Below are 115343 nucleotides of genomic sequence, written 5' to 3' on the forward strand. Positions count from 1 at the left end.
AAACGTAGGGTAGTTGTAACAGGAGTTGGAGCAGTAACGCCGCTTGGCAATGATGTTGAAACGGCTTGGAAAAACATTGTGGCCGGGAAATCCGGAATTGGGCCGCTGACACGGATTAATGCGGATGAATATCCTGTAAAAGTTGCAGCCCAAATCAATGACTTCGATCCAGAAGTGTATATGGAAAAAAAAGAAGCGAGGAAGATGGACCGGTTCACTCAGTATGCCGTTGCCGCTTCACTCATGGCTGTAAAAGATTCGGGTCTGGCAATTGTAGACGAAAATGCCCACAGGGTTGGCGTGTGGATTGGATCTGGAATCGGTGGAATGGAAACGTTCGAGCAACAGTTTGAAGTGTTCCAGAAGAGAGGCTATAGAAGGGTTAGCCCGTTCTTCGTACCAATGATGATACCAGACATGGCAGCGGGACAGGTTTCAATCAGGCTTGGTGCAAAAGGGTTCAATTCCTGCACAGTGACAGCTTGTGCGACCGGAACAAATTCAATTGGCGATGCATTTAAAGTCATTCAGCGCGGTGATGCCGATGCCATGATAACCGGAGGGACTGAGGCTCCAATTACAAGAATGGCGGTTGCTGGTTTCTGCGCGAATACTGCGCTTTCAACGAATCCGGATCCTGCTACAGCGAGCAGGCCTTTTGACAAAAATCGTGATGGATTTGTCATGGGGGAAGGTGCTGGGATTGTTGTTCTGGAGGAACTTGAACACGCTAAGGCACGCGGAGCTAAAATTTATGCCGAAATAGTTGGCTATGCCGCGACAGGCGATGCTTACCATATCACGGCGCCGGCTCCAGGCGGGGAAGGCGGCGTCAGGGCGATGAGAATGGCGATTGAAGATGCTGATCTTAAGCCGGAAGAAGTCGATTATATCAACGCCCACGGCACGAGTACGGATTATAATGACCGTTTTGAAACACTTGCCATCAAGGAAGTGTTTGGAAGCCATGCTTATAAGCTGGCTATCAGCTCGACAAAATCAATGACTGGCCACCTTCTTGGGGCAGCTGGTGGCGTGGAGGCCATCTTTACAGTTCTTGCGATGAGAGACTCTATCCTTCCGCCAACGATTAATTATGAGACACCAGATCCAGAGTGTGATCTTGACTATGTGCCGAACACTGCGAGAAACAGTGAAATCAAAGCGGCAATCAGCAATTCGCTCGGCTTTGGCGGACATAATGCGACACTTGCTTTCAAAAAATACGAGTAGAATACGATAAAATGGCGAATGATGCCGTATTTAAGGAGCAGCCCGTGCATAAATATGCGGGCTGTTTTTTTGTGACTTAATTAAACGGTGGAATATAGGCTATGTTTATCTACGTTGATTGGAGCGGAGGGGACCGACTCCTGCGGGATGATGCGGCAGGGTGGTGACCCCACAGGCGCTTTTAGCGCCGAGGAGGCCCCACTGACGCCCCGCGGAAAGCGTGTCCCCGAAGTGGAAATCAACAAACAGGTTAACATGTCCAACAATTAAAATGGTGACTTCTTTAGCAGTTCCTTCATAGGATGGTAAAGGGATTGTGAAAGGGGGATTTGTTTTTTGGGAATTGTTCGGACGGATGAGTGGCTTGTAAAGGATTGGTATCGGCCCGAAGCTTTGTGTGAAAGACTGCAAAGTCATTTTAAGGGGAAGAGTCCAAGGGATATTTACCAAGAGCTTTTGCATTTCGGCATGTTCAGAAGGCACATGGTCAATGAGACAGAGATGAGAAATTTCATAAAAACTGATTTATGGGAGAATGCCGGCAAGATATTGAATCAGTACACGGAAAAGTGGCATGGACCCGATCTTCCAGTGTTTATTTTCCCCGCGGCAAAAAAAGGTTCCTTTTTTCACAGAGGTGAACCCCAAAAATCTGGAGTATCCTATCCGGACAAGCTGTTCCTGTTCTTGCCTGAATCGATAAATGAAAAAGAATTGGAGGCGCTTTTTGTCCACGAGTACCATCATACGTGCAGGATGGCAGCACTAGGGAAACTGGCCGAAGAAAACACACTGCTTGAATCGATGATTATGGAAGGGTTGGCTGAATATGCTGTCTTTCACGAGTGTGGACCCGAATATCTTGGCGAATGGTGCACACTTTATGGAGAGGAGGGGTTAGGAAAGTTTTGGAAACAGTTATTGCGCAATAATCTTAATAAGAAAAAAACGGATAAAATACACAATCTTCTTCTTTATGGAGGGAAGGGAGTCCCACGGCTTTTGGGCTATAGTTATGGCTTTTATCTAGTAGATACCTATTATAAACGGAAAGATTTTTTCATCAAAAGCTCTTTTGAAATCAGTGCCAAACCCTTTGTTTTAACAGAAAAACACACTAACTAGACGGAAAATCCCTTCCTAAAGGGCTTTTCCTATTTTTTTATCAGTTGGGAGAAAAAAGTAAAAAAGCCTTGCAATTGTAACAAATTTGTAATAGTATTTTATTAAAATATATTGAATTACCAGAATAATTGAAAAGTAAGAGGGTGTCGTATGAGCACAAAAAAATTTCAACAAAGCGCTGCACCATTACTAGAAGTAAAAAACTTGGAGACTGCTTTTGATATCGATGGGGCTTACTATAATGCTGTTGACAATGTTTCGTTTTCAGTAAAGCCACGTCAGATTGTCGGGGTTGTGGGAGAGTCTGGCTGCGGAAAGTCAGTTATGAGCCTTTCGATTATGCAGCTTTTGCCAAAAGGAATCGGCAAAATTCGAGCCGGGGAAATCATTTTCGATGGAATACATATAGAACAGTTGAACGAAAACCAGATTAATAAAATCAGAGGCAAGGATATGTCAATGATTTTCCAGGAGCCAATGACATCGTTGAATCCAGTGTTCACAATCGGATCACAAATTCAGGAAGTGCTTTTGAACCATCAGAAAATCAGTAAAAAAGATGCGCGGCAAAAAGCGATCTCCCTTCTGAAAAGTGTCGGCATTTCCAGGCCGGAGAGAATCGTTGATGAATATCCGCACCAGCTTTCCGGGGGGATGAGGCAGCGGGTCATGATCGCAATCGCAATCGCATGCCAGCCAAAGCTTCTGATCGCGGACGAACCGACAACTGCGCTTGATGTAACTGTACAAGCCCAAATTCTTGAACTGATTAAAGAGATTCAGGAAGTCAACGACATGTCGGTCATCTTGATCACCCACGACCTTGGCGTTGTTGCTGAAATGTGCGACGAGGTTATCGTCATGTACGCTGGAAGGATTGTTGAACACACAGATGCGGAAACACTTTTTTATAATCCGAAGCACCCGTATACAACCTTACTAATGGGAGCCATCCCGAAAATGGAGGAAGAAACCGATCGCCTGAGTTCCATCCAGGGAATCGTCCCTTCCATTACGAACATGAAAAAGACAGGCTGCAGATTTGCCAACCGTTGCCCAATGGCCATGCCAGAGTGCCAAACGGTCACCCCAATCCTGGCTGACAGCGGCGACGGCCACAAGGTTGCCTGCCTGCTCTTTGAATCCAGCAGGCCGAAGGAAGGAGTGACGGGCCGATGAGCAGAACAGCCGCAGCTGAATCAAATAAAAACAATACCGTTTCCAGTGGTGAAAACCTATTGGAAATTAAGAATCTTAAAACCTATTATCCTGTCAAAGGCGGATTCTTTCGCAGGACTATCGGGAACGTAAAAGCGGTCGATGATATTTCCTTTGAAATTAAAAAAGGAGAAACGCTTGGATTGGTGGGGGAATCCGGCTGCGGAAAGTCAACTGCCGGACGCACGATCCTGAGGCTGCTTCGCCCTACGGCCGGAAAGATTATCTTTGATGGCAAAGACATTACGAGTGTCAGTGGAAAGACGCTGCGTGAAATTCGCCAGGATCTTCAAATGGTTTTCCAGGACCCATATGCCTCGTTGAATCCGATGCAGATGGTCGGTGATATCATAGCCGAACCAATTTACAACTATATGAACAAGCCGAAGGAAGAACTGAAAAAAGAAGTTATGGATCTACTTGAAAAAGTTGGCCTTCCCGAGGATGCCTATTACAAATATGCACATGAATTTTCCGGAGGGCAGAGACAGCGAATTGGCATTGCCAGGGCTTTAGCCTTGAGGCCGAAGCTTATCATCGCAGATGAACCAGTCTCGGCCCTTGACGTTTCGGTCCAGTCACAGGTCCTGAATCTACTTAAGGACCTTCAGGAAGAGTTCGACCTTACATTCTTGTTTATTGCTCACGATTTAAGTGTCGTGAAACATATGAGCGACCGGATCGGGGTTATGTACCTGGGAAATATGGTAGAGATTGCGGATAAGGACAGTTTGTATGCCGAGCCGCTCCATCCTTACACCCAGGCATTAATTTCTGCTATTCCTTCTCCCGATCCTAGGAAAAAGAAGGAGCGGATTATTCTCACTGGCGATGTTCCAAGCCCCTTGAATCCTCCATCCGGCTGCCCTTTCCATCCGCGCTGCCCGATGGCAATGGAGGAATGTTCAGTTACAAAGCCGGAATTAAAGGAGGTGAAGCCTTCGCACAGTGTGGCATGCCATCTTTATTAAATGAGAGAAGCCGCGTAAAAAAACTGTGTGTAACTTTATAAGGAAGTCAGAACAAAGGCTCCCGTATGGAGCAATAATTTTCTAAGTAAAGAGATACCACTCTTTTACTTTATAAAGGCATGGTGAGTGTCAAGGCATCCGCCATGTTTTTGAAAAACGTCCTAATACACCTGGACGAAAGCACACCAATACTTATATGGGGGGAACACAATGAAGAAAAGTTGGTTATGGCTGTCAGCTCTTGTACTAGTTTTATCTATGTTCTTAGCTGCATGCAGCGGCGGCGGTGAAAAAGCAGGCACTGACAACAACAAAAAAGGTGGAGACGGAGGAAAGAAGGAAGAAGCAGCAGATAAGCCACAGGATGGCGGAACGCTTGTTTACTCGCTTGACTCCGAGCCTGAAGGGAAGTTCAACATCAACTTCTACGGAACCCAGACAGATTTTTATGTCCTCGATTTCTTCGATGAGAACCTAATTCAATATGATAAGGAGCTAAAGGCGCAGCCGTATATCGCTTCTTGGGAAACGAACGACAATAAGGTTTACAAGTTCAAGCTTAAAGAAGGCGTTAAATGGCATAATGGCGAAGAACTAACCGTTCATGACTGGGAATTCGCGATCAAGGTTCTTGCTGACAAGGACTATGATGGTCCTCGTTATGTCAACGTACAGACCGTTGAAGGCGTACCTGCCTACAAAGATGGCAAAGCGGATTCCATCTCCGGAATTAAAATTGTTGACGACTACAACATGGAAGTTACTTTTGACAAAGCACGCGTGAATAACCTTGAAAACTTCTGGACGTATGCCATGTCCCGCAAAGAATTTGAAGGTGTGGCGGTAAAAGACATGATGGCTTCTGAGCAAGTCCGCACGAAGCCGGTCGGCCTTGGACCATTCAAAGTTACCAAAGTTGTCCCAGGTGAGTCAGTTGAGCTTGAGCGCTTTGATGACTATTTCCAAGGAAAGCCGCATATCGAGAAAGTTGTCATGAAAGTAATCGATCCATCCCTGACTGTTGGTGAACTTCAAAACGGCACACTTGATATGACTTCTTTCCACCCAAGCATTGTGGAACAAGTAGAAGCAATTGATAATGTAGAAGTTGTGAAATACCCAGGCCTTTCTTACTACTATGTTGGTTTCAAACTGGGCAACTGGGATGGCAAGAAAAACGTCATGAACGAGCCTAAGTACCAGGATAAAGAGCTCCGCAAGGCAATGTATCATGCAATCAACCGCGAAGAGTGGGTGAAGGCATTCTTCTTCGGAGTCGGTAAGCCGGTTAACCGCCCAATCCCGACAAACCACTGGATCGCGGCTGACAACGCCGACCTTGAGCAATTTGAATACGATCCTGAAAAAGCCAAGAAAATTCTTGAAGATGCAGGCTGGAAGGATGTTGACGGTGACGGATTCCGTGAAGATCCAAATGGCAAGCCATTTGTTGTGAACTTTGCACACTATGCAACTCAAAACCCAACTTTTGAAGCACGCGCGAAAGCGTTGACGCAGTATTGGGAAGATATCGGCCTGAAGTCCAAGCTGACGATGACAGATGCTGGCCTTTACTATGACATGCTTGAAAAGTCTGACAAGAAGATGGAAGTATTCTTCGGCGGCTGGTCTACTGGAACAGATCCGGATCCATCCGGCCTGTGGAGATCTGATGCCCTTTGGAACTACCCTCGCTGGGTTAGCGAAAAGAGCGACAAACTTCTTGATGACGCACTTGATATGAGTGTAGTCGGAACGGATACAGATAAGCGTAAAGACCTTTACGTTGAATGGCAGAAGCACTTCATGGATGAGCTTCCTGCACTTCCAATCGCTGAGCTTGAAGAAATTGTTGCACTTAACAAGCGCGTCCAAGGCGTTGAGTATGATGTTTCCGGCTCCAACCGCCCACATGAGTGGTGGATTAAGCAGTAAAATGTGAACTTCCAACAGCGGGGAAGCCCCCGCTGTTGGTTTGATTCATTTCATCTTGCAGATTTCATTTCTGCTGTTTCACAGTTTTGTGAAGGAGTAATCTCTCCTTTAAAGTGAAGTAAAAGCAGCAGCCAAGACGCAGTAAAGGTAAGGAGAATGCATATGTTGAAGTATTCACTCCGAAGATTGTTGGGCATGCTCCCAATGTTGCTCCTTATCTCCATTGTGGTGTTCACCCTGGCGAAGCTAATGCCGGGCGACTCCCTCAGTGGAGAAATTGACCCAAATAACACCGATCCCCAGTATATTGAAGAAATGCGGCAAAAGATGGGATACTATGACCCGGTGCCTGTTCAGTACTATAACTGGATTTCAAAATTTGCCCAGGGGGACTTCGGAAAATCAACGAGATATAAAATTCAGGTTTCGGATGTAATTCTTGAAAAACTGCCGAACACCCTTATGCTTGGTGGCACTTCAATTTTGATTACATACATTCTTGCGTTCATTATGGGGACATATGCCGGAAGGAAGCCATATTCACTCGCGGATAACCTGATCGGCGGCTTCAACTATGCGGGACTTTCGATCCCTTCGTTTGTTGCGGCGGTATTCGCCATTTATATCTTTTCCTTTAAGTTGAACTGGTTCCCATCGAATGGATCAGTCGATATTACAATCACACAAGGTACCCTTGACTGGTACTTGAGCAAGCTGCATCACGTCATTCTTCCGGCGTTGGTTCTAGGTGCTTTAAGTACCGCGAGTTACACCCAGTTTTTACGGAATGATATTATTGATAACAGCCGAAAAGACTTTGTACGAACAGCCAGGGCAAAAGGAACGCCTGAGAGCCGTATTTATAACGTTCATATTTTGCGCAACTCCATTATCCCGCTCATTACCTACCTGGGTTTTGATATTGTCGCAATCATCAGCGGGGCAATTATTACAGAAACGATCTTTACCTATCCCGGAATCGGCAAGTTATTCCTCGAGTCTGTAGGTACGAGGGATTATCCCGTCATGATGGCACTGACCATGTTCTTTTCATTGATGACCTTGGTTGGTAACCTTATAGCGGATATATTGTATGGCGTAGTCGATCCGCGAATCAGGCTGGATTAGGGGGGACAGATAATGGAAATCGTAACTCAAAAAGACACAGAACTAAACTCCGGGCCTCCAAGGAGAAGCTTATCTCCAATGGCGCTCGCCAGGAAAAAATTCCTGAAAAACAAATTGGCAATGGTCAGCCTGGTTTTCCTGGTCATTGTGGCTGTCCTTTCCTTTCTTGCTCCATACATCACAACAACCGACATAACCAGGATTAACATCGGGCAAATGTCTCTAAAACCTTCTGCGGACCATTGGCTCGGTACGGATAAGAGCGGAAGGGATGTCTTTACAAGGCTCCTCTATGGAGGGCGGATCTCTTTAATGGTTGGCCTTTCGTGTACGTTCTTCGTCATTTTGATAGGTACAATCATTGGTTCAATCGCCGGCTATTTCGGAGGTACGGTTGATAGCCTTTTGATGAGGTTCACAGACTTTATCCTGAACTTCCCGTTCCTCGTCTTTGTTATCGTTCTAAATACAATCTTGTTTGGAATCGTTTCCGGAGTCTGGGTACTAGTCGGAACAATTAGCTTGCTTTACTGGGGAAGTGTCGCGAGGATTGTTCGGAGTAAAATCCTAGCGGAAAAGGAAAATGAGTATATCATTGCGGCAGTGTCAATTGGATGTTCCCCTTATAAAGTCATAACTAAACATCTTTTGCCAAACGTCATGTCTACAATCATTGTCCAGGCAACCATCCTATTTGCAAGCATGATTGTCATCGAGTCGGCACTAAGCTATCTTGGCTTTGGTGTTCCACAGGAAGTTCCGAGCTGGGGAAATATGCTTTCATCGGCAAATGAACCGGATGTATTGCAGGGCAAGCCATGGATCTGGGTCCCGCCGGCATTGATCATTACGACAACCATTCTATCGATCAACTTCATAGGGGAAGGCTTGAAAGACGCATTCAACCCTAAATCCCGAAGATAAAAATCTACCACCCAAAATGGTAGATTTTTTTGTATGACTATTAAACCTTTTTTTCCTTCGCTGTTGTCACTCACCGATGGTTTGCGTTACAACCAAACGGTTTTTTCCCTTGTTGTTGTCACTCAACCGTAGTTTGCGTGACAACCAGGCCGGTTTTTCCCTCGTTGTTGTCACTCATCCAGCCTTTGCTTTATTATATTGAATTTAAAAATTAATGTCAGGAAAGTCTGAAAGGAAAAACATATTTAGCATGAAAACACATATAAATGAAACAAGAATGGACAAGGTGGGGCATGAAAGATGAAGCGGGGCAGTGAAGATGGCTATTAGGGCATTTTTTCTTCTAATAGGATTTGGACTTTCCGTATCCGGCGGAATTAGCTTAATAGCCTATCTAAATGTTTTTTCTGCCGGAATGGGACCCGTTGATTATTTTCATTTTGTTACTGAAAAACCAGAATGTTGTTTTTTTCCCGTTGGTGTGGGAATTATTTTTTTAAGCATTTACCTCCCTGGACAAATTGGAGAAGAATGATGGGAATTCCACTTTCATTTAAGGAATAATTTAACTTATGACTGCCTATACTGAGTGACAAATGGATTCTTGAAGTGAGGGGTCGGATGATGTTATATCTTCATGATGTCTGGGTCAACTGGTTTGAAGGGGAAGAAAACGGCTATAATGTTTGCCACTTTCATGAATGGAGAAAAGATGACGGAGTGGAATTGCTCGATCAGGCTCCGCTTTTAAAGGTGGAACCAGTATTGTTCCATTACATCGAAAACGATTTAGCGCCTCTGCCTCAACAGCTTATGGATGATATTTATCAAAAGGCATATATTCGCAAAAATCATGAAAGAATTCAGCTTGAATACTGTTTTATTATTTGTGATGGACAGGAAATACTCGCAGTGGATACAATCGGCTATAACATACCGGTCAGAAAGAGCCGTCTTATTCCGAGGCAGGAGCAGCTTGTTTACGAAATGCTGGAAAATCATGAAACGTCTATTTATAAGTTTAAGGCAGGATACGATGATAAAGAGTTTCATCTTTTATCGCCGGAACCTGAGCTTATGACGGGGCTTACAAGGAAGGAACGACAGCTCAAACAGCTTTTATTTATGGCGCTGGATCAACTGCAATCAATCGGCAATGAAGCAGAAGTCCGATATTGGTACACTGAATGGTGCCCGGAGAATTATACCGTCATTCAGAAGTTGGACTTTGAGGAAGCTTGGCGGCAATTATATGCGAACATTAAGTCAGGGTGGAGCAAAAGGCACGAAAGTTTTTGCGAAAACCTGATTAAAGGCCAGCCTTTTTTTGAGAAATTGTGGGAAATGGAGCATGGGCCAAAGGTTAATTGAAAAAACAAAAGCGGAAGCGCCTTCGGGACAGGAAAAAACCGCCTGTCCCTGCGAGGATTATTCCAGAGAGCTTTCCTTAGTGGTCAGCCCCGACAAGCTTAAGACGAGTCCCGTAGGACACTGAATGGCATCACGGAATTCGCCCACGCACGAAGGAAATGCGAGCATTTCCGAGGACGGGCCTGCCCTCCGAAGGGAATAGGCTTAAGACCTCGAGGGGCTAGGCACTGAAGCTAGATGAAGTCATGCTTGGTAAATGAGTTTTCAAATTATAGAAATCCGAAGTTTCCCAAAAATAAAAAAAGGCATTCACCTTAAAATGCGGTGAATGCCTTTTTAAGTTCAAGACGCCAAGCGAGCTGTTTTTACTTTCTGCGTTTCCTGCCCAGACCCATCGCATTTTCCATTTTCTTGAGCATTTTTGAAGCAGTTCGATTCGCTTTTTCGGCTCCTTGATCGAGAATATCGTCGAGTTCTGTCGAATCCATTAATTCATGATAACGATCCTGAATTGGCTTAAGAGCTCCGATAACGACCTGAGCCAAGTCACCTTTAAACTCACCGTATCCTTTTCCGACATAAGCCTCTTCAATTTCCTGTATAGTCTTTCCGCCAAGAATGGAGTAAATCGTCAATAGGTTAGAAACCCCAGGCTTATTTTCCTGATCGAAGCGCACAGTGCCTTCAGAGTCCGTAATAGCACTTTTTATTTTCTTTTCGATAACCTTTGGTTCATCCAGGATAGAAATAAAAGATTTAGCGTTAGGGTCGGATTTGCTCATCTTTTTCAATGGCTCCTGCAGGGACATAATTCTCGCCCCGACTTTAGGAATACGTACTTCTGGAATTGTGAATATTTCGCCATACCGGTTGTTGAAACGTTCTGCTAGGTCCCTTGTAAGCTCGAGATGCTGCTTTTGATCATCTCCTACAGGCACCAGGTCGGTATTGTATAACAGAATATCCGCGACCATTAATGGAGGATAGGTAAGCAGCCCGGCTGAAACAGCATCCTTACCGGCAGATTTATCTTTGAATTGCGTCATCCTTTCGAGTTCACCTATATACGAAATACACTGCATCATCCATCCAGCCTGGGTATGAGCTGGGACTTCGGATTGAATGAAGAGAGTAGCCCGCTCAGGGTCAAGTCCGACTGCGAGATAAAGAGCTGCAAGGCTGCGGATATTTTTTCTCAGTTCAAGGCGATCCTGTGGGACAGTTATGGCATGCTGGTCTACGATACAGAAATAACAATTATATTCTTCTTGGAGTTCTACGAATTGCTTCAAGGCTCCAATATAGTTACCGAGCGTGAGTGTACCGCTTGGCTGGATGCCTGAAAAAATTGTTTTCATACTAATGTGCCTCCTTCTTTTATAAAAATTACATAGCTTAAACGAAAAAAAGACCATTCATCCCCAATGAATAGGGACGAATGGTCCGCGGTGCCACCCTAATTGCTGAAAAGCCTCTTTCCCTCATAAATAAAAGAGGGGTGCCAAAATAACGCCTGGCATGCGCCGGAACATACTATTAATTCCTTCCCGGGGCTCGGAAGCCCATTCCTGCATGCCGGTTGTTTGTTTTCACCTGCCACAAACTCTCTGGAAACCGATAGCAAACAGTACTCTTCTTCCTCAAAGCCTATTCATTTTGATTGTAGTAATAAAATACATGAAAGCTATTGCAAAAGCAAGTGAATCATTGTAATGAAAGGTAAAAATACAGGATCCTCGAAACTGAAAACCCATTGATACGAGTATGCCAATAGGATAACTATTTTGCAATAATGTATAAGTGAGTTAATTTCATGCTTGCATTACCGATTTAAACTATTTATAATAAACGTAACAAACGATAACTTTACGGAATTGTCACAATTATTACATTTGTGTGCATCGCAGCCGGAGCATCTAAAAAAGCCGGTTTATAACTATGGAGATTCAACAATCTGCAAAGCTATAAAGTTGCTTTTTTTTATTGCTTTTTTAATAGTCTGCTTATTTCTTTTACGCTGAATTGTCAGATTATTAAATTATTACATCCGGTGTAAACAATTGTATGACTAGGGTAGACAATTTCTAGTTATGAGTTTGGGGTAAAAATTAAAGTAATTTAGGGGGGTAAAAATCGTGAAGAAAAGACTTTCGATCTTTTTTAGCATGCTTCTAGTAATGAGTATGTTCCTTGCAGCGTGCAGCGGCGGTAATAACGCCAACACTGACAAGAAAGACGGCAAAGATGGCGGGAAAAAATCGGACGTGCCACAGGAAATGCGGGTTAATATCAACTCCGAGCCATTCTCCCTTCATCCTGGGCTGGCTAACGATTCCACTTCAGGCGGCGTTCTGCTTCAAACTTTTGAAGGCCTGACACGTATTGACAAGGATGGCAAGCCACAGCCTGCAATGGCTGAAGATATCGAGGTTTCCGATGACTTGACACAGTATACGTTCAAGCTCCGTGACGCAAAATGGACGAACGGCGATCCTGTTAAGGCTTCTGATTTCGTTTATGCCTGGAGATGGGCAATTGACCCGGCCAACCAATCACAGTATGCTTACCAGCTTTACTATGTGAAGGGCGGACAGGCAATCAACGAAGGAAAAGCTAAGCCTGAAACTCTTGGCGTTGAAGCAAAAGACGACAAGACACTTGTCGTAACGCTTGAAAACCCGACTCCATATTTCCTTGAGTTGACTGCTTTCTACACGTACTTCCCTGTAAACGAGAAAGTAGCAACAGCAAATGACAAATGGTATACAGAAGCTGGCGATGATTATGTATCCAACGGTCCTTTCAAAATGACTGAATGGGCTCACCAGGACAAAATCGTTATTGAAAAGAACGAAGACTACTGGGATGCAGGCGCTGTCAGCCTGACGAAAGTCGAAATGTACATGATCAATGATCCAAACACTGAACTATCCATGTTTGACAACGGCGAGCTTGATTGGGCTGGTTCTCCGTTCGGCACACTTCCAACAGACGCACTTAAGCAGTTGAAGGATGCCGGCAACCTGAATATCAAACCAATCGCTGGTACTTACTGGTACAAGTTCCAGACTGAAAAGCCGCCATTGAACAACAAGAACATCCGTAAGGCGCTTGCCTACGCGATTAACCGCCAGGCTGTAGTTGAGAATATTACACAGGGTGGACAAATTCCTGCGATGGCGATCGTACCGCCTTCCATGATTTCAGAGAATGAAAAAGGTTATTTCAGCGACAATGATGTTGCAAAAGCGAAAGAATTCCTGGAAACAGGTCTGAAGGAACTTGGTTACAAAGATGTAAAAGAGCTTCCTCCAATCACTTTGTCCTACAATACTTCTGAAGCACACCAAAAGATTGCCCAGGCAATCCAGGATATGTGGGTGAAAGAGCTTGGCGTTGAGGTAACTCTTGATAACGCTGAGTGGGCAGTTTACATCGACAAAATGCATAAGGGAGATTACATGGTTGGACGTATGGGCTGGCTTGGCGACTTCAACGACCCAATCAACTTCCTTGAAATCTACCGTGACAAACTTGGCGGTAACAACGATACTTTCTGGGAAAGCGCAGAGTATAAGCAGCTTCTGATCGATTCTCAGAAAGAAGGCGATGCGAACAAGCGTCTTGAAATGCTGAAACAAGCTGAAGCAATCTTCATGGACGATATGCCTGCAGCGCCAATTTACTTCTACACGAACGTTTGGGTTAAGAGTGACAAACTAAAGGATGTAGTTGTATCCGGTCTCGGCGATGTCCAGCTGAAGTGGGCTAAATTCGAGTAAAAACAGAATAAAAAGCATAATATTTTGAGGCAGGTATATGGGGTCGTTCCCATATACCTTCCTTTCTGAATTCGGGTATATTTGAAAAATATTCTGAAGTATAGAAAAATTTTAGGCATTCTTTCAAAGACTTGGCGATTGAATGCCAAGTTTTTCTAACTTTCAGAGTTTTTAGAAAATACATACCAATTCTGTGTGAGGCGACTAAATAACTGGCGACAGTCGGATTTTAGAGAAGCCTATGAGCAAACAATGGAGGTGGGCACTATGGTTAGATACATCATTCGAAGGTTACTATTTATGCTGCTTTCTCTTTTCCTTATCATTACGGCGACGTTCTTCCTGATGAGACTTGCGCCTGGAAACCCGTTTACATCTGAAAAGCAATTGCCCGCAGAGATAGAGAAAGCATTGAACGAACACTACGGATTGGATCAGCCTTGGTACATCCAATACGGAGAATATTTAGGAAGAATCGCGCAATGGGATTTTGGTCCATCATTTAAATACAAAGCGCGCACAGTCAATGATTTAATTGAAACAGGCTTTCCTGTTTCCCTCGCCCTGGGCCTTGAAGCAATTTTTATTTCTGTTTCTTTAGGAGTACTTTTGGGGATTATTGCCGCCTTGAGGCATAATAAATGGCAGGATTACGGGGCCATGATTTTTGCGGTAATGGGGATTTCGGTCCCGTCATTCATTATGGCTTCAGTACTACAATATATTTTTGCAATTAAACTGCAAATCCTTCCGGTTGCGAGATGGGATTCGTTTACACATACGATTTTGCCTGCGTTAGCACTTGCTTCCACTCCAATGGCTTTTATTGCGCGATTAACTCGGTCAAGTATGCTTGAGGTCATGGCGAATGATTACATCCGGACAGCGAAAGCGAAAGGCCTGAGCGAGAGAGTTATCACGGTCAAGCATGCAATCCGGAATGCCTTGCTGCCTGTCGTTACGTATCTTGGACCGCTCTCAGCGAGCGTTATTACAGGAAGTTTTGTTATTGAAAAAATCTTTGGTATTCCCGGACTAGGGAATCACTTTGTAACATCGATCACCAACCGCGATTATACAGTTATCATGGGTGTTACCGTATTCTTCAGTATCATCCTGCTGATGGCTATTCTCCTAGTCGACATCGCGTATGGCTTAATAGATCCGCGAATTAAACTGGCTGGCGGAAAGAAAGGAGAATAAACAATGCAGATACCTAAAGAGAAATTCCAGATTGTTGGTTCTAGAGCTTCAGAAGCTGAACAAATCTCAAAGCCTAGCCTTTCATTCTGGAAAGATGTTGTCATTCGCTTCCGAAAAAACAAGCTTGCCATGTTCGGGATTGTTCTCCTGATTCTTTTGATTTTTATGGCAATCTTTGGACCATATATGACTGAGCATGATTATCGGACAAATAATCTTATGAATACAAACAAAGCACCGAGCAGTGAGCACTGGTTCGGAACAGATGACCTCGGCCGGGATGTATTTGCCCGTACGTGGGAGGGTGCCCGTATTTCCTTGTTCATTGGGGTTGCGGCTGCTCTTGTTGACTTTTTTATTGGGGTTTTCTATGGTGGTCTCGCTGGTTATAAAGGCGGACGCACAGATGATTTGATGATGCGGATAGCGGATATCCTGTGGGGAGTTCCTTATTTGCTTCTTGTAATCTTATTGATGGTTGTTTTAGGACAAGGTGTGGGGACAATGATTCTGGCCATGACCATAACGGGCTGGATCAACATGTCACGAATAGTCCGTGGACAAGTACTTTCTCTAAAGAACCAGGAGTTTGTTCTGGCTTCAAGGACATTGGGAGCAGATTTGCCGCGCATTATGAGCAAGCACCTGATTCCTAATACAATGGGGCCGATTTTGGTCACGATGACCCTGTCGATTCCATCCGCAATTTTTACGGAATCCTTCCTTAGTTATTTGGGGCTTGGATTGACACCTCCGCTTGCAAGTTGGGGGACAATGGCATCCGATGGGCTTCCGGCGCTGAAATATTATCCATGGCGGTTATTTTTCCCGGCTACGTTCATCTGTTTGACCATTTTCGCATTCAACGTAATCGGTGATGGATTGCGTGACGCATTAGATCCAAGACTTCGGAAATAAGGGGGAATGAGAAATGACAAAATTACTTGAAGTAAAAAACCTGGAAGTCTCATTCCAGACCTATGGCGGTGAAGTAAGGGCAGTCCGCGGGGTCAGTTTTGACCTAAATAAAGGTGAGACTCTAGCAATCGTAGGTGAATCAGGTTCAGGGAAAAGTGTAACGGCCCAGACGATTATGAAGCTGATTCCAATGCCTCCTGGCAAAATTAAGGGCGGGCAGGTTATCTTTAACGGCGAAGACATCGTACCTAAAAAAGAGCGCCAAATGGAAAAAATACGCGGAAAAGAAATCAGCATGATTTTCCAGGACCCGATGACTTCCCTAAACCCAACGATGAAGATTGGGCGCCAAATCATGGAAGGTCTTATTAAACACCAGAACATGAGCACGGCGGCTGCAAAAGAACGGGCAGTAGAAATGCTCCGTCTTGTTGGAATTCCGATGCCTGAGAGACGTGTCAACCAGTATCCACACGAATTCTCCGGCGGTATGAGGCAGCGTGCGATGATTGCCATTGCACTTGCGGCAAATCCTCAGCTTTTGATTGCCGACGAGCCGACAACAGCGCTTGACGTAACGATTCAGGCACAGATTCTTGATCTGATGAAGGATCTCCAAAGCAAAATGGACACATCGATTATTTTTATTACGCACGATTTAGGTGTTGTAGCAAACGTAGCTGACAGGGTCGTTGTCATGTACGCTGGTCAAATTGTGGAAATGGGAACGGTAGATGAAATTTTCTATGACCCGCGCCATCCATATACGTGGGGATTGCTGGCTTCTATGCCAAGCCTGGACAGTGATGATAAATCCGATTTGGCAGCTATTCCGGGAACACCGCCAGATTTGACCAATCCTCCACAGGGAGATGCCTTTGCGGCAAGGAATCCGTATGCAATGGCGATTGATTTTGAGGAAGAACCACCGCTTTTCCAGATTTCGGAGACTCATTTTGCCAGAACATGGCTTCTCCATCCGGATGCGCCGAAGGTTGAGCCGCCTGAAGCAGTAAAGAAGCGTATGAGGAAACTTGCCTCTGCATTCGATGAGCCAAAGCTCGTCAAGGAGGGGATATAAATGGCTGAAAAACTGGTAGAGATTAAAAACCTGAAACAGCACTTCAATGTCGGCCGTCCCAATATGGTCAAAGCTGTTGACGGGATAACTTTCGATATTTATAAAGGTGAAACACTTGGGCTTGTTGGAGAATCCGGCTGCGGAAAGTCGACGACAGGCCGTACGATTATCCGTCTCTATGATGCAACGGATGGACAAGTTTTATTTAATGGTGTAGATGTCCACGGCCATAAATCAGCAAAGAAGCTGAAAGAATTCAATCGGAAAATGCAAATGATTTTCCAAGACCCGTATGCTTCACTGAATCCGCGTATGACCGTTGCAGACATCATCGCGGAGGGCATTGATATACACGGACTCGCCAAAAACAGAAAGCAGCGGATGGAGCGTGTATATGATCTGCTGGAAACAGTAGGTCTTAATAAAGAGCACGCCAACCGTTATCCTCATGAGTTTTCCGGCGGGCAGAGGCAGCGGATCGGGATTGCCCGCGCTCTTGCGGTAGAGCCTGATTTTATCATTGCGGACGAACCAATTTCCGCGCTGGATGTTTCCATTCAGGCCCAGGTTGTCAACCTGATGAAGAAGCTTCAGAGGGAAAAAGGACTAACATACTTATTCATCGCCCATGACTTGTCGATGGTAAAATATATTAGCGACAGAATCGGTGTCATGTATTATGGGAAGCTGGTTGAGCTTGCACCAGCAGAAGAGCTTTACAAGAACCCGCTTCACCCTTATACCCAGTCCCTTCTATCTGCGATTCCACTGCCTGACCCGGACAGCGAACGGACGCGTAAAAGGAAAGCCTATGATCCGAATACCCATAACTATGGTGAAAATGAAGAAGTTGAAATGCGGGAAATTTCCCCTGGACACTTCGTGTATTGTTCGCTAAAAGAATTTGAACAATACAAAGCACAGTACAAATAAAAACTGCGGACGAATAAACCGCAAAACCCAAAACGGCCCTTGGATTTACAAGGGCCGTTTTTGTGGGTTGGGAAAAAGATTTGTCTTAAAATATAAGGTTAATTTTAACTATGTAGGTAGAAGCGGAGGGCCGGAGTGGAAATCAACAACTCTGCAAAAATAAAAGCTGCGGTTCCTTTTGGAAACACGCAGCCACTCTAGACATTTATTTCTTTCCGCCGATTTCCTTCCAGCCGGAAACAAACTTCGAAGCTTGATCAGTAAATTGGGTTCTGTTTTTTCGGCCGAAAACATTCTCACCAATCCCGTTTGTGATGACACCCATTAAAGCCGTAATACCTACAACTAATATCGTAACTATAGCCAAATCCATCAAATACTCACCCATTATCGCCTTACCGCCCCTTTCTCCTAAAACGCTAATCAACCTCTCTATAACTCTATTCTAAAAGAAAACGAACAATATGGAAAGGAAAAGAATCACAAATAAACAAAACTTGAAAACGCTAACAAAATACGAAGGCTTTTTTTCAATAAAAAAATTTAATTGAGAAAAACATAAAAATTCCACGAATAAAGGTTTAAGGTGACAGAGAGCGGGTATAAACTTATATGTTTTAAATTTTGCCACTATACGTACATAAATACCCAGCCAAAGGCGAACTATATAGTAAATATAGAGGTGATTTGCTGAAAAATAAAAAAGTTTTGATAGAATGAAACTTTTTCTTCCTTGTTTCGTCTTATAAGTGGACTGGCAAAAATGAAGCCGTGTGAGTTGGGAAAATTATTATTTTCAAAAAGCAATACCTATTTGCGTCATTTTGTAGTATAATAGATAATAGATATTACTTATTTAAAGTTATTTTAATTAACCATCATTTCCATAGTATTCTCATTAAAAATCCCTATAGATGGCCTTATTTTTAGAAGGAGTGTGATTAACTTATGGTAACGCTATACACTTCACCAAGTTGCACATCATGCAGAAAAGCAAAATCATGGTTGGAAGAACATGAAATTCCATACACGGAGCGCAATATTTTTTCTGAGCCTCTATCCATTGAGGAAATCAAGGAAATCTTGAGGATGACAGAGGATGGTACAGATGAGATTATATCCACACGTTCTAAGACATTCCAAAAACTGGATGTCAATTTGGAAGCGATGCCTCTACAGAACTTGTTCGAACTGATCAAGGACAACCCGGGGCTTTTGCGCCGTCCAATTATTCTGGATGAAAAAAGGCTTCAAGTTGGTTATAACGAAGATGAAATTCGCCGCTTCCTGCCAAGGAAGGTCAGGACTTTCCAACTTCGCGAAGCCCAGCGCCTTGTCAATTAATATTCAACCGGGCCTCCGCACATAGTGGGGGTCTTTTTCCTCTTTCTTTATTCATCCATAAATACTTCCAACAAATTTCCCATATTTAGAATATTGTTATTTGGACAAGCTTTTGGTACACTATAAAGAAACCCTGAAAAGCGTCCAGCTTTCATTTTACTATTAATGTGTCAGTGCCGGCCTTCATGCAGGGGCGGGCATTCGCTCATTTTTTCGGAATTGGCATCTTTTATTTCCCTATTTTCTTTATTTATCATAAAATAAAGGTACAAGGCGAAAGCCGGAATAAACGGTTAAGTTCAGGGTAATAGATAAATAAATCATCATCTGCATGGGGGTAATCAGTCCCTTCACTCTTGCTGCCGGAAGGGAGAGTTAAAAATGGAGATTGAACGGATTAATGAAAATACTGTCAAGTTTTACATCTCTTATATAGATATAGAAGAAAGAGGCTTCGACCGTGAAGAAATCTGGTATAACCGAGAGCGGAGCGAGGAACTCTTCTGGGAAATGATGGACGAAATCCACCAAGAGGAAGAGTTTGTTGTAGAAGGCCCATTATGGATTCAAGTACAGGCGCTGGATAAAGGGCTTGAAGTCCTCGTCACAAAAGCCCAGTTGTCCAAAGATGGACAAAAGTTCGAATTGCCGGTTCCAAATGACAAGCTGAAGGATGAGCCTGTCGATGAACATATTGAGGAAATGCTGGATCATCATTTTACACCTGGGAATGAGGATCATTCGGAGGACAATGAAATACTGGACTTCCTTTTATCTTTCCGCGACTTCGAAGACCTCATTCAGCTCTCAAAACGCGGTGGGCTCGACGAAATAACAACCAGGCTGTTCCACTATGAAAACAGATACTATCTTTATGTTGAGTTTCCGGAAGAACAGTTTGAAGAAGAAAAAATTGATGATTTATTAAGCGTCCTTCTTGAATACGGGGAAGAGAGTCAATTGACAATCCACCGTCTTGAAGAATACGGTAAGGAGATCATCGCCAACGACGTTTTCTCGGAAATTTGCAAACACTTTTAATCAAGAGCCGATTTCGAGGCGATATGCGCCTAAAGAAATCGGCTTTTTTGTTGTAAAAATACAATAGGAGAATAATGAGCATCTTTCCTTTTTCTATGAAATGACAGGCCATTATGGCATGATGGAGGGAGCAGCAACAACTTTACGGAACTTATTTCATCTTGGTTCGTATTGTAGAATAACGGCGGTGATAAAGTGAAAAATACGGTAAGGGTATTATTATTTTTATTGATTTTGACAGGGGCCATTTTCATTTTTCGTGAAAACCTTGAATCAGAGTTGTTTCGCATATTCAGTTTAATCATTACCTTTTCGGTCTTTTTTATCGGGCTGGTCATTTTCCTCGAGAACAGGCATCCGACTCAAACCATTACTTGGCTAGTTGTTCTTGGAAGTTTTCCGTTACTAGGCTTTATCTTTTATATTTTATTTGGGAGGAACTATAAGAAAGAACGCATTTTTCGCAAAAAGTACTTCCTGGATAAGCAGGCTTTTTTAACAGTGGAAGGGGAAGCAAATGAAATTCCGGCGAACCGGCAATCAAAATATGCGGGCCAGCAGCAAAAATTAGTTACCCTTGCCCAGCGCCTGGGGAATAGCCCGATCTCCTTCACGACAGAAACAAAGACTTTGGCCAATGGCAGTGAAACGTTTGAGCATATTCTACAGGAACTGAAAAAAGCGAAGCACCATATCCATCTCGAATATTACATTGTTCGGGACGATGAAATTGGCAAGGAAATCAAGTCGATTTTATGCAGGAAAGCCCGGGACGGTGTCGAAGTCAGATTTATGTTTGACGCAGTTGGTTCCTGGCAGCTCTCGAAGAAATATGTTGCAGATTTAAGGAAGGCCGGGGTTGAGGCTGTACCATTCGGGCCAGTTAAGCTCCCGTTTTTAAACAATAAATTTAACTTCCGGAATCATCGCAAAATTATCGTCATTGATGGAATGACCGGGTTTGTCGGCGGATTGAATATAGGTGACGAATATTTAGGCAGGAACAAAAAAATCGGTTTTTGGCGGGATACACATTTAATGCTGAAAGGAGATGCAGTCCGTTCGCTTCAGCTTATCTTTCTCCAGGACTGGTATTATATGACGAATAAAAGCCTGCTGACAGAAGAGTACTTTCCCCATGTTCCAGCCGGCAGGGATTTGGGGGGCGTCCAGCTGATTGCCGGCGGGCCAGACAACGAATGGACGGCCATAAAAAAGATTTTCTTCTCCATGATTACATCTGCCCAAAAATCCGTTTGGATCGCTTCTCCGTATTTCATCCCTGATGAAGATATAAAATCGGCTTTACAGATAGCAGCCCTCAGCGGTATTGATGTCCGGATTCTTATGCCGAACAAACCGGACAAACGGATTGTTTTTCATGCCTCAAGGTCCTATTTCCCCGATCTTCTAGAGGCAGGTGTGAAAATCTACGAATATCAACATGGCTTTATGCACAGCAAAATTGTCATTGTTGACAGTGAACTGGCCTCAATCGGTACTTCGAACATGGATATGAGAAGCTTTCACCTTAACTTTGAGGTGAACGCCTTCCTATACAGGACGGAAAGTACACGTAAACTTGTGAATGAATATGTAAATGATATAAAGGATTCGAAGAGGCTGGAGCTGGAAAGTTTCGGAAAACGCCATATCGGCTACCGGCTCCTTGAATCGACATCGCGGCTCATGTCGCCGCTTTTATAACAAGAAAAACTGCCCGGGATACTTCCGGGCTTTTTCTTTGGAATCCTCACGATATTGACACATTTTTCGATCGTTTGTTAAAGGACTGGCGTTGTCGTTTGGAGAATTCCTTTTTTGAAAGTTAAAAAAGGAGAGGATTGCATGTGTTAACGGCGAACACGAAAAAAGGCGACAAAATATGCCTTGCCAACGAATATACCCGGGCTACGCTTGAATATTGGCGAAGGTCCGAGGAGTTTTTTTGTCCGATGTGCGGCGGGAGGCTCATGATCAAGCTTGGTGAAAAGCGCATCTTCCATTTCTCCCACATGAGCGCGGCCTGTTTAGAGAGCAATTTTGAAAAGGAATCAGCCTATCATCTTGCGGGAAAAAAGAAACTTTTTCAATGGCTCGTGCGTCAGAATATCCCTGCAGCTGTCGAGCAATATGACCCGCGGATCCGCCAGCGCCCCGACATCACCTTCCAATACGAAAACCGCTGCTACGCCCTCGAATTTCAATGTAGTACGATTCCAGAGAACTTGTTCATAAAACGGACGGAAAATTACCTGCAGGCTAACTACATCCCCTTATGGATTCTCGGTGGAAGCCGTGTCCCGGCCCACATTGGCGGTACCGTCACACTATCTGGTTTTGATTACTTATTTCTCCAGAGCTCTTCCGGATCTCCAGGCGTAATCCCTTACTTCTGCCCCGAACTCGGTTTGTTTTCTTTCATCCAAAACCCAATGCCCTGCTCAACTGCAAAAGCTTTTGCCAGCATCAAAAAAATCCCACTCCATCAAGTGAGTTTGAATAGTTTGCTTTCTCCATCCCTTTCTGGGAGTCTGGATTTGAACCAATGGCAAAAAAGCCTTGAAAGAAGCAAACTTGCGATTGGTGGAAACCCAAAGTCAGCGTATAAACCGTTCTTAAGTGAACTGTACAACGCTGGTCTAAATGTGTTCCTGCTTCCCCCGGAAATTGGCCTGCCTGGCTACTTCGCTCCTGCTATCTCGACATTCCCTGTTATTTGGCAAACGTATATATACCTTGATCTACTGGCAAAAAAAGAGCCGGGGAGTCTTCTATCAACTGGGGAAGCGGCTGCAGGTATTTACAGGCGTGTGGAAAAGGGCAACATCGGTTTAAGGAGGCTGCCGCTTGCAAAAGAGATGTCTGTTGAAAAAGCAGCAGGCGAATATTTGGAGATGCTCGCAGCGTTTGGTGTGCTCGCACAGCGAGGGGAGAGGGAGTTTCTTTTGCAAAAGGAACTGGCATTCCCGAAAAACAATGCCGAACAGAGTTCGATGGCTGAAGCATTCTATAGAAAGTACAAATAGGGCTTAATAATTTTCAAAGTTTGCTTTTTTCGCTGGAAAGAGGGAAACGATAGGTATAGGTGATTTTAAGAAATATGAAGGAATTTTCATGAAAAAGGAGAATAGTATTAATGGTATTGCTTCGTAAACCGAAATGTCGAATGGAGGATGAAAATGGCAAATGAATCAGCAGTAAAAAAATTGCCTGCACGCGATGAGGTGCTTGTTGAACAAACATGGCGCTTGGAAGATATTTTTGAGACAGATGATGCTTGGGAGAAAGAATTCCAGGCTGTGCAGGATTCGATTCCAGGAATGAGTGAGTATCGGGGCAAGTTGGGGGATAGCGCTGACAGCCTTTACAGCTGCCTCCAGGAGCAGGACCGCCTGCTTGAAAGGCTGGGGAAACTGTATACATATTCCCATATGCGGTACGACCAGGATACCGGAAATTCATTCTACCAAGGCCTGGACAGCAGGATGAAGGCACTTTACTCCCAGGCAGCAAGCCAGCTCGCGTATATCGTTCCGGAAATCCTTTCAACGGACGAGGGGAAAATCAAAGCGTTTTTGGAGGAAAAGCCGGAACTGAAGCTTTATGAGCATGCGTTAGAGGAAATTAACCTGCAAAGGCCGCACATTCTGTCCGCTGAGCAGGAATCGCTGCTTGCGGAAGCAGGCGAAGTGATGGCAGCCTCGTCCAATACGTTCGGGATGCTGAATAACGCGGATCTTGAATTCCCGACGATCAAAGATGAGAACGGGGAAGAAGTGGAGGTCACACACGGCCGCTATTCACGATTCCTTGAAAGCTCTGACCCAAGGGTCCGACGCGACGCTTTTAAAGCCGTTTACGAGACGTACGGCAAGTTCAGGAATACATTCTCCAGCACACTTGGGGGCCAAGTGAAGAAGGATAACTTCAATGCAAGAGTGAGGAACTATAAGTCGGCCCGCCATGCCGCACTGTCTGCGAATAATATTCCGGAAAGTGTGTACGACAACCTTGTCAATACAATCAATGACAACCTAGGGCTGCTCCACCGCTACGTGAAGCTGCGTAAAAAGGTTCTTGGCGTCAATGAGCTTCATATGTATGACTTGTATGCGCCGCTTGTGAAAGACGTCAAGATGGAGATTGAATATGATGAAGCAAGGGAGCTTGTGTTGAAGGGGCTTGCGCCGCTCGGCGAAGAGTATCAAAGCATCCTGAAGGAAGGCTTTGATAACCGCTGGGTCGATGTCCATGAAAACAGGGGCAAACGGAGCGGGGCTTATTCCTCCGGAGCATATGGGACGAATCCATATATCCTGATGAACTGGCAAAACAATGTGAATAACCTGTTTACGCTCGCCCATGAATTCGGGCATTCGGTCCACAGCTATTACACAAGGAAGAACCAGCCTTATCCATATGGAAACTACAGCATTTTCGTGGCGGAGGTCGCATCCACGTGCAACGAAGCCCTTCTGAACGACTATTTGCTAAAGACCATTGATGATGAACAAAAACGCCTGTACTTGCTGAATCATTTCTTGGAAGGCCTTAGGGCTACGGTATTCCGCCAGACGATGTTCGCAGAGTTTGAACACCTGATCCACGAGAAGGCTCAAAATAACGAGGCTTTGACTGCAGAATCGCTGACAAGCGATTACTACGACTTGAATAAAAAATATTTTGGCGGCAAAGACATTGTTATTGATGAGGAAATCGGGCTTGAGTGGTCCCGAATCCCGCATTTCTATTACAATTATTATGTGTATCAATATGCGACCGGCTACAGCGCCGCGACCGCATTGAGCAGGCAAATTCTTGAGGAAGGGCAGCCGGCCGTCAGCCGCTACCTCGACTTCCTCAAAGCAGGAAGCTCAGACTACCCAATCGAAGTACTTAAAAAAGCCGGCGTCGACATGACCAGCCCAAAACCAATCGAAGACGCCTGCAAAGCCTTCGAAAAAGCACTCGGAGAAATGGAACAACTGCTCAGCTAAGCGAAAAGTTGTGGAGATTGTAAAAATAAAAGTGCCTAGCACCCTGGCGGGACAATAAATGTCCCAGGTGGGTGCCAGGTGCTTTTTATACTTTGCATTAAAACCCCCTGAAACGGTTTCGCTGGTTCAAGGATGAGAAAATAAAAAAGATGGACAAAAACAGCAGGGGGGCACTAAAAAGAAGCGGGAAAATATTCATCAGACCAAGTAGGTTCATAAAGAAAGAAAATACCAACAATAAGATGAGAATCGGAAACCGCAGGCCGTTCAATATGCAATCCTCCTATCTGAAAACCTCTTTTTACATCTTATTAATCTGTTGTTTAAATGATGAGCCAATCTAGAGACAGACCTTTTATAAATTGGAGATCATTAAAATACAAAAGATATGACAATATTGTGAAACAAAGCACAAACTAGTTGAAATGCCTCTCTTTTCCGTGGTATATTCTATACGTGAAGTTGATCACAACAAACATATACCCCTTTGTTTGAAACCGTGAAAAATTTCTCCCATCCCCTTTGTTCGTATTATATAGAAAAATGCCCTGCCGCAGCGGGGCATTTTTCATTTTTAGCAGAAAAAAGCCACCCTGTCCGTCATTGGACAGGGTGGCTTCATTTATCCATTCATCAAAAACATTCTAATTAATGTATCTCCAGAAAGTACCGTATTTTGCCGGAACTTGTTCGACTTTTTGTTTCAACAGCAGCTTTTTCATTTCCGTGTTTACTTGCTGAGGAGATAGATCGTAAACAACGGCTATTTCTTTTGAAGCAACAAGCTGGAAAAATTTCATGAATGATTCCAACGAGGGAGGCGCCGATTGCTTCGGTTCCTCAGGAAGCATTTCCTGCAGTACCTGGACATATACTTCATATGGGTAATATCCCGCGATTTTAATACCTTCTTCTTCTGCATTTTCATTGAAAAAGACAAGTGTCGGTATTTCATCAACTTCCATTTCAGCAGTGATTTTCAAATCTTGCTGAAATGCCTTTGCAGCACTCTCCGAATGGATATCAGTAATGAATTCCTCTACATCAAGCCCTATTGCCCGGGCGCATTCCTTTAATACCTCGAAGCTAGAAATGTTCTTTTTCTCTAAAAACAGCATTTCCTGGAGCCTGCGCAAAAAACGTGCACCGCGCTTTCTTCCTTGCAGTTCGGCAGCCTTTACAGCAATCGATGCAATATAAGGCGAAATGACCGGATTCTCTTCCCATAAGGAGGCGTCACAGGACATCCCCGACCGGCTGGCTGTCTTTTCCCACATTTCGGCGATATTTTCAAACCGTTTCTTCTTTCCCAAGTTCAGCATCGTCAATTTTCCGCTTAACACTGGTTTCATTGAAAAGTAACGGCCATATTCAATTTTCAGCTTTTTCATAATCGGCTCCAAAGCCCAGCACTCAGGGCATAACGGATCGATAAATATATAAATTTCTAATGGCTTTTTTTCCGGGCCGTGGCAATGGTGGGCAAAAAGCCGCTTTTCTTGTTCCATCATTCTGCTTCACCTGTCGTTTGGTTGTCTTCAGGAGTGTTGATCATATGCTGGGCTGTCAGAACAAGCCTTGCATAAAATTCCTCGCGCAAGCCACCTTCAAGCCCAACCTGATCCATTGCCTGGCTCATGCATGAAAGCCATGCCCTTGCCCGGGAAGGAGTAATTGGAAATGGCAAATGCCTGGCGCGCATCATTGGGTGGCCGTGCTCTTCCGTATAAAGGGAGGGGCCGCCCAGGTATTGTGTAAGAAATTGCTTCTGCTTCCTGGCAACTTCTGAAAGATCATTGGGAAAAATGGGAGAAAGCTCAGGATGCTGTCCAACCAGTCCATAAAAAGCATCGACAAGCCGATGCAATGTTTCTTTCCCGAGCGCCTCATAAGGCGTAGGCAATTTCCCGGTCATGTTGACAACTCCTTTGAGTGTGTTTGCTTTATTTTAGCAATGCCCTATTTATATCTCAAATAAATCGCCTTACAGAAGGAAGCGAACAACCATCAATAACCATTAGTCTACGCAAAAAAACCAACGTGATGCATGAAGCACGTGCCTCACTGTTCAAGTTTTCTTGTGTAAAAGCGTTGGATTTTGTTTGGCGTTTTTCTTATGGGTATACCAAGACGGCCAAGCAGTGATTCGAATAGTTGTTTTCCGATGTGGTAGTCCTCGACTTCGTATTCGAGTTCATAATCCTCGGTATCAAGGTAAGTGCTATGATCAAGGACTAGCAGGCCGTTTTCATAGGATACTTCAGCTCTCGTTGTGGCGAGAGACCCGAAAAAGGCTAGTTCGTGAAAGTGCACCCCCATTTTCCTAACTTGAGAGGCTACGCCGCCTTCAGGAAGCAATCCTTGCCTAAGCGCTTTTTCGGCTTCTTTTGCTGAAATGATCTGGTCGGTTTCAAGCAGTCCTACATCGTGCGGCTGTTTCAGTGTCAGTATATACTTGCCGCTTTTTTCGCGTATTCTAAGCGCTGCTCCAAGTTCTTTCAGCGAGAAGGCTGGGGTATCAAAATAATGGTTTACCTGGCGCCTGAACGCACCTGGTGCAATGCCGAATTCTTTGGCTACCAGTTCAAATTCGTCCTTTTCCAAAAGGTTTTTAAATTCGATTTCGATGTTCTGATTCATATGTCCCATCTCCTTTACGTGTAGACTATTATCCAGCCTTTTTTCGCCGGTTGCAATTTTTGGGGGAATTGCCTCAATTATGCTAAAATAGGGAAGTGAATGTTGGAGGTTGATTTTTGTGAAAAAGAAATTAAATGTAACCACTTCAGAAATAGTAAACAATGAATGTATTCTAAAACCTAGTGAAAATGCAGAAGGACTTATTCCGAAAGGGCAGATGCTTGTTGATTCTGATAATCTTTCATTTGTGTACTTAATGGAGCATCAGGATGAATACATTTACATACTGCTTCCGGAAGTCGTCTGGAGCGACTTGAAAAAGTGTCTTGACAATCATTTGCCTGTTCATTTGGAAACAGAGAATGGCCGGATTGAATTGACTGGGTTCCATGAAGAACTCGGTTATCTGGCAGAAAACATTAAAGGCAACGGCAACTATGGCGAAGACATGGTTGCCAAAGTAGAAATCATATTTTAACAAGTGAATATTTTTAATTAGCCGGCCGGGGGTGTACGAATATATGAAGAACTGGGATCAATTTCTCGCGCCTTATAAGCAGGCTGTCGATGAATTGAAGGTAAAATTAAAAGGAATGAGACGCCAGTACGAACTCGATTCAAACCCTTCCCCGATTGAATTTGTAACAGGAAGGGTAAAACCAATCCCGAGCATTTTGGATAAAGCCCAGCAAAAAGAAATTCCGCTTGATAAGCTGGAGGAAGAAATGCAGGATATCGCCGGGCTTCGGCTCATGTGCCAATTTGTCGATGATATCTGGAAGGTCGTCAAAATGCTGCGAAACCGCAAAGATTTTGAAATCGTTGAGGAGCGCGACTACATTTCGTATAAAAAAACAAGCGGATACCGGTCTTACCACGTTGTCATCCGCTATCCAGTCGAGACGATTTATGGTGAAAAAAAGATTCTTGCGGAAATCCAGATCAGGACGCTGGCCATGAACTTCTGGGCAACCATTGAACACTCCTTAAACTACAAGTATAGCGGCCAGTTCCCCGAGACGATAAAAAACCGCCTGCAACGCGCGGCCGAGGCCGCTTTCAGGCTTGATGAAGAAATGTCGACTATCCGGGGAGAGATTCAGGAAGCCCAAGCTTTTTTTACAAGAAAAAAGGAATCAAATCCTGATTAGAACAGGAAAACGGGTATAGGATAAGCATGTTTCCAGATGGATTTGAGGACAAGGAGCGCGCCGACCATGAAATTTGCGATTACGACAAAGGGTGACCAAAAATCGAATACGCTGATGCATAAAATGAGGACCTATCTTCTCGATTTCGACCTTGTTTATGATGAAGACCAACCGGACATCGTTATTTCAATTGGCGGTGATGGAACGCTGCTCTATGCCTTTCACCGCTACAGCAGCCGGCTCGATAAGACGGCCTTTGTAGGTGTGCACACCGGGCACCTCGGTTTTTATGCGGACTGGGTTCCTGAGGAAATCGAGAAGCTCGTCATTGCCATCGCGAAAACGCCATACCAGGTGATTGAATATCCGCTCCTCGAAGTGATTATTCGCTACCAGCATGGCGGAAAGGAATCCCGCTACCTCGCTTTGAACGAATCGACGGTTAAAGGGCTGGAAGGGACACTGGTTATGGACGTTGATATCCGCGGCCAGCATTTTGAACGATTCCGCGGGGATGGACTGTGCGTTTCAACCCCATCCGGCAGTACCGCCTACAACAAAGCGCTGGGCGGGGCGATCATTCATCCGTCCATTGAAGCGATTCAGCTTGCCGAAATGGCGTCAATCAATAACCGGGTCTTCCGGACAATCGGCTCGCCTCTCATTTTGCCGGCCCACCACACGTGCATGCTGAAACCGGTGAACCGGACGGATTTTGAGGTGACCATCGACCATTTAACGATGCTTCACAAAGAGGTGAAATCCATCCAGTTCAGAGTCCCAGATGAGAAAGTAAGGTTCGCCCGTTTCAGGCCATTTCCGTTCTGGAAAAGGGTCCACGACTCGTTTATTTCGGATTCGGACTGATGTGATTGGGCAGGTGGTTGTGTAGGCTGGAAGTGGAGAGCGTAAGAATTCAGCTTTTCAGATACTTTTGGCAAAATTGGCCACTGCACCGGGCTCGGAACGAATTATGGACGCATACCGTTGAGAAAATAGAGGTAACTTACTATGGCTTCAAACCGCTTTATGATGCAGTGGAAAATAGACGGCGCTGATTCCGGCAAAATGGTCAGGGAATTTTTGAAAGAGAACGAAATTAGTTCTACCGCTGTGACGGATATAAAATTCAAGGGCGGAAGCATCCGGGTAAATTCTTGTGATGTAACCGTCCGTTACAGACTTTCGGAAGGGGAACTATTAGAGGTCTTTTTTCCGGAAGAGGAGCCATCTCCCGGGTTACAGGGCGAGCCAATCCAGCTGGACATTGTCTATGAGGACGACTATCTGCTTGTCATCAACAAGCCAGCTGTGATGAATACGATTCCTTCGCGCGAACATCCCTCGGGCAGCCTTGCAAACGGACTAATGGGCTACTATGAAAAAATCGGCCTGAAAGCGACGTCCCATATCGTGACAAGACTGGACCGCGACACATCTGGGCTTGTTCTCGTTGCCAAGCACCGCCATGTCCACCATCTCCTCAGCAAACAGCAAAAAACAGGCGAAGTGGAGCGGGAATATGACGCTTTTGCAGAAGGTGAATTTTCAATTTCTAGCGGCACCATCAGGGAGCCAATCGGCAGAAAATCGGACAGCATTATTGAACGGGAGGTTCGATCTAACGGCCAGTACGCCTGCACGCATTATACTGTTGTAAAGGGTTACCGGCCGTTTACCCATGTCAGGCTAAGGCTTGAAACCGGCCGTACCCACCAGATTCGCGTTCATTTGGCTTATATCGGCCATCCGCTTCTTGGTGATGATTTGTATGGCGGCGATGTTTCTTTGATTGCCCAGCAGGCTTTACACTGCCGGAAAATAAGCTTTTTTCACCCGTTTCGAGGTAGAGAGCTTTCATTTGAAGTGCCGCTCCCTGAGGATATGGCGGAGGTTTTGGCGAAATATAAAGCCGATTAATGGACGTTATTATTAGCAAAATAAAAAACAGTTTTATAAGAGAACCGGCTGCTTCTGCGCAACCGGTTTTTGTCGTTAGGGGGTCATTAATAGTGATATGCGACAAGGAATCTGTAAAAAGTGGGTTTGATGTCGCATAAGGCTGTGCTATGCGACAAGGGTTCCGTAAAAAGTGGGTTTGTAGTCGCATAAGGCTGTGCTATGCGACAAGGATTCATTTAAAAATGGATTTGTTGTCGCATAAGCCAGTACTATGCGACAAGGATTCATTAAAAAGCGGGTTTGATGTCGCATAAGGCTGTGGTATGCGACAAGGATTCCATAAAAAGTGGGTTTGATGTCGCATAAGGCTGTGGTATGCGACAAGGATTCATTAAAAAGCGTGTTTGATGTCGCATAAAGCTGTGCTATGCGACAAGGGTTCCGTAAAAAGTGGGTTTGATGTCGCATAAGCCAGTGCTATGCGACAAGGATTCCGTAAAAAGTGGGTTTGATGTCGCATAAGGCTGTGCTATGCGACAAGGATTCCATAAAAAGTGGGTTTGATGTCGCATAAGCCAGTGCTATGCGACAAGGATTCATTAAAAAGTGGGTTTGATGTCGCATAAGCCAGTGCTATGCGACAAGGATTCATTAAAAAGTGGGTTTGATGTCGCATAAGGCTGTGGTATGCGACAAGGGTTCCGTAAAAAGCGGGTTTGATGTCGCATAAAGCTGTGGTATGCGACAAGGGTTCCGTAAAAAGTGGGTTTGATGTCGCATAAGGCTGTGCTATGCGACAAGGATTCCGTAAAAAGTGGGTTTGATGTCGCATAAGGCTGTGCTATGCGACAAAGATTCACTTAAAAATGTGTTTGTTGTCGCATAAGCCTCCGATAACCCGTGGATAGATACTTTTGACATCAACAGCCAGCAAGTCAATCCGGAAAACTCTTAAACTTCTCCGCAACATAAGGCATCGAGGATGGAACGGACACAAGTTCCATTTCTGGATAACGCAATGCCGTCAGCTTTCCGCCAAACACAGCCCCGGTATCAATGTTGTATGTGTTATTTATTACCCGCGGTTCGCTAACCGGGGTGTGTCCGTAAACAATAATTGGCTTACCGGGATGCTTAAGGGCCCAATCCCTCCTGACCGGCGTACCGTCAGGATTCGTTCCTCCGGTAATATCTCCATAGAGGACAAATGTTTTGACCTTGGCGGAACTTTTGCCAATATAGTCATGGCGGATTCCAGCATGGGCAATGACAAGTTTGCCGCCATCGAGCACCTGATAAAGGGGAGCCTGCTCGTAAAGCTCAATAAACCGCTCTTTCACCAATTGCCGCGCCTTTTGGTCCGACGCCTCATACTCTGCCACAGTGGTCTCGAGTCCGTGCGAAATTTGTACATTATTGCCGAGGAAATATCTGTACAATTTATTGCAATGGTTCCCGGGAGAATAGAAAGCCACTTTTCTCTTAATAACAAGCTCCCATACGAAATGGACCGTTTTCAAGGAATCTGGTCCTCTGTCCGTCAAGTCGCCTAAAAAGGCTAATCTTCGGCCGTGTGGATGAACTGAAATGCCTTCATTCCAATCGAAGCCTAGCTTTTTTGTGAGTTGTTCGAATTCGCTGAAACAGCCGTGGATGTCACCAATAATATCGATTTTCATTTTCAAGCCTCCAAATGGTATATAAATTACAATATTTTGGAAAAATGACTAACGAAGCTGCAAAAATCTATGAATGAAACCAAAAAAGTTATCGGAAACATTCGTAATTTACCCTATCGCCATAGGAGATATGACAAATGTCATCCTCAATGCTTTTCATTTTGAAAAAGTTAGTGTACAATTAGTACCAACTACTAATAACATGTAATAACAGGGGGATCTCTATAATGAGTTTATCATTAAAAGGAAAAACTTATGTAGTCATGGGAGTTGCAAATAAACGAAGCATTGCATGGGGAATTGCCCGGTCGCTTCATAACTCCGGTGCGCGTCTAATCTTTACATACGCTGGTGAGCGCTTAGGTGATTCAGTCCGTGAACTGGCTGGATCGCTTGAAGCGGAAGGAACGATGGTGCTTCCTTGCGATATCACTTCCGATGAACAAATCAAGGAATGCTTCGACAAAATCAGAGCCGAAGTCGGCACAATCAACGGTATCGCTCACTGCATTGCTTTTGCCAAAAAGGAAGAGCTTAACGGTGAATACTTGAACACAACACGGGATGGCTTCTTGCTCGCCCAAAATATTTCTGCTTACTCGCTAACTGCGGTTGCGAAGGAAGCACGTGATATGATGGCAGAGGGCGGCAGCATCGTAACGATGACCTACCTCGGTGGCGAGCGCGCAATCCCGAACTACAATGTCATGGGAGTTGCAAAGGCGTCGCTTGATGCAAGCGTGCGTTACTTGGCGGCCGACCTTGGGAAGGACAATATCCGTGTCAACTCAATTTCCGCAGGCCCTATTCGGACACTGTCTGCAAAAGGCGTTAGCGATTTTAACAATATCCTTAAAGTTATCGAGGAAAAAGCTCCGCTTCGCCGCGCAACGACAACGGAAGAAGTCGGCGACACTGCAGTATTCCTATTCAGCGATATGTCACGCGGTATCACCGGCGAAAACATTCACGTCGACTCCGGCTTCCATATCCTATAAATGCCAACAAGACCCGCCTTCCAACAAAGGCGGGTTCTTTTTTGCGAAATGGGCCCTTACCTAGTGGGTTAACCACTCAATCCTCATCTGCATACAAATAGGTAGTAGAGGTGCCTAATGAATTGAAAAGAGGGATGAGGATGGATAAACAAAAAAATGGCCCGAAACCAATGCTATATATTGTCCAGCCTGATTTTCCAAGAGGTTCCCTGCAAATGCAGGACCATTTTATCTGGAGAAAAAGGAAAGGAAAAAAGAGTGCTGAAGATAGAACGGATATTCAGCCACAGAGTAGCGAAGCCGACAAACAAACCGAAGTAATTGCCGCCCTTGAATTATCGAGCCAAACGGAACTGGTTAAAGCGGAGGATAATCTGGTACAGGAGCTCCCCCAGGCGGAACTGGAGATCGAGGAAGAAGTAACTGCCATCAAAGAACAAGAAGCTTCCTTAATGGCTACATCCATGATTGAAGTAGAAATCGCCGGGCACGAAGACGGCAGCCTTCAGCTTGATGCAAGCACGGAAGAAAAAGTTGCGGACGAACCAATCGCTATGGCAGATGGAGACCAGGAGGAGGAGAAAAAGCAGGTCCAATCCGCACTTGTTCAATACTTCCTGAAGCGGATGAACGAGAAAAATATTCAGCCGGTTGATACGTTGGCCACGGCGCCGGAAGAAATGGAGGAAGCATCGCCAATCCTCGACAGCGCGCCTCCTCCAAAACAAGAAACCACTGTCTCAGATGAGGAGGCCAGAAAAATATGGCGGACGGTTACGAGGCTAGCTCGCTATCCGCATTTTCTCGAACGGCCGCAAGTTACCGCGGTTGTAGGCGGAGAGACGATGACGTTCCAGGTGGAAAGCAAACGAGGCGACAAAATCAGGATCAAAACCGGCAATAAAATGAGTATCATTCCTATTGAAGAAATTAGCGATATTCAAATTCAGTTTTAACAGGAAAGAGCTGCCCATAACAACGGCAGCTCTTTTCAATAGACTAGGTTTTCTGATGGTCAAATAAAGCTTTATGGCGCATAAGATGGAACGAAGGAAAGCACATTCCCTGGCCATGAGGCGAACGAAGGCCAAATTGCGCCCTTGTCAATCACTTAGCTATACCAATAATCCACGCAAAAAAAAAAGACTGTTTCGGTTGGAAACAGTCTGCACTTTCTTAGACAAGGTTTTGCGGGAAGATGCAGGAAACGCCGCAGAAGCAGTTTAGGTCGACAGTGATGCAAACGCCAGACCTAGCGAGCGACTTGGCATTTTCAAGATTTTTCACACAGCCAAATCCATTATTTTTCTTCTTTCCTTCACAAAGGTCAAAAACCGGTGTCGTTTGACCATGTGGGACAATGCCCAGGATTTCTAGTGTTGCACAGCAAGTTTCAGGGTCAACATCGATTACCCGGAACACACAGCCGCAAACAACATCAAATGGTGTATTCGTATCCGTATCTCTCCGTACTCCGATTGCCTGGAACGGAGTGCAAGTGCCTTTGCAGATAAGGATGACAGGAATGCTGTCGGCACCCGCATTGCCCACGCCGCCTACTAGTTCCTTTATAGCCATGCTGCATCCGAATGTACACTCATCTGTTGCGGGGTTTATTTTATCTTGGGCTTCCACGATTGCGAGCAAAGTATCACAGACGCAGTTGCTCGTGAAGAATTCTGAACCACAACTCATGGATGATCCTCCTTTTAGCGAAATAATTATTTGCATTATCAGACTATGTAAAGAGGGCCCTGGTGGGATGGGCAAACCGCCCAATTTTAGTTATTTTCATCAGGTATACGAGCCCGCTTTTCGAAAAACACGGATAGATGGGAGCTGAATCGAATGGAAAACTTTACACTGGAGCTGTTGATTGTCATGGGGCTTGCCTCATTCAGGCTGACAAGAATCATCGTATTTGATAAAATCACTGAGTTTATCCGGGCGCCATTCCTCGATGAAATAGAGGAGAACGGAGACGTATATGTGGTCCCAAAACCTTCGGGCCTAAAAAAGTGGATCGGCGAGCTGCTCAGCTGTTACTGGTGCACTGGTATTTGGGCGAGTGCCGGCCTGCTTGGCATGTATGTATTTTTGCCGAAAGTGGGAATCGCGGTCATTCTCATCTTCGCCGTAGCCGCAATAGGCGGCATCATAGAGACAATAATAGGCCGCCTGCTGGGCAGTTGAAATGAACATGCTCCCCGCTCGCTCATATAGTAAAGAGTAAGGATATACAGCAAAGGAGCAGGAACGATGCAGAGGAAAAGGAAACCGCCAGGCCGAATCACCCATGCAGAATCTGCTGTAAAGCCCCAGCCCGTAAAAAAGAAAAAAGGCTGTGGCTGCGGTGGCTATCGAAAACGGAAAAAATCGGAATGAAAGCTGCCTCGACAGGGACAGCTTTTTCTTTTTGCAAAATAACCCCCATACTCCAAGACAGACTAAAAAGGAAGTTCCCTAACACCAGCGTTCCATAATTTCCCTAAAGAGGAATACTAAAAATCGCCGCAACTAAAGATTAAGGAAAAGGTAAGGCATAAAATCAGCGAGCCTGTTAAAAAATAAAGGACAAATGGAAACAAGCGGGAAGGGATGGACGATGAAAAAATTTGGGTTTCTTTTCATAATGATTTTAGCCACCTTGGCAGGGACAGCTTGCGGAAATAGGGATGAAGCAAACAACAGCAGACTGGCGCTCATGAAAACAACAAATCCCGATCCTGTACATACAGTTGACTCGAACTCAAAGGTGTCCGAACAGGAAGTAAAGGAGGATATCGCTTCCTTTAAGGAAATTTATGACGTGGCGGTTATTAAGGGAAAGAAGGATGTTCTTGTTGCTTACAAGGTCAGGCATTTGCAGCGATTCAGGATGAAAGCGATTGAAAAGAAGGTTACCACTCGACTCGAAAAAAAATATCCTGATGCAAATTTTACTGTTTCAAGTGACTATAAGATATTCCTTGAGGCAACCAGGCTTCGAGATGGGTTGAAAAAAGGCACATATACCGGCAATGAGGCAGAAAAGCGCCTACAGAAGATCATTAAATTGCAGAAGGAAAAAACGTGAGGAGGCTTGGATAATGGGCGGGACAAAGCAAAAAACGGCCGAGCAGGAAAAGTACGAACAGCTGCAGAAAAAGCATGAAATTCAGCGGCCTGTTGTTAAAAACTGCCTGAAGGCATTTTGGGTTGGCGGAACCATCTGCCTGATTGGACAGGCGCTCAGCTATTTTTATATTCACTTTTTTAATTTTACGGAACAAACAGCCGGGAACCCGACCGTTGCGACACTCGTATTCATTTCGATGCTGCTGACCGGTTTCGGCCTATATGACCATCTCGGGCAATATGCCGGCGCGGGAAGCGCGGTCCCTGTTACGGGATTTGGCAATGCCGTCATTTCCGCGGCAATTGAGCACAGAACAGAAGGGTTTGTACTGGGGGTTGGCGGTAACATGTTTAAGCTTGCCGGCTCGGTCATCCTATTCGGAGTGTTTTCAGCGTTTGTCGTTGCCCTGATCAAAACATTGCTCGTTATGTGGGGGGTTATTTGATGCTAAAGGGCAGCAGGACTTGGATATTTGAGAATCGGCCTGAAATCCTGGCAACCGGGATAACGGGCGGGCCTTTCGAAAGTGCCGGACATCTTTCTTCCGACTTTGACATTCTTCATGATGATTTATGGATGGAGGAGCAAACGTACGAAAAGGCGCACCGCCTCCTGATTGATAAAGCGATTGAAACGGCCCTAAAAAAGGCTGGGATTAGCGGAAATGAAGTGCAATTTTTCATGGCGGGAGACTTGATTAATCAAATTACGCCGACTAGCTTTGCCGCAAGAAAAGCGGGTATTCCATATTTTGGGCTGTTCGGCGCGTGCTCGACGTCCATGGAAGGGCTTGCCCTGGCTGCCTTCATCCTGAATTATGAGGGAGCGGAGTATATTTTAACCGGTGCTTCAAGTCATAACGCCGCTGTTGAAAAGCAGTTCCGATACCCAACAGAATACGGCGGCCAGAAACCCCCAACGGCACAATGGACTGCGACCGGCGCCGGGATGGCGCTTTTGCAAAAAAATAAAGGCCAGGGAAAGCAACCGGTTGTCACGTCGGCCACAATTGGAAAGGTGATCGACATGGGCCTGACGGATCCGTTTAATATGGGCGGGGCAATGGCGCCAGCGGCAGCGGACACGATTTCCGCCCATTTTGCCGATACAGGCCGTGACCCATCGTACTATGATTTAATCGTGACGGGGGACCTTGCGAAAATCGGCAGCAGTACCGCCTATGAGTTGCTGACCAATAAAGGATTGAATATTGAGCAGAATAAGTTCCGGGATTGCGGGATGATGCTTTATAAGGATGACCAGCCAGTCCAGGCAGGGGCGAGCGGTGCCGGATGCTCAGCAATTGTTGTTTACGGACATTTGCTGAATGAAATGAAAAAAGGGACGTATAAACGGATTCTTGCAGTTGCCACTGGCGCGCTGTTGTCACCTTTGACTTTTCAGCAAGGGGATAGCATCCCATGTATTGCACACGCGGTTTCAATTGAGATGGACGGGAGGTGATGTCATGCTGGCAATGTTTTTCTGGGCGTTTGTCATTGGCGGTCTGGTTTGCGTAGCGGGCCAGCTGCTCATGGATTTTGGAAAATTGACTCCCGGCCACACACTCAGCCTGCTCGTTGTCATTGGGGCAGTTCTTGATGGGTTTGGACTCTATGAACCGTTTATGGACTTTGCGGGGGCAGGCGCGACTGTCCCGATTACTAGTTTCGGGAATTCGCTTGTCCACGGCGCTCTCCAGGAAGCCGAACAGCATGGCCTCGTCGGTGTGTTGACCGGCATGTTCGAGGTCACCAGCTCAGGGATTTCGGCTGCAATCATCTTTGGATTTATCGGTGCGCTCCTCTTCAAACCAAAGGGATAAAAACAGGGGCGGAAGTTTTGCCTGCTGGGATGAGGCCTATACACTTTGTCTGCACCTCACATATTGTAATAGTGTAAGTAGAAAAGTGAGGTGACTATCTATGTGCTTCGGAGGATTCGGCGGCTGCGGTTACGGCGGTTATGGCTACGGTGGCGGCTACGGCTACGGCTCAACATTCGTATTGATCGTCGTATTGTTCATCCTTTTGATTATTGTAGGCGCAAGCTTCTACTAAGATAGAGGAGTAAAGCCCGGCACGACGCGATGCCGGGTTTTTCTATGGTTGGAAACCCCTAGACGCTTACAAGGAATACTCCGCCCTGAATTCGGACTCCTAGAGGGCTTTTGGGACGTTGAGAGTCCGAATAAGGTATGAATTCGGACTCTTAAAGGTTTTTTGGGACGGTGAGAGTCCAAATACGCCCAGGATTCCTCGAATCCTTCAATTAATCGCTCGATACATGCCCCCGTAGTTTCCTCTTTTGGATTACTATCACTTTCCTTTCACATAATCCAGCCTCCTTCATACTATAAAAGTAGCCTATGAAGGAGCGTGACAACGACATGGATAACGGATTTTTCAAAAATCTCGAAAAAAAGACCGGCGTGAATATGAAAGATGTTTTCGAACTCGCCGCGTCATTGCAAAACGCTAATTTTAAAGATGAACGCACAGTCAGGAACGTCATCAAACGCGTATCCCAGATTGCCCAAAAACCGGTCAACAAGGAATTGGAAGATAAAATTGTCGAGTCCATCATCAAGGATGGCAAATCACTCGATTTTAACACCATTTCGAATATGATGAACAAAAAGTAACAAAAGTCCGGCCGCATATTGATTGGCCGGACTTGTTATTTTTGCAAAAGAATTTGCCCTCTATTTGGTCTCCCGGTCCCGTTCATACGCGATGAGCACGAGATCCTTATCGGCCTGGCTGCTCAGTACTTCCTCGAAAACTTTGATTTCCTTTAGCAAATCCTCTGGAAGATCAGCAGCATTGTATGTTTGCTCCATCTTTTTCACCTCACTTATAGGATAGACAAAAATGTTAGTATAAATTCAATAACGTGCGAAAGGAAGGTTTGTGAGTATGGATGTTGAAATAAGAAGGCCGGCACTCAGAGACACGGAAGAGTTAAATGAATTCTTCAGAATCGTGATCTCCGATACATTTGCAAAAGAAGGAATTGCGGAGAAAGTGGACGACCTGGCAGAGGAAGTCGAAACGAAGAAAAACTATTTGAAAGCTGACTTCGAAAGCTGTGGAGAGCGGCGCTACTTCCTGATTGCCCAAGCTGGTGGCAAAATGATTGGTTCGATTGAATTCGGCGCTGCAAGCAGCTTGATTGTTAAGTGCACAAATGGTGCATACAGCGGCCTGGTTCAGGTAGGGACTGTATTTGTCCATCCGGATTACCAACGAAAAGGAGTTGGGTCATTCCTTTTGAAAAAAATAGGCCAAGTCCTGAAGGGGCAAGGCATAGAAGAGTTCTGTCTCGACAGCGGCTATAAGACCGCCCAGACCATATGGGAGAAGAAGTTCGGAGAACCCGCATATGTGTTGGAGGATTATTGGGACGAAGGATATGCCCATATGATTTGGAAAAACAATGTGAGGGAACTCCTATAGGTCATTTTTGCAAAAAAGGGCCCGCTGCCAAAAATGCAACGAGACCCTTTTCCGATTATTCCAATTATGAATGTGCTGAAAAGCCGTAGCTTTATCGCTTTAATCCTTCCGCACCGGCGTCAGGAACCTCGTTGGATTGGCTGCCCGGTTGCGACGCATTGATGGGACGGAAATATACAATCTCTCCATCGCCCGTGTAATGGCGACATAAAACAGCCTGCGTTCCTCTTCAAGGGGAGCCGTGTCCCCGTTCCGGAGGCTTTCAAGCGCATAGTCATGCGGAAGGCTGCCGTCGACAGCACCTAGAATATAAACCGTTTTATACTCAAGCCCCTTCGCGCGATGAATGGTGCTAAGGGTGATTGAGCTCGTAAAATGCTTGCTGAGGTTCTTGATCTCCCTGTTCATCGCCGCCATGTGGGAGGCATGCTCAAGGAGTGTTTGGCTGCTGTCAAAATTCTTGGCCGCGACTTTCAAATCCTTCACATCATCTGAGCCTTTTTCTAGCTTGTTGCCTTCACTGCCGCGTTTCTTTAAATAATCAAGGAAGCCGAGTTCCTTTTCGATTCTTTCAATTGCCGCGTACGGTGCAAGATGGCGCATCGATTTGATGGCTGTAACGGCCGTTTTTAACTTTTTCATTTGAAAGGCATGGGCGGTTTTTACTTTTCCGAGCGCTTCCAAAGCACTGCAGTCGTCGAGAATGGTTGAAGCCTTGATGTCGGAAAGGACATCCTGTTTCAAAAACAGCGCAGGAAGAATAGCGGCAACCGCGTCGATGTCATCTTCATTGATTGCCAGCTTCAGAAATCCGAGCACCGTTCGGACTGTTCTTCGCTCATAAAAAGACTCGGCATCTTGTTCAATCCGAAACGGCAAGTTGGAGGAGGCAAGCCTTTCAAACACAGCACGCGACCCGGCATGTGTCCGGTACAAGATGGCAAAGTCGGAAGGGTCGGCACCGCCAGCAATTTTCTCCTGGATGTCCGTCACAATCATTGTTGCCTCTTCCTCTTCATCATAAGGGAAGAACGCAACTGGCGGCAGGCCTTCGCTTATGTTCGCTGCCATTTCCTTGCGGCGCCTTTTCTTATTATAGGAAATAATTCGGTTCGCAGCGGCGACAATTTCGTTGGACGACCGATAATTTTGGCTGAGCAGAATGAGCCGCGCACCAGGAAAGTCATGCTCGAAATTCAGCAAAAACTCAGGAGAGCTTCCTCTGAACGAATAGATCGTCTGGTCATCATCGCCAACGACACACACGTTTTTCGTTTTTGCTGACAGCATTTTAATCAATTCGTATTGCACTTTGTTAATGTCCTGGAATTCATCAATTAGGAAATACCGGAAGCGTTCTTGATACATGGCCAGAAGTTCCGGCGCGGTTTGAAACAATTCATAGCAGCCGGTGAGCATGTCGTCAAAATCGAACAGTCCCTGGTCCTGCTTGTACCGTTCATACCGCTCATACAACATAAGAACGGTTTCTTCCCATTCTGAATCGGGTTTGATTTTGGCAGGGGCGAGAAGGGAGTTTTTCCAAAAGCCGATTTGCTGAAGGGCAAGGTCATAAGGAAATTCTTTTTCCGACAATCCAAGCTCCCGGCCCGCCTCTTTGACAATCTTTTCACGTTGCCATTCCTTTTTCAAAAGCCGGTTGTTATTCCACTTTGCTCCGTCGGCATGCATCAAAATCCGGTAGAAGATACTGTGGAATGTTCCGGAGACAAGTTTTGAAAGCAGCCCGCTTTTCATATTCGGATAGCGGAGCAGGCGTGATTTCATTTCCTGCGCGGCCTTCGTTGTAAAGGTGACGAGCATGATTTCTGATGGTTTAATGCCGCGGACGTCAAGCATATAAGCTGTCCTCGCAGTCAGGACCCGCGTTTTGCCGCTGCCGGCTCCTGCAAGAACAAGGATCGGACCTTCGGTTTCAGTTACCGCCGCGGCCTGGTTTCCGTCGAGCTTAAATCCTTCCGCCTCTAGCAGTTTCACATAGTCATGCGGGTTGTCGAGAATAGGGAGGGAGGCAGTTGCCGTAGCTGCCCCAATGGCGAGCGGCTGCGCTCCGAGGAAGCCTTCTCCAACCGGTTTCGCGCTTGGGACGCGAAAGCCTTCAATTTGTCGGGTTTCCTTTATAGTCTCCGACGCCTCTAGGCAAATCTTCTCCGGATGGTATAAATGGAAGAAATGCGGGTCTTTTTCAATCCCCAAATAAAGACGGACGGGCTCAAGGCAAGAGGGACAAGAAAGTTCGCCATTCCTGCCAGCCATGTATATTTTTTGAAATCGGTCCCTGCCAAGTAGCTCCAAGTGGACAGTCCCGTTTTGATAGATTGCAGATTTCATTGACAGATTCTCCAAGTCTCGTAAAATTACACAATTTCTATCATAACAGACAAACGTCGCTCCCGGAAGTTTCGAATGGCCTGATTTTCGCAGGGGATGAGCAAAATAAAAACTCCCGCCAATTCGGCAGGAGCTGATTTCACTATAATTTTTTTACCATGGTCTTATGCGGAATCCCTGCATCGAGGAATTCTTCGGAGACGATCTCGTACCCGAGGCCTTCATAGAACGGGATTGCCTGTACCTGGGCATTCAGCTTCAGCTTTTGAATTTCCTGTTCCTTCGCGTATTCCTCAATTTTACGCATGATCGCTTTTCCGGCGCCTGTTCCGCGGACTTCTTGCAAAACGCAGATCCGTTCGACTTTCCCGTACCCGTCAACTAGACGGAAACGGCCGGCTCCTTTAGGTTCTGTCCCGTTATATAGGACGAAATGGGCGCAATCCCCTTCATACTGGTCGATTTCTTCTTCTTCGGGCACTTGTTGTTCATCGACAAACACTGTTTTTCTGACCGAAAAAGCGTCCTGCTTTTCCTTCTCGCTGCTCACTAAAACGACTTTCATCTATAACTCTGCTTCCTTTCCAAGGCGGAATGTTTCATACACTGTCCACTGCCCGTTTTCAAGCTGATAGAGGAGATGGACACGGTCGATTTCTTCTTCATGGTCAATTCCTTGCATTTTCAGTGCGCCGTACACATCCCAATGCTCGTCATCGGAAAGCTTCTGGCCGACAGTGATGTGGGGAACGAATTTGTATTGCATTCCCGGACTTTCAAGTAAATCGTTAAGGTCCTTATGCAGGGCGGTAATCGCCTCTTGCGGGTCAACTTTTAAATAAATGACGTTATTTACTGGATGAAAGGAGCTGATCTTGGATGTTTTTAACATAAACGGTTCGTGATTCTTGACTGCTTCTCGCAGCTGACTTGCGATCGTTTCTGCCTCTTCTTCTGTCGCCTCAAACGCATTTACGAGCGTAAGATGCGGCGCAATCAGTGAATAGTGGGGATCATAGCGTTTTCGATACGAATTAACCCAGTCCTGAAGCTGTTTAGATGGAAAAAGTGCAACACCAAATCTCATACGACCTACCTCCAAGAATCCATTTTGTCTGTACGTTACGTACAGCTATGGTATTTGTCCTTCAAAATATTATAACAAATTTGAATAAAGAAATATAATTTTGGCTGAATATTTTGTAAAAATAGATAAAAAGTCTGGGTGACGGGATTAAAATAGGGCTTTTAAAGCGGCTCTAAGGTCTGGCTGCCAATGGGTCCAAGTGTGGTCTCCATCAAATTCATGATATGTGTAGCGAAATGGTTTGGCGGAAAGCACGCCTGCTAGCTCCCTGTTAGGCGTAAGGAAGTCAGCTGTCTTACCGTTTACGAGCTCGGCGGCGTGTTCATTTTTGCCAACAGAATGATAAATCTCAATCGGAAGGTTCTCTTTGTATTTTTCCACTGCCTGTTGTACAGCCTCGTTGACGTACGGCGACTGGATCAGCACCTTACCGAACGTATGCGGATAGGAAAGTGCCGTCAGCAGCGAGACAGTCCCGGCCAGCGAATCTCCGGCAAGCGCGCGGGTTGCACCCATTTGGTAGGTAGGGTACTCCCGGTCCAAATACGGCACCAGCTCATGGGCAAGAAAACGGATATAGGCCGAATGCTTTTCACCTTTCGGATGGTAGGTACTGCGGCGGTGCTGGGCATCTTTATACGGAATGCCAACAATAATGACGTTTTCAATTTCTTTTTTTGCCAAAAGTTCATCGGCAAGAGTTCCAATCCGGCCAAGCCTGAAATAATCGTCTCCATCTTGGGTGATCAGGAGCGAGTATTTGTAAAGAGGCGAAAACGTTGCTGGCAGATGGATCAGCAGCTGAACTGATTCGCCTAACTCCTTGCTATCAAAAAATACTTCATTGACCGTTCCGCGCGCGAATTCCATAGTTTTTCCTCCGGCTAGTAAGATTTCAAGTGCATTTTACCATAACGTTAGCCGAAAAGCAGTTCAGAAAGTATTCATAATTTCAAAGGTTATGAGCATTATGGTAGTGTTAATATAAGTGGGGAAACATGGAAGGGGAATGAAATTGACCAGAGTACACAGTTCAGTTGTCACAGCCGCCGCAAAAAATGCACTCATTGAGCGCGGTGTTTTTATAGAAGCGATTGCCGCTATTGTTTACGAAATGCAGGTGCCTTATCATGAAGGGCTCACCATTGCTGAATGCATTGACAGCGTTGAAAAGGTTTTGCTGAAGAGGGAAATTCAGCACGCAATCCTTGTCGGCGTCGAGCTCGATACACTCGCTGAGCAGAACAAACTGTCCGAGCCATTGCAATCCATCGTTGAAAACGACGAAGGGCTTTTCGGCGTGGACGAAACGATCGCGTTCGGGGCAGCGCTCGGCTACGGCAGCATCGCCGTCACCACCTTCGGCCATCTTGACAAAAACAAAATAGGCATCATCAAAGATCTTGATACGAAAAGAGGCAACGGCGTCCACACTTTTCTCGATGACATCGTTGCCGCCATCGTCGCCACCGCCTCCTCCAGGCTCGCCCATCACAAACGCGACGAGGAAGAAGCGCTCGAAGAACTGAGCCAGGCGGAATTGATTGGGTAAGTTTTATTTTGTAAAAGAGAGTTTGGGAGTCAAATAAAAGGATAGGACAGGCTGAAGGAGATCAGCTGGCCTATCCTTTTTTGATATTGTAGGAATCTATAAAATACTACCTTGTGGGTAACTCGAAATAAATTTTATTAATCCAGCTCCACAAAGGAAAGCTTCGGGAGCATATGCATCGCACGAAGGAAAAGCGTTAGCTTTATCGAGGAGCGCCTAGCCCCTCGAGGTCTTAAGCCAATCCGTCAAGAAGGCAAAGACCGCCTTCTGGACGGCTCGTCTTAAGCTTGGCTACGCTCCGCTCGCATTAAGGGCGACTAAGGTTTTGCTAGGGCAAAACCAAGTCTTCCTATATCGGGGCTGATCACTAAGGAAAGCTCCCAGGAATAATCCTCGCAGGGACAGGCGGTTTTTGCCTGTCGCGAAGGCGCTTGCGCATTTTGTTATTCCGTGAGCAAATCCCGGTATTCTTCCTTCCGCTCCAGCACCTTTTTGGCAAAAGAGCAGGCGGGAATGATTTGCTTATTCTCATCCCTGGCGAAATCGCCGATTTTATAAACGAGCTTTTTCCCTAGGCCCCGGCCGTTTTGGTCTTCGTCCACGAGGGTGTGGGTGACGGTAATGATTTCTTTTCCGTCATCCGTTGTGCCGCTTGGGACATATTGAATCCTGCCAATCACTTTGCCGTTTTCCTCAATATAAAACTCATTTTGGCCATGTTTTATTTCGGTCATAAGAACAACTCCCGCCTTTCATTTGAACACCATCCTTTAGTTTACCCGGAAAGGGAAAGAACTTAACTTATTTCGAATTTACGGGTGGTTAAAAAGGATTTGAATGGCGTCTTAAGGCATGATATCGCTCTGAAGGAGCTGCGCGGAGGGAGGTTTTTGCAAAAGGATGAGGCGGGGGAGATATATCAAAAAAATTACCTGCTTTATCGGAGAATTTTTGAATATATCCATAAATTTTTATGTGATATCAATAAATTTTTCCATATATCCGAGTCTGTCAAAATTCAGACACAATTCAAAGGCTGCCCAATGGAAAGTACCAGAACTGTGGTCCTCCGAATCCTTATCAGGTTTTCACACAATGATAGAATTTACCCGACTCTCACTATTCAGTTCATAGCAAAAAAGATATACCTTGATCGTGTGTGTCAATGGCATTTGTCACACCTAAAGCGTGATTCCAATCATACCCGACTTCAAAGCAGTATTCCTACAGAACCGTTAAACCCAAAGGGTTTAAACCTTTCAATGGAAAAACAACCCTTTAGAAAGATGTCATAGAAAAGACACAATTGCCCGCCAACCAACCCAAAATATTTGTTAATATAGGTTGTGAAGTTAATATCCTAGAATAATTATAAAACAGGTTCGGACAACAGTTTTGAGCTCGATTCAAAGCAGATGATATTGTGAATTGGTGAGCAATAAAAATGACAAGCTGCACACGAAGTAGTATAAAAATGTTTAGTAATGGGGGTCTGATGATGGATTTATTAATCCTTGCTAGATTGCAATTCGCGGTAACGACGGTTTACCACTTTTTCTTTGTTCCGCTTTCGATTGGACTTGTTTTCATGGTCGCGGCCATGCAAACGTTGTACTTCGTAAAGGGGAACGAAATATATAAAAAGATGACAAAGTTTTGGGGCAATTTGTTCTTGATCAACTTTGTCGTCGGGGTAGTGACGGGGATTATCCAGGAGTTCCAGTTTGGGATGAACTGGTCGGATTACTCCAGATTTGTCGGGGACGTATTTGGCGCGCCGCTTGCCATTGAAGCGCTACTCGCATTTTTTATGGAATCGACCTTTATCGGAATCTGGGTTTTTGGCTGGAACCGCATTTCGAAAGGGCTCCATCTTGCGAGCATCTGGCTCGTTGCTCTCGGGACGCTACTGTCTGGTTTCTGGATTTTGACTGCGCATTCGTTCATGCAAGTGCCGGTCGGCTTTACGATCAACAATGGCCGTGCGGAAATGAATGACTTTATGGCTCTGCTGACAAACGGCAAGCTTTGGGTCGAATTTCCCCACGTTATTTTCGGGGCCTTTTGCACAGGCGCGTTTTTTGTTGCCGGCATCAGCGCATATGGCCTATTGAAGAAGAAACATGTCCAATTCTATAAAACTTCGATGAAATTTGCGATCATTGCCGGCCTTGTCGGCAGCCTTGGAGCCGCGCTATCTGGCCATAGCAATGCACAGTACCTTGTTGAAAAACAACCGATGAAAATGGCTGCCATTGAAGGCATCTGGAAGGATACGCCGGATCCGGCTCCGTGGTCCGCTTTTGCCATCATCGACACGAAAAACAGAGAAAATAAATTTGAGATCAATATTCCTTACGCACTCAGCTTCCTGGCGTATTCGAAGTTCGAGGGGAGCTTGAAGGGAATGGAAACACTTCAGAAAGAGTACTCTGAAAAATATGATGCCATCACTGGGGAAGGGACGAATTATATCCCGCCTGTGAAGACAACGTACTGGAGCTTCCGTTTGATGATTGCCTTTGGTGTCTTCATGATGCTTTTGTCGTTTGCCGGACTTTATTTGTGGAAGAAGAAGGCTCTCGAAAAAAGCAAGCTTTTCTTGAAGCTGCTAGTGCCGGCGATTTCCTTTCCGTTCCTCGCCAATACGTTTGGCTGGATTACGACCGAGGTTGGCCGCCAGCCTTGGACGGTCTTTGGTTTATTGACAACCGCCGATTCAGTTTCACCAAACGTTTCCGCGGGATACATCCTGACGTCGCTCATCGCGTACATGCTGATTTTCACCATACTCGCAGGTGCGATGGTGTACTTGATGATCCGCAAAATTAAAAAGGGTCCTGAATTCGCCTCTGGTACGGATTCTCAGGTAACAACCGATCCATTCGAAGGGGTAGGTGCCTAATATGGAATTAAGTGAATTTTGGTTTGTTTTAGTTTCCATTCTTTTTATCGGCTTCTTTTTCCTGGAAGGCTTTGATTTCGGGGTTGGCATGGCAACAAGGTTCCTTGCCCGGGATCAGCTGGAGCGCACGGTCCTCGTCAATACGATTGGGCCTGTCTGGGATGCGAACGAAGTCTGGCTGATTACAGGAGCCGGAGCGATTTTTGCGGCATTCCCGCACTGGTATGCGACGATGTTTAGCGGCTATTACCTGCCGCTCCTCCTTGTCCTGCTCTGCCTGATTGCGCGTGGCGTCTCTTTCGAATTCCGCAGGAAAGGGCCGAATGCGCAGTGGACGAATACGTGGGACTGGTCGATTTTCATTAGCAGCCTGTTTACGCCGTTCCTGCTTGGCATCTTGTTCACAAGTATGCTGAGAGGAATGCCCATTCAGAAAGACATGAATATGACCGCTGGCTTTTCGGACGTCATCAACATCTATTCCGTCTGGGGCGGCCTGACGATCACATTGCTCTGCTTCCTGCACGGACTGTACTTCCTCGCTCTGAAAACGGAAGATAGCCTGAGGAAACGGGCTAGGGAAATGGCGAAGAAACTAATCCCGTTCGTACTTGGCGCCGTTGTTGTCTTTGTAGTGCTGTCGTGGACAATGACTGACATTTTCGTTGTCCGCCGGGTGCCGGAACTCATCTTGATGAATATAATCGTACTTGCTTACGGGCTTTCTTATATTTTCATTTCAAAAAAGAAGGAAGGCTTCGCATTTACGATGTCCGGAGTTGGCCTAATTTCAACGATTGCGGCTATCTTCATCGGCCTCTTCCCGAGGGTGATGATCAGCTCGATTGACAAAGCTTTCGACTTGACCGTCTATAATGCCGCGAGCGGTCCGTATTCCTTGAAAATCATGACAATTGTCAGCTTGACCATTTTGCCATTCGTCATTGGTTATACTATCTGGAGCTACTATGTTTTCAGAAAAAGAGTTTCTGCGAAGGAGCATTTAACCTACTGATGGACCGATCATTGTTTACACTAAAAGGATTTAAACCAATCATGGCTGTCCTGGCGGTGCTGACCGCCCTCCAGGCAGCCATGATTATCATACAGGGCTATTTCCTCGCTGATGCAATCTCCTCCCTCTTCGGTGGAGATTTGTTTCATTCCGCGGCTGGAAAACTGGCCATTTTCCTCGGCGCACTCGTCCTTCGCCACTTCCTGGCTATGCTGAACCGGAAAATTGCCTTCCGGTTTGCCGCTAAAACGAGCGCCCGCTTAAGGGAAGACTTGGTTAGAAAGCTTTTCGTCCTTGGCCCGCGGTTTGCCGCTGCAGAAGGCTCCGGCCAGACGGTGACGCTCATCATGGAAGGCGTAGCGAAGTTCCGGCGTTATCTTGAGCTCTTTTTGCCAAAATTGTCCAGTTCCCTCATCATACCCGCGGCGGTTTGTGGATTTGTCTTCTTCCAAAATGTCCGTTCAGCAGTTATCCTGATCCTCGCCGTGCCAATCCTGATTGCTTTTATGATCCTGCTCGGCCTTGCGGCAAAAGAAAAAGCGAGCCGGCAATACAGCACATATCAAGTCCTTGCGAATCATTTTGTGGATTCGCTCCGCGGGCTGGAAACCCTTAAAAACCTCGGCTTAAGCCGCCGCCATGCCGGAAAGATCGAGAAGGTCAGCGAACAATATCGGAAGGCGACGATGTCCACGCTTCGGTTCGCTTTTTTATCAAGCTTCGCGCTTGAATTCTTTACGATGCTTTCCGTTGCGACTGTGGCCGTCTTTCTTGGTCTTGGTCTGATCAACGGGCATATAGAGTTACAGATAGCGTTGACGGTTCTCATTCTAGCACCTGAATACTTTTTGCCGATTCGCGAAGTGGGCTCCGACTTCCATGCCACGCTCGATGGGAAGGAGGCTGGAGAAAACATCCGTGCCATCCTGAAAGAAGAAGTGTCGGTTCCTGCCCAGGACCGAGTACCCACTTGGCATGCCGGTTCAACCTTGGCTGTGGAAAACCTGCAGCTGCCGTTCGGTTCGGAGAGCGATAAGAGGATAAGCTTTTCGGTTTCCGGCATGAAGAAAATCGGCATCATCGGTGCGAGCGGTGCGGGCAAGTCAACACTGATTGATGTATTGAGCGGCTTTTTGCAGGCAAGATCCGGTGATATTTCCATTGACGGACAGCCGCTCCGGGACTTTGCCAATCCTACTTGGCAAAAGCAGTTAACCTACATTCCGCAGCATCCCTATGTGTTTTCCGGTACGCTGTTGGATAACATCCGTTTCTACCAGCCCGATGCAACAGAGGCGGCGGTGATGGAAGCCGCCGATTCAGCAGGCTTGTCTGAGGTTGTCGCCAGTCTGCCAAAGGGGCTTCATACAGTAATTGGCGAAGGCGGTCGGATGCTGAGCGGCGGCCAGGAACAGCGTGTCGCCTTGGCGCGCGCCTTCCTCGGCAGCCGGCCGGTCATCATGCTCGATGAACCGACCGCCCATCTCGATATTGAAACGGAATATGAATTGAAACAAACGATGCTAAAATTATTTGAAGAAAAGGTTGTTTTCCTGGCAACGCACCGCCTGCATTGGATGCAGGACATGGATTTCATTCTCGTCCTTGACCACGGCAGGCTTGCCGAAAGTGGGACACATGAGGAATTGCTCGCTAGGAAAGGCTTTTATTACGAGTTGTGCCAGGCACAGATGGAGGGTCGCGAGTGAAAACTGATAAATGGATCAAACCTTATATCCTTCAGCACCGCCGGCTGTTTTGGATGGCCATTTTGCTCGGCGCGCTGACAATCCTTTTTGGCGGCAGCCTTATGTTTTCTTCAGGCTTCCTTATTTCAAAATCGGCCACACGCCCGGAAACGATTCTACTGGTGCATGTCCCGATTGTTGGCGTGCGCGCCTTCGGGATTGGCAGGGCGGTCTTGGGCTATGTCGAACGCCTGACCGGCCACCAGTTTATCTTGAAAATTGTTTCGGCCATGAGGCTGCGCCTTTATAAAATCGTTGAGCCACAAGCGGTTTTGCTCCGTTCGAAATTCCGTACTGGCGACTTCCTTGGCGCCCTGGCGGATGATATTGAACACTTGCAGGATTTTTATTTAAAGACATTGCTGCCGGCGATTGTTTCCTTGGCTGTTTACACGGTCGTTATCCTGTTTGCCGGGGCATTTTCCGTGCAGTTTGCAATCGTTCTCGCATTTTTGTGCGGCCTGCTTGTTTTTGCCGGCCCGGTTGTTTCCTACCTCTATATGCGGGCAAAAAACGAACAGATGAAGAAAGTGCGGAACAAATTATATTTGCAGGCAACGGATACCGTTTTTGGCCTGAGCGATTGGCTGTTCAGCGGCCGGCAGGAAGAGTTTATCCAGAAACATGAAAAGCAGCAAGGAGAGCTGTTAAAGCTGGATAAACAAAGGCAGTCATTTGTGGACTGGCGTGATCTTTTGCAGCAAGCCATCCTTGGAGCTACAGTGGTCGCGACCGTTTACTGGGCGACCGGGTTGACCGATGATGGGAAAATCCCGGCCACGCTGATTGCGGCATTCACTCTCGCGATGCTGCCGCTGCTTGAATCGTTTTTGCCGCTGTCAAGTGCAGCAGGCGATTTGACGATTTACAGTGATTCGATTAAAAGGCTGGAAGAAATGGAAAGCAAGGACGGGTATGAGTGGAAGGACGAGGAAGAGAATAGAAGCCAGGATGCTGTGTCGGCTTCGATTGAACTTAATAGTGTTTCGTTTAAGTACGAAACGGGCGAAGAGGTCGTATCCCGTTTCACTCTAACCGTTTCGCAGGGCGAAAAGGTGGCGATTCTCGGGCCGAGCGGTTCCGGCAAATCAACGCTCTTGAAACTAATCCAAGGACAGCTTTTGCCAATTGAAGGGGAGATTCTTTTAAATGGAAGGCGAACAGGCGAAATGGCAACGGAGATTTCTCGCTGGATTAGTGTCTTGAACCAGAAAGCCTATTTGTTCAACACATCGGTTATGAATAACATTAGGCTCGGAAATCCAGATGCAACGGATGAAGAGGTGTTTGAAGCAGCTAAAAAAGTCGGGCTCCATGAGATGCTCACCCAGCTTCCGGACGGTTACCGGACTGGCATGAGAGAGGCGGGACAGCGCTTTTCTGGCGGGGAACGGCAGCGGATTGCGCTAGCCAGGATCCTTTTGCAAAAAACGCCCGTCGTCATGTTGGATGAACCGACCATTGGCTTGGATCCGATAACCGAAAATAAGCTTATCATGGACATTTTCCATGCACTCGAAGGCAAAACCCTCATATGGGTGACCCACCACCTCGCCGGAATGGAAAAGATGGACCGGATTTTGTTTATGGATGACGGCAAAATTACATTGGAAGGCACCCATGATGAACTTCTGAGTGAAAGTGAACGGTACCGCCGGCTTTATGAAATGGACAGGCCGGTTAGGGTGTGAATAGATTTTCATTTTCCGCCGTTCCTACACACCATAAGGGGCAAACTGACCTGTCGTTGTCCCGAACCGTTGCTTTTCGGGACAGTAAACCGATACTATGACCTGTCGTTGTCTCGAATCCTGCTTTTAGGACAAGAAACCTATAAAAACGCCAAGCGAGATGAATAATCCCCTAGCAAAAAAGAAACATACTGAGATTAGTAACATAGAATAGGCCCCTGGTCTGCGTTACTAATCTTAGTTTGTTTTTTTCCATTCTATAACAATGAATCAACTCACGCAGCGTGTTTTGCCAGGCCGGGCGGACAGGATGTTTTCGAGTTTGAACGTCCGCAGTTTGTTGCGCAGCAGGCAATAGGCGTACACATCATTACCCCTAATGGCGCGGATGATCATTTTGCGCTGGGTCAGTTCATTTTTCTTCGAAAGGTAAATCACTTCAAGGGGCATGTTTTCTTCCATTGAACGGAGAAGCATTCCATTCATCTCACCACCTTCTTTCTATTCCAATTATATACGAACGCTCGTTCTTTATTCATCGTTTTTTACTTGGATAGAAAGTATTTTTTTGCAAAAAAGAGAATATAATTATAGAAAATATTGGTAATGTTGTGATAGATTTGATTTAGCGAAGGGGGAGTTTAGATGGAGGTAAAAAGGCCTGCGGGTTTCGGGACACGTTTTTTAGCAGATGTGCTGGATTCGCTTATTGTTTCATCCATTATCGGAATTGTGGTTTACCTCGTGAAAGGGGATTTTCAAGCTGATTGGGCAAGCTCGTACCCGTGGCAGATTGTGACGATGATTTATACGACGATTACGCCGGTCGTTTGGGGCGGCTACGTCATTGGCAAAAGGATTTTTAAAATAAGAATTAGAAAGTTTAAGGATGACAGACCTGTAAACTTGGTGGATATGCTGCTTCGCGAAGTGGTCGGAAAATATTTTGTCGCTGGAATTACGTTGGGAATTTCTATCATTGTCAGTGTGTTCATGGTGATGATTCGTGAGGACAAGCGCGCCGTTCACGACCTGATTGCCGGGACATATGTGAGGTATGACTGATGACACTCCTAAATGCGTATCAACGTGGAAAACCTTATAGCTTGAGAATGAAATCAACGACTAGTGAATAGTCCATACATAGTTGCGCTGTACCGAGTTTCGGGTCAGCGCTTTTATTTTGCAAAAAAGAGTGTTAAGAATACAAAGGTGCTTTTTACCTAATGAAAATGTTCTGAATAGTTATAAAAACCTATTGCATTCATCGCGATAGGTAATTAAAATACTAACTAGTGTATATTTATACAATAAAGCTTGTAAATGACAGAAACTGGAGGGGTAACAGTGAAAAAGAGCAAAATCGTTTCAAGCGTGCTGGCGGCAAGTCTGCTCGTGTCGGTTCCGTGGTCCGGGGCTTTGGCGGGCCCGGTAAAATGGGTCAATGTGAATGTGAATGAGGAACAGGATGGGAGCATGTTCAACAGCGAAAACTATGACTTTATGAAATTCTCAAAAATTGGCCAGAAGCTCGAGGAGATTAATAAGCAGTCGAACCGGATGAAGGTGGAGGTAAAGGGGACCTCGTCCAAGGGGTATCCGCTGTATGTAGTCACGATTGCCGATCCACAAGCGCAGGGGAAGTTCGGCAAAATCCAGTCATTAAGGAAGCAGATGTTTAAAAACCCGCAAAAAGCGCAGGATTTTATCACGGCAAACCCTGATTTCAAGGTACCTGTGATGATTAACGGATCGATTCACGGAACTGAGTTCGTCGGAACGGATGCAATCATGCAGTTGATTGAGCGCTTCGCTACCGAAAGCGACGCGACCACCAAGGAAATTTTGAAAAATAATATCCTGATTTTTAATGTTGTTCAGAATCCGGATGGCCGTGTCGATGCGACCCGCTTCAACGGCGAGGGGATTGACTTGAACCGCGATTTCATTACCCAGTCGCAGCCGGAAACACAGGAAACGGTGGCGCTTTTGAAAGAGTGGAATCCGATGGTGTTCCTTGATACGCACGGCTATGTAAAGAACTATGCACCGAATTTGCAGGGGTTGATCGAGCCATGTACGCCCCCGCATAACCCGAACTATGAGTATGACTTGTACCAGAAATGGGCTTATGCCCAAGCGGAAGCGATGGAAGCGGAAATCATGGGCAATAAGAGCGCCTATGAAGGAACGTTATATAAAAATATGAAGGGGACCTATATTCCGCAGCGTAATGATGCGGACGGCTGGGATGATTATCCGCCAATCTTTACGCCAATGTATGCGATGTACCACGGCGCCTACGGCCACACGCTTGAAACTCCGACTAATGATGAGGACGGGGTCAAGTGGATGTACGATGCCATTATGGGAGCATTAAAGTTTGCGACTGAAAATAAGGAAGCGATGATCAAAGACCAGATAGAAATTTTCAAGCGTGGTATTAATTTCGACCACCCGAATCATAAGGAAGGCCATTTCCCTCAGGCGTATATTTTGCCAGTAGATGAAAAAGACCCGACTGTGACGGAAAAGGCTGTCAGCCATTTGCTCAAAAATGATATCGAAGTTGTCCAGGCAGCCAAACCATTTGCAGCAGGCGGCAAGAAGTATGACAAAGGAACGTATATTGTCAAAATGGATCAGGCAAAAGCAGGCCTTGCCAATACAATGCTTTGGGACGGGGAGGATATATCGAACGATATCGCGGCGATGTACGATATTTCCGCCTGGAGCCTGCCTGAACTGTGGGGATTTGAAGCCAATCCTGTTAATGAGAAAGTTGATGTTGTTGCTTCCAAGGTGAACAATGTCGGCAGCAACGGTTCTGTGTCCGGAAAAGGGCCATTCTTGATTCCGAACAGTTCTGTCAAGGCAGTCGAGCTTGTGAATAAGCTTTTGGCAAAAGGAGTGGCGGTGAAGCGCGATACGGAGGGCAATTTCTATGCCGCGGCAGCTGCGAATGAAATTTTTGCCGAGGTGAAGGCGTCGGGAGTGCAGATCGGCACAGCGAAGATTCCTGCTGGTGCCGAATCAGTTGAAAACCTTAAGGTAGCCATTCTGAAAGATGGCGGAATGGGCAAGGTCCAGTCGCATGCGGGAACGAAGCTTGCACTGAAGCGCCTTGGATTTGATGTTGCCGAGGTGACTCCTGTGGAGGTTGCTGACAAAGGACTTTCCGGATTTGATGTGTTCTTCTACAGCGGGACGGAGAGCCTCATTGCGACGAATTTGAGTGCGGCTAATAAGGAGTTCGGTTTCCAAAATGCTGGCCAGTTGCAAACATTTAAAGCGAATCTGAACAGCTTCCTCGATAACGGAGGCAAATATATTGCGGTTGGGGCAGCGGCATCCCGTGCAACGAAGACGCTCGGCCTGACAGATAATACGGTCAATTCAGGCGGCTCTAACAGCAATGGAATTGTAAGAGTCGATTATAGCGGAACCGGCCTCGGAGCGGGCTATGTCCAGGATGACATTGGCTTCGTTTACCGCCCTGCCTGGTATACGGTTGTGGGTAATGATGAAGTTGCGGCTACATTCGATAACAGCCAGGACTTTTTCCTCGCCGGCCACTGGAGGAATCGCCCGGCCGTCCAGTCACAGCCTGTCATTGTCAAAGAGGACGGCAAGGACGTAACCTTGATTGGGCTTGAAGCCGGATTCCGTGACCATACGGATTACCTGTTCAGACTCTTGTCGAATGCTATTTTTACGAAATAACGATTGTGTCTGGCTTGAAGCTGGGTGCCTATTTAGAAGATAGAAACGAAGCGTGGCAAATCTGCCAGGCTTCGTTTTTTTGCATAAAACTTTCAGGCTTATCTCAAGCTAAACGGGATAAGCTTTTTTGCGGAAGGACGCCGGAATACGCTGCAATCCAACGGCTTATTTTTTACTTAAATGGATGGTTGTACTTCTGGAGAAGGCTGGCAAATTGGCGAACCTTAGCTTAAATCATAAGGGGAAATGGATATGCCTTTACGAAAACAACCGGCATCTGCCTGTTCCTGAGGAGGACGCACGATTGGATACACAAACAAAAGGCTCATTGCTTAACCAGCCAAAGGCAGTATGGGCGGTCTTTTTTGCCAGTATTATCGCTTTTATGGGCCTCGGCCTCGTCGATCCGATTCTTGTTGCAATCGGCCGTCAGCTTCTCGCGACGCCAAGCCAGGTCACGTTGCTCTTCACGAGCTATAATGCCGTCATGGCTGTTGCCATGCTAGTTACAGGCATGATTTCCTCACGGCTAGGCATCAAATGGACGCTCCTCGCCGGAATTGTCATCATCGCGGCATTTTCCGGAATGGGCGGACTTTCAACGAATATATGGACGCTCGTCGCATTGCGCGGCGGCTGGGGGCTTGGCAATGCCCTGTTCGTCGCGACAGCGTTGGCCGCCATCGTATCACTTTCAAAAAGCGGTACGGCCAAGGCGATTATCTTGTACGAAGCGGCAATCGGACTCGGCATATCAGTCGGCCCACTGCTTGGCGGCTGGCTCGGAAGCATGTCATGGAGGGGGCCTTTTTTCGGCGTTGCTGTGTTAATGGTGGTTGCCTTCGTCGGTTTAATCACCCTCATGCCGGGCGCAAAAGCAGAGTCCGATGCTCCGAAAGTGAAATCTTCCATTAAGGATCCGTTCCTTGCGTTAAGACACCGCGGCCTTCTTGTTTTCGGCATTGGGGCCGCATTGTATAACTTTGGATTTTTCACCTTGCTTGCCTTCGCGCCATTTGTGATGGGGCTTGATGAGCATGGGATAGGATACGTATTCCTTGGCTGGGGCCTTCTGCTTGCAGTCACATCTGTTTTTACAGCGCCATTTTTGCAAAAGTGGTTTGGTACTGTGAAAGCAATGTGCCTCATGCTGACTTTGTTCGCTCTTGTCCTGGCGGCGATGGGAATTTGGACATCGACGCAGTGGGTCATTATTGCATCCGTCATTATCGCCGGCGCGCTGCTTGGGAATAACAATACTCTCATTACAACAGCAGTGATGAACTCCGCCCCCGTTGAACGGGCTACCGCATCGGCAGCCTACAGCTTCCTCCGATTCATCGGAGGGGCAATCGCGCCGTTTTTCGCCGGCAAACTCGCGGAATGGTTCAATCCAAGTATGCCATTTTTTGTAGGCGCCGCATTCGTACTACTGTCGGTCATCTTCATCGCGCTAAACCACCAGCATGTCAAGCATGTTGATGAGGCGTATGCTAGTCATTAATGAAAAGAAACGAAGCCCGAGCGACTGCGAGACGCCGGGCTTTTTTGCTGAAAGTTGGATTTTCTATTGCCGTGAACAGGCTGGTTTCTATACTATGGTGTTATGAGCAGAAATTCAGCCTGGAGGTGGCAAGGTGGCGAAGCGTGAACCGATCGCAGCGGCACAGGCATTCATTGCGAAACATTACCCGGATTGTAAGGCCGCCATATTGGCTGGCAGTGTGGTCCGCGGGGAAGCGACGGAAACCTCGGATTTGGATATGGTCATTTTTGATCCGGAGATCCCGTTCTCTTACCGGGAATCGGTACTGGACGAAGGTTGGCCGATAGAACTTTTTGTCCATAACATGACTTCCTATCGGCACTTTTTTGAGATGGATAAAGAGGACGCAATCCCTACGATGCCGCGGATGGTTGCGGAAGGAATTGTTTTGAAAGGAAAAGATGCCGTCGAGCCGATTAGAAGGGAAGCAAGGGAACTGATGGACGCTGGCCCAGACGAATGGTTAGAGGAAACGATCATCGCTAAACGGTACTTCATCACGGATGTGCTCGACGATTTCATCGGCTGTCCGGACAGGGGAGAAGGGCTATTCATTGCGAATAAACTAGCCGATTTGGCGGTCGAATTCGTGCTGCGGACGAACAGGAAATGGCTCGGAAACTCGAAATGGGTAGCTCGATCCTTAAAGCAATTCGATGAAGGCTTCGCTAGCCGTTTTATCGATTCATTGGATGCCTTTTATCGAAAAGAAGCCAAGGAGCCGCTTATCCAGATCGTCGATGAGATTCTCGAGCCATATGGCGGAAGGCTGTTCGAAGGCTTTTCTCTCGGCAAAATAGAAATCTAATAGAGGTCTGGCGTTGCAACTCGGTTTACAAATAAATCTATTTTGGCGCTTGAAAAGGTATTCACTAAGGAAAACTTTTGCAAAAAAATGAAGCGAATAGGATTATTCTTTTGCAAAAACTTCCCCCTTCACTTGAATCGGTTGGGAAAATCGTTCGAAAATGACACGTTAAAGGAGTTAAATTGATGACAAAGCACAGTGCAGAATACTGGATTAATCAGCTCGGACTTGAACCACATCCGGAAGGCGGTTTTTACAAGCAATCTTATAAATCTGGGGAAGAGGTTCCAGGCCGGGGGCGAGTACTTTATACAAGCATCTATTTTCTGATGACAACCGGAAATATTTCGCATTTCCATCGGCTCCAGTCGGATGAACTTTGGTATTTTCATGCGGGGGATTCCTTGTCCGTCCATATGATCCATGAAAACGGTGAGTACGAAGAGGTTCGTCTCGGTTTGAATCTCGAAAACGGGGAAGTGCCCCAGTTGCTCGTTCCCAAGAATACCATTTTCGGTTCGTCCGTTTTGCAGGAGGATGCTTATGCGCTGGTTGGCTGCATGGTCTCACCAGGCTTCGAATTCGAGGACTTTGAACTGTTCACCCAAGAGGAACTGCTTCGGGACTACCCGCAGCATGAGGAAGTCATTCGGCTAATGGCGTATGAAAAACTGCCGGAATGATAGACGGGTTTCTTGGTAGGGAGTGCAGGCGGTTTTTTAAATAAAGCTGCCTTTAAAGCACACTTTATCTACTAATTTTTAAGAAAGCTGCTGCGGCGGCTTTTTTTGTTGGCTGGTTTTGGGAATTTGCAGCTAAGATCTATTTTAATGAAAGGCAAGCAGGATTTTTAGCATCTTCCGGGTGTTTTGGGAAATAAATCCGAATCGAATGCCATTTATCCATTAAATTTTGAATTTTATCCACGAATTTTTGAATATATGCATAAATTTTCCCGATATATCAATAATTTTTTTCATATATCCGAGTCTGTCACTTTTTCGCCACACTTCCCGCCGGTAAAACCACATACTGGAAAAGAAACCAATCCTTCCAAACGCACATTCGATTGGGAAATATTTAGTAAAAAGCCCAACCGCTATCTGAATATTCTTTTTAATAAAACGCAAAAAGTGTTACTATGGAATAAATGGAAGGAAAAGGGTGAGGGGATGAGTTCATGGAAAAACCCGATTCTGTTATTGTCGGGGATTGGCATTTCTTATTTGGGCAGCTGGATTTATTTAATTGCCCTGAATATTGCCGTCCTTGATTTAACCGGATCGGCGGCAGCAGTCGCTGGCCTGTACATTATCAGGCCAATCGCGGTGTTAATCACAAACACCTGGTCAGGCAGTGTCATTGACCGGGCCAACAAACGGAAGCTGATGATCGCAACAGATGTCATTAGAGGACTACTAGTCATCATCATTCCATTTACGGATTCACTTTGGCTCATTTACTTAATCATGCTGTTTATTAACGTGGCTGGCGCATTTTTTGGGCCAAGCTCAACGGTTTATATTGCAAAATTAGTTCCGGAGGAAAACCGCCAACGGTTCAATTCAGTAATGAGCATGACAGCTTCGGGAGCATTTTTGCTCGGTCCCGCGATTGCAGGAGCGCTGATCATGTTTGCCGGAACCGACATTTGTATCATCATTAATGCCATTTCATTTATCGTGTGCGCATTCTTTATTTACCTGCTGCCGGATGTGGATGAGGCGAAACAAGATGCGAAAGAGCCAATTCGGCTTGCAACACTTATTGAGGATTGGAAGGCAGTCCGGCATTTTATAACCGGTGCAAAATTTTTCATCTTCGTTTATTTACTCTACCAGGGGGCAACGTTGATTGGGTATGCCCTAGACCCCCAGGAAGTGACATTTATTAAAAAACACCTTGGCTTATCCACACAAGATTATGGCTTGATTGTCAGTATTACCGGGATAGGCGCGCTAGCCGGGTCATCCGTTGCCGCATTGGGAGCGAAGAAAATCCCGCTGAAATACTATCTCGGAGGCGGGATGCTGCTGCAGTCGATTGGCTATATCGCCTTTTACTCATCCGTTGATTTTTTTACCGCAACGGCCGCGTTCGTCTTTTTGGGCTTTTTCATGGCCTTCGCAACCGCAGGATATGCTACATTCTTTCAAAATAAAGTCCCGATTGACCTAATGGGCAGATTTGCAAGCGTTGCCGAAATGGCTCAGGGAGTTATCCAAATCAGCCTGACACTGGTCGTCGGCTTCCTGGCAGAATGGTTCACCGTCCAATTCGTCTGCATCGCCTTTTCCGTCGTCGGCGTTGCCTTCGCAATCATCCTGTTTGCAACCATCGTCATGCCATCAAAAGCTGCCTACTTCAAAGAAAAAACCCAAACCCAAAGCGCAGCCAGCTAAAAGAAACACCCAAACCACACCAAAAAAAGGCGGTCCCCCTCCGCCTTTTTTTTTGATGCAGGGGACGGTTCTGCTGCTTCATTCGGGTCCCGAATGAAGCGCTAGAACCGTCCCCTGCCTCATTAGCCTCTGCCAAGGTATTTGTTGATGTCTTCGGCTTTGACGTTTTTGAAGATGTTGATGACGAAGAGGAGGACGGATAGGACGAGGATGTTCGGGAAAATTTGGAGCAGGATCATGAGGGAGTCGTTTCCGAGCAGCAAGTAAACTAAGCCTAGCATGAATAATGGCAATGAAATGTTATAAAGCCAGAAATGAAGTTTCGCGAGTAGCGTCTCACCTGCCTTCGGGAAAAGCACATACACTAGGCCAGACAATGCCAACGAAACCCAGCCGACAAGGTTAATATGGGCATGCGCGCCCATGAGGCGGTGATCGCCGGCAATTTCCATGCCAACTCCCATTCCGACCCCAAGCAAGAAATAAAGCGAAGCAATTTTAAGAAAAAGGGTTCCCAGTTTCACAAAAAGCACCTCCTTTTTCATAGTGGTGAACCATTACCAATATACGTTGGAAACACACGCATTATGAATTTTCCAACATAATAAAGCTGCTAACATCATATGGTCTGAATGCATAAACGTGTTGCCTATTTTTGCAAAAAAGAAAAAGCCCGCCAAGAAGGCGGACTAGCAAACTCAGCAAGCGATCATACTGTTGTTATCGATTGAAAAGATCATACAGCCTGCCCGCCGCACCCGGCCGGCGGGGCGGATTCTTCATGTCACGCGCCATTTGCAGCGCGCGGTTTACGTCGATAATGCCGTTCCCGTATTGCGCATCTCTGCCTCTGATTCCACTGTCTGCGGCTGAACGCTTGATAATCTTCGCGACCTGCCTGTTTGACAGCTTGGGGTTCTCTGAGCGGATCAATCCGGCAAGGCCGGCAACATGGGGAGAGGCCATCGAAGTCCCGGACAAAGCGGCATACTGCTTCTTGAAGTACGTACTCGGAATATACACACCCGGAGCGGCCACATCCACATAAGTGCCGTAATTGGAAAACTCGGCGAGTGCACCTTCATGGTCAATCGCTGAAACGGCCAGGACCTGTGGGTAGGAGGCCGGATAGGTTCGCTGCCGGGAATGGTCATTGCCAGCGGCCGCAACTAGGACAACATCCCGGCTGTACGCATAATCGATCGCTTCCTTCAGCGCCCGGGAAGGCTGATAGTTGCCAAGGCTCAGGTTGATCACCTTGGCGCCATTGTCAGTCGCCCAGTAAATCCCTTTGGCAATGTCAAACGTTGTCCCATACCCTTTTTTGCCCATCGCTTTGACAGGCATAATTTTGTTATACCATGTAATCCCGGCAACCCCGCGGCCGTTATTCGTCTCCGAGGCAATGATGCCGGCGACATGTGTGCCATGCCCGTTATCGTCATTAGGATCATTATTATCTTTAAGGACATTATATCCCCGCACAATCCGGTTCTTTAAATCGGGATGGTCAAGGTCGACCCCTGTATCAACAAGGGCAATCGTAATATTCTTGGAGCCCCTCGAAATCGCCCATCCATTCTCCGTACCAATCGCTGGCAGATTCCATTGGTACTGCTCACGATAAAACACATCATTCGGGATTGGCAGGGCATTTTGCATCAGGATAAAATGCGGTTCTGCGAACTCCACATCGTTTCTTTTTGAAAATAAATCCACCAATTGCTGCGCATCCATCGTACGGGACTTGAAAATATAAGTGGAGTTGAAATGCTTTAAAAGCTTCCCGTTGATATCACGGTTGATCCTCGAAAGCTCCTCACTAGAAGGATGCCCGGCGAAATCCACAACCACTTCATCTTTTACAAAATGGCTCGCATCCCGTTCATTATGATAAATCATCTCGATATTCGGACTTTTCTCTAGCAAGATTTTCACTTGATCCCGATTCCACACATTATCATAACCCGTAATCCGCAGCCTGTGGCCATCCCGCTTGTGTAACATCTCCAGCCCTTCCGCCATCTCAACCCGCGCAAGCCGCTCCCGATTTATCTCCCCATCATCAAGAAACAACACCCCGCCTGCTAGCAGAGCAACCGCAACAATCCCCCCCGCAACCAAAAACCTCCTAAACGCCACACAATCACCCCACAAAAACACTCTATACCCATAGAATCTAACCCAACCGCCAAAAATAACGGCGGGAATTGATGGAAGCACGGGGACGGTTCTACTGCTTCATTCGATTCCCGAAAGAAGCAATAGAACCGTCCTGCTGCCTCATTGCCTATTGGGACAGAAAGATAGTAAAATGGGGATGAAGGGGGAAGTATCTGTGTTTCCACGATTAGAGACTGACAGGTTGCTGTTAAGAGAAATAACAATGGATGATGCGCCATGCATTTTCGCATGTTTTTCGAATGAAGAAGTGACAAGGTATTATGGATTTGAAACGATGCATACGATAGATCAGGCTGAAAAGCTGATTAAATTTTTTTCGGAAAAATACGAAGACAAGGCGGGAATCCGTTGGGGGATTGAACGGAAAAGCGAAAGCGGCCTCATTGGGACGATTGGGTTCAATTCCTGGAGCATCAAACATAAAGGAGCGGAAATTGGCTATGAAGTCCATCCAGATTACTGGCGGAAAGGCTACATCTCAGAAGCGCTCCGGGCAGTATTCGCCTACGGATTTGAGGCCATGGATTTAAACCGCATTGGCGCAGTCGTTTTTCCTGAAAATGAGGCATCTAATAAACTCTTGCTAAAAGCCGGCTTTCAAAAAGAAGGGCTTTTGAGAGAATACATTTATCAAAACGGCACGCCCCATGATGCCTATGTGTACTCATTGTTAAAAGGGTCTTATCAGGAAGACTAACTCTAGAGTTTACCAGCATTGAACAATTTTCCCGAACTCAGAGAAAAAAAAGGAAGCTGCTGCTCCAATGTAGAATAGAATTTAAACAAGTTAAATTCCGTAAAGGAAGCGGGTGTTTATTTTGGCAAAAGCAAAGAAAGAGCTGCTTAGCTGGGGGAAATCATTTTTTTTCGCATTGATTATTGCATTGGCAGTCAGGACTTTTTTATTCTCCCCATACATTGTCGAAGGCTCGTCGATGGAACCGACCCTTCACAATCAAGAGAAAATTTTCGTCAATAAAATGGGTGACTTCAAAAGAGGCGACATCGTTGTCATCAAAGGCCCGGTAGAAAATTATGTAAAAAGAGTTATCGCGCTTCCCGGCGATACGATTGAAATGAAAAACGATCAACTATTGATCAATGGGAAAAAAATAAAGGAACCGTATCTAACCGGAAACCTAACGTTGGCAAAACAATTCGGGAGCAAGTTAACAGGGGATTTCGGCTCCTTTATAGTGCCAAAGGGCGACCTCTTCGTCATGGGAGATAATCGGCTTCACAGCACGGACACCCGTAACGGCCTCGGGTTTATTAAGAAAAGCAGCATAGTCGGAAAAAGCGAATTCGTCTTCTTCCCTTTTTCAGATATTCGGACAATTAAGTAGCGATTGGCAAAAGGGCCAAAGAATCGAGGTTTTCGTTTTATTTGATGGGCTCATCTCCCATCTAAGAAAAACAAAACGGACCCCCGCACATTGCGGAGGGTCCTTTTTTCATTGGAGCTAAGCGCTAAAACCGAGCTTTTATTCTTGTGTCTGCGGTGCTTTTTTGAATACAGTCTTGTTGATGAAAGGAAGCAAATAGTGGTCAAGCCCGTATTTTCCAGCGTTCGCGCCAGCGACTAGGATGATGAAGCCCATCAAGATGTCAGTTGGGTTGTGGCTGACAGTTCCCGCAAGCATGAAGCTGAAGTTCATCACAAGTCCGAAGAACATAGCCGCAGAAGTCAGGCAGCCGAGGATCAGGCCAAGACCGACCAGGAATTCACCCCAAGGAATTAGGACGTTGAACAATTCGACGTTTGGCAGAGCGAAAGAGTTCAGGAAGTTCACGTACCAGCCATAGACAATTCCGTCTGGACCGCTGACAGGGTTGGCGGCTGCGCCTTTCAAAAATCCTGCTGCATCGAAGCCTCCAGTAATTTTGCCATAACCTGCTGTCAGCCAAGCATAACCGAGATAGATCCGTAGGACGGCGAGAAGAGCGGCAGCGACTTTGTTTTCCCTTAAGAATGAATTAATCATGAATAATTCCCCTTTTCGTTTTAAAATTTAATTATGTTGTTTACATTGTTATCATAATCCGATTTTCACCATCCGGGTAGGGGATTTCCGGCTTATTCAAAAAATAGACAAAGCTTCTTGACGAACGTGTGACAAAGGTCACTAATGGGTGGGAATCTGCGGCGGAACCCGCTTGTGGAGAGGGAACATTGGCTCGATTATGTAGTGGAAGTAGGATATTTTTAGCTCCGGCCGAATGACCGCCGGATTTGGCCGAATGACCATTGATTCAGGACGAATAACCCCCATATCTGGACGAATGAACCCATGATCCGGAAGAATCACTTCTGAATCATAAGCGAGTTTTCAATTGGCTGGCATTTCGTTCACAAATGTTTAAATTGGGTGCAGGAAAAAAAGTTGTGAATTCGACCAAAAAGGCCAACCCGCTATCATGGGCCAGCCTGCATGCAAAGATGAATAAAATTTAACTTGTCTGGAGGCAATTTAGCAAAAATGAACTTAACTGGCTGTAACCGTCACCTTCTTCAGCTTGTAGATTACCGCGGCCACTGCAGCAGCCCACAGTACAGCTAGGACAGAATAAGTAAACAACGCCATTGTCGGTGAAACCTTGAGAACGGTAAGCAAGGTCCTGATATTAGTTAAAATGATGATGCCGCCGACGAGGGTTCCAAGCAGATTGGTTGGAATAATTTTCACGAGCCACGCGGCAATCGGAGCGGCGATGATGCCGCCGATCATTAACGCAAGCACCCACTGGATGTTAATATGCGCCCAGCCCAATGTCAGCATGAAACCGAGTGTGGAAGAGACGGCGATGGCGAATTCACTCGTATCAACAGAACCAATCACTTTTCGCGGCTCCATCCGATTGCTTGTGAGCAGGACAGGGGTTGCAATCGGCCCCCAGCCGCCACCCCCAGTCGCATCGAAAAATCCAGCGATAAAACCAAGCGGAACGAAAAACTTTTTACCCGGCTTCTTTATAGGCCCCTTTTTAGAAGCGTTTCCCTTAAAAAGGAACCGGTACATAACAAAGACACCGAGCGATAAAAGGAACACTGAAATATAGGGCCTCACAAGATGGCCTGGAATGCTGCCGAGGAAGCAGGCACCCAAAAAAGCACCAATGGATCCCGGAATGATTAATCGGTAAACAACCTGCTTATCAACATTCCCAAATCGTATATGAGAGATTCCTGACGCAGCTGTTGTCACGACCTCTGCCATGTGTACGGAGGCAGAGGCTACAGCCGGCGCAATCCCGAACATTAACAACAGAGATGTAGAAGTAACGCCATAAGCCATCCCGAGCGAGCCATCCACAAGCTGCGCGGCCAATCCAATTAACGCAAGAACAATGAGCCTCCTCAAACCGATCTCTCCTTTACAAGCATTACCCGGAAAGACTGAAGTAATAGGGCGCTTCACATAGCCTTCTAATCTAATCCGGTTTTTAACTTAAAGTATGAACGGACAAAACGGAGGGTTCATTGCTTAGGAAAAATAAAAAAAAGCCCTTCCGATTGGAAGAGCCTTGTTTGATTCGATTACTGCTGGAATTGCTTTTCTTTTTTGAACAAAGTCTTGTTGATGAAAGGAATCACATAGCGGTCCAGGCCGTATTTACCAGCGTTCGCGCCAGCTACCAGAATAATGAAGCCCATCAAGACATCTGTTGGGTTATGGCTCACAGTTCCCGCAAGCATGAAGCTGAAGTTCATGATCATGCCGAAGAACATTGCTGCTGTTGTCAGGCAGCCGAGGATCAAGCCAAGGCCGACCAGGAATTCACCCCAAGGAATCAATACATTGAACAACTCGACGTTCGGGATGGCGAAAGCATTCAGGAACTCAACATACCAGCCGTAAACAATTCCGTCTGGACCGCTGACAGGGTTAGCGGCAGCGCCTTTCAAAAATCCAGCTGCATCGAAGCCTCCAGTAATTTTGTGGTAGCCGGCAGTCAGCCATGCATAACCGAGATAGAAACGAAGAATCGTGAGAAGGACGGCGGCAACATCGTTTTTCCTTAAGAAAGAGTTAAACATGAAACATTCCCCTTTTCGTTATTAATTTAAATATAATGATTACAGTGTTATCATAATTCGTTTTCCACCATCGGGGGAGAGGGTTTCCAGTTTATTCAATAAGTAGACAAAACTTCTTGGCGGAAGTGTGACAAAGGTCACAATAGCGGGGCGAGTGTTGGAAAAAAGGAACAAAAAAAGCCGCAATCCTCGTAGGATTGCGGCCTGACGTTATTTTTGCAAATGAAAAAAGCCTGTACCCCCTGGTATAGGCTTTCTCCATTCCCATTTAAGGGAATATGAGGAGTAGACTTGCCCTATTCAGCAGTCATACTCTGCCCAATTTAGCAGCCACTGCTAAATATACCATTGGCGAACCGGAACTCTTCGCCCGGCGACTCACTTTCATCGCCCGAGAAAGCAAATCTTTCTCCAAAGTAGGTGTCCACACCGACAACTCGATAACCGATCCACATTAACACTTGTTAATGTACTGTTACCATTAACCTTCACATTCCCGGTTATCCTTGCCTTGCGACGCTACATTACCTTCTTACCCGCCTAAAACTCTTTTTAAACCTTTTTTGCAAAAAAAAGTTTCGACATTATTCAGCCAGCTTTTTTTTCAAAAACAGACCCACCGAAATGGCCAGTACCACACCTATAAAGGTGAAAAGGTAAAGTACGGGCAACCCCGCATAACCAAAGGCAACTTCATTTTGCAGATAAGTGACCGATTCCCACTTTCCGGCCAAGTCAGGTTTATAGTTTAGAGTCTGCACGTAGCCAGTCAGAAACATGGTGGCAAAATAGATGATATGTAGGCCAGCAGAAAAAATAATGGCGATAATGAAATTTTTCACCCTATAACCCCCAACTTCACACTCTACTAGTATCATATATGATATCATACTAAATATAGAAAATTTAGACAAATTGTGATTGGCACCAATCTTAAAGCGATAATAATAAAGCACCCTCCCATCCGGAAAGGTGCCTGATGACTGATTTTTAAAATAATCCTACTTCTAATGCCGCTTCCCAGCTCTTTCTAGCAAAATCGAATGGGTTTCCTACGTTTTCCCAGTGCATGTACATCAGTCGAGGCTGATCGAAGAGCCAGTGGTTGTGGACTGCTGTGACAATAATGCCCCGCTTTCGAAGAGCTGTTAAGAACGGGTTAATTTCTTCCTGAAGAATAACGGTTTCGCCAAGATTCAATGTTCTGCCGTTTTGGTTGTTTTCAAAGGACAGGGCAAATGGCAGCGTAAGTGCGGATCGGGTCCGCCGGCCAAGAATGGTCGCGTTAATATTCCGATTTCGCTGGACCACACAGGCAGGAGTTGAGGTAACAACCACACCGCCGATGATGTTCGCGAGTCTTTGACATGTGGACATGGTTCCGCCGACATTTCCTCCATGGTGTTTGGGGGAAGGACGGTGGTGTTGACCAGGTTTTCCATGATTGTTGTCGTAATTGTCGCCGAAATCTGCTTCATTTCCCATTCCATATTCATTGCCAAAGTCGCTATAAGAATTGTTTCGTCCAAATGGCTCATTGAACCGCTGCTTACCATACTGATTAGATTCTCTTCTTTCCAAAGTGTTCACTCCTTTCTTCCTATCTACTAAACAGCGTATTCTTAAAGAGTGAACCTGTATGGACAACTTCATTAGGACAAAGACCTTTTTTGCAAAAAAGTTAAAAGGTTTTTCCCACCTTACCAAACATACCCCATTCATAGGAGAGATGATGTAAGTTGCAAAATAGTAAACAAACTAAAATCCGCATCATTGGCTCGGTTGGAAGCGGAAAAACAACATTGGCTCGCCAGTTATCGGATAAGATGAAAATTCCATTTTACGAGCTCGACAACGTTGTTCGGGAAAGGCATCCCTTAGGTGACAGGAGAAGAACGGAGATTGAAGTGGAAAAGTTCCTTGAAGCGATCCTTCTATCAGATACCTGGATCATTGAAGGGGTGCATAATGAAGAGTGGACATCGGAAACCTTCCTCCAGGCAGACATGATTATTTTTCTAGATCCGGCATATTCAACTCGGACTTATCGAATCATAAGGCGATTTATTTTGCAAAAACTTGGCTTTGAAAAAGCGAATTATACAGTGACAAATGAAATGCTTTTCAAAATGTTCAAGTGGAACAGGCATTTCGAACAGGTTGGCAAACCAAACTTTTTCAATACATACGCGGACGGACAGAAGCTAAGGTTGATTAGAAAAAAGAAGGACTTATCCAATTTGTTAAGTGAACTAAGTGTGAGATGGAATAACACATGAAGTCCCAATTAAAGAAGTAAAGCAGGGGCTGTTGAATATGAAATTTATAATTCGAAAAATGAAACCTGAAGACACAAAGCAAGTCCAGCAGGTGGCAAAAACGAGCTGGAATGCAACTTACGAAGGAATCATCCCACAAAACATCCAGGAACGTTTTTTGAAATCCGCTTATAATGATGAAATGATGGAGAGGCGTTTGGAGCATTCGCTTATGCTGGTAGCTGAGGAGGATGGCAAAATCGTTGGTTTTGCAAACTTCTCAAAAGTCCGTGAAGGCGGGAAGGTTGAACTCGCAGCCATTTACCTGTATCCGGAGTTCCAAGGAAAAGGGATTGGGACAGCATTGTTGAATGAGGGGATCGCCAGGCTGGAAGGCATCGAAGAACTTTACATCAATGTAGAAAGAGATAACGTGATTGGCAAAACCTTTTATGAAGCAAAAGGGTTCGAGACGGTTGAGGAGTTTGATGATGATTTTGACGGCCATATTCTAAAGACAATCAGGATGGTTTTGAAAGTCCGGTAGACATGGATTTTGCCAGGAAAAAAGACCGCCTTCCAATCATGGGAAGACGGCCTGCATAATCTATTTGCTAATCAGGCTTTTCAGTTTTCTAAAGTCTCTATCCTGGTAATAGCTGTTTTTCACTAAAATATTCGGGCCTAGGCAGGAAACTGCCGGGCAGTGGCAGCTTAATTCTTTTGCTAATTCGGAAGCCTGCCATTTTTCATATGCCTCCGGAAGGCTTGTCGTTTGGACATTGCCAAGTGGCGGCGTGTCACCGAAATCCGTCACAATAATATCGCCGTTAAAAATATTTACATTCAGGCGTGAGCGGCCGTCAGGATCATTCCGGACGGTGACATTCTTGCTGGCATAAAGCCGTTTTAAGAGCTCTTGATCCGCGGGGATAGTGCTGCATGCATAGAAAGGTAGCGTCCCAAACAGCAACCATACGTTTTCATCACGGTCATCAAGCAAATGGTGAATTGCCTGGCGAATTTCATCAAGCGCCAGTACTTCAAGGTTACTGGCGAAATCGCTCGGATACATAGGATGGATTTCATGCCGTTGGCAAAGCATTTCATTGACGATTTGCTTATGAATCTTTTCGAGATACGGCAAGGTCCGCTTATTCAGCATCGTTTCAGCCGATACCATCACACCGGCCTTCACGAGCTCCCTGCTGTTTTCAATCATTCTTTCAAAATATTTCTCTCGCTGTTTGTAGTCGGGCTTTCTTTCCATCCGCGCAAACCCGCCCTCAACGAAATCATCCGTTGTTCCCCAGTTGTGGGAGATATGCAGGACATCCAAATAAGGGATGATTAGTTCATAACGGGACAAATCCAGCGTTAAATTGGAATTGAGCTGTGTTCGGACTCCCCGTTCATGGGCATATTTCAAAATAGGCACAACGTAATTTTTGACAGAAGAGAGCGAAAGCATCGGTTCTCCACCGGTTATACTTAAAGTGCGGAGTTTCGGAATTTCATCCAGTCTACCCAGGAGAAGCTCAATCGGAAGTGCTTGCGGATCTTTCGTTTGAAGGGTATAGCCAACCGCGCAGTGCTCACATCGCATATTGCAGAGGTTTGTTGTCGTAAACTCGATGTTTGTCAGTTCCGGCTTCCCATATTGTTCAACGTCCATATAAGCTTCCCAAGGATCAAATTGCGGGGTCATTTTCATTTTTGTTAACATGTCAAACTCCTTAACTCTTTTTGCAAAACTACTATAGTATATCATGAAGTTAATGAGTATATGTCAATGATAAATAGGGGGGCGATTCAATGGTTCCGCGTAAAATCATTACCGCTTCTCTTTCCGGAAGCTTGTACCCAGTCCTTTTAGGTCTGATTGTCCCAGATATTTTTGGCGAGGGTATTGATTCTTTATCAGACTATTTTGTTTCCGCAATCAGCATCGTTCCAATTTATATGATGTACAGTTTTCCGGCTATTTTAGTCTATGGGGTCTTAACCTCCATTCTGAGCGATAAGGCGGGGGGATTCATCGCTGCGAGAACGGGGGAGAAGAAAGCGGAATTCATTGTATCAGCGGCACTGCACAGCGTCTTCGGTTTGGTTTTGCTTTGGTTCAGTCTCGGCGCAGCCGTCTTATTTTTCATAACGGATCGAATATTAAAGAGGTTTGATAAATCCTATGGATGGCATCATGCTTTCAAAAGTCTCGCCATACCAGTTTTAACCTGGCTGTTATTCATGGGATTTGTATGGGTGTGGGATTTGTATTTTAAATAGTAATGGAGGAATGAGTTTAGGCATGTTGTTGCATAATGATTACATAATAAGAGCGATTATGGAATAGCGATTATGGAATGGGTTATTCCCCTCGCTACAACTCATTCCATTATCTAGTCTATATGGGAACGAGTTGATGTCTTTTGCAAAAATTCGTTCCATTAACCTATTGATTATGGAATGAGATTGTGTCTTTCATTGGAACACGTTCCATTATCCAGCAAATAATGGAATGGTTTAGCGTTTTTTCTAAAACCCATTCCATTATAAAATCACATAGGCTTGGATAAGGAGCTTACCTTTTTTGCCATTTGATCAGATCTCCAATAACTATTCGGTCCGTTGCTTACGAGGATCGCTTTTTTCGGGACTTGTAGACTGACAAGGATATAGTTTAATAAATCTACCGATGAAGCGAGCGAGTTTAGTAAAATGAGCATTTTTAATGGAGGCGCCAGCAGTTCGAAAACCCCTAAAAGCAGTGGCAAAATAACGGAAAGAATGATGAACGGGGCAAGCGTAATGGCGAGAAATCTGGACTTTGGAATTTTTTCTTCCGTTGCCACAAACCCGCCGAAAACGGTTAATCCAATCCATGTCGTTTCTGATTTAAGGAAATTTGGGATGAAAAAACAAATGAAGCAATTCATGGGAGACTACGAGCAAAACTAACAATAAAATGACACCAAAATCAATGGTAATCATAACTGAATCAGATGCTATGCCAAACTCCGCTAAGGTAAATGGCGATAAGAAATGCATCAATCCAAAAGAAAAGAGGCCGGCAACAATCATCAAAGGAGTTGAGAAAAGGATGGCGCTTACGATGTTTTTTGGTACCTTCAAAGGAATCCATCCATCCTGTATGAGATCATCATGCATCTCTTTATTAAATGTCGGCAATCGGTTTTGTATTTTCATCCCCATCGTCTCCCTTGGCTATTTTTTTGACGTCTACGCCTGCCTCTGTGCGCGTCTTTCTTGCGCCTGCTTATACAGTTCTTGTTCTTCAGCTGTCTCCGGAATGACGCCCGGGACTGCAGTTGGTATATTGTTGCTGTCAATGGCGACCATTGTCAGGAACGAATCGGTTGTCAGTCTGCGTTCACCAGTCTCAATATGTTCGCATTCCACTTTCACATACACTTCCATCGATGTCCTGCCTGTGGAAATAACAAACCCTTCAATCGTCAAAATATCCCCAAGTTTAACGGAAGAACGGAAATTGACCTTGTCGATTGACGCGGTCACAACCGCGGTTTTGCTGTGCTTCATCGCCGCGATGGCGGCAATTTCATCAATGAGCGCCAATATTTTACCGCCGAAAATTGTCCCCATATGATTCGTGTCCGGAGGAAGGACAAGCTTCGTCTGAATTGTTCGTGATACATTTGTAGATAGCTTTTGTTCCATAATCAATTCCCACTTTCATCTAGATGCTCTTAACTTTTGCAAAAGAAACGTAAAAATCCATCTTGATAATAAATTTAACAAGTTCAAAATAGTAAAATCTTTATAGTAAATGTAAACCATTATTAACTATCTGCCAACCTTATCCCTTTTAGAACCGCGAATTTCTAACAATTATTGAGGACAATCCAGGGATGGGTGCTGGATGATTATGGTATAATTTATATACAGGATTTAGGTAAAGAACCGATAAGTTGTGAAACTTTCTTGTTTCAAAATAAAGCCGAAAAGAGCTAACTAGCGGAGGAAGGGTACATATGACAACTGAGATGATCCGGATTTTTGACGACAACATGGTTTGCATCGGGCAAAAGCCAAGGGAAGAAGTACATAAGGCAGGGGACTGGCACGAAACCTTCCATTGCTGGTTCACCATCGGGGAGAATCTTCTTTTGCAAAAAAGGTCCCCGGATAAAAAGGACTATCCCGGCCTGTTCGATATCACTTCGGCCGGCCATTTAACGGTAGATGAAACAATTGAAGACGGAATCAGGGAAGTGGAAGAAGAACTCGGAGTCAAAGTGGAATTTAAAGACTTGGTTTCACTTGGAGTCTTGAAGGAAGAAATCATTTTTGACGAAATGCGTGACCGGGAATTCTGCCATGTGTTTTTGTATGAATGCAAAACGATGCCGGAGTTTATTTTGCAAAAAGAAGAAGTTGAAAGCATGCATACAGTGAGGCTTGAGGATGCGATTAAACTGTTTGACGGAGTTGTTCGGGAAGTGGAAGTAACGCTGGTTGGCGGCCGGGAAGAAAAGCAAATCATAGGCTTGGACAGCTTTGTTGGACATGGTTCGTATTATTTTAAGGTTTTAAAACGGATTGAAGAAATTATGGCTAACAGGGAGTGCGCGCAATAACCATTCACGCCTCCTGTTAGTTTGTATCATCCTTCAACGATTGCAAGGTATTTCAAAAGCTTGCCTTCGTGTTCAACAAGCAAAATATCTCCTTGTTCTTTGGCGGAATAAATCTTTGCGCCGACAGGAAGTTTATTAGCCATTCCATCTTTAAAATTTGTCGTGCGTGAATTGGTTGTTTTAATTTCACCGACTTGCATATCTTTTGTTAAAGTTAGCTCTTCTACCCAATCAATATTGGTTTGATAGATCACGCCATCATACTGAAAAATATCCGCATCGGGATCGAGTCTCAGGACTTCTTCTGCATCAATCCGATCGATGGTTACTTCTGTCGTTTTGTCGGCAGCATAGCAGCCGGTAATGAAAATAAGGATTGAGGCAATGAAGATTAGTTTTTTCACGCAAAGACCCCCTTTATCATTAGACGGGTGAGGTGGTCAGTTTATAACACTATTGTTTGTCGAGTTTTAATATATGAAAAAAGGCCTTTAATAGTAGGCCCTATGGCTGTTTTGCCTGCTGTTCAAGCAACTCTATAATCCTATCGAGTTTCCGGTCGGTTTCCTGCATCAAATGTTTAGTTGTGCTTGAATTAATCAAAAGCCTCCTGATAAATAAGGCGAATGATAAAACGAATAATAGGATTAAAAACAAAAAGAATATAACAAAGAGTACATTGGCAAACATGAAAGGACCTCCGTAAATTAAAGTTTTTTAATAGTGGCAAGCTAGATTGATTTGGACCCTTGTGGCTTCAAAAGTAGCTTAAGAGTCCGAATCCGTGTGTGATTCGGACTCTCAGGGCTTAAAAAGTAGTTTCCGAGTCCGAATCCGTGTGTGATTCGGACACTCAAGGCTTAAAAAGTAGTTTCGGAGTCCGAATTCGTGTGTGATTCGGACACTCAGGACCCGAAAAGTAGTTTCGGAGTCCGAATCCGTGTGTGATTCGGACACTCAGGACCCGAAAAGTAGTTTCGGAGTCCGAATTCGGTGGTGATTCGGACTCTCAGGGCTTAAAAAGTAGTTTCAGAGTCCGAATTTGGTGGTGATTCGGACTCTAAGAGCTTCAAAAGTAGTTTCGGAGTCCGAATTCGTGTGTGATTCGGACTCTATGACCTCTAAAAGCTGGTTCAGAGTCCGAAACTGGCTTTGATTCGAATACAAGAAGCCCAGCCAGCAACAAGATCGATAAAACGGCGGCAACTCCCATAGTCGAAAATCCACACACTCTTAATCTGCGTCGATAACTTCAAGTGCCTTCTGCAAAAACTCATCCTTCCCTTTTCTGACTCCCTCTAGCGTCCGGGTAACCTTGACATCTGGATGACCTCCACTAGATAACATTGAAACCCTGGCCGCATTCAAAGTATCTGAGGCAGTCATGGTCCCACGCAAGCTTTCGGTAATCTGGTAAATTTGATAATCTCCAAACGCCCCAGCTGTGGGCTGGCCAACAATCGTTCCAAGCTGATGGTCCTTTATATAACTAAGATACTGTTCCGGGCGGCCGATCGTTTCCGGACTGGCCAGAAAAATGGCTTTTCCCTTGAGGGCAGGCTGGACGGGAAGGATGTCCTCACGCTTTTCGGCAAAAGTGACATTTTTCCGATGAGGATAAATCACCTGCATAATCCTGTTCCAAGGTCCATCTACTCGTTGCTCCGTCAGATGGCCGATAATTTCCTCGAAAAAAGCATCATCATAGGCTGCGCTGCGCATATCAAAAATGATTGCTTTTGCCTTAACGAGATCTTCTAATTTGTTTTCAAAAGGTTCGCGCGCATCCGAGGAAAGAGTGAGATAATAAACGCCGTCGCCAAGTTCATCAAAGGTCGTACGCCTAGTCATTCCAGCAAACATCCCATAATCATGGCTTACTAACTGAACGGTTTTGTACTCACCATTCCGGCGATAAGTAACCTCCGCCTGGTCAAGGTCAAGGATGGCATCCAATGCCCGCCACTTTTTGAAATGAGGGGGACCTGGGATTGTTTCAGAGAGAGAATGGATAAATTTACTGGCATCCACTCCGTTAATAACCTGCAGAACATCACCCCGCTTGAGATCCGCGGAAAGGGAAGTCTCGGTTACCACGACCTTATCCTCAACGATTTCAAGGCTTAAAGGCATCCGCCTGGAATCCTTGGAAAAATTCAAAAAAGAATAGGTAGCCTGAACATCACCAGTCTTTTCCATGAGCGAGGAGAGGACATTTAGATACTCGTTTATGCCTTTTGTGTCCGAGACCGCTTTAAGTGAAATGGCCAGCTGGCGGTCAAGATGCAGCGCATTCTCCTCGACAGGTGGATAAAAAGGCACAAGCAATTCAGAAACAGGGTAAAAGTGTTCGAGCATATTCCACGCCGAAATCACCCCGGCATATCGAAAATTCTCGTTTTCACTCGTTAAGCCGGGATTCAGTTTTTCTAATTCCGCTTTAAGCTTCTCAAAGCTTTTCCAGCTTTCCTTCGTCGTGCCTAGGGTTTTGCCGTTTTCTGTATAAAGGGTTAGCGGAAGGGAGAAGTGCAGCGACTTCCCGAGTTTTCCTGAATATTTTTCTTCCACCTTGGGATAATTTGCGAACAGGAATCCTTCCTCAAACCCATAGGCCCCATTAGCAATAGCAGCTTTCACGCGTTTGCTTTTATACAGCGTTCCGTTCATTCCGGGTGGCCCGTGATGCTGCCAGGCTATTACTGTATCCGTCTTTTTGAACCCATGCTTGGGAGGCTTTTCACCATCACGATACAAGGAAAGGGAAGGGGCGATTGGCAAAAAAAGCTCTTCCAACACAGCCTGTAATTCCTTATCAGTTGCTGCCTCCTTGCCGGCTCCATAAATGCCGAACCTGTTCCAATCAAGGCTGGCTGCTTCATCGCTTGGATGGAAATAACGGACATATCCATACAGCCGCCCGAATGCTTCGACATTGGCAATCTTTCGTTCAATGTCAGCTTTCTTAACCTTGACATCGGCTTTCTTTTCAGGCATAAAGTTTAAACCCAACCCTACAAACCCAATAACCACAATAAGGCCAATTATGCGTCGTTTCTTTATGTCCATTACGTCCCCCTTGGCAAAAAAAATACTAACGTTGATCGTCTCGATTAACTGCCTCGGATAACTTCCAATGCCTTTTCAACATACTCGTCAACCCCGTCCCGTACTCCATCCAATGTCCTGTTAACTTGTATATCCGGCTGGACCCCGACAGAGTAATTCGAGACTCCTTCCCGGGTAAAGGTTTCCGTTCCTGTCATGATCCCATGCATATTCAGTGTAATGGGGTAGGATTGATACGTTCCGTGAGCACCCGCGGTCGGCTGGCCAACGATCGTGCCAAGTCCATTGTCTTTCACGTAATTCAAGAAATGTTCCGGACGGCCGAGGGTTCCGGAATAGGATAAAAAGACTAGCTTCCCTTTAAATGTTTCCTCCGCCAGTAGTGGTTCTGGCATAAAAAAATCCTTGAAGTCTGCATCTTTGCGATACGGATAAATCACCTGCATGACCAACTCCAGGGGCTTTTTGGCAGGTTTGTTTGTGATTAGCTCCTGCAATTTCGCATAGACCATGTCATCCAGTCCCGCGCCGCGCATATCGAAAATAATCCCTTTTGCATGAAGCAGTGCTTCTTTATTCATCTCTAAAGCCGGGATTGCATTCATGGTAGGATTGAGATAATAAACGCCGTCACCAAGCATCTTGAAATTGTCGATCCGGTTGAATTCGTCAATGTAATTCAGGTCTCTTTCTGTAAACTCGGCTTCACGCTTATGCCCGTCCCGTGAATAGACAATGTTCGTTTTCTCATCATCCATCACGGAATCGATCGCCCTCCATAATTTGAATTGCCGCGAACCCGGAATCGTGTTCGCAATGGACTCAATATAGGCTTTAGCTTCGACACCGTTGAGCGTCTCAATGATATCTCCTGTTTTAAAATCGGTATATGGAGGGGCAACGGTGAAAACTAGTTGATCCTCAACAATGTCAGCCATGAACGGAAGGCGTCGAAAATCCTTTGTTATGTCCAGAAAAGATAAAGAAGCGAGCCCATCATTTGTTACGAGCATGAGGGAAGATAGGGTTTCGACATACTCTTCCCGGGTTTGATCATCAGCTGCATTCTTAAGGGAAATCGCCAACTGATTATTTACATCTTCGTATGCCATATTCGTGAAAGCAGGATGGAAATGAGCGAGGACATTCCATGTGGCAATAACACCGGCATGCCGGTAATCTTCATTTGCCGTTGTTAAATTAGCTTCCGAATTTATAAGTTCTTCCATCAGTTTTTCGAAGGCTTCCCAGCTTTTTTCGGTCGTCCCAAGCGTTTTCCCGTTTTCCATAGACAGAATAAGCGGGACAGATACCTTTATAGACTTCCCTAGTGAACCTTCATATTTCTCCCCAGGCTTTGGGAAGGCGGGAAAGAGCATTTCTTCATTGTAAGCAGCCTCCCCGTTTGCAATGGTAGTTTTCATTCTCTTGCTTTGAAAGTTTCTGGTCCCGTTTCCGGGCGGTCCATAATGCTGCCAGGCAATGACTTCGTCCGTCGATTTTATTTTTGCCTGCTTTTGGGGCTTTTCGCCCTTTAGGGACAACGAGAGGGTAGGGGCGATTGGCAAAAACAGCTCCTCGAGAGCAGCCTTCAGTTCCTGCTCATTCGCCGCATCTTTCACCTTCGCAACTCCATACACCCCAAACCTGTTCCAATCAAGTCCGGCTGCTTCGTCACTCGGGTGGAAGTAGCGGACCAATCCGTATAGCCTGCCAAACGCTTCAATATTGGCAATTCTTCGGTCCTTGCTTTGCTTTTTCACTTTAACATCAGCCTGTTGGTCCGGCATGAAATTCAGGCCAACGATCACTAAGCCAATCACCACTATAAAACCAATCATGCGCATGTTCTTTATGTCCATTCAGGTTCCCCCTGGCAAAACGGTTCTTTTGTTCCATTATAAACCAAGTGGCAATCAAGAAAATATTTATTCGGAATTTTTTATAAATTGTTTCATTCATTAAGTGGTTGGGATGTATGTTCTGAATTAAAGAAGGAGGAATTACTTACAAAGGAATGCGAGTCATACTAATAAGTAACATAGAAGATTTACGAGCAGAAAAATAAAGTGCCCCCTGGAATGACAGGGGACACATGATTAGCCGTACGTAATAGTTGTGCTTAAACAAATTAGAACCAGAAGAGACGGGAGCCTATAGCAGCGCCTGTAAAACCGCCTAAAAATCCGCCTGCAAAACCACCAACAAAGGCGCCTCTTGCTCCAAAACGCGGACCATAGGGACCAAACCGGTGAAAGCGCGGGCCAAATCGAGGGCCATAACCATAACCCATACTTTTCATCCTCCTTTAGGGAAAGTAGCATCACCATTCTTATCTATTAAGAGAAAAGTGAACTTGCTGTTATAGTATGGGAACATCCAATTGCCTGTACATTACAAACGTGGAGATTAGTTCTTTTTTTATGAAAAACAACCAATGGTAGAGGTTGAAGATTTTAACAAACGGTCTGGCTGTTTAATGTCCAAGTCACGCAAAGTACGGATGAGTGACAACAAACAGTGAAAACCCGTATTGGTTGTCACGCAAAGGTTGGATGGGTGACAACAAACAGTGAAAACCCGTATTGGTTGTCACGCAAAGGTTGGATGGGTGACAACAATCAGTGAAAAACCGGTTTGGTTGTCACGCAAAGATTGGTTGAGTGACAACAATCAAGAAACAACCTGCCCGGTTGTCACACAAAGGTTGGATGGGTGACAACAATCAGTGAAAAACCGGTTTGGTTGTTACGCAAAGATTGGTTGAGTGACAACAATCAGTGAAAAATCGGTTTGGTTGTCACGCAAAGTACGGATGAGTGACAACAAACAGTGAAAACCCGTATTGGTTGTCACGCAAAGGTTGGATGAGTGACAACAAACAGTGAAAACCCGGTTTGGTTGTCACGCTAATGCTGGATGAGTGACAACAAACAGTGAAAAATCGGTTTGGTTGTCACGCAAAGTACGGATGAGTGACAACAATTAGTAGAAACCCAATCTGGTAGTCACTCAAATCCCGGATGAGTGACAACAACTAGTGAAAAGTCGGTTTGGTTGTCACGCAAAGCACAGTGAGAAACAACAATCGGAATCTACGGTTTTGCAAAATGTTCAGGCATCCATTAACAAATCATCATCTTCACTAACCTCCTGATAAATTTCCGGATGCAGGATGTGGGCAATCTGCGCCAATCCATTCAACAGCAGCGGGGAAGGCCTGCAAAATAGCGGCTCATCAAGGATATGAAGCTGATTGTTCTGAATAGCCTTCATCTCCTTCCAGCCTGGACGCTTGAGGAAGACCTTCGGGTTCACTTTCTTTTTATGTACGCCTACCCAGACAACACAAATCACGTCTGGATCTCGGCCTTTTACATCTTCCCAGTCTGTCTGTACGCTTGCTTCCGGCCTATCTGCAAAAATGTTCCGCCCGCCTGCAAGGATGCTCAGCTCTGTTAGCCAATTTGCGGCACCCGGGGTGAAGACCGGTTTGGCCCACCATTCCCAGTAAAGGGTTTTTGGTTCTTCTACCTGCTGGCTTAAAGAGTGATATTTTGCAAGAATCCGGTTGAACTTTTCGTATTGGAGTCTCGCTGTTTCTTGCGTATTCGTGACTTTTCCGACAAATAAAAGGCAGTCCCCGACTTCCTTTAATGTTGTTGGGTTCGGGACAACGCAAAAGGGGATGTTGCGTTTCTCTAATTCCTGGATATTCCTTTCCATCCCAGGTACGGAAAGGGATGCTAATACTAAATCAGGCTTTAAGGCTTCCACTTTGTCCATAACTATATTTAAATCCGGCCCAAGCCGTGGCAATCCTTTGACTTCCTTCGGCCAATCAGAGAAATCATCGACAGCAATCAGTGATGAAGTCAGTCCTAAATAAGCCGCCAATTCGGTGTTGCTCGGACAAATGGAAATAAGCTTCAATGGTAAAACCTCCTGGGAAATCAGTTCTGTTACTATGATTATAGTGAATTCTATTTTTGAAAGCGATGATTCGTATAGGGGGAGTAAAGTGGACTTTCATTGGATCGGATTTTTCTTTTGGCTATTCGTAGCGGCTTCTTTTTTGGCATTGATTGTAGGTCTAATAAAGTTGTCTTCGAGGTTACTTGTGCTTAGCGGACTTCTCATGATTCTGCCATTTCTTTATTTTCTTGGAGCGGAGAATTGGATGAGATGGCTTGTTCTTTTTCCTCTACTTCCGTTTGCCCTCGCTATTTTTGCAAAAAAGAAGGATTAGACTCTTGGTTGGAGAAAAAAACATGAAGCAGGAATCCATAAAAGGTGTTCCTGCCTCCATTTGCTAAATTGAAACTGATTGGCGCCACTTAAGAGGTCAAGAACTCTATAAATCCAGGCACCCGTTTTTTGAAATCTTTATACTGATGCTTGCCATCCTCAATCGTTTCAAAAGTTGTGCTGGCCACTTTATCTTTTATAATGTCATAAACTTGTTGACTTGACTTGAGATACAAGTCACTAACATTGATGTTCTCTTCTTTTTCCCTCGTGCCGCAATCGATATAGAACCGTTCCAGTTTGGATAAATCGCTTATTTTCACCAAATTCTCAATCTCTTCCTGGTTCCGGTAGAAGGCGGGGGCAATGGCGGCAACTCTTTTAAAAACCGTAGGATAAGAACACGCAGCATAAGTAGAAATCAGTCCGCCTAATGAAATACCGGCTATGTAGGACTCCGATGATTCCGTACGGTACTTCGAATCAACCAGAGGCTTTAGTTCATTGACAATAAAGTCAACATACTCCTTGCCCAACCCGCCGGTTGTCGCTTTAAAGCCAAGAAGATTTTCGCTGAAGTCCCCATGCTTCCACGGGCAAAACTCATTTGTTCGTTCTTCATTCGAGGGGTTTCGATCAATCGCAACGACGATCAATTCCACGTTGTTTTGATTCAAATACTGATGTAGGTCCAAGGACACTCCGTCAAACGCCTCCCGATTATCGAAAACGTTTTGCCCATCGTGCATATACAAAACAGGGTATTTCTTCGTTGCTTTACTGTAATTAACAGGGAGATAAACCCGGATTTTTCGTTCCTGTTCAAATAATCGAACGGAGAAAGTTTCAATCATCTCTCAATTAACACCTACCTTAGATAACAGTTAACCTCTTTTTGCAAAAATAAAACCTTTACCCTTATTTGCCATTCATTTATTTATATCATTTAAAATAAAAGTTAGAATCTGTCATTATTGAGCATAAAAGAACAGGTTTGGTAAATTCATCGCTGTTAGACTGAAAGTGGAAGGAGGTGCTTGAAATGGAAGGGCTTCAAAGGATGCTGGACAGCATCGAGTATATGGAAAGCAACTTAGACCAAGAATTGAACATTGAAGCTATAGCTTCAGCAGCCTGTATGTCTAAATTTCACTTTCAAAGGATGTTCAGCATGCTGACAGGATATACCGTCAGTGAATACATCCGAAATCGCCGCATTACAGTCGCTGCACAGGAATTAGTTAACTCTAGAGCCAAGGTGATTGATGTGGCAATGAAGTATGGATATGAAAGCCCGGAAGCTTTTGCAAAAGCATTTCGGAAAATTCATGGAATCAGTCCATCCGATGCGAAGAAAAGCAGTCAATCCTTGAAAGCCTATCCAAGGCTTTCCTTTCAAATTCAGTTAAAGGGTGATGTGGAAATGGATTACAAGATTTTAGAAAAAGAGGCATTCACAATAGTAGGGAAAAGCATTCGTACATCGACAATAGGAGGGGAGAACAACCGAAAGATTGCCGCTTTCTGGGTTGAGTCAAATCGTAATGGGTTTTCCAGGGAGCTGGCAAAACACTGTGGTCCGCTTGGATTAATTGGTGTGTGCATGGACTTTGATAAGCAGCAGGAAAATCTCACCTATTTAATCGGCGCGGAAAAAAACATTGAGCGTGTTCCAAGTGATTGGGAGGAAAGAGTGATTCCGGCTGCGACTTGGGCGGTTTTTCCGGTACATGGCGCCATGCCTGATGCGATGCCGAGGGTGTGGAACAGAATCTTTTCGGAATGGTTTCCCGGAACAGGCTACGAGCACGCCGGGGGGCCGGAAATGGAAGTCTACACAAGTGATGCTGACCCTTCATCAGAGGATTATTATAGTGAGATTTGGATACCGGTAAAATAACGATTAAGAGATCAACAGTATCTTGCGAGCAAAAAAGTTCGCTATTAAACAAAAGCATTGAAACCCAGATGAATAAGATTCCATTTAAGTATTGAGATAATCAATATTATTCTTTTCACGGCTTACAATGCGTAAGCAGGATTCCAAGGGGAATATGTTGAATTATTAATGTAAATAAGTGGATAAGGAGAAGCCGTGAAAAAGTTGAAGGTTAGTTTGAGTGTACTGAATCTCATTTTGTCGGGGTATTTCTTGTTTTTAGCCCTTAATAGCGAATTCTTTTTTTCAATATTACGTATGATCGCTGCGGTTATATGGTTATTCATTTCTAGAATGGTTTATAAAACTAGAGAAGTGACGCCCACTCAACAAGTTGAGAACTGGGTTATGAAAGAAAAGCCAAAAGGCTTCCTTCGTTTTGTCGTGCTGAACGGGGTTATTGGATGGGGATTACCTGTTGGTTATTCCCTTTGGGTCTCTTCAACCCAACTAGAAGCAACCAATCATTTGCTAATATCATTTTCAAAATTTATTGCTATCTATCTTGTACTTGGCTTTATTATGGGCTGGTTCTGGTGGAATAAGTATATGAAAAAATCTGAGGCAATGAGAAAGGAAAATTCGCAAAACTATATTAAGACCTAAGGAAGGTTGAGCAATGGTAAACGAGAAAAATGAAAAGTATGAATGGATTAAATCAATAATAGTTGCCCTCTTATTAGCAGTTATTCTTCGCTCTTTTTTCTTTACCCCTATAGTTGTTGACGGTGCTTCAATGAACCCTACTCTTCAGGACAAGGACCGTATGATTGTAACAAAAATTGGGGAACCGAAAAGGTTTGATATTGTTGTGTTTCATGCCCCGGATGGCAGGGATTACATCAAACGCGTAATTGGACTTCCAGGCGACAGGATCGAGTATAAAAACGATATGCTTTATGTAAATGGCAAAGTATATGATGAACCTTATTTAAAAGGTTTTAAGGATAGAATTAGCCAAGGTACACTAACGGAGTCCTTTACATTAAAGGAAACGGCAGTAGGTACTGAAACCGTTCCTAAAGGTCATCTATTCGTCTTGGGGGATAACAGAAGGGATAGTACTGATAGCCGTGGTATTGGAGCTATTCCGTTAGAGAAGGTAATTGGAACAACGAAAATTGTTTACTATCCGATAAGTGAAATGAAAATTATAAAAAAATAATTTAATGAACGAAAAAGTGCTTAGGGAAGGATTTTCTTCTTTCTTGAATGTCGAATTCAATCAAATAATTAGCGAAGGGGGCGAGTTAATGATGATAAAAGGTTTCGGGGGTATATTTTGGAGAACAAATAATCTGGATGCTATAAAAAAGTGGTACAGTGAAGTGCTGAAGATTGATATGGGAAATTGGAACGGAACTATCATTAAACCCCATCCAGAAAATGAAACGATTTTTTCTTTCTTTGCTGAAGATGACCCTCATTTCCCAAAAGAACAGCAAGTGATGTTAAATTTCCAAGTTTATAACCTAGACGAGATGATTAAGCACCTTGAACAAATTGGTGTCCCTCTTGTGAAGGAAAAAGTGATGAGTGAATATGGAAAGTTTATTTGGATAAAAGATCCTGAAGGCAGACTGGTTGAACTATGGGAAAAATAACGGGTTGTAATTATTCATATTATTGTTGAACGGGAAGGATTATTCGGAAGGAAACTGTCAGGAGGAGTTTAATTGGGGATGTTTCTACCGCCGCTCATTCTTTTGATAGCTGTAGGCATTGTTGCATACTTCGCTTTATTGTATTTAAAGAGGACCAAGGACAATAAAAAGCGTCGTAAGTTAACTGTTATATTATTAGTGGTATTTTTGATATATATTTTCTTTGTCATCATCGGTGTTATCAGTTTTTTTTCAAATCCTTCTTGATTTTCCTCCGTTATATGTTCTTCTTTATGGCAGTCAATTCGAGTAACTTAAAATCCGATATAATAAGAGGATACATGCTCATATAAATGAACATAGTATCCTCTTATTATTTTAATGCATTTAGTTTTTATTGGGAAAATGGTTAAGACCAGTATTCACTTTTGAAAAAATGTTTTAACGATTCATAACGGCAAGTTTCTCATCGTGGGCTGCCTTTTCTTTTTCCAACATTTCAACTAGCGACTCAACCGTTTTCATGATCGTTTCATGCGTGACATCGCGGCCTAAAACTGCACTGGCCCTCATGATTAATTCATCTTTATTCATTTTCTATCTTACCTTTCTTATTATACATATCGCGTGGTCAAACACCGAGGGTTTACCTGAAAATTTATCTACATCCATCCAGAACTGAAGGGTCAATTTTAACAAAACCAATTCCCCTTCCCGTATTATTGACGATACTTTTGCATAAATCAAGGTACCTTTCGACTATTTTCGACTATCGCTTTTGCTTTTGTCGAATTTCCCTCACGAATAGGTTTGTGAGAAATAAGTATGATTTCTCCAAACACCGATCTTGTACTTAAGTCCTGCAAGAGCAGATGTTGTGTAAAATAGAGGTCAATCCCCTATACTATAGAGAAATAAAGTGTGGAGGGATGAAGTGTGCATATTGAGATGTGGACTGATTTTGCCTGACCGTTCTGCTATATTGGCAAAACGCGTCTGGAGGACGCAATTCAGAAGACAGGCAAACCAATAGAAGTAACGTACCGAGCCTTTGAATTGGACCCAACGATGGGCCGGGATGTCACAGAGAACATGTACGAAACCTTAGCAAAAAAATACGGGATGAGCTTGGCCCAGGCAAAAGCAAACACCGACAATGTAGCAAAAATGGCGAAGGAAGTTGGACTAGACTTTCGCTTTGACACATTAATTCAAACGAATACCTTTGATGCCCACCGGTTGACAATGTTTGCAAAAACAAAGGGCCTAATGAAGGAAATGACCGAGAGAATACTTCAAGCTTATTTTACGGAATCGAAGCATATTGGCGACCACGAAACCTTGACAGAACTGGCAGTGGAAGTCGGTCTTGATCGGGGAGAAGTGGCCACCATGCTTGCCAATAACGACATGGCCGATGAGGTCCGTGCCGATCAGAAAGCGGCGCAGCGGTATGGCATTTCCAGCGTGCCGTTCTTCCTCATGAATAACAAATATGCCCTGTCCGGCGCCCAGCCAACCGACGTGTTTCTCCAAGCGTTGGAAAAAGTGCTGGCTGAAGACCAGATCACGTTTATCAATCCTACGGAAGGGGATAAGTGTGATGATGATGGGTGCGAAATTCCGAAAAAGTAAAGAGTGCCATTATGGCAACCTGCTTCAGAGCTTTGCGTGACAACCAAACCTGATTTCCTGTTTGTTAGTCACTCATCCGTGCTTTGCGTAACAACAAGATCGGGTTTTTCGCTGAAGTTGTTACTCATCCGTGCGTTGCGTGACAACCAGCCGGGTTTTTCGCTGAACGTTGTCACTCTTCCAGCCTTTGTGTGACAACTAAACTGGTTTTTGACAGAATGTTGTCACTCATTCGCGCTTTGCGTGACAACCAAACTGTGTTTTCGCTGTTTGTTGTCACTCATCCGTGCTTTGAGTGACAATCAAACCTGGTTTTCCCTGATTGTTGTCACTCATCCATGCTTTGCGTGACAACTAAACTGGTTTTTGGCAGAATGTTGTCACTCATCCGCGCTTTATGTGACAACCAAACTGTGTTTTCGCTGTTTGTTGTCACTCATCCGTGCTTTGAGTGACAATCAAACCTGGTTTTCCCTGATTGTTGTCACTCATCCGTTCTTTGAGTGACAACAAGATCGGGTTTTTCGCTGAAGTTGTCACTCATCCAGCCTTTGCGTGACAACCAGCCGGGTTTTTCACTGAACGTTGTCACTCATCCATGCTTTGCGTGACAACCAAACAGGTTTTTCCCTGATTGTTGTCATTCATCCATCCTTTGTGTGACAACTAAACCCGGTTTCCGCTGTTTGTTGTCACTCAACCGTTCTTTGAGTGACAACAATATCGGGTTTTTCTTGATTATTGTCACGCAACCTAGCGTTTTATTCATAATACATATTTTTATTATTACTCATTTCCTTAAAATTCCTCTGCATAGCCCTTAAATAAGTCCGCCTGCTCAATTCAACTTCGCACCATTCAATAATATTTGATATTGTCATTCTTCTTTCAGGAAAAAGAAACTTATACTCTTTAGCGCTTCTCACGACCGCAGACTCCGTTTTTTCCTTACTGCCGCAATTTCCACAGATTAAGAAGGGTTTTTTGATAATTGTCATTTTTGCTAGGCAAGTTTTGCAAAAAATCCCTTTCCTGAGCGTCTCGTAAGTATATTCCGGCAGTTTGGAGTATCGCCGGCCATCCTGCTGGGAGGTCATTAGGGTTTGCGCCAGTTTTTTATGGCCCTCATTCAGCTTGGAAGGCGTATTCAATTCGGTCATAAACCTGTTGATTTGGGTTGGGAGAATAATTGGCATATCCTCTGGAGCATTGTATAAAGTGAATTCAGGATTGATGAAGACAAGGCGGGATTGAATGAGGAAATTCAGCTTGTTGTCCCGAAGGAATTGATTGAAGAGCAAGTCGCTTTTGTTTAGTTGGTTGACAGGGTTCTTGCATTTATTCCCTTTCTTTGTATACAGTTCCCCGTCCTTCCAGACATAATCCTCTTTGGAGTTTTTCACATCGATTAAGTGGATGATCCCTTCGGAAATAATCACTGAATCGATTTGGAAATCGGAGTGGTTTGCTTCGAGAAGCAAATCATTTAAAATGTACCTTTCTTCGCTTAGATTAGCAGCCAGCCTATCAAAAGCCAACTCTCCCTCAAACCCTTTTTCCAAATTCGACAAGTAAAACTTATCGTCCGCCGAAAGCTCCTTGCGCGCATTTAGGTAGCGCATGCCAATCAATTCGTGTGATTCCGTTCTCTCTTTCAAAATCATAAGGTCACCTCTTTTCAAATTATCTATCCTCAATTTTAGCGAAACCTCCCTAAGTAAATCGACATAAATGTGAATATTTCATTAATTTTTCACTCAATCTAAATTTAATTTTCGACAAACAAGTGAAGCAGCGGGACGGTTCCGCTGCTTCTTTCGGGGCTCGAATGAAGCACTGGAACCGTCCACGTGCTTCAGCCCGCAAAGTGGCATTTTTCATTTGAAAAACAAAATTTTAGTAGTTGACAACTTTTATATAAACGGCATAGAATAAAATAAAATTAAATGTTTCCTTAAGTGAAAACTCTGTCTCGAAGTCAAATAAACCGGAGGGCAATACGATGGAATTACTTAAAGATGAACAGAGTAGACATCATGAACGCAATGCCAGGCTGCAAACCAACGCCAGTTTGACTTTATCCGGGAAGGCCAAAGGATTGAAAGGACTTTTGCCGTTCCTTGGTCCTGCCTTCATAGCGGCGGTCGCCTATATTGATCCAGGAAACTATGCGACCAATATTGCTGCCGGTTCGGAATATGGATACACCCTTCTGTGGGTCATCCTCGCGTCAAACCTGATGGCCGGTCTCATCCAGACGATGTCAGCAAAGCTCGGGATTGCCACTGGAAAAAACCTGCCGGAAATGTGCCGGGACCGCTATTCGAAAAAAACATCCATGTTCCTATGGATTCAGGCGGAACTTGTTGTCATGGCAACCGATTTGGCCGAATTTATTGGGGCCGCTTTAGGCTTGTATCTTCTCTTCAATATCCCGATGATTGCCGCGGCATTACTTGCAGCGATAGGTTCTTTTGCCATCCTCGAGCTGCAGAGACGCGGGGTCCGATCGCTTGAAGCGATTATCACGGGAATGATATTTGTTGTTGTACTCGCATTTGGCATCCAGGTGTTTTTTGCAAAACCCGAAGCCGGCCCGCTGCTAGCAGGGCTTCTCATTCCAAAATTCCAGGGTGGAAACAGCGTCCTCCTATCAGCAGGCATGCTGGGAGCAACCGTCATGCCGCATGCCATCTACCTGCACTCCGCCCTTACGCAAAAAAGGATTGTCGGGAGAAGTGATGCTGAGAGGAAGAAAATCTTTAAGTTCGAAACCATTGATGTCATCATAGCCATGGTGATTGCGGGTGCTATTAATGCGAGTATGCTCATTGTCGCAGCTGCTCTCTTCCACAAATCTGGCCTTAACGTCCAGGACATTGATGTAGCGTATCACCAATTTGACCGACTGCTCGGTTCCAATGCAGCGATTTGCTTTGGGGTAGGGCTATTGATGGCCGGACTGTCCAGCTCATCGATTGGCACCATGTCCGGGGATATCATCATGCAAGGGTATATCCGACGCAGGATTCCGCTTTATCTCCGGCGTTTCATTACAATGGTTCCGCCCCTGGCCATCATCCTTCTTGGCATTAACGCAACAAAGGCGCTTGTCATGAGCCAGGTTGTGTTGTCATTCGGCATTGCTTTTGCGCTGATTCCCTTGATCATGTTTACGAGCAATAAAGAAATCATGGGCGGACTCGTCAACAAGAAAATCAACACCATATTGGCCTGGGTGATTGCCATTGTGATAATAGCCCTGAACCTGTTCCTGTTGGTGGATACGTTTTTCGGGTAAGGGCTTTTCGCAAAATTGTCTTAACGAGGGGCATCTTCTAAAACCTAAAATGGATTCTTATGCGTTCGGGGCTGCCCGTGCGCATTTTTTATAGGTTCAGATCTGTTAGGGTATTCCTAAGAAAACAACGAATGAGTGTCAAGAACAGAGTTTTTGCTTGAAGGCATTAAAGTTTGAGCTAGACAGTTCTCCGAGGGCGCCCTATTCGTTAAAATAGAGGAAACCTTATCGAGAACGGAGTGGTCGTCTTGATTGTCCCGATGCACATCACACACATCCCAAAAATCCTTCAGGCCCAGAAGGAGCTCTATCGGATGAATTTCAGGAACATGCTTTTTAATAAGGAATTTTACGACATGATCCTTTCCTGGTATGACGAGGCACTGACCAACCCGGAGTGGAAATCTTATGTGCTGCTGGATGAGGAGGGGGAAGTCTCCGGTTTTTACCTCGCTCAATACAAGGACTCAGCCGGCTATCTTTCCCAAATGTTTGTTTCCGGAAAGTTGCGGGGGAAGGGGTATGGCAAACTGCTGTTGGACCATTTCGAGCAAGAGCTGGGGGAGCCTGGTTTCTACGTTTTGCAGGCAAGCGGCATGAACGAAACCGCCGTCGCGTTTTACGAACGGAACGGCTACGACATCCTCCGCACCTACCAAGACGAAAACGGCGACCCGCGGTATTTTATGATTAAGTATGCGTTTTAAGATCGATAGCGGTATGAGTCTTTGACAGTGGTTACCAGTAATACTAAAATGGTTCATAACCAAGGGGAGAACACGTTAACGGAAGGGCCATCCAGATAAAACCCCCTGTCCATTTTGCAGAAGGAGGATGAGGCGGGTTGTGGTGGATCATTGGAATGTTGAACATTGTCCTTGCGGCGATTGAACTAATCTTAGGTATTAAAAACAGAGGAACAGTATTTTTTCGGATTCATCTGATGTTTAGTCTGATGTTTGTTTCATTCGGGGTTGCCGCGTTTTATCAAAATTTATCGTATGGAGCTCCAGGTTTAATAATAGGCCTTCTGGCTGTCTGGATTCGCTCAAAGAATAGAATAACGACCTAGATTCCTAGATTTAATGAAAGGGTGTTAATCCAATAAGGGTTAGCGCCCTTTTTTTTGCGTACCATTCATTCCAAAAAGGAAAAAGAACATTTTTGAAAATGATATTACTGGAACATATTGTAATATAATGGGATGAAAGGGGTGGGGAGAAGAAATGAAAAACAACTTAATCGCTTTAGCCATTTTTAGTTTGGCGGTGTCTTTTGTAATAGGATGTTTGATTTTATCCAATAGCTTAACTAAAAAGGCAACTAAACCGATCAATGTTCCAAAGCAACATCAACTGTTCACTCAGCAGGAAGCAGCCGACTACTTGGGAATTAGTACTGAAGAAGTACAAAGATTAACCGAAATACCAGACGGAGAAAATAGTTATACAAGTGAAATCCCACATATCAGAATTGGTGAAACAATTTATTATCCGAAGTTGGCCATAGACAAATGGTTATTGGATTTACAACTTGTTTTTGTGCCCTAAGTTTGATTGGCATAAGGCTGCCAATTAGCAGAGTGGCATAATGAAAATGTTTAGGAAATGGAGCACATTCTGGCATTCGTTTTGAAAGGGGGAGCGTGACTTGAAAAACGATTGGGAACGTTTCAAGGGTATCGAAGGTTCTTTGTTAGGCGGAATTTATGATCCACAGCTTAATACACATCAATATAAAAAGGAACTTATTCTTCACGCGACATTGCCAATTTTAGAAGTTCAGCATCCAAATTCAAAGGAAACTAGCTATTGGAAGTTAAGCTGGTTTGAGAAAATCTCGGGGGATGATGTCCTCGTCGTCAAGGAACAGGACACCCCGGAACCATTAAACTATGCGGAAATAAATGCCCCAACTCAAAAATATGCCATCATTTCTTCAAGTTTTTCGGTAGAAAACAAGTTGATAAAAAAAGTTTCCGGATATGGATATATGGAGGAATCCGGGGAAGAGTTGGATACAATTCTTCTCGAATTAAAGGACATGTATATTTCTCTTCGGGCGGGCCCGGCAATAGAAATAAGAATCGCAGAAAAGGTACCAAATATTTACGGAACGATCTTGTTTTAAAAACTTGGCTGATCATTTTTTTCGCTCTTTGTTCTACAACCTACGAAAAGAGGTTAGAATAGATCAAATTTTAGTCAGAAGGGAGGGGCTCAAATGAAAAATTATTTTATTCGATTGTTCTTTGGTATTTTAACTCTTGGCATCCTTATAGGGGTGAGGTATTTATTTAATATAGATTTGTTTAGTGAAGATAGATATCCACTCCTCTTATTAGCGATTCCATTCTCAATGATGGTGGGTGGATGGGGTGGCTGGTATCTATACAGGAGGATCCGTAACAAGAAAAATGACTACCAGAAAATTTTCAAGTGATACCGTAAAGAGGAAGGAGACCCCCCTTCCTCTTTGCGCGTTAGGTTTGTTTTGCAAAAATGTCCTATCTCTAAAATTGCTTCTTAGACCATATGATACACTGATGAGTCTTTGAAAAGAGGTGGAACGATGTACTTCCTTCGCGTCATAACGAACGATATCCGATCAGCCCAACTGCAATTCAACCATTACTCCGCAACAAAGAGACTTGTCTTAGGGGCGCTTCTTGCAGCGTTGGCGGCAATATTTCAGTCTGCCGGCGGCTTTTTTCCCGGGGTGGGCTATGTAATCAGTCCGTTTGCAACAGCGCCAATTTTGCTCTGCATGATGATCTCTTTTTGGGCCGGGATGCTTTCCTATATCCTTACATGTCTCTTGCTTCTCATTATTCAGCCGAGTGAACTGATTGTTTTTCCATTTACGACTGGCTTGCTTGGCGTCGGGCTGGGGCTGGCTTTTTCTTTTTTCAAAAAAAGATTGGTAATCCTTTTGGTCGGTGCAGCTTTCTTAACGATTGGGATTGCGATTTTACTCTATATTCTTCGTTTTCCAGTCCTCGGCCCGGCCGTTTCAACTACATTTTCAATCGTTACGCTCGGCGTTATTTCCATTTTTGCATGCCTCTATGCCTGGGGATGGATTGAATTCACTTCAATCTTATTTAAAAAGATAAAGGACATTATCCCCTAACCACCCGCCGTTCGGAAGCCGAACGCAATCAGGACTTTTTTACATAACCAGTTCAATTAAAGTAATCCCATCTGATGATGAGAGAAACTCTTGAAATGCCATTTCGAATTCTCCCAGGGTAGCCGCACGTTTTCCGGTTATGTCATAGCTGTCTGCCATTTTTACAAAATCGGGGTTTTGAAAGGTGACACCGTGCGTTTCACCAAACTTCTTTTCCATCTGCTTGACTTCAAGCTTTAACATTGAATCGTTGATGACGATAATGAGAAACGAAAGTCCGAGTCGAGAAGCCGTTTCGATCTCCGCAAAATTCATCAAAGCGCCGCCATCTCCAGTGATGGCAACGACAGTGGAATCCGGACAGGCAAGCTTGGCCCCGAGACAGCCCGGAATGGCGATCCCCATTGTAGCCAATCCGTTCGAGATGATCGTCCGATTCGGCAGTTTAGGCTGATAAGTCCGCGCAATTGAAATCTTATGCGCCCCAACGTCGGAAATCAAAATCGCGTCGTCAGGAGAAAGCCGTTGGATGATTTGCAGGACATATTCAATCTTCACCGGATCATGGCTGGAAGGGGTCTTCTGCTGGTTCACTTGATATGCCTTCATAATAACCTCTCTTAGATTCCCGGCTGGTTTCCACGATTTCGCTGGCAGCCCAGACTGATTGAGCAATTGAAGCGTAATCTTGATATTCCCTACCAGTTCCGCAGCAACAGGATAAAATTCATTTGTCTCCGCGGGCATGGAATCAATGTGCAAAACAGGAAGCTTTCCTTTGTTCCAATGGCTTGGAAGTTTTTCGACGAAATCATGGCCAATGGCAATAAGTAAATCTGCTTCCTGTATGCCTGGCAAAACCTCATCTTTTTCACTAAAACCGAATGTGAAGTAATTTTGCGGATGGCTGGTTTCTAATATTCCTTTTGCCATAAAGCTATGGGAAACAGGGGATTGAAGCGTGTCAACCAACGTCCTCAACTCCCCAACTGCATCCGCCCTCACTACACCATTCCCTACAAGGAGAAAAGGCCGCTTACAGGATTCGATCAAGTACATCGCAGTTTTCACCGCATCTCCGGTTGGTACACTTTCAGGAAGAGGAGTCACTTCCAATGGGGGATTCGTAACTACTTCGGATAAAACATTTTCTGGCAAAATGACTGCCGCCGCGCCTGGTTTCTCGATCGTTGCCAGTTTGAAGGACTTACGAATGGCAGTTGCCAGCGTTTGCGGATCAACGATTTGAGTGCTTCCTTTCGTGACGGGTTCAAATACATTAGGGATATTAATGTATTGGTGCGATTCAGCACGATGGCGGCTCACATCGGCTTGGCCAATCAGGGCTATAAGAGGTGAATGATCCAACTGGGCACTGGAAACTCCTGTCAATAGGTTTGTAGCACCAGGGCCCAATGTTGATAAACAAACCCCAGCTTTCCCAGCCAGTCTGCCATACACATCTGCCATAAATGCCGCCCCTTGTTCATGCCGGACAGGCACGAACTGAATTTGTGTTGATTTTGCCAACGAATTCACAAGCTCTAGGATTTCCTTCCCGGCGATGCCAAAAATAACCTCCACACCTTCGTTTTCCAGACATTTAACCAATAGATCCGCTGCTTTCATAGTTCCTCCTTAAAACATTTCGTTTAAGGTTAGTGTGTTTTGAAAGAGTGGACTTATACAGGAAGCAATAAACTATACGAAAACTAAGAAGGAGTTCTTATACGGAAGTGGAATATTATTAGTACTCATTGGAGCCATCCTTCAGCAAAATTAAGAGCTTTATTGAAAAGGCAAGTTAGAGATCCATACATTTTTATGTGTGAAAATTTTATCAGTAGTGCTGAAAGAGGTGATACATATGGAATTTACCGACAGATGGGCAAAATCAGGAAATGAAAACATTCATTATCTTGAAAGTACGCATAACGATCATCCACTCACTCCGTTAATTTACGTTCCCGGGGCGTTAAACTATGCAGAGCAACCGGTGGGATTGTTGCGGGAGTTCGAACCGAGAAAATGGTTTTCAATGAGTTTGCGCGGTCGGGGAAAGAGTGACGGGCCTGGTTCGGGATATGCACTGAAGAATCACGTCCGGGATATAGAGGCTGTCGTCGTACATAGCCAGCTTCGGGATTATTGTTTACTGGCATACTCGATGGGAGTTCCCTATGCCATTAAATTTGCATCAAAATCACCTGGGATAAAGGGTTTAATCCTTTGCGATTATCCTGCCAAGTATCCAGCTATCCCTGAATCCTGGGCAGAAAGGATACTCAGCCGCGGCTATATACAAAAAGAAAAGGAACATGCGGTAACAGGGATTCAAAGAGAATCCCAAAGTACGGACTTGTGTCCTGAATTAAAAGAGATAAGAGTGCCTGTCTTAGTAATTAAAGGGGGTACAGCGGATTCACTTTTAACAGAAGCGGATACAGGGCTGTATAGGGAAAACCTTCAAAGTGTAAAAATCGCGCAATTAGCTGAATCAGGGCATGTACTTTGGGAACCGGACCGGGAGAAATTTCTTCAAGTTATCAAAGAATTTTTAGGAGAATTAGATAGATTATCCTGAACTAACGCTATATTGACCATCGGAAGAATAAACCTTCTATTTTGCAAAATAAACAACAATAAAAGGTACGCTTATTCGTCCAAGAGAAACGCACCTTTAATTATAGATAACTATAATTTTCGGCCAGATTGACTTCCAGTTCTTCTTTGTAATCCGCTCTTGGTAAATGGCAATGCGTTCCTCTGTTTCAGCAAAAAAAGTAGTTGGCTTAACCCTAAAATGAATAACATCATCTATACCACATGGCGCTGTCAAAACAACTTGATGCTCATGGTTTAATTTAACACCGAGTGCAGTAGCGGTTTCTGGAAATTTGGATATCGCGTCAACGGATGATGTGTAAGGTGGGATATTGTTTACTAGATGCATTCTTGCCTCATTTTTCACAGACCAGGGAATGCCAGGAAACAATGATTTCAGTTTTTTTTCAAGAATCTTTTCAGTTGATTCTGTTAAATCTCCCTTATCAAAATAAATGACATCTACATCAGGTATGGCTGTTCTTTCGATGAATCCATACAAAGTGTCCCAAATTTTTGAGCGAACAAATCCGGCACATATCCACCAATCTGGCAGATTCAGCGTTTTTGCCGCTTTTAATATTTCCATCATCAGCTTGTCTTTTTGGATAATTTCTATGATATCTTCTTCAGTTCTTATCAATGGAGATTCCTCCGACTGTGGAAGGTGCTTCATTTGCAATATGTATTATTCCTTCAATTACATTCTCTACATCCTTCTCGTCTTTAACTGTAAGTAAGTGGTCAGCTTCTCTTTCAACAGGATCGATAAAGCCCTTTTCAAAAGTTTCATCCTGCTGGCGAGCAAGCACATCCTTAAAATTTGAATAAGCATCCTGAAATATATTCGTACTACGCGTTGTTGTAGACACACGCGCTTCGAGTACAGATTCAGGAATGTCAAAATAGACAATGACGCGGATAAATTGTTTCTTCGGAAACACCTCTTCAAGAAGATAAGACCGATCTTTCCTTTTTCGGTTCGAGTTACAAATAATAAGGTGAAAATTTGTATTTTTCTTTGCATAATCAACGATTAGATTGGAGAGGGCATTCTTTAAAAAGTTCGGTCCTTGTTTTGGCTGTAGATTGTTGTAATAAGTGTTGATGAAGGCTGCATGGTTATCCTGATCAATTACAAGAGATTGTTTCAACCTTTGTTCCAAAGCATGTGCAAAAGTGGTTTTGCCGCTATGTGTCTTCCCAACGGTCATAATAACAAGCCTTTTCATTCGACCACTCCTTTATGTTCGGTGAATGAACCATTTAAGCGAAAAAATAAAACGGCCACTAAAATCATTCTAACATATCCAAAAGTAACCATAAAAATTGGCATATCAATTCATTTTGATTAATATGCCAAACGGACTGATATTTTTTTCATAAATATTAATGAAGCAGCAGTTGCCCAAGAAGGATTAACGCCATTTTTTGTAGAAGTCTAATCCACTGATGTTTTGAAGAAAGTGGTGGATATTCTTATGGCTTACAGCTGGGAGACCTGTCCCACTGAGATAAAAGAATTTGTTTTCTGTATTCTAACTAAGACCCGAAAATTAATACAAGATAATTTCATTGGTTTTTACGTACATGGCTCTTTGGCAATGGGAGGTTTCAATCCCCGTCGTAGTGATATTGATATTTTAATTGCCACTGCAAGGGAATTAGAAATTGAAACTATAAGAAGACTGGCGCAGCTATTTTTAACTTATTCAGGCAACCCTTTTCCTGTTGAAATAAGCATCTTAACTCTGGGACAATTAAAGGATTTTAAGCACCCCAGCCCTTTTGAATTCCATTTTAGTGAATGTTGGAGATCTCGTTATGAAGAGGAGTTGTCCTTACAAACATATAAGCATTTAAATGGAGAGATTAGGAAAGATCCTGATTTAGCGGCACATATAACTATAACGGCCCAGCGGGGAATTTGTATTGAGGGAAAACCCATAGAGGATGTCTTTCCTTCGATTCCCTCATCCTTTTACACATCCTCCATATTAGGAGATTTTAATGATTGTTTGGAAAATATCGTCGAGAACCCTGTTTATTGTACCTTAAATTTAATTAGAGTGTATTTATACATATGTGAAGGAGTTATTTCATCAAAGCAAGAGGCAGGAATCTGGGGGTTATTATCATTGCCAAAAGAGATGAACCAAACCCTCCAAAAGGTGATAACTAACTATTCTCATAATGATGACTCATATGAATTTGAGAAGAAAGAACTCATCTCTTTTAGAGATTATATTGCTAACAAGGTACAGCAGTTATTGAAATAACAGGTTTGAAGAATTTTTAAACTGTAATTGTAGTGATTGCAAGGTATCAATAGTAAGGTTAACCAAGGATATAATGAGTCAAATTAAATAGTCTTTCCAGAACTAATAGGATAAGTGAAAAAGGGGGATAGCAATTGGGTTCAAGGATTATGCAACTGGTTATTGGTAATAGAATTGCGGAGTGTCTGTCTGTAGATGAAAAAGATCGAACACCCTTTTTAGTTGGAAGTGTTGCTCCAGATGCCGTTTTTTCTTTTGAGGAAAAAAACTTATCACATTTCTTTGTAGGTGAAATTCAAGATTATTCGAGACACGCTGATATTAATGGATTTTTACGTAAATATAGTTTACTGGTAAAAAATAAAGATCCCTATATATTGGGTTACTTCGCACATTTAGTTGCTGATGATATATGGCTAAGAGGCTTTTATTTTTCTTGGTTAAGGAACCGTATGGATGCCGATGAAGGATTATATCAGTTATACCATAATGATTTTTGGCTGCTAAACGGAAAATTATTAGATTACTATGGTTTCACGGAAAAATTGAGAAAAAAACTTAATCATTTTCCCTCAATCGTGGATTTGGAGGAACTTAAGTCCGAAGATGTTGAAAAGTTTATTCCTTATGTATTAAGCGATATGGAATACGATCAGGAAGTATTAAAAGAAAAACTGAATGTTTTCACGTTTAATCAAATCCTTGGGTATGTAGAAACATCAGTTGATATGGGAATAAAAAATATAAAACGTATATTTTCTTAAACAAATTTCAACAAAAAGTGAGTTGAACAGGAAAAGGAATTGCAAGCATGACTAGTTCAATATTGCTTAATTCGGGCCAAATAAATTTATGCTTACTTACATTTGTGGAAAATGTTGCCGGTTTCAAAACGCTCATTTATAGTAAGCATAAACAATGATTTTTCCAAAACTTTTAAAAAAAGGAGAAAAACAAATGAAACTAGGTGCATTCTCAGTTAGTTTGAATGTAAAAGACATTCACGTGTCCAAATCGTTTTACGAAAAACTGGGATTTGAAGATTTGGGTGGTGACATCACTCAAAATTGGCTGATCATGAAGAATGAAAATTGCATCATTGGGTTGTTTCAAGGAATGTTTGAAAAGAACATTCTGACCTTTAATCCAGGCTGGAATGAAAATGCTGAAAATCTTGAAACGTTTACGGATATTAGGAAAATCCAAAAGCAACTGAAGGCTGAAGGAATAAACATGCTCACTGAAGCAGATGAAACAACGAATGGACCAGCACATTTTGTCATTGAAGATCCAGACGGAAATCAAATTCTTGTCGATCAACATCGATGAAATAGAGAAGATAACGGAACCACCCAATGACGATTAAAAAGCAAAAATGAATATAAAATCTCACACCTACTTTCAAGTGCTGAGTGATGTAAAAAATGAAAGGAGGTCAACATGAACGGAGAGGGCGGAGATTTTTTAATTTGGATAATTTTAATAACGGTTCTCTTCATTGTTAACTATATGGCTATTTCTTTTTACAACAAGAAGAATACATCTTTTTTGTGGTCTGGTTTACTAATTTGTATCCTTGGTCCGGTTATTGGATTTATAACAGGTTCTACTTTTGTGAGTATGGACCATAGTGCGGGAGGTACAGGCGAAGGCGGGGCAATTGGTGCAGCATTTATAGGATTGATTATTTTGGGAAACGGAATTATCTACTTATTAGTCGGAATTAGTCTTTTAATTGGTAATTTCTTCAAAAGATGATTATGGTGTTGGTGTGTGATAACAAAAAGCAACCGGAAAATTGGCATATCAATTCATTTAGATTTGATATGCCAAATGGATTGCTATTGAATTTTCTTTATATGATCTTGCTTACTTTTGCCGAATATCAATCCACCAGTGATTTTTCGAATTCAGGTCCTCATTTTCCCCAGACCCACTGTAGTTGAAAGCATCGAGGAAAATGGAATCCAGCTTATCTTCATCCACGAAATAACCTAATTTAACTTCCCGCGTTTCACCTGGTTGAATCAGGCCGATATTATAGAAGCTTTTTCCCGTTCCGTGAGGTTCTAGATAATCAACTTCGCCTGTCATGATACTTTCTTCAGCAATTCCTACTTTACCAGCATAGTTCCATCCTTTTTGATCAGATTTAAGTTCCTGTAGGGAAGGGTGCATATAGATTTCTTCTGTTGCCTGTTTACCGATATTTTTTACTGTTGTAGTCAAGTAGACAAATTTCACATTCACTTTTTTCGACTTTACCAATTCATCAATTGAATCTTTGCCGTTCCCCACTTCATATTCATTCCGCTTATAGGACAACAAGTTCTTTTTGTCATCCAAAACCTTACTCTGCTTTAATATATTGAGTCCTAGTTCATTAAAATTCTCTTGGTTAATATCCTGGATTGAATCAAAAATTTCAACTTTTTCAATCATGTATTCAAGTTTTATATTTTTACTTTTGCCGTCTGAATCTACTTGATTAAAGGTTACGGGAACCTTTTGTCCCACCTTGAACAGTTGCTTGCTGTCTTTTTTCAATGGAATAACTTTAGATTCTACGGGTTTGCTCACTTCCTCGAAATAAGATTCATCATAATCTGCAAAATATGATGCAAATTCCTCAGAGGTAGGCTCAATAGAAAGGTTCTCCAAGACGTTCATCATCTGTTCCTCGCTTACATCGTTGGCAATAAAACTTTCTAACATGATTCCTTCTTTCTCAAATAAGAGGTAGACCTTTCGGTTAAACACTACATTAGGATTTCCCGTTTCTTTATTGACAATCACTGCTTTCCTGCCGTTAATTTCTTTTTCTTCGTATTTACTCGAATAAAGCGTTTGAAATTCTGAATTTTTTCCTAATCTCCAAAGGATGAATGAAAATCCACCATTCGCGAAGTTATCTTTAAATGAATATTTCATACCAGAACTATCGATTGGCACCATATTTTCCGGCAAATAGTTAAGTTTTAATTTGTACCATTTGTCATTATTTTTGGCGCTATTCGTGACGGAGACATTTACTTCATAATTTTGTTTTTGGACCATCATGTCATAAACTTTTACCGCGCCAAGAGCGGTTGTCGGAATCCCGATCAATAAGCAAGCAGCGGCAATCAGAATACGATTCTTTTTACGTTTAGCAAGCTGCTGTCCATTTTTCGCCTTGATTTTCTCAAGGAATAATTTCTTTTTGTATTTGTAGGTATCTGAAAATTCATGTTGTTCATCCAGTTTTTCAAAATCCTCCAGAGCGATTTTTTCAGCTAAGTCATACATGTTTTTGAAGTCTTTTTGATTCGTCATTCTGTCTGCCTCCTAAAACAGTTTGTACTCGTTTTCGGGCACGTTCGAATTGCTTTCGAACGGTGGCCTCTGTTATCCCCAATCGTTTTGAAATTTCCAGATAGGACAAGTTATAGAAGATTTTATACTTAAAAACCTGTCTGTAAGAATCATTCAACACGATTAGCAAGGAATCAATCTGAATTTCGGATATTTGCCGCTGCTCCCATTTTTCAATATTTTCATCTGATAATTCCTGCGCTTCTTTTCGATAATCTTCTAGAAACGTGACATGGCGCTTATTTTTCCGATAGCTGTCAATCGCTTTATTTTTGGCGATTCTCAAAATGTATCGGTTAAGTTGCTCGGTATCGAAACCGTGGAGCGTTTCCAAATTCTCATATAAAGCAATAAATGTTTCCTGGACCGCATCTTCAGCTTGCTGAATGTTATTCAAAATAGTAAAGGCTACATAATAAATCTTTTGCTCATACAGTTCGTATAACTCTTCGATCTTTTCATAATCTTTTTTTGTCTCGCTCATGGAATGCCTCCTCTCAATTACTATAACGAGCGGGCGGAGATTTTTGTGACAGGAAAAGAAAACTAGCAAAAACTATATTTTTCCTCTTGAGTAGTGTGAAATTATGGATAAAAGTAAGGCGATTTTCAACCTGGTGATCAAAGATATAAGTGTTGGTAACTAAAGAACCCGTTAATATCACGCATTAACGGGTTCCTAAAGATGTATTTAATTCACATTTAAGTTGGTAAAAATTTTAAATGTTATGAAAGTTAGTTACCGACCTTTTTAAATATGCAGTTTTCTAATAAGCTCAATTTTAGCCATGTTTAACATCCTTCTTCCACTGGAATCATACAATTCTTAACAAACTTATGATATTGAGCGGGGAGAAGGGCGGTCACCTATTTGGTTAGTTAAAAACCCACATAAATCTATTTTGAATCCTTCAATAATTCGAAATAACCTGTAGCGAGACCGATATTTATAAACTTACCATTCTTTTCATAGACAATATTAGCACCTTCTGTATTTACCTCTTCCCAGCCACTCTTTTTAATCATTAAACGATAACTTAACGGTACTCCCGTGCCTTTCGCCGGTTCCCATCTGTAGTTTTTATTTTTTTGGGTCTCACTTACTAACTTTGCCCCATTTGGTATTGGGAAATCATAAAATTCATGTACTAAATGATAATTATTATTTAAATTATTAAAATAATAGATACCTATACCTATAATAAAAACAATAACTAAAATGAATGATAATAATCGCTTCATAACACTTGCCCCCCTGTTCAAGAGTCTTGGACCTTTTGGTTATACCATAAAAAGGAAGTGGAACCCATTATAACTTCGAATGCCTACCCTTAATACTTATTACAACGATTAATCCTGTCAGTAATTAATATTTTATTGAACCGAACTTTCTTTAAGGGGGCTTTTTTTTGCAGAAATGGATGAAAACAGGATTCATAATTTTAATGTTTTATAAAAAATGAGGTGGCCGCATTTCAGGAGGGGAAGCTTTTGTGTCAATCATTAAGATTCGGCCTTTAGCCCTAGAAGATTATAATACTGTCTTATTATGGAGCAAGGATATCGCTTTTTGCAGAGCTAATGGATGGGAAACAAATAGAAGCCCTGAAGAGCTGTATAGATGGTGACAAAGTTGTATAAATAATGTTTCTTAAGATTTTATCCGGATGGGTATTGAATATAATGGGAAGTTAATCGCTTATGCAGACTTGGCATTTATTAAAGACCATTCTGCCGAGTTAGGTATTGGAATTGGTGAAAGTGAATTGTGGGGAAAGGGAATTGGATCTGCGGCGCCCTCTGTATGATGGAATATGCCTCAAAGGAATTAGGAATCGCAACTTTCTACGCAGAAACACATGAAGCAAATATCCGCGCGAGGAAAATGCTTGAAAAGATAGGATTTCAAGAAATAAGTAGATTTGGCAGTGAAGAAGAATATTTAGGGATTAACAGTCCGCTGATTCAGTACAAGGCAAATTTGTTTAAAGTAAACAGCTATATTTAATTTTATGTCCCTTGCAGTTTGTAAAAATAACGGTGTTTGATACCTCAAACTTTAAATTTCAGTAGAAGGTGAATCAATGGAACCCAACATTTATTTAATAAAACCAACAATTGAATTGAAATCAGAATATCTAGCCTTCTATCAAGAGTGGATAGAAAGTGGAGAGAAGATGGTTCCTTGGGTTATTAGAGAGGACCCATCTGATTTTGAAGGTATGATCCAATTTTTGTTTGATTCTAAGAAAGGGAAAAATTTGCCTGGAAATAGAGTGCCCACATCAACATTTTGGTTAATAGATGGCAAAAATAGAGTGTTAGGTGTAGTTAATATCCGCCATTGGTTAAACAAATCACTATTAAATAATGGTGGACATATCGGCTATGGAGTCCGTCCCACTGAAAGGCGAAAAGGATATGCCACACGACTTTTATCTTTATCATTGGAAAAAGCAAAAGAATTAGGGATACAAAAAGCTCTTGTTGTTTGCGACGATAACAACATCGGTTCTACAAAAACAATATTGAATAATGGCGGTATCCCGGATAGTGACTTTATAGAAGAAAACGGGAATATTATAAAAAGATTCTGGATAGATCTGTAGCCTGCTTTTTTTATACCTAGTTTTTCTTTGATAAATTGCGATCAGAATAATAAGGGCAAGTACATGGGAGAGGGAGGACCAAATTCTCGTCGATCAAAATCGATGAATTAGAGGAGAAAACGGAACCTACCTATAAAAATTAACAAACAAGATAATTATAATTAACTCCCGTTAGTAGGAGCCTTTCCCCAGTTATTGGTGGATAATTAAACTGGAAGAAAGACTTTAATATTCTAAACTTCTAATCATGCTAAAACAGAAGATGTCGTAAATCTTCGGGGAAGTTGGGATTTAACAATAAAGCCGTCCGGTTGATAAATAGCTATAAAAATAGGACCCTAATCAAGGTCCTTAGTTTCTTTAAAATAAGTAGGGACCATCATAAATCCACTTACGGCAATTAAATCTTTATGTCCTTTCACTGCAAAAACGGTCTCAATCCCATTCTCCGTTCCACCAATCAGTTTGCCTAGAGGATAATCATCAACGTCAACGAGTGGATTTACTGATTTGTATGAACGATTTTTGAAATTAACGTAATGTATTGCATATGGTGTCCCATCAATCATCTCCTCGCCAGCATTATATTCAATCTGGTATATAGGGAGCAACTGGTATTGGATATAAAAATAACTAGGGATTGAAATACAAATCAACGAAACAGAAATAATAAGATATTTAATACGCACTTTCATATTAGATTCCCACTTTTTTTCTTATTCTTTACATTGGAGGTATCGGTCACCTTATACGGTAAATGTAGATAATCTCAATCTATCATATGTTACTTTTGTTGAGAACAAGCATTTATGGATAATTTCATTCCTTTTTAGATAATAATTGTTTAGGTCAAAAATGCTGTTTTATAAATAAATAATCTCAATATGGTAAAGAGGTGAAGGGGGAATTTCAAAATGGACAATAGTATCCTGCATGTTTGGCAGCCGGTGACATGTTTAGAGGAGGGGCATGTTGTTTTTGCTAAGCTGACATATGGGAATATAAAGAGACAGATGGATTAAGACTGGATTTTACGGATGCCCCAGGAAATGTGGTAGAGATTATTTACGATCAATTTTCCCCCAGACAATGGGGGATTATGTTTGGTCATATTGGCATGTTAACGAGATAAAAAGAAGTGACTTAAATAAGTTAATTGATCTAGCCGAGTTTCAAAAATAAAAGATCCGACTAAGCACCATTTTTATAAAATGGAAAACTCGGATTTTATTAATTGATATGATGAACTGCCTTGGCTCGGCAGTGAGGATGTAACTAACGTTGAACATCATATTTATATGTATAACGATGGGGTTTTTGAGGTTATTGCTGAATATGAACAGAGATTTATTTTGAAAAAGGCGAAATTATAGTAGGGGTTTTAACAGAAGTAGTTTTTTGAATGACTTAATAGGAACAAAAACAAAAAAATAATAAACCATCCAGCGGAATTTTGAAAAAGTGAAAAAATGTGTTGAAGAGGGCAGGACTTGAATCATGTGCAGAACGAGAAAAGGCCGCTCACTGTAGCCATTGTTAAGTATTCGAAAGAAAGGGTACCCTTGTCAGTTTCCTTTTATAACCGTCTCAGCATAATGATTGAGACAGGCAGCAAAGTTAGAGTAACAGCTAGTATATCAAAGCCTGCCAATTAAATTAGATCGAAGGTGTCCTCAAGATTAATGAATTCTTGGCTGGTTGAACTGCTAAGGCTTGAAAAATAGAGGCCAATGTAAACCAACCCGTTATGGAATATATGTAAGAAAATAGGGACAACTAGTTTCATCGTTTTCATATAAACCAAGCAATATAGGATTCCATCAGCAAATTGACTAATCATTGCCCCTTCCAAATGTAAATCAGCAAAGAGGAGGGATGAAAACACAATCGCTTTCTTTACTCCAATTGATTTCCCCCCATTTATTAAATAAGTGTCCGCGAAAGAGCTCCTCTACAAAGGGAGCCAAGAAAACCATTACAAACAAATTTAGCGGACTTAAAGAAACTCCATTTTCCAACACAGAATAATTAAATAATTCCCAAGATGATTGAGCAGTTCATTAGCAATATTATCTGGTGGCTTTAATGTATTCTGTGGTGGCTCTCTACTATGGCACGCCTGACACTTAGTCATGCATTCTATAGCTAAATAATCTGATCGCAAAATAGATTAAATAATAAGAAAATATTGACAAGTTTATGAATTTTCCTCGTTTGGGATTTTTTTTATAATAGAAAATGATAATCTTAATTTGAGTAAATTAAGACGGGGGGGAAATATATTGAAGGTATTAGAATTTAAGTTTCATCCAAGGGTAAAAGAGTTTGAAGTTCAAGGTATAAAAATGATTGGAAACTTGGTTAATGGTTCTATTATAGGTTTGGATGACAAAGGAAAAAAATTGATTGAGTTAATAAACCAAGGAATTGTAAATTCAAAAGAATCTTTAGATGAGGAAGAAACCCAATTAATTGATTTTATGGTAGACAGAGGTTTTTTTACTGAAGAAATTACAAATCTTAAAGCGGCATACGTTCATTTAACAGATCGTTGTAATTTACACTGTGTTGGTTGTTATTCCTTTGTTGAGGAACGCAATACTAAAGATGTTTTGCCCTACGATAGTATTTGCTTCATTTTAAAACAATTAAAGTTGAATGGTGCAGAACAAATCGTTTTTTCAGGCGGAGAACCATTTATTCGAAAAGATATCGTTGATATTTGCAAATTCGCAAAAAATGATGCGAAAATTACTAATTTGCACGTTATTACAAATGGTACGATGGATTATGAGAAGTATGTTGATGCATTTCCCTTTATTGATGAATTAAATATTTCAATTGATGGTTTTAATGAGGAAACGCAGTTTATTAGAGATAAAGGGATAATGACAAAAGTAATAAAGAACATTAATTATTTGAAAACCAAAGTACCTGTTAGTCTAATTGCTACTATACATTCCCAAAATATTAAATATGTAGATAAATACTTACAACTTTCAAAAGAATTAGGAGTCGGTCTGTCTTTTAGTATCTTTACTGTTGATCCTAATGATTTAATGTTTAAAGATTTTATTTTTGATAATAAAGGTTTATTGGATTTTTCAAACAAGATATTGAATCTAGATAAGAATGTACAGATTTTAGACATGCCTACCGGAGAATTTGAATTATCTTGTAGAAGAAGTTGTGAGGTTGGTAAAGAGTTAATAAGTATTGGTGCTGATGGGTCCATTTATCCATGTCATATGTTGCATGATGAAGAATTAACATTTGGCAGCATATTTGAAATTTCATTAAAAGAGGCGCTGAGTAACTCGGACACCCCTTTCAGGAACCTGGAAGTTGACAATGTAAATGGTTGTAAAGACTGTGAATATAAATATTTATGTGGAGGAGGCTGCAGAGGAAGAAGTTGGTTATACAGCAAAAGTTTCCACGAAAAAGATTCCTATTGTCCCTTTATCAAAAATTACTACAGAAATACAATTTCTAGACTCAAAGAATCTTTACATGCGTAATAGTATATTCGCTGTGAGGTAATTATGAGAACTTTAATATTACTTGAAGGGAGGTGAGTAAAATGTTATTTGCTACTAAAAAACCAGCGACAAAACCAAACTGTGTTAGTTTTGGAGTATTCCTCTGTGTAAGTTATGGTAAAAACTGGTAATGTAAAAATGTGTTGTGTTTTAACTCTTCTTTGTTTCTTCATAAATCCTTCGACTCCAAAAGAATATTTTCCCTCATGAATTTTGAAAAAAAATTAATCAGGAGGTGAAAAAAATGTTGTTTGCAACTAAAAAGTCAACGACAAAACCAAACTGTGTTAGTTTTGGAGTATTCCTCTGTGTAAGTTATGGTAAAAACTGGTGATGTAACATGATAGGTTTACCTCTTCTTTGTTTCTTCATAATCATTTAATAGGTTCCGACTCCAAGAGATGCTTACTATAAATTCCCTCAAAATTTTAAAAGTAAATAATCAGGAGGTGAAAAGAATGTTGTTTGCAACTAAAAAGTCAACAGCAAAACCAAACTGTGTTAGTTTTGGTATTTATCTATGTGTAAGTTATGGTAAGAATTGGTAAAATAATAAAGAGGGGTAACGTTGAAGGACCACTGCAATGCTGCCCCTCAAAATCTATCAATAGGAGAAGCTACAATGACTTTAGAGGTTATTAATATAAGTAAATATTATGGAAAGCACCTTGCTTTAAAAAATTTTTCAATGACTTTAAATCCAGGGGAAATTGTAGGCTTAATAGGGAAAAATGGATCTGGAAAAACAACCTTATTAAACTGTATTGTTAATAATATTCATATTTCTTCTGGTGAAATTTTTTTTCGAGGAAAAAAATTACTTGAAAACAAACATTTGATAGCAAAATTCGGGGTATTAATCGAAAGTTGCTTTTTAGATTACTTAAATGCTTACGAGAATTTAAAATTATTAATGTTGGCAGATGGTATTAATGACAAAGAAGATATTCATAATCAATTAAACATGGTTTTAGATTTGGTAGGATTGGAAGAACGAAAAAAGGAGTTTGTCAAGAATTATTCTTTTGGGATGAAACAACGACTTGGATTGGCGCAGTCCCTACTTAATAATAAAGAGGTACTCATATTAGATGAACCTTTAGTAGGCTTGGATGCAATGGGAAGGGAATTAGTAAAAAAAATACTTTTTGAAAAGGCGAAGAGCGGCGGAAATGCGGTTATTTTTTCTGATCATAACCTTAATGAAGTAAAAGATATCTGCGATAGAATTATATTAATTGATAATGGAATCAAGAAGTTTGACGGATTATTCGATGATAAAAAAAAGTATATTGTAGATTTGGAGAGACTTAATGAAGGTTTGAAGAATCTCATTCTAGAAAAATTTAATGATGTGAAAATTGAAGAGAATACTCTTATCTTCAGTAATCCAGATATAATCAACAATCTTTTAAAGTTTTTAATCACCCAAAATATTGAAATTACTAATTTAAACGTTCGCGAAGGTTCCCTCTTAAGCTTGTTTAAAGGAGAAATTGACAATGTTGAACATGAAGTCGATATGGAATATCGAGTTTAAAAAGCTTTTACATCGTAAAGATGTATGGATTATGCTTTCAATGTGCGCAATTCCAGCATTGTATAGTGTAGGAGTATTTTTTAATTCATCTGTTATTGTCTTTAATGGCACAGAGAAAGAATATGCCTTTAGTTTCTTTGTGAATATGTTCCATTTCGTAAGTATGATATTTATTTACTTCTTTATTATGTCATTAATTGCTACGCGAACATTGGGTGGAGAAATAGAGAATAAAAGCATTCTTTTATATACACAGAGAATTAATAGTAGGCGGAAAATTTATATGGCGAAAGTATGGGCATTATATTCAGTTGTAGGCGTTATCAGTATAGTATTTTTCATAGTTTCGATGTTGATGTTTTATATATTTGCTATACATCGAGATGATTTAATTTCTTCAGAATTTTTTCGAAGTCAAGAACTGCTAGGGCTTCTTTTATGGTTCATTTCCATGGTATTAATTTATCTCTTCACGATTTCCTTCAGTACCATGCTTAGTGTTTTTTTAAAGACAAATACTGCTGTTATTATCTTTAGCATTGTGTTTATCGCGTTTAATTTTATTTCTAAATTTCCGATTATAAAATATCTCTCCTTTGCTTACTATAATGAGAGGTTTAGCAATATTGACTTATCGGATAATGCTAAAACACTAACACTTTTTTTAGCTAATTTATTAATAATTTTTATTTACTCGTTTTTTATAAATTATATAGGGATTAAAAAGTTTGAAAGGAGAGATTTATAATTGATTTCTCTTGCAGGGCAGAATAAAGATAAATTAATTAATTCAATAGTAACATTAATTATCATGATGATTCTCCCTTTGCTAGTAGTTTCAACCGTTGGAGTCCTTTTATCAATTACGTTCTCAGATTTTGAAAGCGATTTAAGTTCTGTCCTTATTATTGGAATAAGTATGATATTTGGATTTGTTTTCGTGCCTATTATTTACATTAAGAAAATTTACAAGTTAAATCTTAAAGATATAGGTATTTCGGAGTTTAGCAAAAGAGAAATTATCATTGAAACCTTTGTTTTATTATGTTTATATGCTTATTTAATCTCAAGTGATATGTCAATTTACTCAATTTTTATTAGCTCCATACAAATGTTAATTGTTGCTACTACAGAAGAGTTTTGGGCTAGAGGAGTAATCTGTTATTTGCTAAACCAAATAGTAGAAAACAAATGGTTTATCATTTTGGCAAGCAGTCTATCATTTGCATTTTTAACTCATATGAATGAGCCGTTTATGGATAATTTGTTATATCGGTTACCTGGATCGGTGGTAATGGGGGTTATCTTCGTATATACAAAAAATCTTAGATATACTATTTTGTTCCACTATATTTACAATTTAGTATATTAATTTGGAGGAATAAATATGATAACTTTTATTCTATCTTGTGTTGTACACGCTATTTCATTTGTCTTCCTTTACTCTACAATAAGTGATATTGATGTATTTCAAATGTTGCTCCTAATTTTTATCCCTCTCTTAATTAGTCTAATCTTTTGTTATTGGGAAAATTCCAATAAAACGAGGCACGTAAAATTCAATAGCCTTCTTCTTTTCATTCTACCCAATATAGTATACCTATTAGCTTCTTCATATTTCATAAACAAAAATATTGATGACATCTTTGCATTAAGCCAAAAATATCAATCGGAAAATTTAACAATTTCAACAAGCAACTCTCCAACTTTTGGTTTTGCCATGTTGTTAGTAATAACGGTAGTTTTACATTATGCTGTTTCAAGAGTGGGAGCCAATAGAAATCACAAGCTGCAGTGACAGGATCTTCAGCTAGTAAGGGGCTATAGATATGAAGTTTTTTAAAATTGATTTTCAATTAATAGGTTTATTGCTTATAAATTTGATGATTTCAATAGTTTCTATTTTATTTCCTCTTTCATTAATGAAGATAACTGATTATCTAATTAAAGGGAATTTAAACAAGTTCTATTATTTTTTATCACTCGCATTTGTGAGTATCGCTATCCAAATGACTTTAACCTATTTTGGAGGAAAAATTAATAATAGCTATATAAAGAATCGTTTAATTAGTATTAGGGAGAAAATTTATAATTCCTTAATGAAATCAGATTATGCTACTTTTAAAAGGAAGAAAAAAGACGAGTATTTGTCATTGATTTTAACAAATACTCAATTACTTGAAAATGATTATTATAAATCCTTGTTAAATGTAATAACAAAGGCCATCCTATTAACGACATCATTAATTACCCTTTTTATTTTAAATTCACTCATTACTGTTAGTTTACTAATAATATTTGGGCTAATTAGTGTATTTCCTTTATTATTCTCCAATAAAATTGTGAAACTGCAAAAAGAGTTCATTTCTTCTACAGAAGAACACACAAGATCTTTAGCTGAGAGCCTATCAGGTTTCGAAGTAATAAAAGTCAACCGAATTACAAAACCTCTTATGGAAAAATATAAAGCAGTCATTGAAGAGATGGAACATACTGGAATGAAACTGGGGAACACAATAATATTAGCAAACGTGGTATTTGGCAGTTCGACCATGCTTCTTTTTCTTTTAATATTCTTAATTGGAGGATATTCAGTCAGTCAGGGTACACTAACTATTGGAACACTCATAGCAACTACCCAATTATTGATGTATGTTATAGAACCTGCTATAAGTATAACTCAAGAAATTAATACCATAAAATCTTCAAAACCAATAAGAGAAAAAATTACTGAAATTGTATTTTCTGATAAGGAAGAAAAGTATATAGATGAAAGTTTTTTTCCTTTAAAGGAAGACGTTTGTGAGATTAGACTAGACAAAGTATGTTATAAGTATCCCGGTGAAAACATGAATGTATTAAATAATTTTTCATATTCCTTTAAAAAGGGAAAAAAGTATGCCATTATTGGTGGAAATGGGAGTGGAAAGTCAACGCTTTTAAAGATAATAGCAAATTTAATTACAGACTACTCAGGGAATATTCATATTAACAGTCATGATATGAAGGTAGTGTTTATAGAAAATATTGGGTATATTGATCAATATAATTTCTTGTTTAATGCCAGTATTTTAGATAACTTACTTTTGTTCAATGAAAATAAAATTAGAATGAGAGAAGTAGAAGCGCTATTTGAAAGGAAATTTTTTGCACCTTTGCTAACGACACATAATGAAGGTCTAAATTTTATTGTAGGCGATAACGGGGAGAATTTATCTGGTGGACAGAAGCAAAAAATTTGTATAGCAAGAGCTTTGTTGAAAAATCCATCCATCCTATTATTAGATGAACCTAACTCGGCTTTAGACGTTGAGAGTAGTAATCAAATTGAGGGAATTCTTGGAGAGTTGAATGACATTCTTTGCATAATGGTTACACATAAACTAGACGAAAGCTTAAAAGAATTTGATGAAATATTGGTTTTGGAAAATGGCCAATTGATTAATCATGGATCCTATGAAAAAGTATTTTTGGACAAAAGTCTTTTGGTTCCAGTTAGTTAATAATAGAATGTAATTGAGAGCCATCGTGAAATACATTAAACCACCGAGATAAAAAGTGTGTTGGAAGACGTCAGTGGGAACTCTTTATTTTATTACTTTCTATGGTGCCTCAACGGTGATTCGGTACTTATTCATGGCAATATATAGAAGGGTGTTGGCATGCATTATGAAATTTTTAGTTAAAATATAAAATGCAGGGAAAGCTGTCCCTTGATCCAATTAGGGATTGATATGGTCAATGGGAATTAAAGATTGACCATCATCTCAAAGATACTAAAAGCAGAGATTGAAGGAGAAGGTATATCGACCAAATGCATCCCGCAAGAGGGGATACTTTTATCGCTCTTATCAAATATTGTTTTTAATGAATTGGACTGGTGAATTAGGAGACCGTCGATCACATTCCACATGGCCATCATAACAATATTCGCTGGAATGCTGGTCATATTTTAATAGGTTCGGATTATTCGATTTTTCCAACTGGTAATAAGGGGAGGCAATTACCTCTATCCTATCATTTGATGTTTCCTGGTGGAAGTAAACCAGCGGATTGGACAAATTGGCCCTTCAATGGAGAACCTGGTAACGCACCTAGAGGATCAGGTTATTCTTATTGAACAAGGTGCAAGGGGCACCTGTAACCGTCAAGTACTTTTGAACACTTTTTGCTCAAAATATTGTACTTCTATTTTTAATCCTATAGCTCTCACCATTTAAATGGATAACCTCAACTCTATAAGCAACCGGTCTAATATTGCTGTAGTAATTCCTTTATCCCCCATGAGTTCACCCCATTGTTCTGGCCCCTTATTGGAGGTTAGAATAATTGAACTTCGTTCATATAGATCGTTAATTAAATGGAAGAATAAATTGGCTTCCCTTTGGTCCATGGCTATGTACATCAAATCATCTATGATGACAAGATCAGCCTCTTTTACAGCCTTAAGCTGAAGTTGGGATTTACGCAGATATTCCTGTGTTTTCAATATATTGATTAATTCACCCATGGTATAAAAAGATGCCTTGTATCCACTATTTATTGCTTCCAGGCCAAGTCCAATCGCAATATGGGTTTTCCCGACACCTGGGGGGAGAGAAGGATCATGTTGTATTGCTGTTCAAGCCAATTTAACTCTTTTAGCTGTTCAATTTGTCTCGTACTAAGTGACTGCTGCTCTGCAATCTTAAATTCATCCAACGTCTTATAATAAGGAAATTTAGCCTTTTTCAACCTCTTTTCCCTACTCTTTTCCTCTCGTTGTTTCAGCTCGTAAGAAAGCATCTGCTCAAGGAATTCAAGATAGGTCCATGAATGTTTTTCTGCATTACGAAGTAATGCTGGTAGCTCCTCAGCCGTTTCCGCCATCCGAAGATGGCGAAAGTTTTCCTGTAAATGTTGTACTGTTCCCTTCATCGGTGTATACCTCCCATAATCTCAACATAAGGTGCCAAATCCCTCGTTTGTGCAGTGGCTTTTAGTGCGGGGTTATTTACCCTTTTTTCTTCATATGAAGGGGAGGAAGGTGAAGGCTGTTCCTGTTTGCGAAGAAGGTGTTGTGCGATGTCTCGAAGGTCGTTTGCACTCCAAAGGTGGTCTCTTATGCAATGAGCCAGGGCTTCATCAATGAAAGGTCTATATTGATTAATTGAATGTTGAATGACTTGTAATTGATCCCTTAAGTATCTGGGATATCTTTGGTTAATCTCCCGTATAAATTGGATTGCGAGTTCATGGTTTTCAAATTGCCGGACAATAGTTTCCTTGTAAGCTTCAATGCCTTTAGAACGGTCCCTCGAATGGTTCGTATTCTTAATCAGTTCTCCCTTACCCGACCCTAAGCGGTGACGGGCTAGAATATCTCCTTGCGGAGTTGCACGAATAACGAGCTAATTTTGAGCTACTTCCAAGTAAACTGTATTATCTCCCTTGGGCCGATAAGTTCCAGCGGAAGAGAATATCGGTTTGATTTGTATTTAATAACATTGTCCTTATGAACAGTCCTTGTTATACTGTTACCTAGATTGCTCTCGAAAGAGAGCAGGGATGAGACTGGTCTTAAGTGTTGCTTTTCCAGGGCGTGCACTTCTGACGGTCTCTTTTTCGTTGTGTTATGTACATTATAATTTCCAGTCCTCTCAAGCCAGGAAAGACACTTTTCATTCCAGCTTTCTAAATTAGAAAAGACTCGGTTTTTGGCAAAGTTGCCTTTTATGTACTTCACTACATTTTCTATTTTACCTTTGGTTTGAGGATCGGATTTCCTGCAAAGGTAAATCCTAAAGCCGCGTTCCTGCTTATAAGCTTGGAAGTCCCCAGTGAGGATAATGTCGCCGGAATTCTCGCTTACTGTAATGAAATGGTCCTGGTCATAAACAATTTCTTCTGGCATACCACCAAAGTATTGAAAAGCATATTCATGACACCTTATGGTGTCCCTTGTGGTAAATGGCCTGTCCAACCACTCTACATATTTATAACGGGAATGAGAAAGGCCAAATGAAATAAAATAAAGCTTTAAATCTCTATTCTCCGTATTCTTAACCCTTATTTCTCCCCAATCTACCTGGACCTGCATGCCGGGAGGCATTTCTTCAACGGCCTCATGGTGCCGTATATGTACCACTTTCGGAATATGATAGATATCCCTTAATTCACTGATATACCCCCTCAATGTACTGCTTCCAAACTGAAAGGTAGAATCCTTTTCCTTTAACCAGTCCTCTACCTGAGCAGAAGAAAGATCAGGATGTTCCTTGAGCCAGGTGAGGATAATATCCCGGTAGGGATCTAACTTCTTACTCCTCGTCCCCAACGAAGAAACCCAATCTGTTGCCTCCTCAAAAGTCATATCCAAATACTTATATACTGTATTTCTTGAAATTCCTAGTTTCTTAGATATAGCAG

General features: G+C 43.2%; 119 protein-coding genes, 2 pseudogenes and 1 other annotated feature (2 of these 122 running past the window's edge). Of the genes and pseudogenes, 76 read left to right on the forward strand and 45 right to left on the reverse strand.

Translation table 11 applies throughout. From position 1 onward, the window contains the following. The 9 genes from fabF to D1B31_RS00630 all read left to right on the forward strand — a co-directional run. Window positions 1–1233, forward strand: the 3' portion of a protein-coding gene (gene fabF / locus D1B31_RS00590; protein WP_118918816.1) for a beta-ketoacyl-ACP synthase II. 6 nt of this gene lie to the left of the window's left edge; the window shows 1233 of its 1239 coding nt (coding positions 7–1239); the start codon falls outside the window, past its left edge; it ends in the stop codon at window positions 1231–1233. A gap of 336 nt (window positions 1234–1569) precedes the next feature. Beyond that, window positions 1570–2358, forward strand: a complete 789-nt coding sequence (locus D1B31_RS00595) for a DUF2268 domain-containing putative Zn-dependent protease (RefSeq protein ID WP_118918817.1) — start codon at window positions 1570–1572, stop codon at window positions 2356–2358. Window positions 2359–2508: 150 nt separating this feature from the next. Then, the gene (locus tag D1B31_RS00600) at window positions 2509–3537 is read left to right on the forward strand and encodes an ABC transporter ATP-binding protein (RefSeq protein WP_118918818.1); all 1029 of its coding nucleotides are present in this window, start codon (window positions 2509–2511) and stop codon (window positions 3535–3537) included. Beyond that, complete coding sequence (locus tag D1B31_RS00605) at window positions 3534–4547, forward strand: ABC transporter ATP-binding protein (protein WP_118918819.1); 1014 nt, start codon at window positions 3534–3536, stop codon at window positions 4545–4547. Before D1B31_RS00600 ends, D1B31_RS00605 begins: the two co-directional genes overlap by 4 nt. A gap of 210 nt (window positions 4548–4757) precedes the next feature. Then, complete coding sequence (gene opp4A / locus D1B31_RS00610; RefSeq protein WP_118918820.1) at window positions 4758–6482, forward strand: oligopeptide ABC transporter substrate-binding protein; 1725 nt, start codon at window positions 4758–4760, stop codon at window positions 6480–6482. Window positions 6483–6644: 162 nt separating this feature from the next. Continuing rightward, window positions 6645–7610: an oligopeptide ABC transporter permease gene (gene opp4B / locus D1B31_RS00615; RefSeq protein WP_118918821.1), complete on the forward strand. Its 966-nt coding sequence runs from the start codon at window positions 6645–6647 to the stop codon at window positions 7608–7610. 12 nt (window positions 7611–7622) lie between these two features. Then, window positions 7623–8534: an oligopeptide ABC transporter permease gene (gene opp4C / locus D1B31_RS00620; RefSeq protein WP_118918822.1), complete on the forward strand. Its 912-nt coding sequence runs from the start codon at window positions 7623–7625 to the stop codon at window positions 8532–8534. Window positions 8535–8853: 319 nt separating this feature from the next. Further along, a complete protein-coding gene (locus D1B31_RS00625; RefSeq protein ID WP_118918823.1) occupies window positions 8854–9069 on the forward strand; it encodes a YuzI family membrane protein in 216 nt (71 codons plus the stop codon). A gap of 89 nt (window positions 9070–9158) precedes the next feature. Beyond that, the gene (locus tag D1B31_RS00630; RefSeq protein WP_118918824.1) at window positions 9159–9905 is read left to right on the forward strand and encodes a YjbA family protein; all 747 of its coding nucleotides are present in this window, start codon (window positions 9159–9161) and stop codon (window positions 9903–9905) included. A gap of 365 nt (window positions 9906–10270) precedes the next feature. Here the strand turns inward: D1B31_RS00630 and trpS are convergent, their stop codons facing one another. Beyond that, window positions 10271–11263 carry a tryptophan--tRNA ligase gene (trpS, locus tag D1B31_RS00635; RefSeq protein WP_118918825.1) on the reverse strand — a complete coding sequence of 331 codons (993 nt, stop codon included), beginning with the start codon at window positions 11261–11263 and terminating at the stop codon, window positions 10271–10273. Window positions 11264–11332: 69 nt separating this feature from the next. Then, window positions 11333–11558, reverse strand: a binding site (T-box leader). Between the two features lie 482 nt (window positions 11559–12040). Between trpS and D1B31_RS00640 the strand changes: the two genes are divergently transcribed. The 5 genes from D1B31_RS00640 to D1B31_RS00660 all read left to right on the forward strand — a co-directional run bounded on the left by D1B31_RS00640 (window position 12041) and on the right by D1B31_RS00660 (window position 17822). Continuing rightward, on the forward strand, window positions 12041–13687 hold the full coding sequence (locus tag D1B31_RS00640) for a peptide ABC transporter substrate-binding protein (RefSeq protein ID WP_118918826.1): 1647 nt from the start codon (window positions 12041–12043) through the stop codon (window positions 13685–13687). 267 nt (window positions 13688–13954) lie between these two features. Continuing rightward, window positions 13955–14890 (forward strand): ABC transporter permease, encoded by a 936-nt coding sequence (locus D1B31_RS00645; RefSeq protein WP_118918827.1) that lies wholly within the window; start codon window positions 13955–13957, stop codon window positions 14888–14890. 3 nt (window positions 14891–14893) lie between these two features. Further along, window positions 14894–15808 (forward strand): ABC transporter permease, encoded by a 915-nt coding sequence (locus tag D1B31_RS00650; RefSeq protein ID WP_118918828.1) that lies wholly within the window; start codon window positions 14894–14896, stop codon window positions 15806–15808. Between the two features lie 13 nt (window positions 15809–15821). Next, the gene (locus D1B31_RS00655; RefSeq protein WP_118918829.1) at window positions 15822–16889 is read left to right on the forward strand and encodes an ABC transporter ATP-binding protein; all 1068 of its coding nucleotides are present in this window, start codon (window positions 15822–15824) and stop codon (window positions 16887–16889) included. Further along, window positions 16890–17822, forward strand: a complete 933-nt coding sequence (locus D1B31_RS00660) for an ABC transporter ATP-binding protein (protein WP_118918830.1) — start codon at window positions 16890–16892, stop codon at window positions 17820–17822. A 205-nt stretch (window positions 17823–18027) separates the two neighbouring features. On the opposite strand, the gene D1B31_RS00665 is transcribed toward D1B31_RS00660, so the two are convergent. Further along, window positions 18028–18210 carry a hypothetical protein gene (locus D1B31_RS00665; RefSeq protein ID WP_118918831.1) on the reverse strand — a complete coding sequence of 61 codons (183 nt, stop codon included), beginning with the start codon at window positions 18208–18210 and terminating at the stop codon, window positions 18028–18030. 560 nt (window positions 18211–18770) lie between these two features. Between D1B31_RS00665 and spxA the strand changes: the two genes are divergently transcribed. The 5 genes from spxA (at window position 18771) to pepF (ending at window position 25207) form a co-directional block, all read left to right on the forward strand. Then, window positions 18771–19166 carry a transcriptional regulator SpxA gene (gene spxA / locus D1B31_RS00670; protein WP_118918832.1) on the forward strand — a complete coding sequence of 132 codons (396 nt, stop codon included), beginning with the start codon at window positions 18771–18773 and terminating at the stop codon, window positions 19164–19166. A gap of 381 nt (window positions 19167–19547) precedes the next feature. Then, window positions 19548–20207, forward strand: a complete 660-nt coding sequence (gene mecA, locus D1B31_RS00675; protein WP_118918833.1) for an adaptor protein MecA — start codon at window positions 19548–19550, stop codon at window positions 20205–20207. A gap of 195 nt (window positions 20208–20402) precedes the next feature. Beyond that, window positions 20403–21914 (forward strand): cardiolipin synthase, encoded by a 1512-nt coding sequence (gene cls, locus D1B31_RS00680; RefSeq protein ID WP_118918834.1) that lies wholly within the window; start codon window positions 20403–20405, stop codon window positions 21912–21914. Window positions 21915–22057: 143 nt separating this feature from the next. Next, window positions 22058–23236: a competence protein CoiA gene (locus D1B31_RS00685; protein ID WP_158587384.1), complete on the forward strand. Its 1179-nt coding sequence runs from the start codon at window positions 22058–22060 to the stop codon at window positions 23234–23236. A gap of 153 nt (window positions 23237–23389) precedes the next feature. Then, a complete protein-coding gene (pepF, locus tag D1B31_RS00690; protein ID WP_118918836.1) occupies window positions 23390–25207 on the forward strand; it encodes an oligoendopeptidase F in 1818 nt (605 codons plus the stop codon). A 644-nt stretch (window positions 25208–25851) separates the two neighbouring features. Here pepF and D1B31_RS00695 read toward each other — a convergent pair. From D1B31_RS00695 to D1B31_RS00705, 3 genes are all read right to left on the reverse strand, one after another. Further along, window positions 25852–26718 (reverse strand): ClpXP adapter SpxH family protein, encoded by an 867-nt coding sequence (locus tag D1B31_RS00695; RefSeq protein WP_118918837.1) that lies wholly within the window; start codon window positions 26716–26718, stop codon window positions 25852–25854. Next, window positions 26715–27122, reverse strand: coding sequence for a globin domain-containing protein (locus D1B31_RS00700; protein WP_118918838.1), 408 nt, complete (start codon window positions 27120–27122; stop codon window positions 26715–26717). Before D1B31_RS00700 ends, D1B31_RS00695 begins: the two co-directional genes overlap by 4 nt. Before the next feature lie 146 nt (window positions 27123–27268). Next, on the reverse strand, window positions 27269–27847 hold the full coding sequence (locus D1B31_RS00705; RefSeq protein WP_118918839.1) for a CYTH domain-containing protein: 579 nt from the start codon (window positions 27845–27847) through the stop codon (window positions 27269–27271). A 118-nt stretch (window positions 27848–27965) separates the two neighbouring features. On the opposite strand from D1B31_RS00705, the gene D1B31_RS00710 reads away from it, so the two are divergent. The 4 genes from D1B31_RS00710 (at window position 27966) to D1B31_RS00725 (ending at window position 30918) form a co-directional block, all read left to right on the forward strand. After that, the gene (locus tag D1B31_RS00710) at window positions 27966–28325 is read left to right on the forward strand and encodes a UPF0738 family protein (protein WP_118918840.1); all 360 of its coding nucleotides are present in this window, start codon (window positions 27966–27968) and stop codon (window positions 28323–28325) included. 43 nt (window positions 28326–28368) lie between these two features. After that, window positions 28369–28998, forward strand: a complete 630-nt coding sequence (yjbM, locus tag D1B31_RS00715; protein ID WP_118918841.1) for a GTP diphosphokinase — start codon at window positions 28369–28371, stop codon at window positions 28996–28998. Between the two features lie 66 nt (window positions 28999–29064). Beyond that, on the forward strand, window positions 29065–29865 hold the full coding sequence (locus D1B31_RS00720; RefSeq protein ID WP_118918842.1) for an NAD kinase: 801 nt from the start codon (window positions 29065–29067) through the stop codon (window positions 29863–29865). A 144-nt stretch (window positions 29866–30009) separates the two neighbouring features. After that, on the forward strand, window positions 30010–30918 hold the full coding sequence (locus tag D1B31_RS00725; protein WP_118918843.1) for an RluA family pseudouridine synthase: 909 nt from the start codon (window positions 30010–30012) through the stop codon (window positions 30916–30918). Between the two features lie 917 nt (window positions 30919–31835). Here D1B31_RS00725 and prpE read toward each other — a convergent pair. Further along, window positions 31836–32579, reverse strand: coding sequence for a bis(5'-nucleosyl)-tetraphosphatase PrpE (gene prpE, locus D1B31_RS00730; RefSeq protein WP_118918844.1), 744 nt, complete (start codon window positions 32577–32579; stop codon window positions 31836–31838). A gap of 227 nt (window positions 32580–32806) precedes the next feature. Here prpE and fabI point away from each other — a divergent pair, with 227 nt between their 5' ends. After that, a complete protein-coding gene (fabI, locus tag D1B31_RS00735) occupies window positions 32807–33577 on the forward strand; it encodes an enoyl-ACP reductase FabI (protein WP_118918845.1) in 771 nt (256 codons plus the stop codon). 140 nt (window positions 33578–33717) lie between these two features. After that, a complete protein-coding gene (locus tag D1B31_RS00740) occupies window positions 33718–34533 on the forward strand; it encodes a hypothetical protein (RefSeq protein ID WP_118918846.1) in 816 nt (271 codons plus the stop codon). Between the two features lie 220 nt (window positions 34534–34753). On the opposite strand, the gene D1B31_RS00745 is transcribed toward D1B31_RS00740, so the two are convergent. Further along, window positions 34754–35272 (reverse strand): CotY/CotZ family spore coat protein, encoded by a 519-nt coding sequence (locus D1B31_RS00745; protein WP_158587385.1) that lies wholly within the window; start codon window positions 35270–35272, stop codon window positions 34754–34756. Window positions 35273–35425: 153 nt separating this feature from the next. On the opposite strand from D1B31_RS00745, the gene D1B31_RS00750 reads away from it, so the two are divergent. The 8 genes from D1B31_RS00750 to spoVIF all read left to right on the forward strand — a co-directional run bounded on the left by D1B31_RS00750 (window position 35426) and on the right by spoVIF (window position 39339). Continuing rightward, on the forward strand, window positions 35426–35770 hold the full coding sequence (locus D1B31_RS00750; protein WP_118918848.1) for a DUF1360 domain-containing protein: 345 nt from the start codon (window positions 35426–35428) through the stop codon (window positions 35768–35770). Between the two features lie 66 nt (window positions 35771–35836). Further along, window positions 35837–35962, forward strand: a complete 126-nt coding sequence (locus D1B31_RS24970) for a hypothetical protein (protein WP_275670681.1) — start codon at window positions 35837–35839, stop codon at window positions 35960–35962. A gap of 220 nt (window positions 35963–36182) precedes the next feature. Beyond that, window positions 36183–36653, forward strand: coding sequence for a YhcN/YlaJ family sporulation lipoprotein (locus D1B31_RS00755; protein ID WP_240035097.1), 471 nt, complete (start codon window positions 36183–36185; stop codon window positions 36651–36653). A gap of 13 nt (window positions 36654–36666) precedes the next feature. Beyond that, window positions 36667–37140 carry a stage V sporulation protein AC gene (gene spoVAC, locus D1B31_RS00760; protein ID WP_118918849.1) on the forward strand — a complete coding sequence of 158 codons (474 nt, stop codon included), beginning with the start codon at window positions 36667–36669 and terminating at the stop codon, window positions 37138–37140. Then, a complete protein-coding gene (gene spoVAD / locus D1B31_RS00765) occupies window positions 37140–38159 on the forward strand; it encodes a stage V sporulation protein AD (protein ID WP_118918850.1) in 1020 nt (339 codons plus the stop codon). The genes spoVAC and spoVAD overlap by 1 nt, the downstream gene beginning before the upstream one ends. Before the next feature lie 4 nt (window positions 38160–38163). Beyond that, entirely contained in the window at window positions 38164–38520 is a 357-nt protein-coding gene (gene spoVAE, locus D1B31_RS00770; RefSeq protein ID WP_118918851.1) for a stage V sporulation protein AE, read from the forward strand. 100 nt (window positions 38521–38620) lie between these two features. Beyond that, entirely contained in the window at window positions 38621–38755 is a 135-nt protein-coding gene (locus tag D1B31_RS00775; protein WP_118918852.1) for a YjcZ family sporulation protein, read from the forward strand. 329 nt (window positions 38756–39084) lie between these two features. After that, window positions 39085–39339 carry a sporulation-specific transcription regulator SpoVIF gene (gene spoVIF / locus D1B31_RS00780; RefSeq protein WP_118918853.1) on the forward strand — a complete coding sequence of 85 codons (255 nt, stop codon included), beginning with the start codon at window positions 39085–39087 and terminating at the stop codon, window positions 39337–39339. Window positions 39340–39399: 60 nt separating this feature from the next. Here spoVIF and D1B31_RS23945 read toward each other — a convergent pair whose 3' ends face one another. Continuing rightward, window positions 39400–39537: a hypothetical protein gene (locus tag D1B31_RS23945; protein WP_158587386.1), complete on the reverse strand. Its 138-nt coding sequence runs from the start codon at window positions 39535–39537 to the stop codon at window positions 39400–39402. Between the two features lie 76 nt (window positions 39538–39613). Here D1B31_RS23945 and D1B31_RS00785 point away from each other — a divergent pair, with 76 nt between their 5' ends. After that, window positions 39614–40153, forward strand: a complete 540-nt coding sequence (locus D1B31_RS00785; RefSeq protein ID WP_118918854.1) for a GNAT family N-acetyltransferase — start codon at window positions 39614–39616, stop codon at window positions 40151–40153. A 99-nt stretch (window positions 40154–40252) separates the two neighbouring features. Here the strand turns inward: D1B31_RS00785 and D1B31_RS00790 are convergent, their stop codons facing one another. From D1B31_RS00790 to D1B31_RS00805, 4 genes are all read right to left on the reverse strand, one after another. Next, a complete protein-coding gene (locus tag D1B31_RS00790) occupies window positions 40253–42505 on the reverse strand; it encodes a UvrD-helicase domain-containing protein (RefSeq protein ID WP_118918855.1) in 2253 nt (750 codons plus the stop codon). 142 nt (window positions 42506–42647) lie between these two features. Continuing rightward, the gene (locus D1B31_RS00795; protein ID WP_118918856.1) at window positions 42648–43070 is read right to left on the reverse strand and encodes a GNAT family N-acetyltransferase; all 423 of its coding nucleotides are present in this window, start codon (window positions 43068–43070) and stop codon (window positions 42648–42650) included. After that, window positions 43071–43592 (reverse strand): 2'-5' RNA ligase family protein, encoded by a 522-nt coding sequence (locus tag D1B31_RS00800; protein WP_118918857.1) that lies wholly within the window; start codon window positions 43590–43592, stop codon window positions 43071–43073. A 147-nt stretch (window positions 43593–43739) separates the two neighbouring features. Next, on the reverse strand, window positions 43740–44462 hold the full coding sequence (locus D1B31_RS00805; protein ID WP_118918858.1) for an alpha/beta hydrolase: 723 nt from the start codon (window positions 44460–44462) through the stop codon (window positions 43740–43742). Between the two features lie 145 nt (window positions 44463–44607). Between D1B31_RS00805 and D1B31_RS00810 the strand changes: the two genes are divergently transcribed. Then, a complete protein-coding gene (locus D1B31_RS00810) occupies window positions 44608–45144 on the forward strand; it encodes a phosphatidylglycerophosphatase A family protein (RefSeq protein ID WP_420846049.1) in 537 nt (178 codons plus the stop codon). Between the two features lie 443 nt (window positions 45145–45587). On the opposite strand, the gene D1B31_RS00815 is transcribed toward D1B31_RS00810, so the two are convergent. Continuing rightward, the gene (locus D1B31_RS00815) at window positions 45588–45878 is read right to left on the reverse strand and encodes a GNAT family N-acetyltransferase (protein ID WP_118918860.1); all 291 of its coding nucleotides are present in this window, start codon (window positions 45876–45878) and stop codon (window positions 45588–45590) included. Window positions 45879–46642: 764 nt separating this feature from the next. Between D1B31_RS00815 and D1B31_RS00825 the strand changes: the two genes are divergently transcribed. From D1B31_RS00825 to cydC, 4 genes are read left to right on the forward strand one after another with little or no spacing between them, the layout of a single operon-like run. After that, window positions 46643–48049 carry a cytochrome ubiquinol oxidase subunit I gene (locus D1B31_RS00825; RefSeq protein ID WP_118918862.1) on the forward strand — a complete coding sequence of 469 codons (1407 nt, stop codon included), beginning with the start codon at window positions 46643–46645 and terminating at the stop codon, window positions 48047–48049. A gap of 1 nt (window position 48050) precedes the next feature. Then, window positions 48051–49064: a cytochrome d ubiquinol oxidase subunit II gene (cydB, locus tag D1B31_RS00830; RefSeq protein ID WP_118918863.1), complete on the forward strand. Its 1014-nt coding sequence runs from the start codon at window positions 48051–48053 to the stop codon at window positions 49062–49064. Then, window positions 49064–50773, forward strand: coding sequence for a thiol reductant ABC exporter subunit CydD (gene cydD, locus D1B31_RS00835; protein ID WP_118918864.1), 1710 nt, complete (start codon window positions 49064–49066; stop codon window positions 50771–50773). The genes cydB and cydD overlap by 1 nt, the downstream gene beginning before the upstream one ends. Further along, window positions 50770–52503, forward strand: coding sequence for a thiol reductant ABC exporter subunit CydC (gene cydC / locus D1B31_RS00840; protein ID WP_118918865.1), 1734 nt, complete (start codon window positions 50770–50772; stop codon window positions 52501–52503). The genes cydD and cydC overlap by 4 nt, the downstream gene beginning before the upstream one ends. A 270-nt stretch (window positions 52504–52773) precedes the next feature. Here cydC and D1B31_RS00845 read toward each other — a convergent pair whose 3' ends face one another. Beyond that, a complete protein-coding gene (locus tag D1B31_RS00845) occupies window positions 52774–52989 on the reverse strand; it encodes a WYL domain-containing protein (protein WP_118918866.1) in 216 nt (71 codons plus the stop codon). Window positions 52990–53148: 159 nt separating this feature from the next. On the opposite strand from D1B31_RS00845, the gene D1B31_RS00850 reads away from it, so the two are divergent. From D1B31_RS00850 to D1B31_RS00875, 6 genes are all read left to right on the forward strand, one after another. After that, window positions 53149–53568 carry an RDD family protein gene (locus D1B31_RS00850; protein WP_118918867.1) on the forward strand — a complete coding sequence of 140 codons (420 nt, stop codon included), beginning with the start codon at window positions 53149–53151 and terminating at the stop codon, window positions 53566–53568. 282 nt (window positions 53569–53850) lie between these two features. Beyond that, window positions 53851–56226 (forward strand): M14 family zinc carboxypeptidase, encoded by a 2376-nt coding sequence (locus tag D1B31_RS00855; protein ID WP_118918868.1) that lies wholly within the window; start codon window positions 53851–53853, stop codon window positions 56224–56226. A 304-nt stretch (window positions 56227–56530) separates the two neighbouring features. Further along, complete coding sequence (locus tag D1B31_RS00860) at window positions 56531–57730, forward strand: MFS transporter (protein WP_240035098.1); 1200 nt, start codon at window positions 56531–56533, stop codon at window positions 57728–57730. A 133-nt stretch (window positions 57731–57863) separates the two neighbouring features. Further along, window positions 57864–58580 carry a nucleotidyltransferase domain-containing protein gene (locus tag D1B31_RS00865; protein WP_118918869.1) on the forward strand — a complete coding sequence of 239 codons (717 nt, stop codon included), beginning with the start codon at window positions 57864–57866 and terminating at the stop codon, window positions 58578–58580. A 185-nt stretch (window positions 58581–58765) separates the two neighbouring features. After that, the gene (locus tag D1B31_RS00870) at window positions 58766–59263 is read left to right on the forward strand and encodes a cupin domain-containing protein (protein WP_118918870.1); all 498 of its coding nucleotides are present in this window, start codon (window positions 58766–58768) and stop codon (window positions 59261–59263) included. Between the two features lie 489 nt (window positions 59264–59752). Then, a complete protein-coding gene (locus tag D1B31_RS00875; protein ID WP_118919202.1) occupies window positions 59753–60982 on the forward strand; it encodes an MFS transporter in 1230 nt (409 codons plus the stop codon). Between the two features lie 122 nt (window positions 60983–61104). Here the strand turns inward: D1B31_RS00875 and D1B31_RS00880 are convergent, their stop codons facing one another. Beyond that, on the reverse strand, window positions 61105–61506 hold the full coding sequence (locus D1B31_RS00880) for a cytochrome-c oxidase (RefSeq protein ID WP_240035099.1): 402 nt from the start codon (window positions 61504–61506) through the stop codon (window positions 61105–61107). Window positions 61507–61702: 196 nt separating this feature from the next. Further along, a complete protein-coding gene (locus D1B31_RS00885) occupies window positions 61703–63124 on the reverse strand; it encodes a S8 family peptidase (RefSeq protein ID WP_240035100.1) in 1422 nt (473 codons plus the stop codon). A 196-nt stretch (window positions 63125–63320) separates the two neighbouring features. Between D1B31_RS00885 and D1B31_RS00890 the strand changes: the two genes are divergently transcribed. Both D1B31_RS00890 and lepB (D1B31_RS00895) read left to right on the forward strand, forming a co-directional pair. Continuing rightward, window positions 63321–63863: a GNAT family N-acetyltransferase gene (locus D1B31_RS00890; RefSeq protein WP_118918871.1), complete on the forward strand. Its 543-nt coding sequence runs from the start codon at window positions 63321–63323 to the stop codon at window positions 63861–63863. Window positions 63864–63984: 121 nt separating this feature from the next. Beyond that, window positions 63985–64512 (forward strand): signal peptidase I, encoded by a 528-nt coding sequence (lepB, locus tag D1B31_RS00895; protein WP_275670682.1) that lies wholly within the window; start codon window positions 63985–63987, stop codon window positions 64510–64512. 138 nt (window positions 64513–64650) lie between these two features. Here lepB (D1B31_RS00895) and D1B31_RS00900 read toward each other — a convergent pair whose 3' ends face one another. The 6 genes from D1B31_RS00900 to D1B31_RS00920 form a co-directional block, all read right to left on the reverse strand. Then, window positions 64651–65151: a DoxX family protein gene (locus D1B31_RS00900; RefSeq protein ID WP_118918872.1), complete on the reverse strand. Its 501-nt coding sequence runs from the start codon at window positions 65149–65151 to the stop codon at window positions 64651–64653. 141 nt (window positions 65152–65292) lie between these two features. After that, entirely contained in the window at window positions 65293–65439 is a 147-nt protein-coding gene (locus D1B31_RS23950; protein WP_204562967.1) for a hypothetical protein, read from the reverse strand. A gap of 213 nt (window positions 65440–65652) precedes the next feature. Continuing rightward, window positions 65653–66528 (reverse strand): sulfite exporter TauE/SafE family protein, encoded by an 876-nt coding sequence (locus D1B31_RS00905; RefSeq protein WP_118918873.1) that lies wholly within the window; start codon window positions 66526–66528, stop codon window positions 65653–65655. A gap of 176 nt (window positions 66529–66704) precedes the next feature. After that, window positions 66705–67205 (reverse strand): DoxX family protein, encoded by a 501-nt coding sequence (locus D1B31_RS00910; RefSeq protein ID WP_118918874.1) that lies wholly within the window; start codon window positions 67203–67205, stop codon window positions 66705–66707. A 584-nt stretch (window positions 67206–67789) separates the two neighbouring features. Then, window positions 67790–68047: a hypothetical protein gene (locus D1B31_RS00915; protein WP_118918875.1), complete on the reverse strand. Its 258-nt coding sequence runs from the start codon at window positions 68045–68047 to the stop codon at window positions 67790–67792. A gap of 148 nt (window positions 68048–68195) precedes the next feature. After that, entirely contained in the window at window positions 68196–68786 is a 591-nt protein-coding gene (locus D1B31_RS00920) for a DUF1259 domain-containing protein (protein ID WP_420846050.1), read from the reverse strand. Between the two features lie 158 nt (window positions 68787–68944). Here D1B31_RS00920 and D1B31_RS00925 point away from each other — a divergent pair, with 158 nt between their 5' ends. Both D1B31_RS00925 and D1B31_RS00930 read left to right on the forward strand, forming a co-directional pair. Continuing rightward, window positions 68945–69484 carry a shikimate kinase gene (locus D1B31_RS00925; protein ID WP_240035101.1) on the forward strand — a complete coding sequence of 180 codons (540 nt, stop codon included), beginning with the start codon at window positions 68945–68947 and terminating at the stop codon, window positions 69482–69484. A 37-nt stretch (window positions 69485–69521) separates the two neighbouring features. Then, a complete protein-coding gene (locus D1B31_RS00930) occupies window positions 69522–70010 on the forward strand; it encodes a GNAT family N-acetyltransferase (RefSeq protein ID WP_118918876.1) in 489 nt (162 codons plus the stop codon). A 60-nt stretch (window positions 70011–70070) separates the two neighbouring features. Here D1B31_RS00930 and yfkAB read toward each other — a convergent pair whose 3' ends face one another. Next, window positions 70071–71189, reverse strand: coding sequence for a radical SAM/CxCxxxxC motif protein YfkAB (gene yfkAB, locus D1B31_RS00935; protein ID WP_118918877.1), 1119 nt, complete (start codon window positions 71187–71189; stop codon window positions 70071–70073). Between the two features lie 89 nt (window positions 71190–71278). Between yfkAB and D1B31_RS00940 the strand changes: the two genes are divergently transcribed. Continuing rightward, window positions 71279–71749, forward strand: coding sequence for a hypothetical protein (locus D1B31_RS00940; RefSeq protein ID WP_118918878.1), 471 nt, complete (start codon window positions 71279–71281; stop codon window positions 71747–71749). A gap of 272 nt (window positions 71750–72021) precedes the next feature. Here the strand turns inward: D1B31_RS00940 and D1B31_RS25105 are convergent, their stop codons facing one another. The 3 genes from D1B31_RS25105 to D1B31_RS00950 are packed head-to-tail and all read right to left on the reverse strand — an operon-like array spanning window position 72022 to window position 73162. Next, complete coding sequence (locus tag D1B31_RS25105; RefSeq protein WP_338036440.1) at window positions 72022–72399, reverse strand: DUF3267 domain-containing protein; 378 nt, start codon at window positions 72397–72399, stop codon at window positions 72022–72024. After that, window positions 72359–72670, reverse strand: a complete 312-nt coding sequence (locus tag D1B31_RS25110; protein ID WP_338036441.1) for a hypothetical protein — start codon at window positions 72668–72670, stop codon at window positions 72359–72361. Before D1B31_RS25110 ends, D1B31_RS25105 begins: the two co-directional genes overlap by 41 nt. Window positions 72671–72703: 33 nt before the next feature. After that, a complete protein-coding gene (locus tag D1B31_RS00950) occupies window positions 72704–73162 on the reverse strand; it encodes an acyl-CoA thioesterase (protein ID WP_118918879.1) in 459 nt (152 codons plus the stop codon). A gap of 314 nt (window positions 73163–73476) precedes the next feature. Here D1B31_RS00950 and D1B31_RS00955 point away from each other — a divergent pair, with 314 nt between their 5' ends. Continuing rightward, complete coding sequence (locus tag D1B31_RS00955) at window positions 73477–74082, forward strand: NUDIX hydrolase (protein ID WP_118918880.1); 606 nt, start codon at window positions 73477–73479, stop codon at window positions 74080–74082. Between the two features lie 26 nt (window positions 74083–74108). On the opposite strand, the gene D1B31_RS00960 is transcribed toward D1B31_RS00955, so the two are convergent. The 6 genes from D1B31_RS00960 to D1B31_RS00980 form a co-directional block, all read right to left on the reverse strand. Then, entirely contained in the window at window positions 74109–74486 is a 378-nt protein-coding gene (locus tag D1B31_RS00960; RefSeq protein WP_118918881.1) for a hypothetical protein, read from the reverse strand. A gap of 100 nt (window positions 74487–74586) precedes the next feature. After that, entirely contained in the window at window positions 74587–74772 is a 186-nt protein-coding gene (locus D1B31_RS00965) for a DUF4083 family protein (RefSeq protein WP_118918882.1), read from the reverse strand. Window positions 74773–75315: 543 nt separating this feature from the next. Then, on the reverse strand, window positions 75316–77148 hold the full coding sequence (locus D1B31_RS00970; protein ID WP_118918883.1) for a S41 family peptidase: 1833 nt from the start codon (window positions 77146–77148) through the stop codon (window positions 75316–75318). A 44-nt stretch (window positions 77149–77192) separates the two neighbouring features. Then, the gene (locus D1B31_RS00975) at window positions 77193–79010 is read right to left on the reverse strand and encodes a S41 family peptidase (RefSeq protein WP_118918884.1); all 1818 of its coding nucleotides are present in this window, start codon (window positions 79008–79010) and stop codon (window positions 77193–77195) included. 269 nt (window positions 79011–79279) lie between these two features. Then, a complete protein-coding gene (locus D1B31_RS23955) occupies window positions 79280–79441 on the reverse strand; it encodes a hypothetical protein (RefSeq protein WP_158587388.1) in 162 nt (53 codons plus the stop codon). An 821-nt stretch (window positions 79442–80262) separates the two neighbouring features. Continuing rightward, window positions 80263–81081 (reverse strand): cobalamin-binding protein, encoded by an 819-nt coding sequence (locus tag D1B31_RS00980; RefSeq protein ID WP_118918885.1) that lies wholly within the window; start codon window positions 81079–81081, stop codon window positions 80263–80265. Window positions 81082–81169: 88 nt separating this feature from the next. Between D1B31_RS00980 and D1B31_RS00985 the strand changes: the two genes are divergently transcribed. Next, the gene (locus D1B31_RS00985) at window positions 81170–81397 is read left to right on the forward strand and encodes a hypothetical protein (RefSeq protein WP_118918886.1); all 228 of its coding nucleotides are present in this window, start codon (window positions 81170–81172) and stop codon (window positions 81395–81397) included. 88 nt (window positions 81398–81485) lie between these two features. Here D1B31_RS00985 and D1B31_RS00990 read toward each other — a convergent pair whose 3' ends face one another. Further along, the gene (locus D1B31_RS00990) at window positions 81486–82250 is read right to left on the reverse strand and encodes an alpha/beta hydrolase (RefSeq protein WP_118918887.1); all 765 of its coding nucleotides are present in this window, start codon (window positions 82248–82250) and stop codon (window positions 81486–81488) included. Window positions 82251–82438: 188 nt separating this feature from the next. Between D1B31_RS00990 and D1B31_RS00995 the strand changes: the two genes are divergently transcribed. From D1B31_RS00995 to D1B31_RS01010, 4 genes are all read left to right on the forward strand, one after another. Further along, on the forward strand, window positions 82439–83296 hold the full coding sequence (locus D1B31_RS00995) for an AraC family transcriptional regulator (protein WP_118918888.1): 858 nt from the start codon (window positions 82439–82441) through the stop codon (window positions 83294–83296). Between the two features lie 195 nt (window positions 83297–83491). Beyond that, the gene (locus tag D1B31_RS01000; RefSeq protein ID WP_118918889.1) at window positions 83492–83941 is read left to right on the forward strand and encodes a hypothetical protein; all 450 of its coding nucleotides are present in this window, start codon (window positions 83492–83494) and stop codon (window positions 83939–83941) included. A gap of 13 nt (window positions 83942–83954) precedes the next feature. Next, window positions 83955–84500, forward strand: coding sequence for a signal peptidase I (lepB, locus tag D1B31_RS01005; protein ID WP_118918890.1), 546 nt, complete (start codon window positions 83955–83957; stop codon window positions 84498–84500). A gap of 91 nt (window positions 84501–84591) precedes the next feature. Continuing rightward, window positions 84592–84939 (forward strand): VOC family protein, encoded by a 348-nt coding sequence (locus D1B31_RS01010; protein ID WP_118919208.1) that lies wholly within the window; start codon window positions 84592–84594, stop codon window positions 84937–84939. Between the two features lie 441 nt (window positions 84940–85380). Here D1B31_RS01010 and D1B31_RS23960 read toward each other — a convergent pair whose 3' ends face one another. After that, window positions 85381–85533: a hypothetical protein gene (locus D1B31_RS23960; protein ID WP_158587389.1), complete on the reverse strand. Its 153-nt coding sequence runs from the start codon at window positions 85531–85533 to the stop codon at window positions 85381–85383. A 387-nt stretch (window positions 85534–85920) separates the two neighbouring features. On the opposite strand from D1B31_RS23960, the gene D1B31_RS01020 reads away from it, so the two are divergent. Then, the gene (locus D1B31_RS01020) at window positions 85921–86574 is read left to right on the forward strand and encodes a DsbA family oxidoreductase (protein WP_275670689.1); all 654 of its coding nucleotides are present in this window, start codon (window positions 85921–85923) and stop codon (window positions 86572–86574) included. Between the two features lie 761 nt (window positions 86575–87335). On the opposite strand, the gene D1B31_RS01025 is transcribed toward D1B31_RS01020, so the two are convergent. Then, entirely contained in the window at window positions 87336–88238 is a 903-nt protein-coding gene (locus D1B31_RS01025; protein WP_118918893.1) for a nuclease-related domain-containing protein, read from the reverse strand. Between the two features lie 338 nt (window positions 88239–88576). Here D1B31_RS01025 and D1B31_RS01030 point away from each other — a divergent pair, with 338 nt between their 5' ends. From D1B31_RS01030 to D1B31_RS01060, 7 genes are all read left to right on the forward strand, one after another. Continuing rightward, a complete protein-coding gene (locus D1B31_RS01030) occupies window positions 88577–89875 on the forward strand; it encodes an Nramp family divalent metal transporter (protein ID WP_118918894.1) in 1299 nt (432 codons plus the stop codon). A gap of 314 nt (window positions 89876–90189) precedes the next feature. Further along, window positions 90190–90582 (forward strand): GNAT family N-acetyltransferase, encoded by a 393-nt coding sequence (locus D1B31_RS01035; protein WP_158587390.1) that lies wholly within the window; start codon window positions 90190–90192, stop codon window positions 90580–90582. Between the two features lie 137 nt (window positions 90583–90719). After that, complete coding sequence (locus tag D1B31_RS01040; protein WP_118918896.1) at window positions 90720–90947, forward strand: hypothetical protein; 228 nt, start codon at window positions 90720–90722, stop codon at window positions 90945–90947. A gap of 154 nt (window positions 90948–91101) precedes the next feature. After that, entirely contained in the window at window positions 91102–91425 is a 324-nt protein-coding gene (locus D1B31_RS01045; RefSeq protein WP_118918897.1) for a helix-turn-helix domain-containing protein, read from the forward strand. Window positions 91426–91525: 100 nt separating this feature from the next. Continuing rightward, the gene (locus tag D1B31_RS01050) at window positions 91526–92005 is read left to right on the forward strand and encodes a hypothetical protein (protein WP_118918898.1); all 480 of its coding nucleotides are present in this window, start codon (window positions 91526–91528) and stop codon (window positions 92003–92005) included. A gap of 93 nt (window positions 92006–92098) precedes the next feature. Beyond that, window positions 92099–92317, forward strand: coding sequence for a hypothetical protein (locus D1B31_RS01055; protein ID WP_118918899.1), 219 nt, complete (start codon window positions 92099–92101; stop codon window positions 92315–92317). A 129-nt stretch (window positions 92318–92446) separates the two neighbouring features. Next, the gene (locus D1B31_RS01060) at window positions 92447–93007 is read left to right on the forward strand and encodes a hypothetical protein (protein WP_118918900.1); all 561 of its coding nucleotides are present in this window, start codon (window positions 92447–92449) and stop codon (window positions 93005–93007) included. Between the two features lie 39 nt (window positions 93008–93046). Here D1B31_RS01060 and D1B31_RS01065 read toward each other — a convergent pair whose 3' ends face one another. After that, window positions 93047–94636 (reverse strand): acetolactate synthase large subunit, encoded by a 1590-nt coding sequence (locus D1B31_RS01065; protein ID WP_118918901.1) that lies wholly within the window; start codon window positions 94634–94636, stop codon window positions 93047–93049. A gap of 199 nt (window positions 94637–94835) precedes the next feature. On the opposite strand from D1B31_RS01065, the gene D1B31_RS01070 reads away from it, so the two are divergent. Further along, entirely contained in the window at window positions 94836–95591 is a 756-nt protein-coding gene (locus tag D1B31_RS01070; protein WP_158587391.1) for an alpha/beta fold hydrolase, read from the forward strand. Window positions 95592–95687: 96 nt separating this feature from the next. Here D1B31_RS01070 and D1B31_RS01075 read toward each other — a convergent pair whose 3' ends face one another. Together D1B31_RS01075 and D1B31_RS01080 are read right to left on the reverse strand one after the other, a co-directional pair. After that, window positions 95688–96203, reverse strand: a complete 516-nt coding sequence (locus D1B31_RS01075) for a nucleotidyltransferase family protein (RefSeq protein ID WP_420846054.1) — start codon at window positions 96201–96203, stop codon at window positions 95688–95690. Between the two features lie 37 nt (window positions 96204–96240). Continuing rightward, window positions 96241–96843: an ATP-binding protein gene (locus D1B31_RS01080; protein WP_118918903.1), complete on the reverse strand. Its 603-nt coding sequence runs from the start codon at window positions 96841–96843 to the stop codon at window positions 96241–96243. 249 nt (window positions 96844–97092) lie between these two features. Between D1B31_RS01080 and D1B31_RS01085 the strand changes: the two genes are divergently transcribed. From D1B31_RS01085 to D1B31_RS01100, 4 genes are all read left to right on the forward strand, one after another. After that, the gene (locus D1B31_RS01085; protein WP_118918904.1) at window positions 97093–97890 is read left to right on the forward strand and encodes an aminoglycoside adenylyltransferase domain-containing protein; all 798 of its coding nucleotides are present in this window, start codon (window positions 97093–97095) and stop codon (window positions 97888–97890) included. A gap of 134 nt (window positions 97891–98024) precedes the next feature. Next, the gene (locus D1B31_RS01090; RefSeq protein ID WP_118918905.1) at window positions 98025–98654 is read left to right on the forward strand and encodes a hydrolase; all 630 of its coding nucleotides are present in this window, start codon (window positions 98025–98027) and stop codon (window positions 98652–98654) included. 193 nt (window positions 98655–98847) lie between these two features. Continuing rightward, complete coding sequence (locus tag D1B31_RS01095) at window positions 98848–99219, forward strand: VOC family protein (RefSeq protein ID WP_118918906.1); 372 nt, start codon at window positions 98848–98850, stop codon at window positions 99217–99219. 111 nt (window positions 99220–99330) lie between these two features. Further along, a complete protein-coding gene (locus tag D1B31_RS01100) occupies window positions 99331–99648 on the forward strand; it encodes an ABC transporter permease (protein ID WP_118918907.1) in 318 nt (105 codons plus the stop codon). Between the two features lie 111 nt (window positions 99649–99759). On the opposite strand, the gene D1B31_RS01105 is transcribed toward D1B31_RS01100, so the two are convergent. The 3 genes from D1B31_RS01105 to D1B31_RS01115 form a co-directional block, all read right to left on the reverse strand. Then, complete coding sequence (locus tag D1B31_RS01105) at window positions 99760–101205, reverse strand: anti-sigma factor (protein ID WP_118918908.1); 1446 nt, start codon at window positions 101203–101205, stop codon at window positions 99760–99762. Continuing rightward, the gene (locus D1B31_RS01110; RefSeq protein WP_118918909.1) at window positions 101171–101728 is read right to left on the reverse strand and encodes an RNA polymerase sigma factor; all 558 of its coding nucleotides are present in this window, start codon (window positions 101726–101728) and stop codon (window positions 101171–101173) included. Before D1B31_RS01110 ends, D1B31_RS01105 begins: the two co-directional genes overlap by 35 nt. Window positions 101729–102141: 413 nt before the next feature. Next, window positions 102142–102486, reverse strand: a complete 345-nt coding sequence (locus D1B31_RS01115; RefSeq protein WP_118918910.1) for a hypothetical protein — start codon at window positions 102484–102486, stop codon at window positions 102142–102144. A gap of 562 nt (window positions 102487–103048) precedes the next feature. On the opposite strand from D1B31_RS01115, the gene D1B31_RS24770 reads away from it, so the two are divergent. Both D1B31_RS24770 and D1B31_RS01125 read left to right on the forward strand, forming a co-directional pair. Beyond that, a complete protein-coding gene (locus tag D1B31_RS24770) occupies window positions 103049–103252 on the forward strand; it encodes a GNAT family N-acetyltransferase (RefSeq protein WP_240035103.1) in 204 nt (67 codons plus the stop codon). Window positions 103253–103328: 76 nt separating this feature from the next. Then, entirely contained in the window at window positions 103329–103853 is a 525-nt protein-coding gene (locus D1B31_RS01125; RefSeq protein ID WP_118918911.1) for a GNAT family N-acetyltransferase, read from the forward strand. 338 nt (window positions 103854–104191) lie between these two features. On the opposite strand, the gene D1B31_RS01130 is transcribed toward D1B31_RS01125, so the two are convergent. Then, window positions 104192–104548 (reverse strand): hypothetical protein, encoded by a 357-nt coding sequence (locus D1B31_RS01130; RefSeq protein WP_118918912.1) that lies wholly within the window; start codon window positions 104546–104548, stop codon window positions 104192–104194. A 956-nt stretch (window positions 104549–105504) separates the two neighbouring features. Then, window positions 105505–105777, reverse strand: a complete 273-nt coding sequence (locus D1B31_RS25155) for a CPBP family intramembrane glutamic endopeptidase (protein WP_118918913.1) — start codon at window positions 105775–105777, stop codon at window positions 105505–105507. Window positions 105778–106135: 358 nt separating this feature from the next. Between D1B31_RS25155 and D1B31_RS01140 the strand changes: the two genes are divergently transcribed. The 5 genes from D1B31_RS01140 to D1B31_RS01165 all read left to right on the forward strand — a co-directional run bounded on the left by D1B31_RS01140 (window position 106136) and on the right by D1B31_RS01165 (window position 112438). After that, the gene (locus D1B31_RS01140; RefSeq protein WP_118918914.1) at window positions 106136–107374 is read left to right on the forward strand and encodes a radical SAM/SPASM domain-containing protein; all 1239 of its coding nucleotides are present in this window, start codon (window positions 106136–106138) and stop codon (window positions 107372–107374) included. Window positions 107375–107963: 589 nt separating this feature from the next. Further along, window positions 107964–108935: an ABC transporter ATP-binding protein gene (locus D1B31_RS01145; RefSeq protein ID WP_142922547.1), complete on the forward strand. Its 972-nt coding sequence runs from the start codon at window positions 107964–107966 to the stop codon at window positions 108933–108935. Then, the gene (locus D1B31_RS01150; protein WP_118918916.1) at window positions 108898–109683 is read left to right on the forward strand and encodes an ABC transporter permease; all 786 of its coding nucleotides are present in this window, start codon (window positions 108898–108900) and stop codon (window positions 109681–109683) included. The genes D1B31_RS01145 and D1B31_RS01150 overlap by 38 nt, the downstream gene beginning before the upstream one ends. Beyond that, window positions 109684–110307: a CPBP family intramembrane glutamic endopeptidase gene (locus D1B31_RS01155; RefSeq protein WP_118918917.1), complete on the forward strand. Its 624-nt coding sequence runs from the start codon at window positions 109684–109686 to the stop codon at window positions 110305–110307. It begins immediately after the preceding gene. A gap of 457 nt (window positions 110308–110764) precedes the next feature. After that, complete coding sequence (locus D1B31_RS01165; RefSeq protein ID WP_118918919.1) at window positions 110765–112438, forward strand: ABC transporter ATP-binding protein; 1674 nt, start codon at window positions 110765–110767, stop codon at window positions 112436–112438. A gap of 713 nt (window positions 112439–113151) precedes the next feature. On the opposite strand, the pseudogene istB reads toward D1B31_RS01165, so the two are convergent. Continuing rightward, window positions 113152–113852: pseudogene (gene istB, locus D1B31_RS01170) on the reverse strand (IS21-like element helper ATPase IstB). After that, window positions 113849–115343: pseudogene (istA, locus tag D1B31_RS01175) on the reverse strand (IS21 family transposase) (it continues 52 nt past the right edge of the window). The pseudogenes istB and istA overlap by 4 nt, the downstream one beginning before the upstream one ends.

This window comes from Neobacillus notoginsengisoli (assembly GCF_003515685.1).
In the GTDB taxonomy this organism is placed as follows: Bacteria; Bacillota; Bacilli; order Bacillales; family Cytobacillaceae; genus Bacillus_D; species Bacillus_D notoginsengisoli.

Excerpts from the sequence above, each read along its gene's own strand:
- D1B31_RS00600 (WP_118918818.1), top strand. The coding sequence starts at position 2,509 with ATGAGCACAAAAAAATTTCAACAAAGCGCTGCACCATTACTAGAAGTA.
- D1B31_RS00605 (WP_118918819.1), top strand. The coding sequence starts at position 3,534 with ATGAGCAGAACAGCCGCAGCTGAATCAAATAAAAACAATACCGTTTCC.
- opp4A (WP_118918820.1), top strand. The coding sequence starts at position 4,758 with ATGAAGAAAAGTTGGTTATGGCTGTCAGCTCTTGTACTAGTTTTATCT.
- opp4B (WP_118918821.1), top strand. The coding sequence starts at position 6,645 with ATGTTGAAGTATTCACTCCGAAGATTGTTGGGCATGCTCCCAATGTTG.
- opp4C (WP_118918822.1), top strand. The coding sequence starts at position 7,623 with ATGGAAATCGTAACTCAAAAAGACACAGAACTAAACTCCGGGCCTCCA.
- D1B31_RS00625 (WP_118918823.1), top strand. The coding sequence starts at position 8,854 with ATGGCTATTAGGGCATTTTTTCTTCTAATAGGATTTGGACTTTCCGTA.
- D1B31_RS00630 (WP_118918824.1), top strand. The coding sequence starts at position 9,159 with ATGTTATATCTTCATGATGTCTGGGTCAACTGGTTTGAAGGGGAAGAA.
- trpS (WP_118918825.1), bottom strand. The coding sequence starts at position 11,263 with ATGAAAACAATTTTTTCAGGCATCCAGCCAAGCGGTACACTCACGCTC.
- D1B31_RS00645 (WP_118918827.1), top strand. The coding sequence starts at position 13,955 with ATGGTTAGATACATCATTCGAAGGTTACTATTTATGCTGCTTTCTCTT.
- D1B31_RS00650 (WP_118918828.1), top strand. The coding sequence starts at position 14,894 with ATGCAGATACCTAAAGAGAAATTCCAGATTGTTGGTTCTAGAGCTTCA.
- D1B31_RS00655 (WP_118918829.1), top strand. The coding sequence starts at position 15,822 with ATGACAAAATTACTTGAAGTAAAAAACCTGGAAGTCTCATTCCAGACC.
- D1B31_RS00660 (WP_118918830.1), top strand. The coding sequence starts at position 16,890 with ATGGCTGAAAAACTGGTAGAGATTAAAAACCTGAAACAGCACTTCAAT.
- D1B31_RS00665 (WP_118918831.1), bottom strand. The coding sequence starts at position 18,210 with ATGGGTGAGTATTTGATGGATTTGGCTATAGTTACGATATTAGTTGTA.
- spxA (WP_118918832.1), top strand. The coding sequence starts at position 18,771 with ATGGTAACGCTATACACTTCACCAAGTTGCACATCATGCAGAAAAGCA.
- mecA (WP_118918833.1), top strand. The coding sequence starts at position 19,548 with ATGGAGATTGAACGGATTAATGAAAATACTGTCAAGTTTTACATCTCT.
- pepF (WP_118918836.1), top strand. The coding sequence starts at position 23,390 with ATGGCAAATGAATCAGCAGTAAAAAAATTGCCTGCACGCGATGAGGTG.
- D1B31_RS00695 (WP_118918837.1), bottom strand. The coding sequence starts at position 26,718 with ATGATGGAACAAGAAAAGCGGCTTTTTGCCCACCATTGCCACGGCCCG.
- D1B31_RS00700 (WP_118918838.1), bottom strand. The coding sequence starts at position 27,122 with ATGACCGGGAAATTGCCTACGCCTTATGAGGCGCTCGGGAAAGAAACA.
- D1B31_RS00705 (WP_118918839.1), bottom strand. The coding sequence starts at position 27,847 with ATGAATCAGAACATCGAAATCGAATTTAAAAACCTTTTGGAAAAGGAC.
- yjbM (WP_118918841.1), top strand. The coding sequence starts at position 28,369 with ATGAAGAACTGGGATCAATTTCTCGCGCCTTATAAGCAGGCTGTCGAT.
- D1B31_RS00720 (WP_118918842.1), top strand. The coding sequence starts at position 29,065 with ATGAAATTTGCGATTACGACAAAGGGTGACCAAAAATCGAATACGCTG.
- D1B31_RS00725 (WP_118918843.1), top strand. The coding sequence starts at position 30,010 with ATGGCTTCAAACCGCTTTATGATGCAGTGGAAAATAGACGGCGCTGAT.
- prpE (WP_118918844.1), bottom strand. The coding sequence starts at position 32,579 with ATGAAAATCGATATTATTGGTGACATCCACGGCTGTTTCAGCGAATTC.
- fabI (WP_118918845.1), top strand. The coding sequence starts at position 32,807 with ATGAGTTTATCATTAAAAGGAAAAACTTATGTAGTCATGGGAGTTGCA.
- D1B31_RS00740 (WP_118918846.1), top strand. The coding sequence starts at position 33,718 with ATGGATAAACAAAAAAATGGCCCGAAACCAATGCTATATATTGTCCAG.
- D1B31_RS00745 (WP_158587385.1), bottom strand. The coding sequence starts at position 35,272 with ATGAGTTGTGGTTCAGAATTCTTCACGAGCAACTGCGTCTGTGATACT.
- D1B31_RS00750 (WP_118918848.1), top strand. The coding sequence starts at position 35,426 with ATGGAAAACTTTACACTGGAGCTGTTGATTGTCATGGGGCTTGCCTCA.
- D1B31_RS24970 (WP_275670681.1), top strand. The coding sequence starts at position 35,837 with ATGCAGAGGAAAAGGAAACCGCCAGGCCGAATCACCCATGCAGAATCT.
- D1B31_RS00755 (WP_240035097.1), top strand. The coding sequence starts at position 36,183 with ATGAAAAAATTTGGGTTTCTTTTCATAATGATTTTAGCCACCTTGGCA.
- spoVAC (WP_118918849.1), top strand. The coding sequence starts at position 36,667 with ATGGGCGGGACAAAGCAAAAAACGGCCGAGCAGGAAAAGTACGAACAG.
- spoVAD (WP_118918850.1), top strand. The coding sequence starts at position 37,140 with ATGCTAAAGGGCAGCAGGACTTGGATATTTGAGAATCGGCCTGAAATC.
- spoVAE (WP_118918851.1), top strand. The coding sequence starts at position 38,164 with ATGCTGGCAATGTTTTTCTGGGCGTTTGTCATTGGCGGTCTGGTTTGC.
- D1B31_RS00775 (WP_118918852.1), top strand. The coding sequence starts at position 38,621 with ATGTGCTTCGGAGGATTCGGCGGCTGCGGTTACGGCGGTTATGGCTAC.
- spoVIF (WP_118918853.1), top strand. The coding sequence starts at position 39,085 with ATGGATAACGGATTTTTCAAAAATCTCGAAAAAAAGACCGGCGTGAAT.
- D1B31_RS23945 (WP_158587386.1), bottom strand. The coding sequence starts at position 39,537 with ATGGAGCAAACATACAATGCTGCTGATCTTCCAGAGGATTTGCTAAAG.
- D1B31_RS00785 (WP_118918854.1), top strand. The coding sequence starts at position 39,614 with ATGGATGTTGAAATAAGAAGGCCGGCACTCAGAGACACGGAAGAGTTA.
- D1B31_RS00790 (WP_118918855.1), bottom strand. The coding sequence starts at position 42,505 with ATGAAATCTGCAATCTATCAAAACGGGACTGTCCACTTGGAGCTACTT.
- D1B31_RS00795 (WP_118918856.1), bottom strand. The coding sequence starts at position 43,070 with ATGAAAGTCGTTTTAGTGAGCAGCGAGAAGGAAAAGCAGGACGCTTTT.
- D1B31_RS00800 (WP_118918857.1), bottom strand. The coding sequence starts at position 43,592 with ATGAGATTTGGTGTTGCACTTTTTCCATCTAAACAGCTTCAGGACTGG.
- D1B31_RS00805 (WP_118918858.1), bottom strand. The coding sequence starts at position 44,462 with ATGGAATTCGCGCGCGGAACGGTCAATGAAGTATTTTTTGATAGCAAG.
- D1B31_RS00815 (WP_118918860.1), bottom strand. The coding sequence starts at position 45,878 with ATGACCGAAATAAAACATGGCCAAAATGAGTTTTATATTGAGGAAAAC.
- D1B31_RS00825 (WP_118918862.1), top strand. The coding sequence starts at position 46,643 with ATGGATTTATTAATCCTTGCTAGATTGCAATTCGCGGTAACGACGGTT.
- cydB (WP_118918863.1), top strand. The coding sequence starts at position 48,051 with ATGGAATTAAGTGAATTTTGGTTTGTTTTAGTTTCCATTCTTTTTATC.
- cydD (WP_118918864.1), top strand. The coding sequence starts at position 49,064 with ATGGACCGATCATTGTTTACACTAAAAGGATTTAAACCAATCATGGCT.
- D1B31_RS00845 (WP_118918866.1), bottom strand. The coding sequence starts at position 52,989 with ATGAATGGAATGCTTCTCCGTTCAATGGAAGAAAACATGCCCCTTGAA.
- D1B31_RS00850 (WP_118918867.1), top strand. The coding sequence starts at position 53,149 with ATGGAGGTAAAAAGGCCTGCGGGTTTCGGGACACGTTTTTTAGCAGAT.
- D1B31_RS00870 (WP_118918870.1), top strand. The coding sequence starts at position 58,766 with ATGACAAAGCACAGTGCAGAATACTGGATTAATCAGCTCGGACTTGAA.
- D1B31_RS00875 (WP_118919202.1), top strand. The coding sequence starts at position 59,753 with ATGAGTTCATGGAAAAACCCGATTCTGTTATTGTCGGGGATTGGCATT.
- D1B31_RS00900 (WP_118918872.1), bottom strand. The coding sequence starts at position 65,151 with ATGATTAATTCATTCTTAAGGGAAAACAAAGTCGCTGCCGCTCTTCTC.
- D1B31_RS23950 (WP_204562967.1), bottom strand. The coding sequence starts at position 65,439 with ATGGGGGTTATTCGTCCTGAATCAATGGTCATTCGGCCAAATCCGGCG.
- D1B31_RS00910 (WP_118918874.1), bottom strand. The coding sequence starts at position 67,205 with ATGTTTAACTCTTTCTTAAGGAAAAACGATGTTGCCGCCGTCCTTCTC.
- D1B31_RS00930 (WP_118918876.1), top strand. The coding sequence starts at position 69,522 with ATGAAATTTATAATTCGAAAAATGAAACCTGAAGACACAAAGCAAGTC.
- yfkAB (WP_118918877.1), bottom strand. The coding sequence starts at position 71,189 with ATGTTAACAAAAATGAAAATGACCCCGCAATTTGATCCTTGGGAAGCT.
- D1B31_RS00940 (WP_118918878.1), top strand. The coding sequence starts at position 71,279 with ATGGTTCCGCGTAAAATCATTACCGCTTCTCTTTCCGGAAGCTTGTAC.
- D1B31_RS25105 (WP_338036440.1), bottom strand. The coding sequence starts at position 72,399 with ATGAATTGCTTCATTTGTTTTTTCATCCCAAATTTCCTTAAATCAGAA.
- D1B31_RS25110 (WP_338036441.1), bottom strand. The coding sequence starts at position 72,670 with ATGAAAATACAAAACCGATTGCCGACATTTAATAAAGAGATGCATGAT.
- D1B31_RS00950 (WP_118918879.1), bottom strand. The coding sequence starts at position 73,162 with ATGGAACAAAAGCTATCTACAAATGTATCACGAACAATTCAGACGAAG.
- D1B31_RS00955 (WP_118918880.1), top strand. The coding sequence starts at position 73,477 with ATGACAACTGAGATGATCCGGATTTTTGACGACAACATGGTTTGCATC.
- D1B31_RS00965 (WP_118918882.1), bottom strand. The coding sequence starts at position 74,772 with ATGTTTGCCAATGTACTCTTTGTTATATTCTTTTTGTTTTTAATCCTA.
- D1B31_RS00970 (WP_118918883.1), bottom strand. The coding sequence starts at position 77,148 with ATGGACATAAAGAAACGACGCATAATTGGCCTTATTGTGGTTATTGGG.
- D1B31_RS00975 (WP_118918884.1), bottom strand. The coding sequence starts at position 79,010 with ATGGACATAAAGAACATGCGCATGATTGGTTTTATAGTGGTGATTGGC.
- D1B31_RS23955 (WP_158587388.1), bottom strand. The coding sequence starts at position 79,441 with ATGGGTTATGGTTATGGCCCTCGATTTGGCCCGCGCTTTCACCGGTTT.
- D1B31_RS00990 (WP_118918887.1), bottom strand. The coding sequence starts at position 82,250 with ATGATTGAAACTTTCTCCGTTCGATTATTTGAACAGGAACGAAAAATC.
- D1B31_RS00995 (WP_118918888.1), top strand. The coding sequence starts at position 82,439 with ATGGAAGGGCTTCAAAGGATGCTGGACAGCATCGAGTATATGGAAAGC.
- lepB (WP_118918890.1), top strand. The coding sequence starts at position 83,955 with ATGGTAAACGAGAAAAATGAAAAGTATGAATGGATTAAATCAATAATA.
- D1B31_RS01010 (WP_118919208.1), top strand. The coding sequence starts at position 84,592 with ATGATAAAAGGTTTCGGGGGTATATTTTGGAGAACAAATAATCTGGAT.
- D1B31_RS23960 (WP_158587389.1), bottom strand. The coding sequence starts at position 85,533 with ATGAATAAAGATGAATTAATCATGAGGGCCAGTGCAGTTTTAGGCCGC.
- D1B31_RS01025 (WP_118918893.1), bottom strand. The coding sequence starts at position 88,238 with ATGATTTTGAAAGAGAGAACGGAATCACACGAATTGATTGGCATGCGC.
- D1B31_RS01030 (WP_118918894.1), top strand. The coding sequence starts at position 88,577 with ATGGAATTACTTAAAGATGAACAGAGTAGACATCATGAACGCAATGCC.
- D1B31_RS01035 (WP_158587390.1), top strand. The coding sequence starts at position 90,190 with ATGAATTTCAGGAACATGCTTTTTAATAAGGAATTTTACGACATGATC.
- D1B31_RS01045 (WP_118918897.1), top strand. The coding sequence starts at position 91,102 with ATGAAAAACAACTTAATCGCTTTAGCCATTTTTAGTTTGGCGGTGTCT.
- D1B31_RS01055 (WP_118918899.1), top strand. The coding sequence starts at position 92,099 with ATGAAAAATTATTTTATTCGATTGTTCTTTGGTATTTTAACTCTTGGC.
- D1B31_RS01060 (WP_118918900.1), top strand. The coding sequence starts at position 92,447 with ATGTACTTCCTTCGCGTCATAACGAACGATATCCGATCAGCCCAACTG.
- D1B31_RS01065 (WP_118918901.1), bottom strand. The coding sequence starts at position 94,636 with ATGAAAGCAGCGGATCTATTGGTTAAATGTCTGGAAAACGAAGGTGTG.
- D1B31_RS01075 (WP_420846054.1), bottom strand. The coding sequence starts at position 96,203 with ATGATGGAAATATTAAAAGCGGCAAAAACGCTGAATCTGCCAGATTGG.
- D1B31_RS01080 (WP_118918903.1), bottom strand. The coding sequence starts at position 96,843 with ATGAAAAGGCTTGTTATTATGACCGTTGGGAAGACACATAGCGGCAAA.
- D1B31_RS01085 (WP_118918904.1), top strand. The coding sequence starts at position 97,093 with ATGGCTTACAGCTGGGAGACCTGTCCCACTGAGATAAAAGAATTTGTT.
- D1B31_RS01095 (WP_118918906.1), top strand. The coding sequence starts at position 98,848 with ATGAAACTAGGTGCATTCTCAGTTAGTTTGAATGTAAAAGACATTCAC.
- D1B31_RS01100 (WP_118918907.1), top strand. The coding sequence starts at position 99,331 with ATGAACGGAGAGGGCGGAGATTTTTTAATTTGGATAATTTTAATAACG.
- D1B31_RS01105 (WP_118918908.1), bottom strand. The coding sequence starts at position 101,205 with ATGACGAATCAAAAAGACTTCAAAAACATGTATGACTTAGCTGAAAAA.
- D1B31_RS01110 (WP_118918909.1), bottom strand. The coding sequence starts at position 101,728 with ATGAGCGAGACAAAAAAAGATTATGAAAAGATCGAAGAGTTATACGAA.
- D1B31_RS01115 (WP_118918910.1), bottom strand. The coding sequence starts at position 102,486 with ATGAAGCGATTATTATCATTCATTTTAGTTATTGTTTTTATTATAGGT.
- D1B31_RS24770 (WP_240035103.1), top strand. The coding sequence starts at position 103,049 with ATGATGGAATATGCCTCAAAGGAATTAGGAATCGCAACTTTCTACGCA.
- D1B31_RS01125 (WP_118918911.1), top strand. The coding sequence starts at position 103,329 with ATGGAACCCAACATTTATTTAATAAAACCAACAATTGAATTGAAATCA.
- D1B31_RS01130 (WP_118918912.1), bottom strand. The coding sequence starts at position 104,548 with ATGAAAGTGCGTATTAAATATCTTATTATTTCTGTTTCGTTGATTTGT.
- D1B31_RS01150 (WP_118918916.1), top strand. The coding sequence starts at position 108,898 with ATGTTGAACATGAAGTCGATATGGAATATCGAGTTTAAAAAGCTTTTA.
- D1B31_RS01165 (WP_118918919.1), top strand. The coding sequence starts at position 110,765 with ATGAAGTTTTTTAAAATTGATTTTCAATTAATAGGTTTATTGCTTATA.